The following is a 105,819-nucleotide window of genomic DNA, read 5'->3' as shown; positions in this document are numbered from 1 at the left end:
GGGGTCGGGGCCGGTCCGGGGCGACCATTCCGGACGGCATTATTTACGGCCGTGATCGTGTCACGTTCTGTCACCCACTCATTGGCCGCAAATAACGCTTGAGTGTCCGGAACGGCCGCCCCTCCCCGTCCCCTCCCCGCCGTCGCCGGGTGCACCACCGCCGTGCCTGCGCTCCAGACCAGGCCCACTCCCGGGGTGCTCCTCCGACCACACCCCCCACAGCCCCGGGCCGAACCCGCCCCCGGGAGAGGCAGCCCCGGACCCGTCCCCGGGATGTCCTCCTCCGCCTGCCGCGCACCCCGGACCGAACCCACTCCCGACAGGGCCGCCCGGAGCCGATACGGACCGGCCCCGGCTCCGGACGCACCCGCAGGCCACCCCGGTCCCACCAGGGAGTACACCCCTGCACACCGGGGGCGGGCAGCGCCCCGGCCACCCCCACGGCCCCGCCGAACAACCGGCACCCCACGACAGCGGCACGCGCCTTGATCACCCTCACGGGAACGGCCGGCGGCCGGCCTCGCGGCAGCGGCACGTCCTGGCCGCCCTCACGTGCGGGGGCGAGTGGCCGGCAGTGCGGCCGCGGGGCAGGGCGGGGTGTCACCCGACGTGTGTGAGCCGGCGGGGGTGGAGGACCGCAGGCACGGCGATGGCGCACCCGGCGACGGCGGGAGGGGACGGGGAGGGGCGGCCGTTCCGGACACTCAAGTACGATTTGCGGCCAATGAGCGGCTCAGGACACGTGGCACGGCAACGGCCGTAAATCGTACCGTCCGGAATGGCCGCCCCGGACCGGCCCCGACCCCCGCACCCGCACCCGCACCCGCACCCCGGACACGAGCACGAGCACGGCAACCGCACCCCCTCAGCGCGCCCGCACCACCCGCCCCTCCTCCCAGACCGGCTCCGGCACCTCCCGCACCCGCCCGTCCGCACCGAAGACCAGGAACCGGTCGAAGGAGCGCGCGAACCAGCGGTCGTGCGTCACCGCCAGCACCGTCCCGTCGTACGCCTCCAGGCCCCGCTGGAGCGCCTCCGCGCTCTCCAGGTCCAGGTTGTCGGTCGGCTCGTCCAGCAGCAGGGCCGTCGATCCGGCCAGCTCCAGCAGCAGGATCTGGAATCGGGCCTGCTGCCCGCCGGACAGCTTCCCGAAGGGCTGCTCGGCCTGCCGGTCCAGCTCGTAGCGGCGCAGCGCGGACATCGCCGCGCCCCGGTCCTTCGCGTGCTCGGTCCACAGCACGTCCAGCAGCGTGCGGCCTTCCAGCTCCGGATGTGCGTGCGTCTGCGCGAAGTGGCCGGGCACCACCCGGGCGCCCAGCTTCCACTGACCCGTGTGGGCGACGTCACCACCGGCAAGCAACCGCAGGAAATGCGACTTCCCCGACCCGTTCGACCCCAGCACCGCGACCCGCTCCCCGTAGAAGACCTCCAGGTCGAACGGCTTCATCAGCCCGGTCAGCTCCAGCCCGGCGCAGGTGACGGCCCGCACCCCGGTGCGCCCGCCGCGCAGCCGCATCCGGATGTCCTGCTCACGCGGCGGCTCCTGCGGCGGACCCGCCTCCTCGAACTTCCGCAGCCGGGTGCGGGCCGCCTGGAGCCGGGAGGCCAGCCCGTCGTTGTAGGCGGCCTTCTGCTTGAGGGTGTTCACCAGCTGCTTCAGCTTGGCGTGCTGCTCGTCCCAGCGGCGCCGCAGTTCCTCGAAGCGCTCGAAGCGCTCCCTGCGCGCCTGGTGGTACGTGGCGAAGCCGCCGCCGTGCACCCACACGTCGGATCCGGCCGGGCCCGGCTCCACACTGATGATCTTCCGTGCCGCCCGGGCCAGCAGTTCACGGTCGTGGGAGACGAACAGGACCGTCTTGCGGGTCTCGTCCAGCCGCTCCTCCAGCCAGCGCTTGCCGGGGACGTCGAGGTAGTTGTCCGGCTCGTCCAGCAGCAGCACCTCGTCCGGGCCGCGCAACAGGACCTCCAGGACCAGCCGTTTCTGCTCACCTCCGGAGAGGGTGCGCACCTTGCGCCACTGCGCCTTGTCGTACGGCACGCCCAGCGCGGCGGTGGTACACATGTCCCAGACGGTCTCGGCCTCGTAGCCGCCCGCCTCGGCCCAGTCGGCCAGCGCCTGCGCGTACGCCATCTGCGCGGCCTCGTCGTCGGTCGTCATGATCGCGTGCTCGGCCTCGTCCACCGCCGCCGCGGCCTGCCGGACGCGTGGCTGCGCCACCGAGACCAGCAGGTCGCGCACGGTCCGCTCGTCCCGCACCGAGCCCACGAACTGCGGCATCACACCGAGCCCGCCGCCGACCGTCACCGTGCCGCCGTGCGGTGTCAGCTCCCCCGCGATCAGCCTGAGCAGGGTGGTCTTCCCGGCGCCGTTGGCGCCCACCAGCGCCACCGAGGCGCCCTCGCCCACCCGGAACGAGACATCGCCGAGCAGCGGCCTCCCGTCCGGAAGGTGGTACTCCAGATGCGCCGCCTCGACATGTCCCATGGGCCCGACTCTGACGCGCGTCCGGCGGGCGGGCAAGCGAATATGATGCGCCCATGAGTTTTGGGCAGGGGGGACCGGGCTGGGGCCCGGGAGGGGGGCCGTCCGCACCGGACTGGGACGCGCTGGCCGAGCGGGCCGAGCGCACCCGCGCGCGTCGGCGGCGCTGGCTGCTGATCGGCGGCGGCGCGGTGGCCACGGCGGTCGTCGCGGCGATCGTCGCGACGGCCGTGATCAGCGAGGACGGTTCCGGCACCGGGACGTCCGACCGGCCCTCGGGGGCGCTGCCGTCCGCCGGGAGCCTGCCGCCCAGCCCGGAGCAGCCGGAGCCGAGCTTCTCCTCGGAGCCCCCTCCCCCGCCACCGGATCCGCGGGAGTTCCTCTCCGACCCGGCGAAGGACAAGGCGCCGCTCGGCGCCGGGACGCTGTTCCCCGGCGACTCGATGAAGGTCAACGACCGGACGTACGCCAAGGGCGCCACGGCCACCACGAAGAGCTGCGCCGCCGGCACCCAGGGCGCGCTCGGGACGGTGCTGGCGAACAACGGCTGCCGCGAGCTGATCCGGGTGACGTACGAGCGCGACGGGCTCGCGGTCACCGTCGGCGTCGCCGTCTTCGGCAGCGACGAGGCCGCGCGGAAGGCGAAGGAGCAGGCCGAGCCGAACGTCGCCTCGCTGCCCGGCGCGGGCGTCCCCACCTTCTGCCGGGGCGGCGTCACCTGCCACACCTCGGCCAACGCGCTGGGCCGCTACGCGTACTTCACCATCTCCGGCCACACCGACGGCAGAAGCGTCACCGCCTCCGACGAGGCCGCCCGCCGAACCGGCCGCGACGGCGCCGACTTCGCCTTCGCCCGCCTCCTCGACCGCGGCCAGGAGCAGGCCCGGGCGGCGGTCGGCGGCTGACGCCCGTGCGGGACCCGGCCGCTCGGCGGCCGGGTCCCGTGGAGCCGGGTTCTCCCCGTCAGTCCCGCTGCGCGTCCTGCGGCAGCCGGCGCAGGGTCACCTTGCTGGCCTTCTTCTGCTTGAAGGCCCAGTCGAGCATCTTCGTCGCGTCCGGGTAGCGCTTGGAGCTGTTGAGCACGACCCCGACGACCGTGCGCTTGTCACGCGTCGCCGCGAAGACCAGGCAGGGCCCCGCCTTGGTGCCGGTGCCCGTCTTGATGCCGACCACACCCTTGTAGGAACCGAGCAGTGTGTTGGTGTTGTACCAGGTGTACGTGCGCCCGTTGGTGGCCTTCTGCACGGTCTTGGGTGCCTTGACCACCGTCTTGAACGTGCTGTTGGCCATCGCGTGCCGGGCCAGCTTCGCCAGGTCGCGCGGGGTCGACTGGTTCTTGCCCGCCTTGGAGATGCCGTCGAAGGAGTCGAACTTCGTGTTCTTCATCCCCAGGTCGGCGGCCTTCTTGTTCATCTTCGAGATGAACGACTTCGTGCGGGCCGCCGTGGTGCTGCCGCTGCCGTAGGTGTCCGCCAGCGCGTACGCCGCGTCACAGCCGGAGGGCAGCATCATGCCGTACAGCAGCTGCCGCACGGTGAGCTTGTCGCCGGTCTTCAGGTCGGCGGTGCTGGCGCCGTTCTTGGCGACGTAGTCACGGTAGGCCTTCTTGACCGTGACCTTGCGGTTGAGGTCGACGCCCTTGGTGGTGAGGACGACCGCCGCGGTCATGATCTTGGTGGTGCTGGCCATCTGCCGTTTGGTGTCGGCGCTCTTGCCCCACAGTGCCTTGTTGGGGCCGCTGTCCAGCAGGAAGGCGCCCTTGGCCGCCACTCCGGACGGCCCGGCGGCCGCCTGCGCCGGAACGACCAGCGGCCCTGCCACCAGGACGGCTCCGGCGGTCAGTGCCACCGTCCCCGCCCGGCGGGCCCCCCTTGTTCCCAGTATCAATGGACACTCCGTGTCATCGTGGTCGTCGGGACCCGCGCACCGCGGATCCCGACCGTCAGACCACCGACGTGTCCTGGGAGTTGCCCCGGATTCGGACAACTCTCCGTTCTCCCGGCGGCCGCCCATGGCCGATATCGCGCTGCTGAGCGGAGCGGCGCACGCGGCGGAGGATCACGCCACGGGCACACGGACGGACTCCCGGCGCACCTACCGGAGCTTCCTCACGGACAGCACCTACTGGGACAGCTACCGGCCGCGGCCCGGCGACATCGTGATCTCCACCCCGGCCAAGGCCGGCACCACCTGGGCCCAGCGGATCGCCTCGGTCCTGGTCTTCCGGAGCACCCGGCTGCCGGGGCCGCTGGCGGAGGTCAGCCCCTGGCTCGACTGCGCCTTCGTCCCCCTGGAGCAGACGCTGGGGCTTCTGGAGGGGCAGGAGCACCGGCGGTTCATCAAGACCCATCTGCCGATGGACGCCCTGCCCGTCCACCCCGAGGTGTCGTACCTGGTCGTCGGGCGCGATCTGCGGGACACCGCGCTCTCCACCCACAACCACGCGCTGGGCACCAGCCGGGTCCCGTTCCCGCCCGGGCCCGCCGGTGACGACGTCCACACCCCCGGGCATCCGGCGATCCCCGAGGACGTCCGCGAGTTCTGGCGCGCCTACTTCACCCGCAGCGCCTTCCCGTGGGAGTCCGACGGCCGGCCGTTCAACTCGCCCACCCACCACCTGGAGTCCTGGTGGCACCACCGGGACGAGCCCAACGTCCTCCTCCTGCACTACCAGGACATGCTGGACGACCTCGACGGGCAGATGCGCCGCGTCAGCGCGTTCCTGGACATCCCCGTGGACGAGGACCTGTGGCCGGAACTGGTGGAGGCGTGCACCTTCTCCGACATGCGGGCCGACCGGCGCCAGATCTTCGGCGACGGCGCGACCGGTGCCGTGGTCTCCTCCTTCCAGTTCTTCCACAAGGGACGCAGCGGGCAGTGGCACGGCGTCGTCACCGAGGAGGACCTGGCGCTGTACCGCGCGGCGATGCGGCGCCTCCCCGCCGACCTGCGCACCTGGCTCTCCCGCGACGAGGGGTAGACGGCGGACCTTGCCCCACACCGGACTCCGCAAGGGCGAACTCCTCAGCCTCCATTGGGAAGACCTCGACCTCGGCACGGACACCGCCGCCATCCGTCGCACCTTGCAGCGCACCAGCACAGACGGGCTCACCACGCTCCCCACCAAGACCCGGGCTTCCGAGCGCCGCATCGCCCTGCCTACCCGCCGCGTCCAGTCGCTGAAGCTCCACCGCGAACGGCAGCAGCGCGAGCGGGAAGCCGCAGGCGCCGCGTGGCAGCACAGCGGGCACGTGTTCACCACTCTCCAGGGAAAAACAATCGACCCGACCAACCTCACCCGCGCCTTCACCACGCTCCTTCGTAAGGTCGGCCTCCGCCGCATCCGCTTCCACGGCCTCCGTTACCCCACCGCCACCCTGCTCCTGGAACAGGGCGTCGACCTCGTCTTGATCAAGGAACTTCTCGGCCACGCCCACATCGGCGTCACCGCCACCGTCTACGCCCACGTCCGACTCCGCCTCCAGCGCGACGCCATGACCGCCCTCGGCGACGCCCTCAACCGCCCCTGACCCCGCGCACGGCAACGGCGGCGAACACCAATGGTGTTCGCCGCCGTTGCCGTCAACTACTGCCGTCAGCGCGGAGCGATCCCGCCAAATCGGACAACCCTTGCCACCAGAATTCGCGAACGTGAATTCACCTGCCTGGTCCGTAGGGGACCGAGATCTATCGCGACCCACCGCCATAGGCGGATCGCAACAGCGCCTTCACGCGATCCAACTCTGCTCGCGCCTCTTCCCTCTCTTCCGCATTCACCCAACTCCGCCAGAATGATTCATTCTCCGAGAAGACGTTCTCCAGCGCCCGCATTGCAGAAGAAGCGAGGATCGGATCGACTGGTTTCGGCAGCCAATCAGTAACGTCCGAGTAATCCTCACTCCATTCCAAGGAAGCGCCAGCCGGAAGGTTGGCGGCAACGACCGCAGCGGCTGCTATCACCTCCTCTGGAAGAATTTCCGAGGAGGTACCATCTTCGGTTGTTGCGCGGAATGTTGTCGTGACGGCTACGAGCCGCCCGGACGCAGACTTTTCCTCCAGTTCGTCCAGGTAGTCTTCCGCAGTGTCACTGTCAAACGGCCCCGGTCCCCAGGTTCCCATCGCAGACTCCAGTCGAGCGCTACGGCAAGTAGCCGCCTCTTGGTACGTCGATTTCAGGATCTCTCCGATTGAGTAGAGTTCCCCCTCTGGTCTTGACGCCCTCCATCATAGTCTGCTCCATCCGACGGATCGCCGTCTTGCTCGTTCCGCTAGGCAGAGTGAAATAGGTGACGTTGGCTATGTCGTCCGCTGTGTATCCAGCCTTCCGAACCGCATGCTTGGAACGCATCGACTTGTTCACTCGCTCCCGAATGCTTGTCGTGGAGCTTCCGACGTAGGTTGTCCCGTCCTTGAGATGGATCGAGTACACGCCCGGCTCGGTCGGCACGTCAAACTTGGTTCCCGGACCGCAGTTTGCATTGTGAACGAGTACCGGTGTCTCGCCCGCCAGCACATAGTACGTGTGGATGCCCCTGACGGTGAGGTCGTGGGTACGCTGGCGCTGCTCGAAGTGACGGGTGGCGGTGAGGGTGACGGTATCGCCGTCCGGGGTGCGGAGCGTCATCCCCGGCTTGAGGTCGTCAGCCTTGATCCACTCCTGCGCTGACTCCACCCAGAAGGGGTGGGTGGTTGTGGAGATCAGGGCTGCGGTGCTCCGGCCACCATCAAGGGTGATGGTGAGGTCGACGAAGTGCTTGTCGTCCTCGGTGACGATGGTGCCGACGATCTCGCGGGTCGTGGTCTCACCCGTCTCGGGATCGGTGACGGTGACCTTGTCGCCGAGTTCGACGTCCTCGATCGGTTTACTCGATCCGTCGGCGAGGAGGACCCCTGTCCCCGGAAGGAAGCTGTGCGGGGCCGAGCACTTCCCCTTCTTGCGAAGCGCCTCCTTGGACTTCTGCGCCTTCTCCTTTGCCTTCTGGAGTCCCTTCTTGGCCTTGTTGAGCGCCCTCGTCGCGTCTCCAGCCTCGTCAAATCCCTCTATCAGCCTCCTGAGGTGGCCCCCGATCGTCTTCATGTCATCGACGAACTTGCCGATTTTTATTCCGTACTTGGCTGCAAGCTTTCCGGCCACACCACCGACCGCTGTGGAGAGGATATTGGCCACTGTCTCGCCGCAGTCCGACATATTGGGCGACGCCAGGCAGTCCATGGCCGCGTCAACGCCGATCAGCTCTCCACCGATCTTCTTCAGGCCTTCGATAGACCTTTTGACCTTTTTCTTGGCCGAGCTGAGACGCTGCTCTACCTGGTCTCTCTTGCGCTGTGCCTGCCGCACCTCGTGGTGAGGATTGTTGCGCAACCACTTGCCAACCGTGCTGACGACGTACTTGACGACCTTGACCAGGCTGTGGAAGAAGCCCACGAACATGCCCGACGGATCGGACAGTGTCACCGGGCTGTTGTTGGCGTAGGCGTAGCCGTTGATCTGCTGGGGCTGGGTGAAGTCGATGACCGGGTCGACCGAGATGAATCTGCCTAGTTTCGCGTCGTATTCACGGGCACCGATGCTGGTCAGGCCGGTCTGGGCGTCGATCGTGCCGCCGACGAACCCCTTCTCCCCCGGCCAGGTGCCGCTCGCCCTGCCGCGCTCCAGGCCGTAGGGGTCGAAGCGGCGCTGGGCGAGAACCGCACCGGTGACGGCGTCGACGGCCAGTTCGCCCGTGCCGTGGTGGTCGGAGACCAGCCAGGCCAGCTTGCCGTCGTCGGTACGCACCGCGATGGTCCGGCCAGCGAAGGTGTAGTAGCGAGTGGCCTCCACCTTCGACGATCCCGTGGCCAGGCGCAGTTCCATGCCCGGCAAATAGACCGTGGTGGCGGTGGCGTCCTTCCGCATGATGCGGTTGCCGGACGCGTCATAGGTGAAGGTGGCCTCCTTGCCGTCCACCTCGACGGTCCTGGCAAGCTTCCCCTCGGCGTCCCATTCCAGGCTCTGGGTGTCGCCGCCGATGGTCCGCCCGGTGGTGTTGCCGGACTTGTCGTAGGCGTAGGTGGATTGCCGGTCGCCGGTCGGGGTCTCCTCCACGACCTTGGTCACGGCGTGCGGCCCGGCACCTTCCTCGCCATAGGTGTAGGTACGGATGATGTCCTTGGCGGCCTCCAGGTCGGTGTCGTGGACGACCTCCTTGAGGCGGTTGCCCAAGGCGTCGACGGTGTACGACTTCCAGTACGGTGCCGGACCGCCCAGCGCGCGCTCTCCCGGTGCCGCGCCGCACGCGGCCGGTGCCGCGCCGCCCAGCTTGCCGCCGACCGTGCCGGAGCCGGTGGCCTGTTCGGCGGTCGCCACCGGCGTCCATGCCTCGGACAGCCGCTGGCCGGTGTCGTAGGTGAAGCACTGCACGTCGGGGGCGGAACCCGAGGTGTCGGAGATCGACAGGACGTTCCCGGCCTGGTCGTAGGTGTAGTGCGAGGCCTTGGCCGGGCCGGTGACGCCCTCGGTCCTGACCGTCGAGCGGGTCAGCCGGTCGGTGCCCTTCTCGTAGTCGAAGTTCTGCCAGACCCGCTTGCCGCTGCCGGTGGACAGCTGGAGCTGCTGGAGCAAACTGGCGGTGGAGTAGACGGTGTCGGTGACGTACGAGGAGGTGCTGCCCTTCAGGGACACCGGGCGCTGCAACTCGTCGTAACCATAGACGAAAGCTTCCGAGCCGAGGCCACCCGCAGCGGGCATACCCTCGCCCGAAACCGTGCCGTCCTGGTTGTAGGTGGTGGTGAAGGTGTAGACGCCAGCGAGGTCGTTCTCCGTCTCGGGGACCGAGTAGGCCGTCTTCAGCGGACGGTAGAGCGCGTCCATCGACTGGGTGACCGTGGTGAAGTACTGGCTTCCGTCGCCCACGTACCGGAGCGAAGCATAGGCGTGGCCCAGCCAGCCCGCCTTGTCATACCGGGTCTCGGTGAGCTTGGTGCCGGTGTTCGGCTGTCCCTTCCAGGTGGTGATGACCCGCCCCAGCTTGTCGTAGGCCGTGGAGACGCTCTTGCCCCGCGCGTCCGTGGTCGTCACCGGCCGGTCGACGGCGTCGTAGGTGACGGTGGAGGTACCGGCGTCCGGGTCGATGCTCTTGGTTTTGCGGCCCAGTTGGTCGTACTCGTAGCGCCAGGTGTTGCCTTCGGCATCAGTGACCGTGGCCAGTTGCCCGGCCGGGGTGTAGGTGTACTTCGTCGCGTCGTAGCCGTTACCGGGTCCGGCGGCACCGTCCGGGTTCGGGGCCTCGCCGTGGTAGTGGCGCAGCTCGGTGGTCCGCCCGGTGGCGTCGGCGATGGTGGTCGTCGGCACCCCGCCCTCGGGCGGATCGACGTGAGTGCGCTCACCGTCGTACCGGACCGTGGTGCGCCACTGCTCCACTCCCGCAACCGCGAAGATCTCCGCCGTGGTGCGGCCCAGCCCGTCGTACTCGTAGCGGTACTGGGTACCGACCTCGCCATTGCGGACGACCAGCAGTTCGTCGGAGGGAGCGCCTACGGCGTTGTAGGTCTCATTGCCCTGCTTGATGAGGCCGGCGCCGTCGTAGAAGGTGTCACCGACCAGCCTGGTACCGTCCGGGCCCTCGCTCTGGAGCTGGCGCGGACGCAGCAGACTGTCGTAAATCTCGTACTCGGTCCCGTACGTCCCGCCGTCCTCAAGTTTCTCCGCCTTGATCGCGACCGGCTTGTCCTTGCGGACGAGGTAGCTGTACTTGACGTTCGGGGTCTGGGTGCTTCTCCGATTGGCCAGCCAGACACCGGTCACCCGGCCCAGCGCGTCGAGCCGGGTTTCGGCGCGCTTGCCGTTGGCGTCGGTGTGGCGGATCGACTGGCCCCAGGCCGGTGCGTAGTCGGCGGTGGTGACGTGGCCCAGTGGATTGGTGACCTTCACCTGGGAGATCAGCCCGTTGGCCTGGGTGTACTCCGTCTTGACGGCCGCTCCGGCCGCGTCTGTCTCCGAAGTCGGACGGCCGAAGGCGTCGTAGGTGGCAGTGCCTGTGACCTGGTAGGTGGCCGTGGTGCCGTCGTGCGACATCAGCCGCTCCGATGTGGTCTCGTCACCACGGACCGGTGCGTCACCGAACGATCCGCCGTCGTAGGAGAAGCGCTCGTCCTCCAGGACCTGTGTTCTGCGGTCCGGGGTGGCGGCGCAGTCGACGGAGACGATCTCGATACGAGACGGCAGTTCCAGGATGTTCTTGGCCTTGTTGTCCGCGTACCAGGTCCGCGTGCAGGTGTCGTCCTTCGATGTGGAGACGTCGCCCAGGTCCTCGGTGCGGACGATGCGGCCGGTGCTGGTCCCCGCCGTGTCGTAGGAGGTGGTGCTTCTCGTCTCCTGCCAGTCTCCGCCGGACAGCAGGCTGTAGCCGCGGGTGGCCCTCGGCTTGACGAGGGTAGCCCTGGTGGTGGCCCAGGGTTTGGTCTGGATGGCGGTGTCGTGCTTCCACGGCTCGGTGACGACCTTGGAGACGATCTTGCCCTTGTCATGGGTCGCGGCCTCGACTTCGAAGCCGGTGTATTCCTTGTGGTCGGTGTACTCCTTGCCGGTGGAGTCGGTGACTCGCACCGAGCGGGTGCCGCCGTCGGGGTCCTTGTCCCCATGCATGCCCTGCAGATACGTGTAGTCGACGCGCGCGGCGTCGGCCTCACCGTTGCCCTTGGTGACGGTTACCTTGCCGTAGCCCTGCCACTCGTTCCAGGTGAGGTACTTCTCGTCGGTGATGCCGTCGGGATCGGCGTGCCGCCAGGCGGCGGCGCCGTTGTAGTCGTAGCGGGTGACCATGTCGTCGCCGCCTCCGGTGCGGTCGGTCTCGATGATCTCGGCGACGACGTACTTGTGGAACCAGTCGGTGATCGGCTCGGTGTGGCCCGGCGGCGCCCACTTCACCGGGTAGCAGCGCCTGGTGGACTTACCCGGCTCGGGCAGGGCGTCGGCGGTGCACTCGGTGGGGGCGTAGTTGACGTCGAGCTGGGCGCCGGTCTCGCTCAGGACGGTGGCCAGGCGGTAGCGGTGGAAGGCGTCGATGTTGTCGCCGTCCTTGTCCACCCGGTTGGCCAGCTGGATGCCGTGCAGGTCCACCGAGGGCAGCTTGATGTGGTCGTCGCCGGCCCTGCCCTCGTGCCCGATCTTCGACAGCCACAGCGTCCCGGAGTCGTCGCCGTTGTCGAGGAAGCGATGGGTCAGCGTCCAGGCGTCGACGTCCTCGTAGGTGTCGGTGCCGGTGCGCATCCGGGTGGTGACGCCGGTCAGCCGCTTGGTGGTCCAGAAGGAGGGCGAGGCCTGTCCGGCCTTGCAGTGGGTGCCGGCCTTGCACTCCAGGTCGACGGGGACGTCGGGCCAGTGGGCGGCGTTGGCCGTGGTGCGCTTGTCCGGGGCGCAGTCGAAGGTCTCGGTGGGCAGGCAGCGCTCGGCGACGGTGAACTCCACCCGGGCCGGGGCCTTGGCGGCGTAGACCTGGCCGTCGCGCTGGCCGTAGTCGACGCGCTTGAGGTGGCCGCCGCGGTGGTAGGCGGTGCCGTCGACGTCCGTCCTGCCGTTCAGGGCGTAGTAGTTGGTCTCCGCCCCGTAGAAGTACGACATGACATTGCCGTGGGTGTCCTTGACGTAGTCGAGGTTCCACCGCCACGCCTGCTTGCAGTGCGCCTTGGTGAACGTGGCGTTGTGACAGGGCTCGCCGGAGTCGTCGCCGAAGACGGGGACGGTCCAGGCCGAGTCGGTCTCCTCCTTACCAGAGGTCCAGCCGGGCAGCCGGTTCAGGCCGAAGTGGTACTCGGTGCCGTCTGTGGTGGTCACCCTCCAGTGCTCGCCGTCGTTGTCACCGTTGGCGGCGCCGGTGAGCTTCTCCACCCGGGCGCCGCTCTCCCCGGTCATGTGCCACTCGCCGGTGTCGTCGTCCTTGATGAGCTGGGCGGAGCTGCCTTCGAGGAGAACGGTGGCGTTGTCGTGCGCCCAGCACTGCTCGGCGGAGTCCTTGTGGCCGTCGTCGGCGCAGGGCTTGTAGGCGCGCTCGATGTAGCCGGGCTCGAAACTGAAGCCGTCACCGACCCAGGAGCCCTGGTTGTTGGTGACCGAGGTACGGCCGTCCACTGCCTGAGAGGAGTAGCCCAGGCCGATCGTCGGGTTCAGGCCGCCGGGGGTAGGCACCGCGCGGAAGGGATACTCCCAGGAGAACCCGCCGGAGGAGTTGGCGACGTTCCAGCTCGCCGACGGTGCCAGCGAAGTCGCCGTGTAGTCGCCCTTGGCGGACTCGATCCCCGAGACGAGGGCGACCAAGGCAGACGCCTCACCCGCCTGGGTGGACATGCCCGGCTCCGCCGGTTCGGCGGTGACCCGTGCGGTCACCGTCCGCCGGCCGGCATCGTTCTTCGAGGCCAGCGGGACGGGCTGCCGGGGGCACTCGGCGCTGCCCGGTTCGGCGGTGGCGGCGCAGTCGGGCAGCCGCACCAGGCGTAGCCGGGCACCGTAGTCACCACCGAATCCTTCGGCGAACGCCGAGTAGTCCACGGAGAGTTCGACCACGCCCGGCTTTTCCGCCCCGTCGGCCCGGCTGACCTTCAGCACTGCGGCACTGTCGAGTTCCCGGGTCCGCTTGCGGTCCAGGGAAGTGACGCTCACTCTGGCCGGGGAGGTGTTCTCCTCCCCGTCCTTCCGCGCCTTCGCCTTCCCGCTCTTCTCCGTCGGCCCGGCTTCGGCCACCGTGATCGGCAGGCCGCCGACCTCGATCTTCTTCGCAACCCTCCCAGCGGCGCCGACCGCGATCTCGGCACTTCCGGCCTTCGGCCAGTCGGCCCTGTCGAGGGCCCTGACCGCGGCCTTCCTCGTGGGGTCCACCGGCCGGGGCGCGGCCTTGACGTCCCGGCCCTCGGCGGGGTCGCCGAGGTCCTGGACGCCCGGGCGGCCCTTACCGGTGTCCTTGTCCAGCGGTACGGCCTGGGCCGTGGTGCCGACGAGAACCAGGTTCAGACCCAGCACGATGGCGCCGATGGCGCGTTTGGGTATGCGGCGGCTCAGCAGACGACCTTTAAAGGGGTTCACGAAGGGTATCTCCGCAGGTCCGAAGGCGGGTTCAGGTCAGGGAAGGCGCACGGCGGGGAAAGAGGAACGGTGAGCGGAGAGGGGCACCGGCATGCCGCCGGTGCCCCCGGCCGGTTACATCACGGGGACGGCGATGAGCTGGTTCATCAGCTCGATCCCGGAGGGATCGACCGCGCCGGCGTACACCCGTACCTCGTCCAGTGCACCTGCGAGGTACTCGGTGCCGCCGCCCTGCACAGAGCGGCCCACCTGGAGCCCACCGGTCGCGGGCCACAGGGTGTCGTCTCCGCCGGACGCGGTGGCGGTCAGATCGCCCTCGACATAGAGCCGCAGGTCGTTGGCGAAGGCGTCGTAGACCACGGCGAGGTGCTGCCCGGAGCCGTCGCTGCTCGGCAGTGGCGCGCTGTCGGTCACCACGGTCGCCGCTGCCTCCGCCGCGTCCTCCCGCGCCACCTCCAACTCCCACTGCCCGGTGGACGCCTGGTAGCGCACCGCGACCCGGTCGGCGTTGCGCCCGGGGAGCGAGAAGACGGTCTGCGACTGCTCCGGGGCGTCGGTCGTGAGCTGGACGCGGGTGGCGATCGTGAAGCTGCTGTCCCCGGTCACCGGGGGTGCGTCCGTGGCTGCCCAGTCGCCGTCGCCGTCCAGCACCAGATGGCCGTCGCCGACCAGGGGAGAGCTGTCGAACAGCGGGTCGTCCGGCCGGTAGACCGACGCGTTCCCGTGCAGCGCCAGCGGCTGCCCGCCCTCCTGGACGTTGGCGGAGCCGCCGTCGGCGGCCTCGTCCAGCGGCCAGTAGCCCCGTCGCTCGGGCTTGACGGTCATCAGCTCGGCGACCTGGGCGGCGGTCAGGATCCGGTCGAAGACCCGGACCTCGGCGAGATCGCCGGTGAAGTGGTCGCGGTAGCCGGACTTGGCCGTGGCCCGGCCGATCTGGAGGGCGCCGTGTGCGGTCCATTCCGAGCCGCGTGTGACGGTCTTCTTCAGCTGCTGGTTGACGTAGATACTCAGCTTCGGGCCGCCGGCCGCCTCGGCGTCGTAGACGCCGGTGAGCAGCACCCACTGGTCCTTGACCGGTGTCACCCCGGCCGACGCCTTCCAGTGGCCGAGCGTGGCCACGTCACTGACCGGCATCGAGAAGGCCCATGATCCGGCCGCGGCGTCGTAGCCGAGTGTGAAGCCCGGCTCGCCGGTGCCGTCCTGGCTGGCCACGACCATGTCCCGGTCGAGTGCGGTGGGACGGGCCCAGGCGCTGACGCTGAAGCTGCCCCCGGTGTCCAGCACGGTGGCCTGTGCGTCGAGGTACGCGTTCGCGCTGCCGTCGAGCCGGGCCGCGGCGTCGGCCCGGCCGCCGGGGCCGGTCACGCCGAACTCCACGCCGGAACCCGCGGTCGCCGGGTAGCGGCCCGACTCGTCGTGGGCGTCGGCGGCACCGGCCTCGTCCGCCAGGTTCCACTGCCCGACGACCGGGCGGCCGTCGTCGACCAGGAACTCGTACTGGGCGGGGACGCTGGAGTTCTTCGCCCGGTCGTACGCCTCGACGGTCACCCAGTGGGGCCCGGCGGCCAGCGGGCGCCAGGTCACCGTCGCCGGGCCGCCCGGGCTCGCGGGCGCGACCGTCCTCATCGGCTCGCCGTCGAAGCTGTAGCGGTACTCGACGATGTCGCCGTCAGGGATGCTGTCGTCCGTGTTCGGCTCGAAGGTGAAGGTGCCCGTCGTCCCGACGCCGTCGTGCCACACCTCGTCGTCCGGGTACTCCTCGGAGGTCACCGCCGGGGCGCCGGGCCGGGTGGGGTCGTGGACGATTTCGCAGCGCTGGGTGCCGGTGCTGCTCCACTCGCCCCAGGCGTCGCCGTCGTAGGCCCGGGCGGTCCAGTAGATCACCGAGTCGGGCCGCAGGTCCTTGGTGACCTGGGAACTCATGGTGTGGGTGAAGGCCGTGCCGGAGTTGGGGGCCTTGTAGGCGGTGTCGTGGGTGTAGGAGCGGGCGGTGCCGTCCTTCCCCGTCCAGGCCACCTTGAACTGCACCTTCACCTTGTCCGTGCTGGACGAGGTGTGGTCGGGGTCGCGCGCCTCGGTGCGGAGCTGGGGCAGTACGTCGGTGTAGGGGCGGTCCGCTCCCCAGGTGCACCGGCCGCCGGGGTTGGAGGACATGTGGCCGGTGCTGATCTGTCCGGGCGGATTGTTGTAGCCGATCTTCAGATAGGCGTTTCCGCAGATCCGCTTCCAGCCGTTATAGGTGCCCTCGTCCTTCGCCCGCAGGCCCAGCGACATCGACGTCCAGCCGCCGGAGGCGGCCGCGCCCACCTCGCTGACCAGCTCGCCGCCCTCGAAGTGGAGGTTGGCCTGGCCGGAGCACTTGGTCGGGGAGATCTTCCGGTCCACCGTCATCAGGTGGTCGTCCCAGTCGTCCTTGGTGTTCGACCAGTCGCTGGAGGAGGTGACCTTGTGGTTCTTGCCGCCGATCCGGTAGAGGTCGATCGGTTCCGCGCGCGCGTCGGCCCAGTAGACGTGCTCCACCCGGGCGGAGAAGCTCGCGTTCAGGATCTGCTTGCCCCGGTAGAACGACATGGGCATCGTGAACAGCAGCCGCCGTACGCCGATGCCGGAGCAGCTGTCCGGGTTGTAGTTGACCGGGCACTTGCCCGCGCCCGCGCTGCCCGAGTACTTCCAGTCCTGCTCGCCCGGCACGCCGGACATCACCCCGGTCCAGGCGGAGCGGGAGGTGGTGCGCTGGATCGGGTCGATGACCACCGGGTAGACGGTGTCCTCGCCGGTGAGCAGCTCCCGGTCCGGGACGAGCGTGAGCCGGTCCCCGGTCACCTCGACGCCGACCGGGGCGGTACGGCCGCCGGCGCCGGGCCCCTCGGCCGCCGCGTCGGCGGACGCCGCCCCGGACGTGTCCGCGGTGACGGTGAAGGACGCCTGGTCGGCCCGGTCCGGGGCGGTGGACTGCGCCGGCTCGCCGGTGGTGCCCTCGCCCGTGCCGGCGGAGTCCCACATCACCGGCTTCCCGGCCTCGAAGACCGTGCCGCCGACCGCCGTGTCCACCGCCCGCAGCGCGCCGCTCTCCGTCTCGGAGACCTCCAGGCCGGCCGTCCGCAGACCGAAGTCGATGCTCTCCAGCTCCGGGTTGGCGGCCGCCTCGGCCGTCTTCACGACCAGCAGGTGCGCCAGACCGTCCACCTCGGCGCGGGCCACCAGGTCCACGCCGGGCAGCACGTCGGGGTAGGTGGCCGAGTCGCCCTCGATCCTGGGCTCGGGCAGCTTCCCGCCCGGCCAGGTCAGGGCGTACTCACGGCCCGCCTTGCGCATCCGGGCGAACGGTCCGTCGCCGCCGCCGGAGAACTCCACCTCGACGGTGGCGGCCTTCGGCGACCAGCCGCCGTCCGCGCGCCGCACCAGGGTGCCGTCGACGTCGACCCACTCGCCGCCGCGCACGGTGCGGACCGGCTCGGTGTACTCGTAGGCGGTGAAGGAGCCGTCGGGGTTGGCGAAGACCTCCCGCCGCTCCTGCCGCAGCCCGGCCACCTCCACCGGCGCGCCGTTCTCCTCGGCGGCGAGACGGGCGAACTCCTCGGTCCGCTGCACCGTCGCGTACGTCCCGGAAGAGGTCTTCGCCGGGGCGGCCGCGGCCGTGCGCACCGTGTCCCGGGCGTCCCCGCCCGCGCCGGTGGCGGGCGGTACGGCGCTCCCGGTCACCAGGAGCGCGGTGAGCGCGCCGACGACGGTCGCGGTGTGGCGGCGCGTACGGGGCCGCGTCCGGTTCTCGTTCACGTCCCTGTCCTTGCGTCCGTCCGGTCTTCCTGCCGTCCGGTCGCCGTCTCCGTACGCCCTCACCGGACCACCGCCCCGAAGGCACGGTCGCCGGACGGCAGCCCGCCTTCGCCAGGACGTCGGGCAGTCACCGTGCCGGTGCCGTCGGAGACCAGGTTCGGCCAGGGAATGCCGTAGACGCCGCGGTCGGCCTGCGGTCCGTAGGGTTTGCCCACGTAGAGCTGCTGCTGAGTGGCCCACAGACTGGTGCCCAGGTACTCCCTCGTCCCCGGGGTCCCCGGCAGACCGAACAGGTCCTGCTCCAACCAGACTTCGCCATCGCCCGGAGGTCCGATCAGCGGGAAGATCTGTACACCGCCGGAGTCCTGCGCTCCTGCGGCTTCGATGTCCTCACCCGGGATGCCGACTGCCAGCAGTACGGTCCGGGCCGTGCCGACCGAATCGGGCGCGGTGTTGACGGCGGTGAGGTGCTGCCCGAAGTAGTCGCCGTCCTCACCCACGCCCACGACGGCGGCATAGGCCTGGCTGATGTCGGCCGACTGGACCACATCACCGGAGGCGGTAACCCGCAGGTTGATGACCCGCCCGGCGTCCTCACCAGTCGCCAGGTCCTCCCCGGGAACGCCCACGGCGATCAATGTCTCATTGGTGGACGAGGCACCGGAGGGTCGGTACTGGACGGTGGCGAGCGCGACGCCCATCTGATCGCCGGTCTCGGCACCACCATTGACCCCGGGGGAGTCCTGATCAATCCCGGCCAGTGGCGTGGGCAGGCCGTCGTCGCGCAGGGTGTGGCCGAACACCCAAACGGCACCGGAGAAGGTGTTGTCCCCGATCATCTCGCCGGGTCCGCCCACGGCAATGTGCAGAGGCGAGGCGGCCACCGCGTATCCGAACCGGTCGTTCGCCTCCACGAGCCCGGGCACACCATCGTTGTCCTGGGTCACTCCGGCGTTCACGCTGTTGCGCAGGTAGTGGATCATCCCGCTGTCCGCGATGCTGCCGGCGTCCTCGCCCGGCACACCGATCACCAGGTAGGGCTCTCCCGCGGAGGTGGTCCCGGCGGCCGTGGCGTAGCCGAACCAGTCGCCTCCCTCCGGGACGGCACTCCCGATGTTTCCGCCGCCCTTGCCTTGGACGAGGTCGAGCGCCGCGGGCCCAGTGGTCAGGCCGTTGGATGCCCCGTACAGGACCTGGACGGAGCCCGCGTCGGCCTGGTCCTCGATGTCCTCGTAGGGAGAGCTGACGACCAGGTCACTGCAGCCGTCCCCGTTGTGGTCGAAGACCGCGAGGGCGTGACCGTAGCGGTCCCCGGCCTCCGGCACGCCCGGAGCCCCCGCGGTGCCCTGGGAGATCACGGCCGTGCCCTTGCCGCCGCCGTAGACGACGTGCACCACCCCGGCCTCCGCCCTGCCGGAAACGGTCGCCTCGGGATCGGCGATCGCGATGTCGCGGATCCCGTCACCGTTGAAGTCCGACTCCGTGCCCGCGGTGCACCCCGCCGCGGCCGTCGCCGCCCGGGTGGGCGGCGGTGTCCCGCCGGACAGTGCCATCGCTGCCACCACGGTCAGCACGATCGTGCCTGCGCGTGCGCGCACGCCGGTTCCCCCGCCCCTTGTGAAGATCTTTTGAAACGCGTGAAGTCGCGGTGATCTTTCTCGACAGGGAGAGAAACGGTCAAGTTTCAAGAACGATGATGACCGAAAACGATCGACAAAAGCCCGACCGGTGATCGGTCAGGCCCTATGCCGGAACACTTCTCAGCGAACCCTCCTGAACCACCGGAGCGCTGACCTGGCGTCAGCCTGACAGGCCGCCAGGTTCAGCAGCAGCCGGCCCCCGCCCCCGCCGCCCCCGGAAGCGTCCGCCGGTTGCGGGCCTCGGCGTTGCGCGCGGCCAGCAGCTCGTCGGCCGGGTAGCCGACCTCCTCCAGGGTGAGCCCGTGCGGCCGCACCACGTGCACCGCCGAGTCCCGCACCCGCGCGGCCAGCACCTCGCCCGGCCAGGCGGGCGGCCGGTGCCCGTCCCCGACGAAGAGCAGCGCGCCCACCAGGGAGCGCACCATGTTGTGGCAGAAGGCGTCGGCCACGACCCGCGCCTCCACGGTGCCGTCCGGCAGCCGCTCCCAGCGCAGCTCCCGCAGCGTCCGTATGGTGGTCGCGCCCTCGCGCCGCTTGCAGTACGCCGCGAAGTCGTGCTCCCCCAGCAGCGCCTCGGCCGCGGTGTTCATGGCCGCCACGTCCAGCGGCCAGTCGTGCCACAGGATGTGACCGCGCCGCAGCGGGTCCACCCCGCCCGGGTGGTCGCAGACCCGGTAGGCGTAGCGGCGCCAGATCGCCGAGAAGCGCGCGTTGAAGTGGTGCGGCGCCTCGGCGACCCGGTGCACCCGTACGTCGTGCGGCAGCCGTCCGGCCAGTCTGCGCAGCAGCCTCTCGCGGTGCGCCGCCCACAGTTCTCCGGGCAGGTCGACGTGCGCAACCTGGCCGCGGGCGTGCACCCCGGCGTCGGTGCGGCCGGCGACCGTCAGCTCGAAGACCTCCGCCGAGCGGGTCACCACCCGCAGCGCCTCCTCCAGCTCGCCCTGGACGGTGCGCCGGCCGTGTTGCCGGGCCCAGCCGGAGAAGTCCCTCCCGTCGTACGACAGGTCCAGCCGGACCCGTACGCGTCCGGGCTCCACTTCCTCGCTCAACGCCGGTGATCCTCTCCAACGGCGGCGGACCCGTCTCCGGGTCGGGAGACGGGTCCGCCTGTGGTGCTGCCTGTGCTGCCGTACGGCTCGGGCCGCGCCGGGTCCGAAGGGGGCCTCAGGCCTCCTTCTTCTCCTCGCCTGCCTCGCCGCTCTCGTCGGCCTTCTCCTCGGCCGGGGCCTCGTCGTCCTTCTTCAGGCCCGCCAGGGCCTCGTCGCCCGCGGCGTCCTTGCCGGCGTCCTGCTCCTTGACCGAGCGCTTCGTGGCGGCCTCGGCCTCGCCGACGGCCTCCTGCTGCACGGTCAGGGCCTCCACCAGCTCGATGACGGCCATGGGCGCGTTGTCGCCCCGGCGGTTACCGATCTTGGTGATACGGGTGTAGCCGCCCGGGCGGTTCTCGTAGCGCGGGGCGATCTCGGTGAAGAGCGTGTGGACGACGCTCTTGTCCAGGATCGAGCGCATCACCTGGCGGCGGTTGTGCAGGTCGCCCTTCTTCGCCTTGGTGATCAGGCGCTCCGCCACCGGGCGCAGCCGGCGGGCCTTGGCCTCGGTGGTGGTGATGCGGCCGTGCTCGAAGAGGCTGGTGGCGAGGTTCGCCAGCATGGCCTTCTGGTGCGCGGCGCTGCCGCCCAGACGGGCACCCTTGGTGGGCTTCGGCATGGGTCCTTCTCCTCGGTGTCTGCACCGGCCGTATCAGGTACCGGTGTCAGTGTCCGTACGGGCTTGTGCCCGCCGGAGCCCGGGGCGCGCGGCACATGATGCGCGGTGCCCCGGAGGTTGTGGGCCGGCCGGGTGCGGCGGATGCCGCGCCCGGCCGGGGCCGCCGGTGGGAACCGGCGGCGGTACCGCTCGTGGCGGTACCGCTCCGTCTCAGTACTGCTCGGTCTCGACGAAGCCGGAGTCCGCGTCGTCGTCGGCGCCGAAGGCGTCCGCGGCGGCGGTCGGGTCGAATCCGGGCGGGCTGTCCTTGAGGGTCAGGCCCATCCCGGCGAGCTTCGCCTTGACCTCGTCGATCGACTTGGCGCCGAAGTTGCGGATGTCGAGCAGGTCCGCCTCGGAGCGGGCCACCAGCTCGCCCACCGAGTGGATGCCCTCGCGCTTGAGGCAGTTGTAGGAGCGGACGGTCAGCTCCAGCTCCTCGATCGGCAGGGCCAGGTCGGCGGCGAGCGCGGCGTCCGTCGGGGACGGGCCCATGTCGATGCCCTCGGCGTCGACGTTCAGCTCGCGGGCCAGACCGAACAGCTCGACCAGGGTCTTTCCGGCGGACGCCATGGCGTCCCGGGGCCGCATGGACTCCTTGGTCTCGACGTCGACGATCAGCTTGTCGAAGTCGGTGCGCTGCTCGACACGGGTCGCCTCGACCTTGTAGGTGACCTTCAGGACCGGCGAGTAGATGGAGTCGACCGGGATGCGGCCGATCTCCTGGCCGGCCTGCTTGTTCTGCACCGCGGAGACGTAGCCGCGACCGCGCTCGACGGTCAGCTCCATCTCCAGCTTGCCCTTGCCGTTCAGCGTGGCGAGCACCAGGTCGGGGTTGTGGACCTCGACACCGGCCGGCGGTGCGATGTCGGCGGCGGTGACCAGACCCGGGCCCTGCTTGCGCAGGTACATCACGACCGGCTCGTCGTGCTCCGAGGAGACGACCAGGCTCTTGATGTTGAGGATCAGGTCGGTGACGTCCTCCTTGACGCCCGGCACGGTGGTGAACTCGTGCAGGACCCCGTCGATCCGGATGCTCGTCACGGCGGCACCGGGGATCGAGGAGAGGAGCGTACGGCGCAGGGAGTTTCCGAGGGTGTAGCCGAAGCCGGGCTCCAGCGGTTCGATCACGAACCGCGAGCGGAACTCGTCGACGACCTCTTCGGTCAGTGAGGGGCGCTGAGCGATCAGCATGGGGATGTGCCTCCAGTCTTCGGCAACCGCTATTTGATGCCGAGCGCCGGGCGAAGGCCCGGTTTTCTACTGCAAGGGTACGGGCGGTGCGGCCCGTGCGGGCCGCACCGCCCGTGACCGGGAGCCGGTACTCCGGATTACTTGGAGTACAGCTCGACGATCAGCTGCTCCTGCACCTGGGTGTCGATCACCTGGCGCTCGGGCAGCGAGTGGACGAGGATCCGCAGCTGCGACGGAATGGCCTCGAGCCACGCCGGCACGGTCTTGTCGCCGGCCTCCGCCTGAGCCACCTGGAAGGGGGTCATGGTGCGGGAGGACGGACGGACCTCGACGATGTCGTTGGGAGCGACGCGAGCCGACGGGATGTCGGTCTTGCGGCCGTTCACCATGATGTGTCCGTGGCGGACGAGCTGGCGGGCGTGGTCGCGGGACTTGGCGAAGCCGGCCCGGTAGACCACGTTGTCCAGACGGGACTCCAGAATGCGGAGCAGGTTCTCGCCCGTCTTGCCCTGCTTGCGGTTCGCTTCGTTGAAGTAACCGCGGAACTGCTTCTCAAGGACTCCGTAGATGCGGGCGGCCTTCTGCTTCTCACGCTTCTGCAGCAGGTACTCGCTGTCCTTGGTGCGCCCGCGTCCGTGCTCACCCGGGGGGTAAGGACGGATCTCGATCGGGCACTTAGCGCTCTCGCACTTGGCTCCCTTGAGGAAGAGCTTCTGCTTCTCCCGACGGCAACGCTTGCAGTCGGCCCCGGTGTAACGCGCCATAGTCGTGTATCTCCTACTTCAGCTGGTCAGACGCGGCGACGCTTCGGCGGGCGGCAGCCGTTGTGCGGGGTCGGGGTGACGTCCTGGATCGAGCCGACCTCGAGGCCGGTGGCCTGGAGGGAGCGGATCGCGGTCTCACGGCCGGAGCCGGGACCCTTGACGAACACGTCGACCTTGCGCATGCCGTGCTCCTGCGCGCGACGGGCGGCCGACTCGGCGGCCATCTGCGCGGCGAACGGCGTCGACTTGCGCGAGCCCTTGAAGCCCACGTGACCGGCGGAGGCCCAGGAAATCACGTTGCCGGTGGGGTCGGTGATGGAAACGATGGTGTTGTTGAACGTGCTCTTGATGTGAGCGTGCCCGTGGGCGACGTTCTTCTTCTCCTTGCGGCGCACCTTCTTGGCGCCGGCCGTACGGCCCTTCGGAGGCATAAAGAGTTTCTCCTGTGGAGGTGGTCGGTCCTACAGTCCGGACCTGTCGTCGGTGTCCGGTGCGGACTACTTCTTGCCCGGCTTCTTCTTGCCGGCGATCGCGCGGCGCGGGCCCTTGCGGGTCCGGGCGTTCGTGCTGGTGCGCTGGCCCCGGACGGGCAGGCCGCGACGGTGCCGCAGACCCTGGTAGCTGCCGATCTCGACCTTGCGGCGGATGTCGGCCTGGATCTCACGACGGAGGTCACCCTCGGTCCTGATGTTGGCCTCGACGTACTCGCGGATCCGGACCAGCTCTTCTTCGGTCAGGTCGCGGACGCGCGTGTCCGGGTTCACCCCGGTGCTGGCCAGCGTCTGCTGGGACAGCGTGCGGCCGATGCCGAAGACATAGGTGAGGGCGACCTCCACACGCTTGTCGCGCGGGAGATCAACGCCTTCGAGGCGTGCCATGGACGTGGCTCCTGGTTTCTACTCGGAGGTCTTCCGCAGCACCGTTCCCGTAAAGATCTACGAGCCGGGTCCCCGGCCTCCGTCCGGGGGTGTCGTCCCCACCGACAGTGAGAGGTGTCACGGCGGGGGGTCGGGTGACTGCGTATCTGGTTGTGTCGCTTGCGTCGCGCGAAGAGCCGCGAGGTGCGAGGTGGGTCTTACGTCAGCCCTGGCGCTGCTTGTGGCGCAGGTTCTCGCAGATCACCATGACCCGGCCGTGGCGGCGGATCACCTTGCACTTGTCGCAAATCTTCTTGACGCTCGGCTTGACCTTCATGGGATGTGAGGTTCTCCGGGTCAGGCCACCACCCCGCGCGAACGGGATGAGGGCGAGAGATCTACTTGTAGCGGTAGACGATCCGCCCGCGCGTCAGGTCGTAGGGGGACAGCTCCACCACGACACGGTCGTCGGGCAGGATACGGATGTAGTGCATCCGCATCTTGCCGCTGATGTGCGCGAGGACCTGGTGCCCGTTCTGGAGCTCCACCTTGAACATCGCGTTCGGGAGAGACTCGACGACGGTGCCCTCGATCTCGATGGCCCCTTGTTTTTTGGCCATGCTTGAGCGCTTCACCTTCCGGGATCGGCTACCTGGATCAGCCCGTGGGTGCGCGCAGGCACACATGGACCGACGAGCCAGTCTACGACACGGCGCGGCGAAACACGAATCGGGGATGTATGCCCATCCGGGTAGATCCTTATGCGGCCCGGAGGGAAGAACCAGGGAAAGAAAACAGCGGGCACGGAAGCCGTTCCGCTCGCCCGGGCGAGCCCCGGAGGGCTCAGGCCAGCGGATCGGGGGCGGCCGTGACGCCGTACTCGGCCAGCTTCGCCCTGCCGCCGTCCGGCGCGGTCAGCACCAGCGGCCCCTGCTCGGTCAGGGCCACCGAGTGCTCCCAGTGGCAGGCCCAGGAGCCGTCGTCGGTCTTGACCGTCCACTCGTCGTCCAGGACGTGGGTCTTGGCGGTGCCCAGACCGACCATCGGCTCGATCGCCAGACATATCCCCGGCACCAGCCGCGGGCCGCGGCCCCGGCGGCGGTCGACGTAGTTCAGCAGGTGCGGGTCCATGTGCATCTGGCTGCCGATGCCGTGCCCGCCGTAGTCCTCGATGATCCCGTAGCGGCCGGAGGCCGGACGGGGCTGGCGGCGGATGTAGCCCTCGATCGCCTTGGAGACGTCCACCAGCCGGTTGCCCTTGCGCATGGCCGCGATGCCGGCCCACATGGACTCCTCGGTGACCCGGCTCAGCTCGTGCAGCTCCGGGGCGTGCCCCTCGCCGACGAAGACGGTGATCGCCGCGTCCCCGTGCCAGCCGTCGACGATCGCGCCGGCGTCGACGGAGATGATGTCGCCGGACTTCAGGACCGTCTCGCTGTCCGGGATGCCGTGCACGACGACGTCGTTCACGGAGGTGCAGATGTTGCCGGGGAAGCCGCCGTAGCCGAGGAAGTTCGGCTTGGCGCCGTGGTCGGCGAGCACCTTGGCGGCGACCTCGTCCAGCTCCCTGGTGGTCGCGCCCGGTACCGCCGCCTCGCGGCACGCGGCGTGCATCGCGGCGACGACCAGACCTGCCGCGCGCATCTTCGCGATCTGCTCGGGGGTCTTGAGCTCCACCATGCGGCTGACGCCTTCCAGCTGTTCGGTTCGGTCACGATCACCCGGCGCGACGCACCGGGCCCATCTCTACACGATACGGCCGCGGCACCCGAACGGGGCACCGCGGCCGGTCGCCGTCATCCTCGCACCGCTAGGCGGAACGGCCGAGCGCCTCCATCGCGCGCCTGGTCACCTCGTCGACCTTGCCGAGCGCCGAGATGGTCACGACCAGCTCCTGCGCCTTGTAGTAGTCGATGATCGGCTCGGTCTCCGTGTGGTAGACCTCCAGGCGCTTGCGGACGGTGTCCTCGCTGTCGTCCTCGCGCTGGTACAGCTCGCCGCCGCAGACGTCGCAGACGCCCTCGGTCTTCGGCGGGGTGTACTCGACATGGAAGATGTGCGTGCTGTCGTTGCGGCACATCCGCCGTCCGGCGATCCGCTTCACGACCTCGTCCTCGGGGACCTCCAGGTCGAGCACCGCGTCCAGCTTCGTCCCCGTCCCGCGCAGGATCCCGTCCAGGGCCTCGGCCTGGGAGAGGTTGCGCGGGAAGCCGTCGAGCAGGAAGCCGTCGGCCGCGTCCGGCTCCGCCATGCGACCCCTGGCCATGCCGATGGTGACCTCGTCCGGCACGAGCTGCCCGGCGCGCATGTACTCCTGCGCCTTCTGCCCGAGCGGGGTGCCCTGGCTGATGTTGGCACGGAAGAGATCACCGGTGGAGATGTGCGGAATGGACAGGTTCTTGGCCAGGTACGCGGCCTGCGTACCCTTGCCCGCGCCCGGCGGCCCGACGAGGACGATTCGCATCAGCGGAGGAACCCTTCGTAATGGCGCTGCTGCAGCTGGCTCTCGATCTGCTTCACGGTCTCCAGACCAACGCCCACGATGATGAGGAGGCTGGTCCCGCCGAACGGGAAGTTCTGATTCGCGTTGAACAACACCAGCGCGACGGTGGGCACCAGAGCGATCAGGCCCAGATAGAGCGAACCGGGCCACGTGATGCGGTTCAGCACGTAGCTCAGGTACTCGGCCGTGGGGCGACCTGCCCGGATACCCGGAATGAAGCCACCATACTTCTTCATGTTGTCGGCAACGTCTTCGGGGTTGAAGGAGATGGCGACGTAGAAGAAGGCGAAGAAGACGATCAGCACGAAGTACGTGATGATGTAGTAGGGGTGGTCACCCCGGACGAAGTGCTGGTTGATCCAGTCTGCCCAGCCCGCCTGGGAACCGCTGAACTGGACGATCAGCGCCGGAATGTAGAGCAGCGAGGCCGCGAAGATGACGGGGATGACACCCGCCTGGTTCACCTTGAGCGGGATGTAGGTGGAGGTTCCGCCGTAGGAGCGGCGCCCGATCATCCGCTTGGCGTACTGCACCGGGATGCGGCGCTGGGCCTGCTCGACGAAGACCACCAGTCCGACCATCGCCAGACCGCAGACGATCACCACGCCGAACTCGATCCAGCCGTCGGCGAGGTTGCCCTGCTGCTTGATGGCCCACAGGGCGCCGGGGAAGCCGGCCGCGATCGACACGAACATCAGGATCGACATGCCGTTGCCGATGCCCTTGTCGGTGATCAGTTCGCCCAGCCACATGATCAGCGTGGCACCGGCGGTCATGGCGATCACCATGGTGATCGTGGTGAAGATCGAGTCGTCCGGGATGATCTGGTCCCGGACGGAGCACTGTGCGAAGAGGCTGCCGCTGCGCGCCGTCGCCACCAGACCGGTGGCCTGGAGCACACTGAGCGCCACGGTGAGGTAACGGGTGTACTGCGTGATCTTCGCCTGGCCGGACTGCCCCTCCTTCTTCAGGGCCTCCAGCCGCGGGATCACCACCACCAGCAGCTGCAGGATGATGCTCGCCGTGATGTACGGCATGATCCCGAGTGCGAAGATCGTCAACTGCAGCAGCGCGCCACCGCTGAACATGTTCACCAGGCCGAAGAGGCCGGCGCCGGCGCTCTCGGCCTCTTTCACGCACAGGTTGACGTTCTCGAAGCTCACCCCTGGGGCGGGGACGTGTGCCCCGAGCCGGAAGAGCACCATGATGCCCAGGGTGAAGAGCAGCTTCTTGCGCAGGTCGGGCGTCTTGAACGCCCGGGCGAACGCGGTGAGCACGGTGCCTCCTGCGCCCCCCGCGTCACACGCGAGAGGTTACGGTCGTGAGGATCAACGGATAAAACATTCAGATTCCACAGGGCAAACCTGCGGAGGTCAATAACGCACGCCACCTTACCGGCGAGCATGCCCCCCTTGGAACGGCCGACCGGGGACGCCCGTTCCCATGGGCGCCCCCGGTTTGCCGTGTCACTCGGCCGAACGTGCTCAGGCGAGCTCGTCGACCGTACCGCCGGCGGCGGTGATCTTCTCCTTGGCGGAACCGGAGACCTTGTCGACGGTCACCCGCAGGGCCACGGAGATGTCGCCGTTGCCCAGCACCTTCACGGGCTGGTTCTTGCGCACCGCGCCCTTGGCCACCAGGTCGGCGACGGTGACGTCGCCGCCCTCCGGGTACAGGGCCGACAGCTTGTCCAGGTTGACGACCTGGTACTCGGTGCGGAACGGGTTCTTGAAGCCCTTGAGCTTGGGCAGCCGCATGTGCAGCGGCATCTGCCCACCCTCGAAGCGCTCCGGAACCTGGTAGCGGGCCTTGGTGCCCTTGGTGCCACGGCCTGCGGTCTTGCCCTTGGACGCCTCACCACGACCGACACGGGTCTTGGCGGTCTTGGCGCCCGGGGCGGGCCGGAGGTTGTGGACCTTCAGCGGCTTGCTCGCGGGAGACTCAGCCATGTCAGTCGACCTCCTCGACCGTCACGAGGTGGCGGACGGTCTGCACCATGCCGCGGATCTCGGGGCGGTCCTCCTTGACGACCGTGTCGTTCACTCGCTTGAGGCCGAGCGAACGCAGGGTGTCCCGGTGGTTCTGCTTGCTGCCGATGTAGGACTTGGTCTGGGTGACCTTCAGACGAGCCATCAGCCACTCACCCCAGCCCGCGCCCGCAGCAGAGCGGCGGGAGCGACGTCCTCCAGCGGCAGACCGCGGCGGGCGGCGATCTCCTCGGGACGCTGCAGGCCCTTCAGAGCGGCCACCGTGGCGTGCACGATGTTGATGGGGTTGGACGAGCCGAGCGACTTGCTCAGCACGTCGTGGATGCCCGCGCACTCCAGCACGGCGCGCACCGGGCCACCGGCGATCACACCGGTACCGGGCGAAGCCGGCTTGAGCAGCACGACACCCGCGGCCTCCTCACCCTGGATCGGGTGGGGGATGGTGCCCTGGATCCGGGGGACCTTGAAGAAGTGCTTCTTGGCCTCCTCCACACCCTTGGCGATGGCGGCCGGCACCTCCTTGGCCTTGCCGTATCCGACACCCACGGTGCCGTCACCGTCGCCCACCACGACCAGCGCGGTGAAGCTGAAGCGACGACCACCCTTCACAACCTTGGCGACGCGGTTGATCGCGACGACCCGCTCGACGTACGCGGTCTTCTCGGCGGCCGCGCCGCCGTCCCGCCGGTCCCGTCGGTCCCGCCGCTCGCCGCCACCGGCGCCGCCACCGCGGCGCTGGGGTCCAGCCATTGGATTTACCTCTCTCTATGCGTCCGCTTGCGTGGGGACCGGCTCAGAACCTGAGCCCGGCCTCGCGGGCGGCGTCGGCCAGGGCGGCGATCCGCCCGGCGTACTTGTTGCCACCGCGGTCGAACACGACGGCCTCGATGCCCGCGGCCTTCGCCCGCTCGGCGACCAGGGCTCCGACCTTCTTGGCCAGCTCGCTCTTGTCGCCGTCGGCGCCGCGGATCGAACTGTCCAGGGTCGAGGCCGAGGCGAGCGTGTGGCCCGCGACGTCGTCGACGACCTGCGCCACCATGTGACGGTTGGAACGCGTCACCACCAGGCGCGGACGCTCGGGGGTGCCCGAGACCTTCTTGCGGACGCGGATGTGGCGCCGCTTGACAGCGACGGCCTTGCGGGCGCTGCCCTTCGCGATCTTCACACCGTATGCCATGGCTTACTTACCAGCCTTTCCGACCTTGCGGCGGATGACCTCGCCCGCGTACTTGACGCCCTTGGCCTTGTACGGGTCGGGCTTGCGCAGCTTGCGGATCCGCGCGGCGATCTCGCCGACCTGCTGCTTGTCGATGCCCTCGACGCTGAACTTCGTCGGGGACTCCACCTTGAAGGTGATGCCCTGGGGGGCCTCGACCAGGATCGGGTGGCTGTAGCCCAGGGAGAACTCCAGGTTGGAGCCCTTGGCCTGGACGCGGTAGCCGACCCCGCTGATCTCGAGCTGCTTGGTGTACCCCTGGGTCACGCCAGTGATCATGTTCGCCACCAGCGTGCGGGACAGACCGTGCAGGGCCTTGTTCCGGCTCTCGTCGTTGGGACGGGTGACACGGATCGTGCCGTCCTCGTCCCGGGCGACCTCGATGGGGGCGGCGACGGTGTGCGCCAGGGTGCCCTTGGGGCCCTTCACGGCGACCGTACGGCCATCGATGGTGACGTCCACACCGGCGGGAACCTGGATGGGGAGCTTGCCGATACGCGACATTGCCTTACCTCCGTTCCCTTCCGCTACCAGACGTAGGCGAGGACTTCCCCACCCACGCCCTTCTTCTGAGCCTGCTTGTCGGTGAGGAGACCGTGGGAGGTGGAGATGATCGCCACTCCCAGGCCGCCGAGCACCTTCGGCAGGTTGGTGGACTTCGCGTAGACCCGCAGACCCGGCTTGCTGATGCGCTTGATGCCGGCGATCGAACGCTCGCGGTTCGGCCCGAACTTGAGCTCCAGGACGAGGTTCTTGCCCACCGGGGCGTCCTCGACCTTCCAGCCGGTGATGTAGCCCTCCTGCTGGAGGATCTCCGCGATGTGCGACTTGATCTTGCTGTGCGGCATCACGACGGTGTCGTGGTACGCCGAGTTCGCGTTTCGCAGACGCGTCAGCATGTCTGCGATCGGATCGGTCATGGTCATGTGATGGCCTTCGGCCTCTCTCGCCGGGGTTTCCTGTATGCGCCGTCCCTCTCCCCGTACGCGGGAAGCGACGGGACGGGTGCGGTGCGGGGACCTACGGCGTAGTAAGACGGTCATGGACGGCGAGCGCCCAGCCCACAAGCCTAGGGCACGCGGGGCGGGCGTTCGCCGGCCAGGATGCTCTTACCGAGAGTCCCTGGGGTCCGCCGGAGCGGACCTACCAGGAGCTCTTGGTGACGCCCGGCAGCTCGCCGCGGTGGGCCATCTCACGAAGGCACACACGGCACAGGCCGAACTTGCGGTAGACGGAGTGGGGACGGCCGCAGCGCTGGCAGCGCGTGTAACCACGCACCGCGAACTTGGGCTTGCGGGCCGCCTTGGCGATCAGAGCCTTCTTGGCCACTGCTCAGGCCTCCTTGAACGGGAATCCGAGGTGACGCAGCAGGGCGCGGCCCTCCTCGTCGGTGTTCGCCGTGGTGACCACGGTGATGTCCATGCCTCGGACCCGGTCGATCTTGTCCTGGTCGATCTCGTGGAACATGACCTGCTCCGTGAGACCGAAGGTGTAGTTGCCCCGGCCGTCGAACTGCTTGGGCGACAGACCGCGGAAGTCGCGGATGCGCGGCAGCGCCAGCGACAGCAGACGGTCCAGGAACTCCCACATGCGGTCACCCCGGAGGGTGACGTGGGCACCGATCGGCTGACCCTCGCGCAGCTTGAACTGCGCGATGGACTTCCGGGCCTTGGTCACGGCCGGCTTCTGGCCGGTGATCGTGGCGAGGTCGCGGACGGCGCCCTCGATCAGCTTGGAGTCGCGGGCGGCCTCGCCCACACCCATGTTGACCACGATCTTGGTGAGACCGGGGATCTGCATGACGTTGCCGTACTCGAACTCGTCACGCAGCTTGCCCGCGATCTCCTCGCGGTAGCGCACCTTCAGGCGCGGCTGCACTTTGGTGGCGGTAGTCATCAGATGTCCTCACCGGTCCGCTTGGCAACGCGGATCTTGTTGCCTTCGTCGTCGAAGCGGTAACCGACGCGGGTGACGACCTTCTTGCCGTCCTTCTCCACCACGAGCTGCACGTTGCTCACGTGGATCGGGGCCTCGGTCGTCACGATCCCGCCGGTCTTCGAGCCACGGGCGGTCTGTCCGGCCTTGGTGTGCTTCTTGACCCGGTTGACACCCTCGACCAGGACGCGGTTGTCGCGGGGGTAGGCCACGATGACCTTCCCCTGCTTCCCCTTGTCCTTGCCGGTGATGACCTGGACCAGGTCACCCTTCTTGATCTTCATCGGTTACAGCACCTCCGGCGCGAGGGAGATGATCTTCATGAACTTCTTCTCGCGCAGCTCACGGCCCACCGGGCCGAAGATACGGGTGCCGCGGGGGTCGCCGTCGTTCTTGAGGATGACGGCGGCGTTCTCGTCGAAGCGGATGTACGAGCCGTCCGGGCGGCGGCGCTCCTTGACGGTGCGCACGACGACGGCCTTGACGACGTCGCCCTTCTTCACGTTGCCACCGGGGATCGCGTCCTTGACGGTGGCGACGATGACGTCCCCGACACCCGCGTAGCGGCGGCCGGAGCCACCGAGAACACGGATGCAGAGGATCTCCTTCGCTCCCGTGTTGTCGGCGACGCGCAGTCGCGACTCCTGCTGGATCACGTCTATCTCCTGATCGTCTGCCGGTTCCCGGTGGGTGCGCGCGGTGCCGCGCGCACCTCACCGAGCCTGGCGGAACTCGTCCCGAGAAGTGCTCTCGGGGGTTACTTGGCCTTCTCGAGGATCTCGACGACGCGCCAGCGCTTGGTCGCGGACAGCGGCCGGGTCTCCATCAGGAGGACCCGGTCGCCGACACCCGCGGCGTTCTGCTCGTCGTGCGCCTTGAGCTTGTTCGTACGGCGGATGACCTTGCCGTACAGGGCGTGCTTGACGCGGTCCTCGACGGCGACGACGACGGTCTTGTCCATCTTGTCGCTGACGACCAGACCCTCACGGGTCTTGCGGAAGCCGCGCTTGCTGTTGGCAGTCTCAGTCACATTCGTCTCGCTCATCAGGCGCTCTCCACCGTCTCGATGCCGAGCTCGCGCTCCCGCATCAGGGTGTAGATCCGGGCGATGTCCTTACGGACGGCCTTCAGCCGGCCGTTGTTCTCCAGCTGTCCGGTCGCCGCCTGGAAACGGAGCTTGAACAGCTCCTCCTTGGCCTCGCGCAGCTTCCCGACGAGTTCCTCGTCGCTCAGCTCGCGCAGCTCGCTCGCCTTGGTACCGGCCGCCATCACGACTCACCTGCCTCGCGCCGAACGATCCGGCACTTCATCGGAAGCTTGTGAGCAGCGCGGGTGAGCGCCTCACGAGCAATCTTCTCGTTCGGGTAGGAAAGCTCGAACATCACCCGACCGGGCTTGACGTTCGCGACCCACCACTCCGGCGAGCCCTTGCCGGAGCCCATGCGGGTCTCGGCGGGCTTCTTGGTCAGCGGACGGTCCGGGTAGATGTTGATCCACACCTTGCCGCCACGCTTGATGTGCCGCGTCATGGAGATACGCGCGGCCTCGATCTGCCGGTTGGTCACGTAGGCGGCGGTGACGGCCTGGATGCCGTACTCGCCGAACGCGACCTCGGTGCCACCCTTGGCCATGCCCCTGCGCTTGGGGTGGTGCTGCTTGCGGTGCTTGACCCTGCGGGGGATCAGCATGACGGTCAGGCCTCCTTCCCGGCAGAGCCGGTGCTCTCGGCGGCCGGAGCGGAGGTGCTCGCCTCGGCCTTGGGGGCCTCGGTCCGCTCCTGCTGCGGCTTGCGTCCGCGGCCGCCGCGCTCGCCACCGCGGCGCGGGCGGTCGTTGCCGCCACCACCGCGCGACGGGCGGTTGCCGGCGCGGGCCGCGGCGTTCTCGGCACGGACCTCGGCGATGTTCTTGACGTCGCCCTTGTAGATCCAGACCTTCACACCGATCCGGCCGAAGGACGTCTTGGCCTCGAAGAAGCCGTAGTCCACGTTGGCGCGGAGGGTGTGCAGGGGGACCCGGCCCTCGCGGTAGAACTCGGAGCGGGACATCTCGGCGCCGCCGAGGCGGCCACCGCACTGGATCTTGATGCCCTTGGCGCCGGCCTTCATCGTGCTCTGCATCGACTTGCGCATCGCACGGCGGAAGGAGACGCGGGAGGACAGCTGCTCGGCGACGGCCTGGGCCACCAGCTGGGCGTCCGTCTCCGGGTTCTTCACCTCGAGGATGTTGAACTGGATCTGCTTGCCGGTCAGCTTCTCCAGCCGACCGCGGATGCGCTCCGCCTCGGCGCCGCGGCGGCCGATCACGATGCCCGGACGGGCGGTGTGAACGTCGACGCGGACGCGGTCGCGGGTGCGCTCGATCTCCACCTTGGAGATGCCGGCCCGCTCCATGCCCTGCGTGAGCAGGCGGCGGATCTCGACGTCTTCCTTGATGTAGTCCTTGTAGAGCTTGTCGGCGTACCAGCGCGACTTGAAGTCGGTGGTGATGCCCAGCCGGAACCCGTGCGGGTTGACCTTCTGCCCCATTACCGGGTTCCTTCCTTGCTGCTGACGACCACCGTGATGTGGCTGGTCCGCTTACGGATCCGGTAGGCACGGCCCTGGGCGCGCGGCCGGAACCGCTTCAGGGTCGGGCCCTCGTCGACATAGGCCTCGGAGATGAACAGGCTGTCGACGTCGGTGTGGTCGTAGTTGTGCGCGGCGTTGGCGATGGCGCTGTCGAGCACCTTGCCCACGGGCACGCTCGCGGCCTGCGGAGCGAAACGCAGGACCGCCTGAGCCTCCGTGGCATCCATGCCACGGATGAGGTCCACCACACGGCGGGCCTTCATGGGCGTGACGCGGATGTACCGCGCCTGGGCCCTGGCTTCCATGGTCGTCCCTTCGGTGTCAGTCATTGGTCTTCGCTGTTTCCGCAGATCAGCGACGCCGCGACTTGCGGTCGTCCTTCTCGTGGCCGCGGAAGGTGCGGGTCGGCGCGAACTCGCCGAGCTTGTGGCCGACCATCGACTCGGTGACGAACACCGGGACGTGCTTGCGGCCGTCGTGCACCGCGATCGTGTGGCCCAGCATGGCCGGGACGATCATCGAGCGGCGGGACCAGGTCTTGATGACGTTCTTGGTGCCTGCGTCGTTCTGCGTGTCCACCTTCTTGATCAGGTGGTCGTCGACGAAGGGCCCCTTCTTGAGACTGCGCGGCATCGAAAACCCGCCTCCTAGCGCTTCTTGTTCGTCTTGCGGCGGCGGACGATGTACTTGTTGCTGGCCTTCTTCGGCGAGCGAGTACGTCCTTCCTTCTTGCCCCACGGCGAGACCGGGTGACGACCACCGGAGGTCTTGCCCTCACCACCACCGTGCGGGTGGTCGACCGGGTTCATGACCACACCGCGGACGGTCGGGCGGACGCCCTTCCAGCGCATGCGGCCGGCCTTGCCCCAGTTGATGTTCGACTGCTCGGCGTTGCCGACCTCGCCGACGGTGGCGCGGCAGCGCACGTCGACCAGGCGGATCTCACCGGAGGGCATGCGGAGGTGGGCCATGCGGCCCTCCTTCGCCAGCAGCTGCACGGAGGCACCGGCGGAGCGGGCGAACTTCGCGCCGCCGCCGGGGCTCAGCTCGATGGCGTGGATGGTCGTACCGACCGGGATGTTGCGCAGCGCCAGGTTGTTGCCGGGCTTGATGTCGGCACCGGGACCGTTCTCGACGCGGGCGCCCTGCTTCAGACCGGCCGGGGCGAGGATGTAGCGCTTCTCGCCGTCGGCGTAGTGCAGCAGCGCGATGCGCGCGGTGCGGTTCGGGTCGTACTCGATGTGCGCGACCTTGGCCGGCACGCCGTCCTTGTCGTGACGGCGGAAGTCGATCACACGGTAGGCGCGCTTGTGGCCACCGCCCTGGTGGCGGACGGTCACACGACCGGCGTTGTTACGGCCGCCCTTGCTGTGCAGCGGGCGGACCAGCGACTTCTCCGGCGTGGACCGCGTGATCTCGACGAAGTCGGCGACACTGGCGCCACGACGGCCCGGAGTCGTCGGCTTGTACTTGCGGATACCCATTTCTCAGTCCTCGTCCGATATCGGACGGTACGGCCTCCGTCAGGAGACCGGACCGCCGAAGATGTCGATACGGTCGCCCTCGGCGAGGGTCACGATGGCGCGCTTGGTGTCGGCGCGCTTGCCGTAGCCGGTCCGAGTGCGCTTGCGCTTGCCCTGCCGGTTGATCGTGTTGACCCCGGTGACCTTGACCGAGAAGACCGTCTCGACGGCCTGCTTGATCTGGGTCTTGTTGGCACGCGGGTCGACGACGAACGTGTACTTGTTCTCGTCCAGCAGCGCGTAGCTCTTCTCCGAGACCACCGGCTTGATCAGGATGTCGCGGGGGTCGGAGAAGGTCTTGCTGGTGACGGTCGCCTCACTCATCAGGCGTTGCTCCCTTCGCGCTCGGCAGCCGTACGGCCGGCCACGAAGCTCTCGAAGGCGGCCTTGGTGAAGACCACGTCGTCGGAGACGAGCACGTCGTAGGTGTTCAGCTGACCCGGCTCCAGGATGTGGACCTGGGGCAGGTTGCGGGCGGACAGCCACGCGGCCTCGTCGCTCCGCTCGACGACCAGCAGCACGTTCTTGCGCTCGCTGATCCTGCCGAGCAGGCCCTTGGCGGCCTTGGTGGACGGGGCCTCGCCCTCGACCACGCCGGTGACGACGTGGACGCGGTCGTGGCGCGCCCGGTCGGAGAGGGCACCGCGCAGGGCGGCGGCCTTCATCTTCTTCGGGGTGCGCTGCGAGTAGTCGCGCGGCACCGGACCGTGCACGACGCCACCGCCGGCGAACTGCGGCGCGCGGGTCGAGCCCTGGCGGGCGCGGCCGGTGCCCTTCTGGCGGTACGGCTTCTTGCCGCCGCCGCGGACCTCGCCGCGGGTCTTGGTCTTGTGCGTGCCCTGGCGGGCAGCGGCCAGCTGGGCGACGACGACCTGGTGGATCAGCGGAACGCTGACCTGCGCGTCGAAGATCTCCGCGGGGAGCTCGACGGTCCCGGCCTTGTCGCCTGCCGGCGAAAGGATGTCAATGGTGCTCATCTACCTCAGGCCCCCTTGGCCGCGGTACGGACCAGGACGAGGCCGCCGTTCGGACCGGGAACCGCGCCCTTGATGAGCAGCAGTCCCTTCTCCGCGTCAACGGCGTGGACGGTCAGGTTCTGGGTGGTGACCCGCTCGTTGCCCATGCGGCCGGCCATGCGCAGGCCCTTGAACACGCGGCCCGGGGTGGCGCAGCCGCCGATGGAACCGGGCGAGCGGTGCTTGCGCTGGGTGCCGTGGCCGGCGCCGAGGCCGGCGAAGCCGTGGCGCTTCATGACGCCGGCGGTGCCCTTGCCCTTGCTCTTGCCGGTCACGTCGACCTTGGTGCCGGACTCGAACACCTCGGCGGTGATCTCCTGGCCGAGCGCGTACTCGGCGGCGTCCGCGGTGCGCAGCTCCACCAGGTGACGGCGCGGGGGCACGTCGGCCTTGGCGAAGTGGCCCTTGAGGGGCTTGTTCACCTTGCGCGGGTCGATCTCGCCGAAGGCGATCTGGACGGCCTCGTAGCCGTCCTTGTCAGCGGTGCGCACCTGGGTGACGACACAGGGGCCGGCCTTGACGACAGTGACCGGGACGACACGGTTGTTCTCGTCCCAGACCTGGGTCATGCCGAGCTTCTCGCCCAGGACGCCCTTGATCTGCTTCGTGGTCATCTCTTCCGGGCCTCTCAGAGCTTGATCTCGATGTCGACGCCGGCCGGCAGGTCCAGGCGCATCAGCGAGTCAACGGTCTTGGGCGTCGGGTCGAGGATGTCGATCAGGCGCTTGTGGGTGCGCATCTCGAAGTGCTCGCGCGAGTCCTTGTACTTGTGCGGCGACTTGATGACGCAGTACACGTTCTTCTCTGTGGGCAGCGGCACCGGGCCCGCGACCGACGCACCAGTGCGGGTCACCGTCTCGACGATCTTCTTCGCCGAGTTGTCGATGACCTCGTGGTCGTAGGCCTTGAGCCGGATGCGGATCTTCTGTCCCGCCATGGCTACTTCGTAGTCCTGTCTCTCGTCACGCTCCGGGACCCGGTGGTCCCCTTCCCTCTCCGACCCACGCGGTCGGGCGTGTCGCGTCCCTGCTGACATGGATATCCCCTGGAGGATTTCCCTGTTACGGGTGACGCGGTACGCAAAGACCGCGGACCGGGGAGTACGTCCCACCGGGCGCCTGGTCGGCACCCCGCTGACACTTCCCGGAAGATTCCCGTACTTCCGCCCCTGACGAGGGGCGACGAATACGCTGGGACTCGCTTCCGGTCCTCCCGGCGGGAGGCGCGCAGCATCGGCGCTCAACCGAGCAACTTGGACAGTGTGCCACATGGCCCAGGCGGGCCGCCAATCGCGACCTATCACGTTACCCCGCGCGAGGACGCCCGAACCGCCCGCCGCGACCGGGCGGGACACCCCGCCCCCTCTCCGCACCGTGAGTCACCCGAGTGTCACCCACGGCCATGTCCGGTGGTGGCCGAAAGCGCCCGCCGGCGACGGCGCCGGGACGTTTTCCCCGGGCGCCGGCTCCCCCGGTCATGGCAGAGTTATGGGTCGCATACCGAACTCATGTGCTGACGGGGGGAGTTGGGCCGTGGGGTATGTGCTGCCCGAGGGCGCGGACGCGATGCTCGACATCATCGGCGTGGGCTGGCCCAACGTCGACGAGGACGACTACCGCGACATGGCGACCGAACTGCGGAACTTCGCCGACGACGTGGACGACGACGCCCAGACCGCGCACAAGGGCGTGGAGCGGCTGCTCGCCGCCGGGCAGAGCGAGGCCCTGGACGCCCTCTCCCGCTACTGGGACAAGGTCAAGGGCAGCCATCTGAAGGACCTCGCGGACGCGGCGCGGGTCTTCGCCACCGCGCTGGACGCCGCGGCCGACGTGATCGCGGGCCGCAAGGCGGTGGCGGTCGGCGAGCTGGTCGCCCTGGCCGCCTCCATCGGCATCGGGCTGGCCGCCGCCCCCTTCACCGCCGGTCTGTCGGCGCTGCTGAGCGCGGGCGCGATCCAGGCCTGCCGGATCGCGGTGAAGCGGGCCCTGAAGGAGGCCGCCGACCTCGCGGTGGAGGAGATCATCGCCGCGCTGTCCGAACCGGCGGTGGCGGCCCTGGAGAACATGGCCGCCGAGCTGGTGGTGCAGCTGGCGGCGAACGGGCTCGGCGTCCAGGACGGCGTCGACATGGACCGGGTCGGGAACGCCGGCCAGGAGGGCCTGCGGGAGGGCGGTCTGAACCTGGCCTCCGCCGACGGCGGCCCGCCACGGCTCGGCGGGCTGCTCGGCACGCTCGACATCGACCACGACGAGCACGACCGCGCCGCCCTCAAGCTCAACGGCGTCAGCACCTCGATGCGCGGCCGCACCTCGGCACGGCTGGGCACCGCGCGGAGCCACCAGGGCCGCACCCGCGGCAAGGACGAGCTGGCCGACCTGGTCAACGAGGTCGCCGACCGGGGCATGACCGCCCTGGAGAAGGCCACCAAGCAGCTCGGCGACCACCTGGGCGGCGCCCTCCCCAAGGGCGTGCGCAACATCTCCGACTCCCACCGGTCCAACGAGCGGGCCACCCGCGACCGCTTCGACCGGATCGGCGTCGCCGACGCCCCCGGCGGCGGCCGCCGCCCCGGCCCGTTCGGCTCCCCCGGACCGCGCGGCGGCGGGAGTCCCAACCCGCGCACCCGCCCCGACTCGCTGCGCACCGTGAAGACGGACCCGCGCACCAACGGCATCCCGCTGGAGAGGAAGACCTGCCTCAACGACCCCGTCGACGTCGCCACCGGCGAGATGGTGCTGGCCCAGACCGACGTCACGCTGCCGGGCGTACTGCCGCTGGTGCTGCGCCGCACCCATCTGTCGAACTACCGCTGGGGCCACTGGTTCGGCCGGTCCTGGGCCTCCACGCTGGACGAGCGGCTGCACGTCGACGCCGACGGCACGGTGGTCTGGGCCCGCGAGGACGGCTCACTGCTGACCTATCCGGGCGTGCCGGAGGCGGGCGGGGAGCCGGTGTGGCCGCTGGAGGGGCCGCGGCTGCCGCTGGCCCGTACCGCCGGCGTCCCCGGCACCGCCTTCGCCGTCACCGATCCCCGCACCGGCCTCACCAGGTACTTCGCCGAGGCCGAACTGCCCCAGAGCCTCTTCGACGCCCCGGCGCTGTGCTGGCTGGCCGCTCTGGAGGACCGCAACGGCAACCGCGTGGACCTCGTCCGCGACCCCGAGAACGTCCCCGCCGCGGTGATTCACTCCGGCGGCTACCAGGTGGAGGTCACCACCGCACGGCTGGAGGGGGACGGCCCGGTGCGGGTGACCGGCCTGGCCCTGCACACCCCCGGGGCGCCGGACGCCCCGGTGCCGCTGGTGACCTACGGCTTCGACGCCGCCGGGAACCTGGACGCCGTCGTCAACTCCTCCGGGCGGGCACTGCGCTTCGGCTACGGCGACGGCGACCGCGACGACACCGCCCGCGTCACCTCCTGGACCGACCGCAACGGCTCCGTCTTCCGCTACGTCCACGACGACGCCGGGCGCGTGGTGCGCACGATCGGCCCCGAGGGCTTCCTGTCCGCCACCTTCGAGTACGACCTGCCCGCCCCCACCGGCACGGGCGACCGGGCCACCCGCTACACCGACTCCACCGGCGCCGCCACCGTCCTGGAGCTCAACGGGCTGCGCCAGGTCGTCGCGCGGACCGACGCGGCCGGCCACACCGTCCGCCAGACCTGGGACCGCCGGGACAACCCGCTGACCCGCACCGACGAGCTCGGCCGCACCACGGCCTGGACGTACGACGCGGCCAGCAACCTCACCGAGGTCACGCTCCCCGACGGCACCACCGCCACGGCCCGCTACGACGACCTCAACCTGCCGGTGGAGATCACCGGCCCGGACGGCCTGTCCTGGCGCCAGACGTTCGACGAGCGCGGCAACCGCACCTCCGTCACCGCGCCGGACGGCACGGCCACCGCCTTCGCGTACGACGACCGGGGCGCGGCGGTGGCCGTCACCGGCCCGGACGGCGCGGCCCAGCACCTGACGAACGACGCCGCCGGACTGCCGCTGACGGTGACCGACGCGGCCGGCCACACCGCCGCCGTCGTCCGGGACGCCTTCGGCCGGCCCGTCGCCGTGACCGATCCCCTGGGCGCGACCACCCGCCTGGAGTGGACGACCGAAGGACACCCGGCCCGCCGCACCGCACCGGACGGCAGCACCGAGTACTGGACCTGGGACGGCGAGGGCAACTGCACCTCCCACACCGATCCGAACGGCGGGGTCACCCGCTTCGAGTACACCCACTTCGACAAGCTCGCCGCCCGCACCGGCCCGGACGGGGCGCGCCACGAGTTCCGCTACGATCCCGAGCTGCGCCTGGCCCAGGTCACCAATCCCCAGGGTCTGACCTGGGACTACACCTACGACGCCGTCGGCCGTCTGACCGCCGAGACGGACTTCGACGGCCGCACCGTCACCTACGCCTACGACGCGGCCGATCGCCCGGCGGCCCGCACCACCCCGCTCGGACACGAGATCCGCTACACCTACGACGTCCTGGACCGGCCCGTCGCCAAGGAGGTGGCCGGAGCCCGCACCGAATACGCCTACGACGCCTCCGGCCACCTGATACGCGCCGCCTCCCAGGACTGCGTCCTGACCGTAGAGCGCGACGTGCTCGGCCGCGTCCTGGCCGAGACGGCCGACGGCCGCACCGTCCGCTACACCTACGACGTCCTCGGCCGCCGCACCTCCCGCACCACCCCCGCCGGCGCGGTCACCGAGCTGGCCTACGACCGGGCCGGCAACCGCACCGCGCTGACCGCCTCCGGCCACACCCTCGCCTTCGCGCACGACGCGCTCGGCCGTGAGCTGGAACGCTCCTTCGGCGCCGCCGGCCGGCCCGTCACCCTGGCCACCGCCCTCGACGAGCTCGGCCGCCCCACCGGGCAGACCCTGGCCGCGCAGGGCCGCACCCTGCGCTCACGCGGCTACACGTACCGCCCCGACGGCCACCTCACCTCGATCACCGACCGCCTCACCGGCACCACCCGCGAGTTCACCCTCGACGCGGCCGGCCGGCCGCTCGCCGTCACCGCCGAGGGCTGGAGCGAGACCTACGCCTACGACGCGGCGGGCAACCAGACCACCGCCGACTGGCCCGCCGGCGCCCCGCACCCCGAGGCCCGCGGCCCGCGCGCCTACGAGGGCACCCGGCTGCTGAGCGCCGGGCGCGTCCGCTACACGTACGACGCCGCCGGGCGCACCGTCCTGCGGCAGCGCACCCGGCTGTCGCGCAAGCCCGAGACCTGGCGCTACGAGTGGGACGCCGAGGACCGCCTGGTCTCGGCCACCACCCCGGACGGCACGCGCTGGCGCTACCGCTACGACCCGCTGGGCCGCCGTACCGCCAAGCAACGGCTGGCCGCGGACGGCACGGTCGCCGAGGAGATCCGCTTCACCTGGGACGGCGCCCGGCTGGCGGAGGAGACCAACAGCGCCACCCACACCGTCCTGACCTGGGACCACGACGGCCACCGTCCGCTGGCCCAGACCGAACGCCTCCTCGACCCCGACGACCGGGACGAGGTCGACCGCCGCTTCTTCGCCATCGTCACCGACCTGGTCGGCACCCCCACTGAACTCGTCGACGAGACAGGCGAGATCGCCTGGCACACCCGCACCACCCTGTGGGGCACCACCACCTGGAACCGCGACGCCACGGCGTACACGCCGCTGCGCTTCCCCGGCCAGTACGCCGACCCCGAGACGGGCCTGCACTACAACCACTTCCGTCACTACGACCCCGACACCGGCCGCTACACCACCCCCGACCCCCTCGGCCTGACCCCGTCCCCCAACCCGGTCACCTACCCCCACAACCCCCACACCTGGACCGACGTGCTCGGTCTGTCCCCCTGTACACCCGGAACCGAGGACGACGCACGCCTCGCTCTGGCTCGCGCGGAGGAGTTGCAGTCACTCCGGAACGACTACTTCATGGCGGACGCCAAGGGGACAACCGCCGTCATCGGTGTATTCAACTCGGAGACCAAGGAGTACACGACAAGAATCGGAATCAACGGGGGCGGCCCCATGCCCGAGGGCTGGGAGCTACGACCGGGGGAGGAATTCGTGCAGGCCCCCGGCCACGCGGAAGAAGGAATTCTCGGCTCTCTTGCCAAGAACGAGCATGCGGTGTTCGGAGCGGCTTCACGTAACTTCTGCCTCGACAGGTGCCTCCCGCTGATAGACGCCCGCGGTATAGAGTTGGGCGGCGTAGGAATACGCGGACACAAGCCGCAGAACTCTCCTTACACACTCTTCTGGGCAGAGAGGGAATAGCTTCGCCATGGCGCGCAACAGTGAGGCGTACCGCATCCTGCAGACCGCGGACCATCTGGAACTCGTGGCCTTCTGCGCTGCGTGTGCCGAACGCGGCAGCGGTATCCACAGAGTGTTGGGAGCCCCGGAGGCAACCGCCCTGCTCGACGAGGCGCTGTCCCTCGGCTGGCACGCCGCGACCGGCGAAACCGACGAGGATGCGATCGCCGGGCTTCTCGAAGAGGTGGAGGAACTGCTGGCGCCGGAGGAGGACGAAGACGATGAGGACGACACCGAGGGCCCGGAGTTCTACGCCACTCAGTCACTGATGCTCGCCGTCAACACCCTCTCCGTCGCCATGAACCGGGACCTGAAGCGGGCGGAACTGTCCGGGCACACCATGGAAACCCTTCTGAACAGCTTCGACTTCATCCTCCGCGGGGAGCGGGCGGTCATCACCGGAGCCGGGGAGCCCTCACCGACCGGAGACCTCCAGCGGCTGGAGCAGGAGGAGCAGCTGCGATTCCTCTCCTCTTACGTGGACGGGACGGGGCGCCTCCTCAGCGGCACGACCGCAGAGGAGCTGCGGGATTCATGCTCCGCGGCCCGCGAGCAGATCGCACAGGCGGTTGAGTCGGTGGCCGAGCGCAAGGGCTGGGAGGTCTCTCCGGAATAACACCGGCGAGACGGGCATCACCACCTGAAGCACCGAGGAGACGGCTCACCGCCATATGTCCCGCATCCGGCTTCGACGGACGGCCCGGCGCAGGCCGCAACTCGGCGGGCGAGCCCCTGCCTCCCGGGCCGCAAAATGAAAGCCACCCTCCGGGACGACGGCGCGGGGCGCGCGAGAGGTCTCCCCCTCGTGCCGTCTTCCGCCGGATCCCGGCATGCCCGGTGCCGGACCTGCCGACCACCACCGTCCCGGCTGGGGAAACGCCACTACTCTCTTTCCAGAGTGGGTTGTTCGCCCACTCCAGCGGACCCTTGTGAGCGTCTCCACACGCCACCATGTCCCGTGCCCGCCAGGAGCCGGGCCCGGGACATGGTCGCTCACGGTCAGCGGCCGGCGGTGTACGCCACAAAGCCGGCCCACGCCCCCGGCGTGAACGCGAGCTTCGGGCCCCGCACGTCCTTGGAGTCACGGACGTGGATGGTGCCAGGTATGGCGGCGACCTCGACGCAGTCGTTGTTGTCGCTGCCGCTGTAGCTGCTCTTGACCCACTCCATCGCGGAACCGTCTCCGGCAGAGGGCTTGAGCGTCATGTCATCTCTCCCAGCAGTGTCTTGATGAAGGCCGTCGACTCTCGTGGGCTGAGGGCCTGGGCCCGGATGATCCCATACCGCAGCTCAAGGACATGGACCTCATCAGGACTGGACACCAGGTGGGTGGTGAGCTGGGTCTCCGAGTACCCGACCGTCTTGCCGCCCTTGAGCTTCAGCAACTGGAGCTGCCCTCCCATCCCGGCGTGGTCCTCCCGGTCGAACGTCATCACCTGGATGTCGACGTGCCGCAACTGTCCGACCTCCAGCAGGTGTTCGAGCTGGCGGCGCAGCACCATTCTGCCTCCGAGCATGCGCCTGAGCGTCGCCTCTTCCAGGACAAAGGACAGCGTGGGGGTGGGCTTCCGGGTGAAGATCTCCTGGCGAGCCAGACGAGCATCCACGTGTCGTTCGAGGTCGTCCTCGGACAGCGCGGGCCGCCGCATGTCGAACAGTGCCCGCGCGTACTCCACGGTCTGCAACAGACCGTGGATGTTGTGGTTGCAGTAGGCGCCCAGCTCAACCGCCTCTGCCTCCAGCTTGGCCAGGTCGCGGACCTTCTTCGGGTAGCGGGCCCGGGTCACGTCCTTCTTCATCGCCGCGAGCTTGCCGCCCGCGCTCAGCACCTTGTCGGACTTCTCCAGGAACTCCGGGTGCGCCAGCCGCTTCCCCCGCTCCACCGACGAGACCATGCTCAGGCTGTAACCGATGGCGACGCCCAGCTCCGCCTGCGTCAGATCCGTCGACTCCCGCCACACCTTCACCTGACGCCCGGCCGCCTCCGCGATCGGCCAGTACTCGTCGTCCGGATCCGTCTCCCACCGGGCATCGTCCGCACCGTCGGTCGTGTGCTCCGCGCGCTTCGCACCGTCGCCGTTCGCGCTCATGCGTAAATCAGCCTCCCGCGTGTCGTGTGCTCTTGCCCAACGGCACCCGCTTCCGGGCTGTCACGCCGTACAGGCCGCACAGACACCGGCCCTGATTCGACAACCGCCCCTGCGCCCGCGAGCCGCCACCGACCAGATTAGGCACGCAAAAGCCGTACTTCATGGCAGATAACAGGAAATCACCCGAACAGTAAATTCCACTTCTACCGCCCGAGTTCACGGCACTGCTCCTCCCGCCCCGGATGCCTCCGACAGGCCCGGCCGCTGTGGACCACGAGCAGACCCGCGAAGCGACGGGGTTCTCGGCGAGCAGCCGGTCCACCTCATCGGCGGAGAGGGCGACGAACCGCTCGGCGCCGGACCGACAGGCGGCGCGGCCGGACGAAACCTCGTCGGCGGCCTCTTACAGGGCGGCCTTGCCGGTCCTAGGACGAAACGGGCTCGGCGGCCCCGCAGGAGGCCGCCGAGCCCGTCTTCCGGTCCGCTCCACATCCGGGGTGTGGAACCGCCCCCTCTCGGCAGGGCCGAGTCAGATCAGAGGCACGCTCACGAATAGTTCCAGCGCTGTCCGTCACCGCGGACCTTGCAGTAGACGATCCGGCCGTTGGCGTCGTGTGTCCGCATGCCGACGTGCCTGTTGGCACAGAACTGGCCGGCCCGGTAGCAGTTGCCCGCCGGGGAAGTCAGCTCGCACTGGCCGTTCCACTCGGCGGAACCGCCCGCGCCGCCGGTGGAGCCGCCGGAACCGCTGTCCCGCTGCGAGGAGGACGGCGGGGGCGGCGGAGTGTAGCTGGGATCGTTCTCCTTGTCCTGGTAGGTGCCCTTCTTCGACGGGCACAAGCCGCCCTCGACCAGGGTCAGCGTCGCCTCGGCACCGGGCTTGACGTCCGCGCCGGCCTTGAGTGACTGGAAGCAGACCGTGTACCCGTCCGCGTCACCTTCCACCTCGGCCTGAACCAAGGACACGTCCTTGTACGCCGAGTCGGCGCTGATCCTTCCTTCGTCCAGACCCGACTTGGTCAGCGCCTTGACGGCCTCGGCGTAGGTCTTCCCGGTGACACCGGGGGCCTTGGGCCACGCGAGCGGGCCACCGTCCTTCTTCGGGCAGAGGGCGCCTTCCTCGACGGCTCCGTAGTCGACGGTGCCATATCCGATGCCCTCGAAACACACCTTCCAGTTCTCGGAAGGCTCGGCGCCGCCCTTGTTGGCGCCGTGGACGGAGACGGTGTACCCAGCGCCCTCGGCGGCCTCCCGGGCGTCCTTGAGGGTCACTCCCTTCTGGGAGGAGATCCGCTCCGGCTTCGCCGTCACGGTGGCGGTCGCAGTGACGGTCTCCGCCGGCTCCGCCCCGGCACCGCTGCCCGAGCAGGCCCCGAGCAGGAAGACGCCGAGTATCCCGAGGGTGGCGAACCTCCCGCGGATCGCGGCACGGCCGCCCGTCCACTCTCCCCCACCCGAACGCTTCCCGGCCGTCGGCTGCCCGTGCGCCCGCCGTCTGCGCGATATGTCACCCTCGGCCTGTATGTCAGTCATCCCGCCCCCCTGGCAGTGCTGTTCGTGCGGCGCACCCTAACCGAACGCGACCCCTCGGTGCCGGACAGTTCACGAAACGCTGGTCTGCCTCGGCGACCACCGGGCTCGCATGCCGGGCACAGCGGGACCGGCCGGGCCGTCGCGAGGCGGCGTTGGCGTACCGGTTCCGCTGTTCGCAGGGCTCAACAGCCAGGACAGCGCGGCAAGGCAATCAGCACTGGCGGCTTCGCCCGCCACCGTGCGGCTGGGCGACTCGACTCCGGCTCTCGCCGAACGGAATCGGCGGGCGGGTGAAAGCACCTCAATCCGGGAGCAGTCTCTTAATTTTCCCTGTCCACGGGAAAGCGAGATCCTCGGTTCACCGGATCCGCCTTGACCGGAGAGACCGCTCTCTTCGGACTGCGAAGGACCCTCATGACCTCGTAGGTCAGCTCCACGAGCCTTTCGTCTCCGACGGCAAGGCTCTCAGTCGTCGCCGTACGCACCTTCTCCGTGAACTCATCCGGCAGGCGCAGATGGTATCTGAGGAGATAGAAACCGAGGTCCCCTCGCCAGATCCATTCACCGTCGGTGTAGACGGACCCGCCGCCCAGAACGGTCTCTCTCGATCCGAGGACGTCTTCGGTGACGCCCATGGAGGCGAAGATCTCGTGCCCCCACCTCAGATAGCTGGCCGACTCCTCCTCCAGAGGCCCGGGGCGTCGTCGAGGAAGTCCCGGGTCGACCCGTCAGGGGTCCCCGTTCCCACCGGCCAGAACTCCTCATAGAAACCAAGGATGCCAGCCAAGCTCATTCTCCTCAGAAGTTGTCCCACCGCAGGCGGCACGAGTGGTCGGCCGACTGCTGGCCATCCCGCGTTACGGTGATGCCAGAAATCCCCACCCCGAAAAGAGAGACGGCAGGGCTGTCCCTCAGGCTCCGCTGTAGTTCTTGACAACACCCACCAAATCCACGAGCCACTGACGCAACTCGACACCACTCGGCGGGTAGACGTGCATACCCAGAGCCTCCGTCGCCTCCTCAAGCGTCTCATCGGTCTCGGCTGTTCGCATCAGCTCCAGCAGTTCTTCAACAGCACGGCGGCGTTCTTCGACCGACGCGTTTGCCATATAGTCGTCGACGGCTTCTCGGTGAGAGGGGTACTCATGGAACATATCCTGGTGAAAGTACCCCCCCAACAGGCCAGCCAGCTCGGGGAAGCGCTCCCGCCATTCCCATGGTCTCTGCGGGACCATCTCAGGCGGCCTCAGCTCCCCCTCCAAGAAGGCCGTCAAGTGTCCGCGAATTATCCGAAAGCTCTCCTCGACATTTCTTCCATCCGTGGGACGCACACGAGGCAGCAGGTCAACCTCGTCTTCGATTTCAGGCGAGAACAGACCAACGGTGAGCAGGTCCTCGATCTGCCGGAGCGCTTCCCCAGCACGTTCCGGGCTTCGGAGGGCTACCCGTAGATAGGACTCCAGCGCAGGCCCTGGCTCCTCGGGGGTGTCGGTGAAAACATAGTCGAATTCAGTGTAAGCAGCGAGGAGTTCCTGGACTTCCGAGAACCGGAAACCCGGAACCGCAGAATATTCCGCCATTCATTACTCCGAATCGTTACGGGGAGGGGTACGACGTCAGGACTCGGTACCCGACATCACTCGTTGGATCCTTTTTAAGGACCACCACGACACCATGCGTCTCTTTGGGAGGATACCCTCTCAGGTAGTCCTCCCGGGTAAGAACGAGCCCCGTCACATCATCAAATCTCGCCGAGAAATCCGGCCTTGAGTTCTTCTCACTCCTCAGCCATACGTCAATCTTCTTCTGGTTGCGCGCCAGTACCTCGTCCGCAAAGCGCTGTGCAGAAGCCTCGTCGAGGAAGCGCGAGTCCGCCTTGATCCCTGGCTCTGCTCGCAGCCGGGCACGCATGTCTCGAGTCGTCTTCTCTACATGGCGACTGAGCGTGTGCGAGTTGTTCCTTCCCTCGTCTCCTTTCAGGTCGGCCCGGTACTGCTGCTTGACCCGTCCCTTGCGGCTGGAGCGGGGCCAGGCATTCGAGTCCCCCTGCCTGAGCAGCGGCTGTCCGGAAGGGCCGACGGGGGCGGTGACACCGGGCATCGCCGGGCGCAGGCCGCCGAAGCCGGGGGCGAACACGAAGTTGTCGATGGCGCTGCGGAAGCCGCCCGCGTCGTGGAGGCCCCGGACGCCGCTGCCCGCCGCGCCGAAGGTGCCGCCGAAGAGGGTGCCGTACATCCCGGCTTCGCGGGCCTGGGCGAGGTTGAGGCCGTCCTGGAGGCCGGCGTGGATGCGCATGGGCTGGGCGACGGCGAGGTCGACGGCGACGGTCTCGATGCCGCCGAAGGCGGCGCCGACCAGGGTGGTGGCCGCGATCCGGGCGGCGGTGGTGGAGACCGCCACGCCCAGCGAGGCAGCGGTCTGTGTGATGGTCGCGGCGGTGGCCGCCGCCGCGCCCGAGGCCACTCCGGCGGTGGCCACAGCCAGCCCGATCCCGGCGACGATGACCGCCGCCGAGATCGCGATCTGGGTGTCGATCTCGTCCTTGACACCCTCGATCTCGTCGGCGAAGTCCTCCAGCGCCTTGGCCAGGTCGCGGGCGGCCTGCTCCATGTCGTTCAGCCAGCCCCGGCCGCCGTCGCAGTAGCGGTGCCAGAAGACCTCGAAGGCGTCGATGGCCTCGCCGTCGTTGTTGGCGATCAGGGCGGTGGCCCTGCCGTTGGTGGCCTGCCGCACGTCCGCCACGGCGTCGGCGAAGTCCCGCCAGGCACCGGCGGCGTCCCGCAGCTTGCCCTCGTCGGCGTCGGGCCACCACATGCCCACCGACTCGACCAGCCACTCCTTGGCCTCCTCGAACGCCCCCATCAGCGCCCGCCCCCGCCCGGCCCCTCACCGGGCGGGAACGGACCGTAGGGCTGCGGCGGCAACGGGCCGTAAGGAGCGGGGTCGTTCCCGGACGGCGACGGGGCGAAGGGGCCGTAGGGGTCGGGCGCCTTGGTGAACATGCCCTCGATGGCGGCTTCGTTGTCCACGTGCCCGTCGGCCATGTCGTTCATCGACTGGTGGATGCCGGCCAGCCCCGCCACCAGGATGCCCGCCGCCCGCTCGACGCTCTCGCGGTGCGGGGCGTAGGCGTCCCCGAAGGTGCGCCCCTGCTCGTCCCCGCCCCACGGGGCGCCCAGCGCGTCCAGCCGCTCCTTCAGGGTGGCGGCGGCCCGGCGTAACTTCTCGCTCTGTGTGTCGAACGTCGGCGCGGACGCCTTCAGATCCGCCGCCGAGATGTTCAGTACCTTGCCGTTGTCACCCACAAGGGCCTCCCCCAGCACGGAAGTTGACGGTCGGAGCGACGCCAGCGGAGGCCGCCGACACCACCCGCCGGAACCGGACAGCGCACCGGCACCCCGGCCATGCGGCTTGACCAGTACCCGCCGCGACACCAGCCCCGCTGCGGGTGGCGGCACGTCATCCGGGGCAGGTACACAGGCGCTCGAGGAGAATCAGGAACGATTCGGAAGGTTGGAGCGCCATGGGCGATCTCGCACGGGTGGGTATGGTCGGGCTCGGTGTCATCGCGAAGACGCATCTGGAGGTCCTCGCCCACCAGCCGCGGGTCTCCCTGGAGTTCACCGCCGACCCCCACCGTCCCGAACCGCCCGTCTTCCGCGGCGCCAGGCCGCCCCACTACGGCAGCCTCGCCGCCGCCCTCGGCGAGCACCGGCCGGACCTCATCGTGCTCGCCACCCCCACGGACACCCACGCCGACCTGGTCGTCCAGGCACTCGAACGGTCCCCGGCACGGGTGCTGGCCGAGAAGCCCCTCGTCCATGACCTCGCCTCCCTCGCCCGGCTGCGCTCCCTGGACGAGAAGGCCGATGTGCGGGGCCGGGTGTTCACCGCCCACCACTTCGCCTTCTCGCCCGAGGTGCGCTGGGCCGCCGAGCAGCTCGCCGAGCATCCGGAGTGGGGTCCGGTCACGGGCATCACCTCGGCCTTCTACGACCCGTACGTCCTCCTGCGCGAGAAGGCGTCCGCCTCCTACCTGTCCAGTTGGACGGACTCCGGGGTGAACCAGCTCAGTACGCTCGCCCGCTTCGTCGAGCCCACCGCGCTCACCTCCGCCCGGCAGCTCGACGACGGCGCGAGCGCCTGGTGCGTCTGCGAGTACCGCTCACGCGGCACCGTGGGCACGGCCCGGCTGCGCACCAGCTGGCTGACGGGTTCCAGCAGCAAGGAGACCGCCCTGGTCTTCGGTGAGGCCGGGGTGGAGGTCTGGATCGACCACACCGCCATGACCGGCTTCGCCGCCCGGGGCGGCGAGCTGCTGGCCACCTACGGCAACGACGGCCGGACGCCCAGGAAGGTGGCGCACTACCGGCCGCTCTACGAGAGCCTGCTGTCCGGCTCACCCGACCCCGTGCTGAGCTTCGACACCGCCGCCGCCCTCACCGAACTGCACCACGCCGCGCCCCCGCCCGGCACCGGTCGCTGACGCCCGGCCCGGCGGCTCCTGCTGCCGCACAGGCATGCACCAGCCGGGGCGGCGGAAGGGACAGGACGCTCCTGCCCGGGTGATCGGGCTGGCCCGCACGGGTACGGAACCGACACGCTGAGTGACGTGAACCCAGAGACCACTCGAACCGGAAACCCCGCACCGGCCCGCGAGTTCACCGTGCTGCTCTCCCCCACCCGCCGGGGCGCCCGGCTGGCGCGGCTGCTCACCGCCACGCAGCTCGCCTACTGGGGGCTGCCGTCCGAGACGGCCATGCAGCTCGTCGCCGAGCTGGCGGGCAACGCCGTCCTGCACGGGCGCGTCCTCGGCCGGGACTTCCGGCTGTGGCTGTGCGTACGCGGCGAGAACGGCGAGGACGGCGGCACGCTCCGGATCGAGGTGACCGACGCCCGCGGCGACCGCCGCCCGGCCCCGCCGCCGCACCCGGTGCCCGCCGACGCGGAGTCGGGGCGCGGACTGCTGCTCGTCGAGGCCCTGGCCGACCGCTGGGGAGTCGAGCCCGGGCCGGCGGCCCGCAAGACGGTCTGGGCCGAGCTCCGCCTGCCCGCCTGAGCTGGTCCCCTCGGCCCGAGGTGACGCACGGACCGAGGGCGCCGACGCGCCTCAGGCCGCGGAGGGGTGCCTGGGCGGCGCCGCTCCACCGGGCGGGCCGTCATGTGGAGCGAAGACGAACGCCGAGCTGTCGCCGTCCAGGCTGGATCGGACAGCGGCACCGGGCCGCGGCGGGACGCGTTCCGGTGGGGGAAGTCGCGGCGAGGCACGGCGTCAGAAGCTTTCAAGGACCCGGGGGAGAACCTCACCCAACCCAACCCTGTCTGCCGTCCGTCACCCGCACGGGTGATCGGGGTCGGCAGGGCTGGACTCTGAGGCGGTCGGGCGGAATAGGCTCACCGCGGAGCGCAGCACCTGCGCCACCGAACGTCGCCACAACCGCAGACATGCGACGGCCCCCGGCGGGACTGCCATCCCGGTCGAGGGCCTGACCACCCAGGAAGACAGGACCTTCCCGATGGCTGACCCGCAGCTTAGCGCGCCCTCGCGCGCCCCGTCCGCCGTTCCGCGCGGCGGCGTCGTCCACGTCACCGCCCGGCACACCGAGCGCTTCACCGTCGTCGGCAACCACCTCGCCCAGCACCGCGAACTGTCCCTGACCGCGATCGGGCTCGCCGTCCACATCCAGTCGCTCCCCGCCGGGGCGCGGGTGGACATCCGGACGCTGGCCGCCCGCTTCCCCGAGGGCGAGACCCGCGTCGCCGCCGCCCTGCGGGAGCTGGAGGCGCACGGCTACCTGGAGCGCAGGCGGGAGCGGCTGCCGAGCGGACGGATCGTCACCCGGACCGTGTCGTACGGCAATCCGGGCGCGGCGCATACGGCGCGGCCCCCGCGCCCTCCCCGTACCGCCGAGCCCGCACCGCCGCCACTCGCGCCCCGGGCCGTACCGCCGGTCCCGGCCCCGCCGTCACCGCCGTCACCGCCACTGCCCGAGCCGGACGCCCCGGAACACCCGGTCCGCCACCGCACCGCCGTCGCGCTCCTGGCCGGGCTGCGGCGCGACGACACCCGGCTGCTGCTCTCCGAGCGGGACGTACGCCGCCTCGCCCCGGCCGTCACCGCCTGGCTGGAGCGCGGCGCCGCGCCCGACGCCGTACGCCGCACCCTGACCGCCGGTCTCCCCGCCGAGCCACTGCGGCACCCGGCGGCGCTGCTCGCCCACCGCCTCACCGCACTGCTGCCGCCCCCGCTCCCGGCCGCATCACCCGCCGAGGTCCCGCCACCACGCCCCCGCCCCGTACCGCTCCAGAACTGCGACGGCTGCGACCGCGCCTTCCGCTCCCCCGACCCCGGCCGCTGCCGCGACTGCCGCACGGAACAGGCCGTCCCTCCCTCGCCCCTGGCGGCATGAGAAGCACGACCACTCCATTCACTTATTGCGAATAATTCGAATGCTGCGGATAATGAAAGGGCGTCGGTGAAGGCCCCGACTGATGCACAGCTCACCGCCACACGCCGCCACAGGGGAGCCACACATGAGCAAGACAGACATCCGCCCCGTCCGTCTGCCGCCAGAGGAGACGGAAACAGCCGACCGCGCCCTGACCCGGATCCGCGGCTACCTGGAGAGGCACCACGACACCCCGAAGATCGCCGTCACAGTCGAGGGGGAGGAGGCCGGGCCACTCACACTGCCGCGGGAAGCAGTCGAGCTACTGGCCACCATGCTGGCCCACCTGGCCGCCGGCCGCAGCGTCTCCATCGTCCCGCAGAACGCGGAGCTCACCACCCAGCAAGCAGCCGACCTGCTCAACGTCTCCCGCCCTTTCCTCATCGGACTGCTGCAAGCAGGGGAGATCGAATACCGCAAGGTCGGCAAACACCGGAGGATCCCGGCGGCCTCGCTGCTGGAGTACAAGCGGCGGGACGACGAACGCCGTCGCCAGGCGGCGGAAGAGCTGACCGAACTGGGCCAGGAGATGGGACTGATCTGAAGCATGGCCTTCGTTGCCCTGTACGACGCCAACGTGCTCTACCTCAGCACTCTGCGCGACCTGCTCATACGCATAGCGCAGGAGGGGCTCGTACAGGCCAAGTGGACCGATCGCATCCTTGACGAGACGTTCAGCAACCTGAAAGCCAAACGGCCCGACCTCGACCCAGCCCGGCTCGACCGGACCAGAACAGTCATGACGCGGGCCGTGCGCGACTGCATGGTCAAGGGGTACGAGCCACTCATCGCAGCCCTCGAACTTCCCGACCCGGACGACCGCCACGTCCTCGCGGCGGCCATCCGGGCGAAGGCCCAGATCATTGTCACGTTCAACCTCAAGGACTTCCCGGACGACGGCCTGTCGCCGTGGGACGTGGAAGCCAAGCACCCCGACGCGTTCATCGAGGACCAGATCGGATTGGATCCGGCCACCGTGTATGCGCTGGTGTGCCAGATCGCGGACAGTTGGAAGAAACCGCCGGGGACAGTGCAGGACGTGCTCGCCCCACTGGAACGGGATGGCATGGTCGCCTCGGTGGCGGCCCTACGAGCGCTCTGACCGTGTAGGGCGGCCCTCGCGGCGCCTACGGCGACCGGGTCGGTACGGCACGGCTCGCACGCGGCGAGCGGCTCTGCTCACGGAGCCCGGCACGGCGTCAGTCGTACACGTGGCGGATGGTGAAGTCGGCGTCCCGCCCCGGTGCCGGCCGCGTGCGCGCGGCTCAGCCGTGTCCCCCGGCCAGCCCGCGGCGCAGCCGGCGCACCCCGCGGCGGTGGACGACGCGCAGCAGGTCCCGGGCGGGGACCCTGCGGACCGGGAAGTCGTCGACGGCGTCCGGCTCCGGCTGCCCGTACCGGGCGAAGGCCGCGCCCGCGGCGAGGCCGCCCAGGACGGCCTCCACCGCCGCGTCGACGGGTGCCGCCTTCGGCGGCACGGAGCCGACGGGGTCGGCGGGTCCGCCCGGCGGCGGGGTCAGGGCCGACAGGTCGCCCAGGACCCGGACCCCGAGCTTGGCGATGGCCTCGGCCATCTCCCCGGCCACCTCCGCCGCCGCCTCCCGGGCCCAGGCCGGGGTGGCGATGCGCGGCTCGTCACGGGACGGCCGGTAGGCCTGGAGCCGCGGGACGATCCCCTCGCGCACCACCTTCTGGCGCGGCGCGTCGAGCACCGGTTCCTCGGCGAGCCTGCGGTTGAGCCGCAGCAGCAGCTCGGTCTGGGCCGCCGTCAGGGAACGGTTGACGCCGTCCTCCTCCGGCACGAGCAGCCCGTCGGGCAGGCCGAGCATCCCCTCGAAGGTGCGGAAGATCCGCCGCGGCGCGGTCTCGTCCGTGACGACGACGGTGACGTCGTCCGGCCCGGCGGCGTCCATCCACCGCACCAGCAGGGCGTCGTGGCGGTGCCGGTGCCAGAACTCGGGTGTGGCGCACCGCTCGGGGCGGCGCAGCACTCCGTCCAGCCACTGCTCGTAGGAGTCGCACAGGCCGTGCTTGACGTACTGCTGCCAGTGCGAGGGGAGGATCTTCAGCAGGGGCCGCAGGGTCACCACGACGTGCACGTCCCGGTCCCTCCCAGCGGGGCCCGCGCCGAGTCCGCGCACCGCCTCCCGGGCCGCGGCGGCGTCGGCGTCGCAGAAGAACTCGCTGCTGACCACCACCCGGCTGTCACCGGCCGCGGCGGCCTCCCGGCACAGCTCCTGCCAGGGCTCGCGCGGCCCGGTGGGGGAGGTCAGCGCGACGGCCGGCCGCTTGGCCTGGCGGTCCCGTCCCGCGTAGACGACGCCGTGCGCGGCCAGCGCCTCGCGGGCCCGGTGGAAGGCGCCCTGGAGCGCGGTCGTGCCCGTCTTGTACGGCCCGATGTGCAGCAGCCGCGTCCCCGGCGCGACGGTGAACCGCTCCTCGGCCATGTCCGTCCCCTCCACTCCTCGGCTCCCGGGCCCGGGCCTGCCCGGACGCTAGAGGGGTGTGGTGAGCACGAGATGAGAGGCCGGTGAGGGGAGTGTGAGGAAGGGCGCGGCGGTGCAACCGGCTGCCGCCTTCCCGCGTGCCGCGGCGGAAAACCGGGAGCGTCGCGCGGGCGCCCCGCAGTACCGTCGCGGCATGACCGACGACGAGAACGGCGAGGACGGCTACTTCGGGGAGAGCGTCGCGGCGGCGTACGACGAGTCGACGGCGGAGATGTCCACACCGCAGGCCCTGGAACCGATGGTCGGTTTCCTGGCGGAACTGGCCGACCGCGGCGGGAGCGGCCGGGCCCTGGAGCTGGGCGTCGGGACGGGCCGCGTCGCGCTGCCGCTGGCGCGGCGCGGGGTGCCGGTCCACGGCATCGACCTGTCCCGGGCGATGGTCGCCCGGCTGCGCGCCAAACCGGGCGGCGACACGATCGGCGTGACCGTCGGCGACTTCGCCACGACGCGGGTGGCGGGGGCGTTCTCCCTCGCGTATCTGGTCTTCAACACCATCGGCAACCTGACGACGCAGGACGCGCAGGTGGACTGCTTCCGCAACGCCGCCGCGCACCTGGAGCCCGGCGGCTGCTTCGTCGTCGAGGTCGGCGTCCCCGACCTGCGCAGGCTCCCGCCGGGGCAGAGCGCCGTGCCGTTCCGGACCAGCCCCACCGGATGGGCGTACGACCTCTACGACCCCGCCACCCAGGCGATGAGCTCGAACTACGTCGAGGTGGTCGACGGGCGCGGCTCGTTCCGGTCGATCCCCTTCCGGTACGTGTGGCCGGCGGAGCTGGACCTGATGGCGCGGCTGGCCGGGATGCGGCTGCGCGAGCGGTGGGCGGACTGGACGCGGGAGCCGTTCACCGGCGAGAGCGACAAGCACGTCTCGGTGTGGGAGAAGCCCGCCGGCTGACCGTCCCCCGCTCGCGCCCGGTCCGCCCGGGGCCTCAGCCGTCCCCGCCCAGCCGCCGCCGCACCCGGGCCGCGCGGTCGTCGCCGTACGGGGCGAGGAGGCGCACGGCCCGCTGCCGCAGGGCGCGGGCAAGCGCGGGGTCCTCGTCCGCCAGTGCCCTCGCCCGGGCGTCGAGCGCGAGGGCGTGGTGCCAGTCGTCGCCCAGCTCCGCGTGTACGGCGGCGGCCCTGCGGTGGAAGTCGGCCGCCTCCGCCGGGCGGCGCATCAGCAGATAGGTCTCGCCCGCGCCCTGCCACGCCAGCGCCTCCCGGCTGCGGTCCCCCAGCCGCCGGTGGAGGAGCGCGGAGCGGTGGTACGAGGCCAGGGCGTCCCCGTACCGGCCGAGGGCGCGCTGGGCGTCTCCGAGGGCGATCAGCCAGTAGCCCTCCAGGGTGTGGTCCCGCAGTTCCAGGGCCAGTTCGACGGCTTCGGCGGCATCGTCCAGCGCCTGCCGCGGGCTGCCGCTCTCGAGCCGGATCAGGCTGCGGACGCGCAGCGCGTTGCCCAGCAGCGCCTTCTCCCCGGCGGCGCGGTGCGCGGGCAGGACCCCGTCCAGGTCGGCGGCGGCCCGGTCGGGGCGGCCCGCCGCGTGGCGCGTCTCGGCCCGGTTGGCGAGGGCCACCAGTTCCCGCCGCACGGCGCCCAGCCGGCGGAAGATCCCGATCGCCCGGTCGAACCGCTCCTCGGCCCGGTCGAGCCGTCTGCCGCGCAGGCAGACCAGGCCGAGGGCGTTGAGGGCCTCCGCCTCGCCCGGCTCGTCCCCCAGTTCGCGCCGGACGGCCAGGGAGCGCTCGTGGCAGCGGGCCGCCTCGGTGAGGTGGTTGAGCTGGCGGTGGGCGAAGCCGAGGCAGTGCAGCAGCGTGGCCTCGCCCGGCCGGTCGCCGAGGCGGCGGGCGGCGGCGAGACCGGCGTCGGCGACGGTGATCCAGTCGGCGGCGGGGGCGGACGGGGCCTGTGCGGCGAAGAGGACCTCGGTGAGCAGGCGGGCGTGCCGGTCGAGACCGGACCGCTCGGCGGCGCGCACCGCGGCCAGGAGGTTGGCGTGCTCCCGCTCGGCCCAGTCGACCGCCTGGTCGTAGTCGGAGAACGACATCGGTACGACGCCCTCGTCCGGTCGCCCCGTCCCGGCCGGGGCCCGCAGCGAGGCGATCCGCTCCCCGGCCGCGCGGGCGGTGTGCAGGTACCAGTCCAGCAGGCGGCGCAGCGCGGCCGACCGGCCCTCCGGGGGCTCCTCCGAGCGGGCCTGGTCGGTGGCGTAGGCCCGCAGCAGGTCGTGGAACTCGTAGCGGTCCGGGGCGGTCTGCTCCAGCAGGTGCGCCCCCACCAGGGTGTCCAGCACCTGCCGGGCCCGCCGCGCCGTGACCCCGGCCAGCGCCGCCGCCGCGCCCAGCCCGACCTCCGGCCCCGGGTGCAGGCCCAGCAGGCGGAAGACCCGGGCGGCCGCCTCGGGCAGCGCGCGGTAGGACCAGGCGAACACCGTCCGCACCGCGTCCGCCTCGGCGTCGTCGCCGGTGCTCAGGACGTCCCACAGCGCCGACTCGTCGCGCAGGTCCGCGATCAGGTCGTCCAGGCCCGTGTACGGGCTGCCGGCCGCGCGTTCGGCGGCGATCCGCAGCGCCAGCGGCAGCCGCGCGCACAGCCTGGCCAGTTCGGTCAGCCTCTCCGGGTCGTCCCCGGCCCGGTAGCCCGCCGTGATGGCGCGCAGCAGCGCGACCGCCTCGTCCTCCGGCAGGGTGCCCAGGGTGATCCGTTCCGCGCCGTCGCGCACGGCCAGCCCCGACAGCCGTCCCCGGCTGGTGACGAGGACCAGGCACCGCGGGTTGCCCGGCAGCAGCGGTCTGACCTGCTCGACGGTGGCGGCGTTGTCCAGGACGACCAGGACACCGCGGTCGGCCAGCAGCGAGCGGTACAGGGCCGCGGCCGCCTCCGCGTCCGCGGGCACCGCGCCGGCGGGCACGCCGAGCCCGGTCAGGAAGTGGTGCAGGGCCTGGTGCGCGGTGACCGGTTCGCGCGGGTCGTAGCCGCGCAGGTTGACGTAGAGCTGCCCGTCGGGGAAGCGGTCCTTCACCCGGTGGGCCCAGCGCAGGGCCAGCGAGGTCTTGCCCGCGCCGGGCGTCCCGGCGACCACGCACACCGACACCCCCGCGGCGCCGTCGCCGCCGTCGCCGCCGTCCGGGACGAGCAGCGCGTCCAGCCGCTCCAGCTCGTCCGCGCGGTTGACGAACTTCCGCGGCGAACCGGGCAGTTGGCGTGGCGGCGGGCTCCGGTGCGGGTCCGGCGCACCGGGGCCGTGGAAGTGGACGCCGCCGGACACGCTGCCGGCCTGCACCACGTCGCGCGAGGACCCCGACAGCTCCGAGTGGGTGCCGCCGGGGTTCTCCCGCCGCTCGTCGTGGCCGCCGATCGGTCAGCTCCCGGTGAGCTGCGGCGGCGGCAACCCCGCCACCCGCCGGTCGAAGTAGGAGGCCACGTCCTCACCGGACGCGTACGCCTCCTGGACGAACCGCGCCCATCCCCCGATCAGCGCGGGATCGGTGAAGCGGACGGCGCCCTCGAGCGCGCCGGACCCGCTGTAGACGACCTCGTACAGGACCCGGCCGCCCAGCACGACCACCTCGGGCAGCGGGCCACCGCTCTCGGCCTCCCGCAGCACGACGGCGTCGACGACCCGGATCCTCTTGCCGTACTCGGCCTGCATGCGCAGCGAGTGGAGCTCCCACTGCACGTACGGCGTCAGCGGCTCCTCGACCACGCGCACCCGGTGGAAGGTGTGCCCGATCCGCCCGTCCTCCGCGGCGGTCTCCCGCAGCTCCGGCCGGTCGTCCTCCAGCAGGCGCAGCGCCTCGGGCCAGTCGCCGCGGCGCAGGGCGTCCCGGCTGGCGTCGTCCTCCTCGAAGTACTGGCGGCGCTCGAACTTCCAGGAGTCCCGGCCGTGCGCCGCCCTCCGGTGGGCGGCGAAGTCGCTCTGGTACGCGGCCAGGTCCAGATACTCTCCGGCGGAGCGGTCCAGGCGCGGCGGGAGGCGGTCACGCATCGGCGATGTCCGGCTTCGCCACCCGGAGCATGACGCCGGGGATGACCACCAGCCGCTCGTCGGCGGCCACGCTGACACCCGCCGGGAGGCGGGAGGCGTAGACCTCGGTCAGGTCGCGGCCGATCACGGCGACATCGCCGTTGTCGAGCTCCCAGATGTCCGGGCAGCCCGTGTCCCCCTTGGACTTCTTGCCGTCCTCGGCCGATCTGCCCAGCCGCCGGGCGAACGACGCGGCGGGATCGGCTTCCCACGGACGAGTCATGCCCTGCCTCCTCCCGGCCCGCTCCCCGGATGGGAACGGTTCCCGTCGACAGAATGGCAGCGAGTGAGCACGGAGAGCAACAGCGTGTTCCCGCCATGGTCAGCTTCCGCGCCGTACGGCTGCCGGTGCCTCGTCCGTCCGGGGAAGGTGCGTCCGTCGCCGGGGCGCGCGCCCGGAGCGCCCCGGCGGCATCACTTCAGCAGGTGTGTGCAGCCGGTGACGTCCCGCCCGTCGTTGTTGTCGTCGACCTGCTCGCCGTCCACCTCGATGGCGCACGGCGCGGGCTTGAGCTGCCCGTCCAAGTCCTGCACCGTGCCGGGCAGGACGGACACCAGGACGCCGACCTTCTGCTCCGCGGGCGTCAGGGAGAGCTCGACCGTCTTGCTCCACGGCAGGGTGACCTGCTCGGTGGCGTTGCTGCCCGCGACATAGGCGATCTGGGTCTTCCCGGTGCCCTCGACCTCCAGGGTGACCTCGCGTGTCACCTCGTCGCCCTTGGCGCCGTCCTTCTCGCCGCCGTCGCCCCCGTCCTTCTCCGGCTGCTCGCTCCGCCCGGCCGACGGCGTGTCCTTCTCGGCGCCCCCGCCATCGCCGTCCCCGCCGCCGCAGCCCGCCAGCAGCAGTACGGCCGCCGCGGCCAGGACGGGCGTGGTGATGACGGTCCTGCGCATGTGTGGATCCCCCTCGTGCGTTCCGCCGGTCCGGCCCGGACCGCTGCGGTGATCCTAGCCAGCCCCTCCCCCACCCCGGGAGCATGACCGGCTTCCCGCATTTTTGTATGCGACATTGGCTATCCTTGTATGAAGCCAATGCCTTGGAGGCTTCCCATGTCAGCCACCCAGATCGACATCGACGACGAAGCGCTCACGGAGGCCATGCGGCTCTCCGGGGCCAGAACGAAGAAGGAGATGGTCAACATGGCCCTGCGGGAGTACGTCGAGCGCCGTTCCCGTACCGAGGCGCGGATGCGCCACTTCGAGGAGTCCCGGCAGTGGGACGAGGACGACTTCTGGCGGCGTCACGCGGCCGAGAAGGGCGATACACCGGGCGGCATGGACGCGGACGCCGGGAAGGGCGCGGCCTGACAGAGATGATCCGCTACCTCGCCGACTCCACCGCCGTCTGGCGCCTTCAGCGCGACCGCAAGCTCAACGACCTCTGGGGACATGAGTTCGACGAGGGCGCGATCGGCTCGTGTGCGCCGCAGCGTACGGAGTTCCGCCAGTCCGCGCGCAGCCTCGACGAGTATGACCGGATGACGGGGATGTTCACCGACCTCTATCCGGACGTCCCGGTCCCGAAGACCGCCTGGCGGTGGATCGAGAGCTGCCAGTACCGCCTCGCCCAGCGAGGACAGCACCGGAGCCTCTCCGCCGTGGACTGGCTGGTCTGCGCGACGGCAGCCCACCATGGCCTGACCGTGCTGCACGACGACGCCGACTTCCGTACCGCCGCCCGGTTCGTTCCCGAGCTCTCCGAGCGCAACGTGTACGCCGCACCGGCCTGACGGCGCTCCGGCACCGCGGCGCCGGACGGCCGGGCGGGGTCCCGCCCCGCACGACGAAAGAGGGCCCGTACGACCTCATCGGTCGTACGGGCCCTCTCGCCGGCCGGAGCCGGCGGTGCCGCCTAACGGCAGGCGGCGGACCGGGTCACTTGACGATCTTGGTGACCTGGCCGGCGCCCACGGTCCGGCCACCCTCGCGGATGGCGAACTTCAGGCCCTCCTCCATGGCGACAGGCTGGATGAGCTGAACCTTCATCTCGGTGTTGTCGCCCGGCATGACCATCTCGGTGCCCTCGGGGAGGGTCACCACGCCGGTCACGTCGGTGGTGCGGAAGTAGAACTGCGGGCGGTAGTTGTTGAAGAACGGGGTGTGGCGGCCACCCTCGTCCTTCGACAGGATGTACGCCTGGGCCTCGAACTCCGTGTGCGGGGTGACGGTGCCCGGCTTGATGATGACCTGGCCGCGCTCGACGTCCTCGCGCTTGATGCCGCGGAGCAGCAGACCGACGTTCTCACCGGCCTGACCCTCGTCCAGCAGCTTCCGGAACATCTCGATGCCGGTGACCGTGGTCTTGGTCTTCTCTTCCTTGATGCCGATGATCTCGACTTCCTCGTTCACCTTGAGCACACCGCGCTCGATACGGCCGGTGACGACCGTACCGCGGCCGGTGATGGTGAAGACGTCCTCGATGGGCATCAGGAACGGCTTCTCGACCTCGCGCTCGGGCTCCGGGATCGACTCGTCGACGGCCTTCATCAGCTCGAGGACGGAGTCGGCCCACTTCTGGTCGCCCTCGAGCGCCTTCAGCGCCGAGACGCGGACGACCGGCAGGTCGTCACCCGGGAACTCGTACTCGGAGAGCAGCTCACGGACCTCGAGCTCGACGAGCTCCATGATCTCCTCGTCGTCCACCATGTCGGACTTGTTCAGCGCGACGACGATGTAGGGGACGCCGACCTGGCGGGCCAGGAGCACGTGCTCCTTGGTCTGCGGCATGGGGCCGTCGGTGGCGGCGACCACGAGGATGGCACCGTCCATCTGGGCGGCACCGGTGATCATGTTCTTGATGTAGTCCGCGTGACCCGGGCAGTCGACGTGGGCGTAGTGACGCGACTCCGTCTGGTACTCGACGTGCGCGATGGAGATGGTGATACCGCGCTGCCGCTCCTCGGGAGCCTTGTCGATGTTCTCGAACGCCGAGACCTCGTTCAGGTCGGGGTACGCGTCATGCAGCACCTTGGTGATCGCCGCGGTAAGGGTGGTCTTACCGTGGTCGATGTGACCGATGGTGCCGATGTTGACGTGCGGCTTAGTCCGCTCGAACTTCGCCTTCGCCACTGGGGTCCTCCTGTGGACTGGTGCTGTACTCCCCCGCGCTCTGCGGAAGGGGTTCAGGTGGTCGTGCCGAACCGGTCAGGACCCCGAGGGGACGCCCTTGACCGTTTCGATTCTGGGGGCGGGGCCGCCGGGGGCCCGCCGCCGAACCTACGTGGTCCGGAGGCGGGACGCCCCGAATGCCTTGTTGTGCTCGTTGTGCTCCAGCCTAAAGGGTGGATAGCGACACGAAACGTGCGCTACTCGCCCTTGACCTTCGCGATGATCTCCTCCGCGACGTTCCGGGGAACCTCGGCGTAGGAGTCGAACTGCATCGAGTAGCTCGCGCGACCGGAGGTCTTGCTGCGCAGGTCGCCGACGTAGCCGAACATCTCCGACAGCGGAACCAGGCCCTTGACGAGCTTGGCGCCGGCGCGGTCCTCCATGGCCTGGATCTGGCCACGGCGGGAGTTGATGTCACCGATCACGTCGCCCATGTAGTCCTCGGGCGTGGTCACCTCGACGGCCATCATCGGCTCCAGCAGGGCCGGGCTGGCCTTGCGGGCGGCCTCCTTGAAGGCCATGGAACCGGCGATCTTGAACGCCATCTCGGAGGAGTCGACGTCGTGGTAGGCGCCGTCGAGCAGCGTCACCCGTACGCCGGTGAGCGGGTAGCCCGCCAGCACACCGAACTCCATGGCCTCCTGGCAGCCCGCGTCCACGGAGGGGATGTACTCCTTGGGGATGCGGCCACCGGTCACCTTGTTGACGAACTCGTAGCCGTCGCCCTCCAGGGGCTCGACCGCGATCTGCACCTTCGCGAACTGGCCGGAACCACCAGTCTGCTTCTTGTGCGTGTAGTCGACCCGCTCGACGGCCCGGCGCAGGGTCTCCCGGTAGGCGACCTGCGGCTTGCCGACGTTGGCCTCGACCTTGAACTCGCGCTTCATGCGGTCGACCAGCACGTCGAGGTGCAGTTCGCCCATGCCCGCGATGATGGTCTGGCCGGTCTCCTCGTTCGTCTTCACCTGGAAGGACGGGTCCTCCTCGGCGAGCCGCTGGATGGCGACACCCAGCTTCTCCTGGTCGCCCTTGGACTTCGGCTCGATGGCGACCTCGATCACCGGGGCCGGGAAGTCCATGGACTCCAGGATCACCGGAGCGCTCGCGTCGCAGAGGGTCTCGCCCGTGGTGGTCTGCTTCAGACCCATGACGGCGACGATGTCGCCGGCACCCACGCTGTCGATCTCCTCACGCTTGTTCGCGTGCATCCGGTAGATCTTGCCGATGCGCTCCTTCCTGCCCTTCACGGAGTTCAGCACCTGGGTGCCCGCGTTCAGGCGGCCCGAGTAGATCCGGATGAAGGTCAGCTTGCCCAGGTGCGGGTCGCTCGCGATCTTGAAGGCCAGCGCGGCGAGCGGCTCCTCCTCGGAGGGCCTGCGCTTGATGACCTCTTCGGCGTCCTTGACCGACTGGCCCTCGATCGCCTCGATGTCGACCGGGGAGGGCAGGTACCGCACGACCGCGTCGAGCAGGGGCTGGACGCCCTTGTTCTTGAACGCGGTGCCGCAGAACACCGGGGTGACGGTGGTGCCGCCGCCCTTGCCGGAGTCGATGGTGATACGGCGGATCGCCGCGTAGAGCTGCTCCTGGCTGGGCTCCTCGCCCTCCAGGTACAGCTCCATCAGCTCCTCGTCGTTCTCGGCGACGGCCTCCAGGAGCTTGCCGCGCCACTCCTCGGCGGTCTCGGCGAGCTCGGCCGGGATGTCGACGATGTCGTACATCTCGCCCTTGGCCGCCTCGGCCGACCAGACCAGGGCCTTCATGCGGACCAGGTCGATGACGCCCTGGAAGTCCGCCTCGGCGCCGATCGGGAGCTGCATCACCAGCGGCTGCGCACCGAGGCGGTCGACGATCATGTCGACGCAGCGGTGGAAGTCCGCACCGGTGCGGTCCAGCTTGTTGACGAAGCAGATGCGCGGGACGCCGTAACGGTCCGCCTGACGCCACACCGTCTCGGACTGGGGCTCGACACCGGCCACCCCGTCGAACACCGTCACCGCGCCGTCGAGGACGCGCAGCGAGCGCTCCACCTCGACGGTGAAGTCGACGTGCCCCGGGGTGTCGATGATGTTGATGGTGTGGTCGACGTTCTCGAGCGGCCAGTGGCAGGTCGTCGCGGCCGACGTGATGGTGATGCCGCGCTCCTGCTCCTGCTCCATCCAGTCCATCGTGGCAGCGCCGTCGTGGACCTCACCGATCTTGTAGCTCACGCCGGTGTAGAACAGGATCCGCTCGGTGGTGGTCGTCTTGCCCGCGTCGATGTGGGCCATGATCCCGATGTTGCGGACCCTGGCCAGGTCAAGTGAAGTGGTAGCCATAAGGCTTTCGTCTTCTCTCGGTTCTCGATGGGGAAGCGACTACCAGCGGTAGTGCGCGAAGGCCTTGTTGGACTCGGCCATCTTGTGGGTGTCCTCGCGCTTCTTCACGGCGGCGCCGAGGCCGTTGGAGGCGTCGAGCAGCTCGTTCATCAGACGCTCGGTCATGGTCTTCTCGCGGCGCGCGCGGGCGTAGCCCACGACCCAGCGCAGCGCGAGAGTGGCGGAACGGCCGGGGCGGACCTCGACCGGAACCTGGTAGGTGGCGCCACCGACGCGGCGGGACTTGACCTCGATCGCCGGCTTCACGTTCTCGAGGGCGCGCTTGAGGGTGATGACCGGGTCGTTGCCGGTCTTCTCCCGCAGGCCCTCCATGGCGCCGTAGACGATGCGCTCGGCGGTGGAGCGCTTGCCGTGCAGCAGCACCTTGTTGATCAGGGAGGTCACCAGAGGAGAGCCGTAGACCGGGTCGATGATGACCGGGCGCTTCGGGGCAGGGCCCTTACGAGGCATTGCTTACTTCTCCTTCTTGGCGCCGTAGCGGCTGCGAGCCTGCTTGCGGTTCTTGACGCCCTGGGTGTCGAGGGAACCACGGATGATCTTGTAGCGAACACCCGGCAGGTCCTTCACACGGCCACCGCGCACGAGCACGATGGAGTGCTCCTGCAGGTTGTGACCCTCACCCGGAATGTAGGCGGTGACCTCGATACCACTGGTCAGACGCACACGTGCGACCTTACGCAGGGCCGAGTTCGGCTTCTTCGGGGTGGTGGTGAAGACACGCGTGCAGACACCGCGGCGCTGGGGAGAGCCCTCGAGCGCGGGTGTCTTGTTCTTCTCGACCTTGTCCTGTCGGCCCTTGCGGACCAACTGCTGGATCGTAGGCACCGTTTCTCCGGTTTCTGTGTGCCGTCTCGGTACAACTAACCCGGGCCACTCACCGACCCACGCGGTCGGGTGTGTCGAAGACTGCACACTCCCGTCGACACAGAGCCATCCGGGGGAGAAGCATGCAGATTCCGGTGTCCCCGCCTCACTCGCTTCCCGCGCTTCCTGGCGCGTACGAGAGCGCAGGGGATACCCCAGGCACAAGGTCAGAGCGTACCTACCGCACCGGCTCCGGTCAAAACAAATGCCCATGCCACCGTAGCGGGCACGAAGCGGGAGCGAAAGGGCGCCTGCGCGGCCTCCAGGGCCCCGCCCAGCCCCCTCCGGGAGGACGCACGCGTCCGCCGTCGGGCGACCGGCCGGCACGGCGTCAGGCGGACACGGCGGCCACCAGTGCGAAGAGGAACAGCAGGAACGCCCCGATCGACAGCCAGCCCAGGACCAGCCCGGTCATGGCCATGCCGTCCCCGCCCTCGCCGGTCCGCCGGATCTCCGCACGCGCCTTGTGCCCCAGGATCACCGCGGGAACGGCGCTGATCCCGGTGAACGGAATGAGGACGGCACAGACCAGGGACGCGGTGGCGGAGGAATTGTTCGGAACGGGCGGCGGCGGCAGGAACACGGGCGGCACCTGCGGCTGGTACGGCGGCGGATACTGCTGCGGCGCGGGCGCGGGGACCGCCATCGGCCCCTGCGGCAGATCGGCGACGAGCATGTGCAACTCGCCGTACGTCGACGCCTGCTGGGCGCGGGCCATCCGCTGCTCGTACTCCGCGTGCGTCAGCCGCCCCTCCGCGAAACCCGCCTTGAGCACGTCGAGCGCGCGCTCGCGGTCGGCGTGGGACGCTCTCATCATCGGCATCTGCGAACCCTGCTGCCCTGCCTGTCCCGACTGCCAGGGCCGCACCGGACCGGACCCCGGCGGTACCGGCTTGTGCTCTTCCCATGGGCCGAAAGCCATTTCCGGACACCTCCCCGCCTGGATACCCCCATCATCCAGGACGTTCGGGCAGGTTGCCCAGTTCCTGTCCGGCCGTCCCCTCTTTTCCCGGCCCGTGGGCGGAGCCCGGCATGCGGACCCTGGCAGGCGGAGCCCGGCAACGCCGCGGGGCGGCCACCCGTGAGGGTGACCGCCCCGCGCCCGCCGCCGCACGGACAGCCGGAGACTCAGCCGTTGTACGGGCCGTAGTCGTAGTCCTCCAGCGGGACCGCCTGGCCGGAGCCGGTACCGAAGGGCGAGTAGTCGATGTCGTCGTAGCCGACGGCCGAGTACATCGCGGCCTTGGCCTCCTCGGTCGGCTCGACCCGGATGTTGCGGTAGCGGGACAGACCCGTACCGGCCGGGATGAGCTTACCGATGATGACGTTCTCCTTGAGGCCGATCAGGGAGTCCGACTTGGCGTTGATCGCCGCGTCGGTCAGGACCCTGGTCGTCTCCTGGAAGGACGCCGCCGACAGCCACGACTCGGTGGCCAGCGAGGCCTTGGTGATACCCATGAGCTGCGGACGTCCGGAGGCCGGCTGACCGCCCTCCGCCACCACCCGACGGTTCTCACCCTCGAACTTCGTGCGCTCCACCAGCTCACCGGGCAGCAGCTCGGCGTCGCCGGACTCGATGATCGTCACCCGGCGCAGCATCTGCCGGATGATGATCTCGATGTGCTTGTCGTGGATCGACACGCCCTGCGAGTTGTAGACCTTCTGGACCTCGCCCACCAGGTGCACCTGGACCGCGCGCTGACCGAGGATGCGCAGCACGTCGTGCGGGTTGGTGGCACCGACCGTCAGCGGCTGGCCGACGTCGACGTGGTCGCCCTCGGAGACCAGCAGACGGGCGCGCTTGGACACGCCGTAGGAGGTCTCGTCGGAACCGTCGTCGGGGGTGACGACGAGCTTCTTGGTCTTCTCGGTCTCCTCGATCCGGACGCGGCCGGCCGCCTCCGAGATCGGGGCGACGCCCTTGGGCGTACGCGCCTCGAACAGCTCGACGACACGCGGCAGACCCTGGGTGATGTCGTCACCGGCCACACCACCGGTGTGGAAGGTCCGCATCGTCAGCTGGGTGCCGGGCTCACCGATGGACTGGGCGGCGATGATGCCGACCGCCTCGCCGATGTCCACCAGCTTGCCGGTCGCCAGCGAGCGGCCGTAGCACATGGCGCAGGTGCCGACGGCGGACTCGCAGGTGAGGACCGAGCGGGTCTTGACCGTCTCCACGCCGTGCCGCACCAGCTCGTCGATGAGCACGTCGCCCAGGTCGGTGCCGGCCGGGGCCAGCACCTTGCCGTCGACGGTGACGTCCTCGGCGAGGCAGCGGGCGTACACGCTGGTCTCGGCGTCCTCCGCCTTGCGCAGCACACCGTCGGCGCCCCGGGAGGCGATCACCAGCTTCAGACCGCGCTCGGTGCCGCAGTCCTCCTCGCGGATGATCACGTCCTGCGAGACGTCCACCAGACGACGGGTCAGGTAGCCGGAGTCCGCGGTGCGCAGCGCGGTGTCCGCCAGACCCTTGCGGGCACCGTGCGTGGAGATGAAGTACTCCAGCACGGACAGACCCTCGCGGAACGACGCCTTGATCGGCCGCGGGATGGTCTCGTTCTTGGCGTTGGACACCAGACCGCGCATACCCGCGATCTGCCGCATCTGCATCATGTTTCCACGGGCACCCGAGTCGACCATCATGAAGATCGGGTTGGTCTTCGGGAAGTTCGCCGACATCGCCTCGGCGACCTCGTTGGTCGCCTTGGTCCAGATGGCGATGAGCTCCTGGGACCGCTCGTCCTTCGTGATCAGGCCGCGCTCGTACTGCTTCTGGACCTTCTCGTCCTGCGCCTCGTAGTTCGCGATGATCGCCTTCTTGGCCTCGGGGACCACGACGTCGGAGATCGCGATGGTGACGCCGGAGCGGGTGGCCCAGTGGAAACCGGCCGCCTTCAGGTTGTCCAGCGTGGCGGCGACGACGACCTTGGGGTAGCGCTCGGCGAGGTCGTTGACGATCGTCGAGAGCTGCTTCTTGCCCACGGTGTAGTCGACGAACGGGTAGTCCTCGGGCAGCAGCTCGTTGAAGAGCGCACGGCCCAGGGTCGTCCGCATCCGGAACGGGTCGCCCGGCTGCCACTCCGGCTCGCCCTCCTCGGCCGCCGGCGGGGTCCAGCCGCGGGGCGGGATCGAGCCGACGGGGAAGCGGACGTCGATCCGCGCCTGGAGCGACAGCTCCCGGGCGTCGAACGCCATGATCGCCTCGGCGACCGAGTTGAACGACCGCCCCTCGCCCTTCAGCTCGCCCTCAATCTCGTCGGTGGTGAGGAAGAACAGGCCCAGCACCATGTCCTGGGTCGGCATGGTGACCGGACGGCCGTCGGCCGGCTTGAGGATGTTGTTCGAGGACAGCATCAGGATGCGGGCCTCGGCCTGCGCCTCCGCGGACAGCGGCAGGTGCACGGCCATCTGGTCGCCGTCGAAGTCCGCGTTGAACGCGGTGCACACCAGCGGGTGGATCTGGATGGCCTTGCCCTCGACCAGCTGCGGCTCGAAGGCCTGGATGCCCAGCCGGTGCAGGGTCGGCGCGCGGTTGAGCAGCACCGGGTGCTCGGCGATGACCTCTTCCAGCACGTCGTACACGACCGTACGGCCGCGCTCGACCATGCGCTTGGCCGACTTGATGTTCTGCGCGTGGTTGAGGTCCACCAGGCGCTTCATCACGAACGGCTTGAACAGCTCCAGCGCCATCGCCTTGGGCAGACCGCACTGGTGCAGCTTGAGCTGCGGGCCGACGACGATCACGGAACGGGCCGAGTAGTCGACGCGCTTGCCCAGCAGGTTCTGGCGGAAGCGGCCCTGCTTGCCCTTGAGCATGTCGGACAGCGACTTCAGCGGGCGGTTGCCCGGACCCGTCACCGGCCGGCCGCGGCGGCCGTTGTCGAACAGCGCGTCGACGGCCTCCTGCAGCATCCGCTTCTCGTTGTTCACGATGATCTCGGGCGCGCCGAGGTCGAGAAGCCGCTTGAGGCGGTTGTTGCGGTTGATGACCCGGCGGTACAGGTCGTTGAGGTCACTGGTCGCGAAGCGGCCACCGTCGAGCTGCACCATCGGGCGCAGGTCCGGCGGGATGACCGGCACGCAGTCCAGCACCATGCCCTTGGGGCTGTTGCGGGTCTGCAGGAAGGCGGAGACGACCTTGAGGCGCTTGAGCGCCCGGGTCTTCTTCTGGCCCTTGCCGGTCCGGATGATCTCCCGGAGCCGCTCGGCCTCCTCGTCCAGGTCGAAGGTCTCCAGGCGCTTCTGCAGCGCGGCGGCGCCCATCGAGCCGTCGAAGTAGGTCCCGAAGCGGTCGCGCAGCTCGCGGTAGAGCAGCTCGTCGCCCTCCAGGTCCTGGACCTTGAGGTTCTTGAAGCGGTTCCACACCTCGTCCAGGCGGTCGATCTCGCGCTGGGCGCGGTCGCGGAGCTGCTTCATCTCCCGCTCGGCGCTCTCGCGCACCTTGCGGCGGGCGTCGGCCTTGGCGCCCTCGGCCTCCAGCTCGGCCAGGTCCGACTCGAGCTTCTTGGCCCGGGCCTCCAGGTCGGCGTCGCGGCGCTGCTCGATCTGCTGGCGCTCCACGGAGACATGCGCCTCCAGGGAGGGCAGGTCGCGCGTACGGCGCTCCTCGTCCACCCACGTGATCATGTAGGCGGCGAAGTAGATGACCTTCTCCAGGTCCTTCGGAGCGAGGTCCAGCAGGTAGCCCAGGCGGGAGGGCACACCCTTGAAGTACCAGATGTGGGTGACGGGGGCGGCCAGTTCGATGTGGCCCATCCGCTCACGGCGCACCTTGGCGCGGGTCACCTCGACGCCGCAGCGCTCACAGATGATGCCCTTGAAGCGGACGCGCTTGTACTTTCCGCAGTAGCACTCCCAGTCCCGGGTGGGGCCGAAGATCTTCTCGCAGAAGAGCCCGTCCTTTTCCGGCTTCAGGGTGCGGTAGTTGATGGTCTCCGGCTTCTTGACCTCGCCGTGGGACCACTGACGGATGTCGTCAGCGGTGGCCAGGCCGATTCGCAGCTCGTCGAAGAAGTTGACGTCGAGCACTCTCGTCAATCCCTCTCAGGGTTTGTGCCCCCCGCGTCGGCGGGACCAAGGGGCTCTTTGATGGTCTGAACGGGGGTCCCGGGGAGGCCGGGGAGCCGCCCCCTCCCGGTGGGGAAGGAGGGAGGCGGTGCCCCGGCCGGCCCGTCAGACCTCTTCGACGCTGCTCGGCTCGCGCCGGGACAGGTCGATACCGAGCTCTTCCGCGGCGCGGAAGACGTCCTCGTCGGTGTCGCGCATCTCGATGGACATACCGTCACTGGACAGCACCTCCACGTTGAGGCACAGGGACTGCATCTCCTTGATGAGCACCTTGAAGGACTCGGGGATGCCCGGCTCGGGGATGTTCTCGCCCTTGACGATGGCCTCGTAGACCTTCACGCGGCCGGTGACGTCGTCGGACTTGATGGTCAGCAGCTCCTGGAGGGCGTACGCGGCGCCGTACGCCTCCAGCGCCCACACCTCCATCTCACCGAAGCGCTGGCCGCCGAACTGGGCCTTACCACCCAGCGGCTGCTGGGTGATCATCGAGTACGGACCGGTCGAGCGGGCGTGCAGCTTGTCGTCGACCAGGTGGTGCAGCTTGAGGATGTACATGTAGCCGACCGAGATCGGCTCCGGGAACGGCTCGCCGGAGCGGCCGTCGTACAGCCGGGCCTTGCCCGAGGGCAGGACCAGCCGGTCACCGTCGCGGTTGGGGAGGGTGGCCTCGAACAGACCGGCGATCTCGTCCTCGCGGGCACCGTCGAACACCGGGGTGGCGACGTTGGTGCCGGGAGCGACCTCGTCGGCGCCGATCGCGGCCAGCCGCTTCTTCCACTCCTCCTCGATCCCGTCGATCTTCCAGCCCTGGGAGGCGAGCCAGCCCAGGTGGATCTCCAGGACCTGGCCCGGGTTCATCCGGGACGGGACGCCCAGCGGGTTGAGGATGACGTCGACCGGGGTGCCGTCCTCCATGAACGGCATGTCCTCGATCGGCAGGATCTTGGAGATGACACCCTTGTTGCCGTGCCGGCCCGCGAGCTTGTCACCGTCGGTGATCTTGCGCTTCTGGGCCACGTAGACGCGGACGAGCTGGTTGACGCCGGGCGGCAGCTCGTCGCCCTCCTCGCGGTCGAAGACGCGCACGCCGATGACCTTGCCGGTCTCGCCGTGCGGCACCTTCAGCGAGGTGTCGCGGACCTCACGGGCCTTCTCGCCGAAGATCGCGCGCAGCAGCCGCTCCTCCGGGGTCAGCTCCGTCTCGCCCTTCGGGGTGACCTTGCCGACCAGGATGTCGCCGGCCTCGACCTCGGCGCCGATGCGGATGATGCCGCGCTCGTCGAGATCGGCCAGGACCTCCTCGGAGACGTTCGGGATGTCCCGGGTGATCTCCTCGGGGCCGAGCTTGGTGTCCCGGGCGTCGACCTCGTGCTCCTCGATGTGGATCGAGGACAGGACGTCGTCCTGGACGAGGCGCTGCGACAGGATGATCGCGTCCTCGTAGTTGTGGCCCTCCCACGGCATGAACGCCACGAGCAGGTTCTTGCCGAGCGCCATCTCGCCGCTCTGGGTGGAGGGGCCGTCGGCGAGGACCTGGCCGGTGACCACCCGGTCGCCCTCGTCCACGAGCACCTTCTGGTTGAAGGAGGTGCCCTGGTTGGAACGGAAGAACTTGGCGACCCGGTACGTGGTGTACGTGGCGTCGTCGTTGGCCACCGTGACGTAGTCGGCGGAGACCTCCTGGACCACGCCGTCCTTCTCGGCCTTGATCACGTCACCGGCGTCGACCGCGGAGCGGTACTCCATGCCGGTGCCGACCAGCGGGGACTCGGCCCGGATCAGCGGGACGGCCTGGCGCATCATGTTCGAGCCCATGAGCGCGCGGTTGGCGTCGTCGTGCTCCAGGAACGGGATCATGGCGGTCGCGACCGACACCATCTGGCGCGGCGAGACGTCCATGTAGTCGACCTCGCCGCCGGGCACGTAGTCGACCTCGCCACCGCGGCGGCGGACCAGGACCCGGCCCTCGGCGAACCGCATCTCGTCCGTCAGCGGCGCGTTGGCCTGCGCGATGACGTAGCGGTCCTCCTCGTCGGCGGTCAGGTAGTTCACCTCGTCGGTGACCTGGCCGTCGATGACCTTGCGGTACGGGGTCTCGACGAAGCCGAACGCGTTCACCCGGCCGTACGAGGCGAGCGAACCGATCAGACCGATGTTCGGCCCTTCCGGGGTCTCGATCGGGCACATCCGGCCGTAGTGCGACGGGTGCACGTCACGGACCTCGAAGCCCGCCCGCTCACGGCTCAGACCACCCGGGCCCAGCGCCGACAGGCGGCGCTTGTGGGTCAGACCCGACAGCGGGTTGGTCTGGTCCATGAACTGGGAGAGCTGGCTGGTGCCGAAGAACTCCTTGATGGAGGCGACGACCGGCCGGATGTTGATCAGGGTCTGCGGCGTGATCGCCTCGACGTCCTGGGTGGTCATCCGCTCGCGGACGACGCGCTCCATACGGGCCAGACCGGTGCGGACCTGGTTCTGGATGAGCTCGCCGACGTTGCGCAGGCGGCGGTTGCCGAAGTGGTCGATGTCGTCGGTCTCGACGACGATCGTCTCGCCGTCGGAGGACACCGTCTCCGTCTCGCCGGCGTGCAGCTTCACCAGGTACTTGATCGTGGCGATGACATCGGCCGTGGTCAGCACGCCGGAGTCCAGCGGCTCGTTCCCGCCGAGCTTCCGGTTGATCTTGTACCGGCCGACCTTGGCCAGGTCGTAGCGCTTGGGGTTGAAGTACAGGTTCTCCAGCAGCGTCTGCGCGGCCTCCCGGGTCGGCGGCTCGCCCGGACGCAGCTTGCGGTAGATGTCGAGCAGCGCGTCGTCCTGCCCCTGGGTGTGGTCCTTCTCCAGGGTGGCGCGCATGGACTCGTACTGGCCGAACTCCTCCAGGATCTGCTCGTTGGTCCAGCCGAGCGCCTTGAGGAGGACGGTGACGGACTGCTTGCGCTTGCGGTCGATGCGGACACCGACCATGTCGCGCTTGTCGATCTCCATCTCCAGCCAGGCACCCCGGGAGGGGATGATCTTGGCGGTGAAGATGTCCTTGTCGGAGGTCTTGTCGATGTTGCTGTCGAAGTAGACGCCCGGCGAGCGCACCAGCTGGGAGACCACGACACGCTCGGTGCCGTTGATGACGAAGGTGCCCTTGTTGGTCATGAGCGGGAAGTCGCCCATGAAGACCGTCTGGGACTTGATCTCGCCGGTCTCGTTGTTGGTGAACTCGGCGGTGACGAACAGGGGCGCGGCGTAGGTGAAGTCGCGCTCCTTGCACTCGTCGATCGAGTTCTTCGGCGGCTCGAAGCGATGGTCGCGGAAGGTGAGCGACATCGACCCGGAGAAGTCCTCGATCGGGGAGATCTCCTCGAAGATCTCTTCCAGGCCGGACTTGGTGGGGACATCCTCACCGCGCTCCAGCGCCGCATCGACACGCGCCTTCCAGGCGTCGTTGCCGAGCAGCCAGTCGAAGCTCTCGGTCTGCAGCGCAAGGAGATTCGGAACCCCGAGGGGCTCCTTGATCTTCGCAAAGGAGATGCGCAGCGGGGCGGTGCTGGCGCCGTTGGTCGAATGGGCGGTCGAGGCGTTGCGCGAGGCGGCCAAGAGGGGGTCCTTCCGAGGGCTCGGACTCACTACGCGCATACCGTGCCCCTGGTGACGGGCAGGGGGGCAGTTAATAGGCAGCGCAAAGGGTCAGTGTAGCCACAAGGCCCACTGATGTCCAGTGAAGATTCCGGAGACCGGCACGTGGTACCAATCTCTCCCTCCGGGAGGGGCGAGCCCCTCCTTGTTCACCTCGGTTGTTCAACGCCTGCCGCAAGGTTTCCCACTTCGCCGGCGATCCATGCCTCGGATCCTGGATCGATGTGACGACGCGTCCTGAGAATTGCGCGCTACGTGCGGTTCGTCAAGGCCCCGCCCTCCCGCGAAGCCCGGAAGGCGTACGGCCGGACAGCGCTGATCACCCTACCTGGCGTGCTCCGACAGGCAAGAAGGCCGGTGCGGAAACGGCCGGAGGCGACCACCCGGGTGGGTGATCGCCTCCGGCGGGACCTCGACGGGACCCGGCACCGGGGGAGTCGGCGGACTCCCCCGGTGGCCGGGGTCACACGGCGGTCGTCGGGATCACTTGACCTCGACGGAGGCGCCGGCGCCCTCCAGGGCCTCCTTGGCCTTCTGCGCGGCCTCCTTGTTGACCTTCTCCACGACGGGCTTCGGGGCGCCGTCCACCAGGTCCTTGGCCTCCTTCAGGCCCAGCGAGGTCAGCTCGCGCACGACCTTGATGACCTGGATCTTCTTGTCGCCGGCGCCGGTGAGGACGACGTCGAACTCGTCCTGCTCCTCGGCGGCCTCGGCCGGGGCACCGGCCACGGGGCCGCCGGCGGCGGCGACGGCGACCGGGGCGGCGGCCTCGACGTCGAACTTCTCCTCGAAGGCCTTCACGAACTCGGAGAGCTCGATGAGGGTCATCTCGCTGAACTGCTCGAGCAGCTCGTCCTGGCTGAGCTTCGCCATGATGGCGGTCCTTCCACTAAGTCGGCTGGTGCCGGGCTGTACATGTCGGCGGGCGTACTGGGGCCCGCTGCGACCGAATGGGACCGTGAGGGTCGGTCACTCGGCCTCGGCGGGAGCCGGCGTACCGGCACCGCCCTGCTCCTCCTGCTTGGCGCGAAGGGCGTCCGCGGTGCGGACGAGCTTCGACAGCGGGGCCTGGAAGGTCGCCGCGGCCTTCGCCATGGACGCCTTCATGCCACCGGCCAGCTTGGCGAGCAGCACCTCACGGGACTCGAGGTCCGCGAGCTTCTTGATGTCGTCGGCGGACAGCGCCTTGCCCTCAAGGACACCGCCCTTGATGACGAGCTGGGGGTTGTTCTTGGCGAAGTCACGCAGACTCTTCGCCGCCTCGACCGGGTCACCGGTCACGAAGGCGACCGCCGTCGAGCCGATGAAGAACTCGTCGAGCTCGGTGACCCCGGCCTCGTTGGCCGCGATCTTGGTAAGCGTGTTCTTCGCCACGCGGTACTGGGCGTTCTCTCCGAGAGAACGGCGCAGGTCCTTCAGCTGTGCGACGCTGAGACCGGTGTACGCGGTCACGACCGCCGCGTTGGAGTTCTGGAACCTCTCCTTGATATCCGCGACGGCTTCGACCTTGTCGGGACTCGCCATGAGCCTCGGCCCTCCTTTCCGGGTGATGCGATCCTCGGTCTGCCCTTACGGCAGGCCACGACGCCGGACCGCCCACGTCGGGCGCACGAGGAAGGGGACTTGCGCAAAACGAAACGCCCCGGCGCAGGCGCACGGGGCGTGACTCGACCGGACACACGTCCGGGAGTCCTCCACGGTCACCTGCGCAGGTCGCCCGCTACAGCGGATCCTTCGGCCACCGCACTCCGGAAATCACGGGGATTCACCGGAGACACGGCAACGACCAGCGGTCTTTGGCTTCCGTGGAAGAGTACGCGAACGGTGTCACGGCAGGCAAATCCGCGACTCACGGATTCGGGAACGCACAGCTTCACGGCCCTCCTCCGGGCCGGCGGGCCGGCCCGGAGGAGGGCCGGGGCTCAGAGCCCCTCGGACGACTCCAGGTTGGCGCCCGCCTCCTGCAGATCCTTGATCATCTGGAGCATGTCGGCGGTCTCGCCGGCCGGCGGGGGCTGCACCGAGACAGAGGTGCCGTAGTCCTTGTAGGTCTGCGACATGACGATCTCGCCCTCGGGGCTGTCCATCTTCATGTCGATCTTGACGGGAAGGTCGTCCTCGTTGACCCAGGCGTTGATGTCGAAGCCCTTCACCCCGGACTTCTCCATGTTGCCCAGCAGCTCCTTGTACTCCTCCTCGGTGAGGTAGTCGCCGAGGGAGGAGCCGGACGCCTCCAGGGCCTCCTTCATCGTGAGCGTGCCGCTGTAGCGCTCGGCGTCGACGCCGTCGACCTTCTCCTCGCCGACCCGCTTGATGCTGGGCGAGCCCAGCAGGAGGGCCATCTGCTTGACCGGGTCCTGGCGGTTCATGTTCTGGATGCTCTTCGACATCCCGTCCAGCGCACCGGCCTCGCCGGACTCCTCGGCCATCTTCAGCATGGCGTTGAAGTCCATCTTCAGCCACGGCTTGCCGCCGATGGCCTCCTCGCCCGCGTTCATGTACATCACGTCGTCGACCCAGAGCATGCGCATCTCACCGGGAGCACCCTGCTCGGCGAACGCCGCACCGGACGCGGTCACGTCCATCACGATCGGGTCCCAGCCCAGCACCCCGGACATCTTCATGTCGCCGCCGGCCGCCTCGGGCATCGAGATGGTCATCTCCACCTTGGCGCTCTTGGCCTCCTCGGTCTTCTTGGCCGCCGCCTGGAGCGCCTGGACGGCGGAACGGGGCTCGCCCCCGGACGCCTTGTCGTTCCCCCCGCCGGTGCAGCCGGTGAGCACGGCCGCCGTCGCCAGAGCCGTGACTCCGAGCGCCGTCTTGTGAATGAGGCGCATGTTTGGTCTCCCCCATGTCGATCATGTCGATGTGGCTTGTGTTTCGCACACACTACCGACTCGGAGACGCGGAAAAGCCCGGTCCCCGTCCCAACTGGGAGACGGGGGCCGGGCTTTGTGCCCTATCGGGCCACGCGCTCGGCGGCTGCCGGATCAGGCGGCCGCGTCCTCCTCGGCGAGGAGGTTGCGGGTGCGGTTGGGGTCGACCGGGACGCCGGGGCCCATCGTGGTGCTGATGACGGCCTTCTTCACGTACCGGCCCTTGGCCGCGGACGGCTTCAGTCGCAGGACCTCGTCCAGCGCCGCCGCGTAGTTCTCCACCAGCTGCTCCTCGCCGAACGAGGTCTTGCCGATGATGAAGTGCAGGTTCGAGTGCTTGTCGACCCGGAACTCGATCTTGCCGCCCTTGATCTCGGTGACGGCCTTGGCGACGTCCGGGGTGACGGTGCCGGTCTTCGGGTTCGGCATCAGACCGCGGGGACCGAGCACCCGGCCGAGCCGGCCGACCTTGCCCATCAGGTCCGGGGTGGCGACGACGGCGTCGAAGTCCAGACGCCCCTTCGCGACCTCGTCGATCAGTTCGTCCGAGCCGACGATGTCGGCTCCGGCGGCTTCCGCGGCCGCGGCACGGTCGCCGGTCGCGAAGACCAGGACCCGGGCGGTCTTACCGGTGCCGTGCGGGAGGTTCACGGTGCCGCGCACCATCTGGTCGGCCTTGCGCGGGTCGACACCCAGGCGCATGGCGACCTCGACGGTCGCGTCGAACTTGGTCGGGGAGGTCTCCTTGGCGAGCCGTACGGCCTCCAGCGGGGCGTACAGCCGCGTCCGGTCGATCTTGGCGTCCGCGTTGCGGAGAGCCTTGCTGCGCTTCACTTCTGCTCCAGGGGATGTCGATGCGGAGTCGTGGTCCGGGCCAGCGCCTGACCCTGCCACGGCGGTCCTGCGGGCGGTGTCAGCCCTCGACCGTGACGCCCATGGAACGGGCGGTGCCGGCGATGATCTTCTCGGCGGCGTCCAGGTCGTTGGCGTTGAGGTCGGGCATCTTGGTGGTGGCGATCTCCCGCACCTGGTCACGCGTGATCTTCGCGACCTTCTTGGTGTGGGGCTCGCCGGAGCCCTTCTCGATGCCCGCGGCCTTGAGGATCATCTTCGCGGCCGGCGGGGTCTTGGTGATGAAGGTGAAGGAGCGGTCCTCGTAGACCGTGATCTCCACCGGGATGACCCAGCCGCGCTGCGACTCGGTCGCGGCGTTGTAGGCCTTGCAGAACTCCATGATGTTGACGCCGTGCTGACCCAGCGCGGGGCCGACCGGCGGAGCCGGGTTCGCGGCACCGGCCTGGATCTGGAGCTTGATCAGCCCCGTGACCTTCTTCTTCTTGGGAGGCATGTTCTCTCCGGGTCCTGGTGAGAGGCGGTGATTCCCCCGATGGGCTGATCCACCCTTACGGAGGCATACCGCACCACGATAGCCGGTATCGCGGCGCGGTCAGAAACCGGCCAGGTCAGGCGGGCGCGAATGCCCGCCTGACCTGGCCGGAAGTCGGTGTCCGGAAGAACCGCTCAGTTCTTCTGGATCTGGTCGAAGCTGAGCTCGACCGGGGTCTCGCGGCCGAAGATCTCGACGAGGCCCTTGACCTTCTTCGAATCGGCGTTGATCTCGTTGATCGTCGCCTGGAGGGTGGCGAACGGGCCGTCGGTGACGGTGACCGAGTCGCCGACCTCGAAGTCCAGGACCTGGACCTCCAGCCGGCGGCTCGGGGCCGGGGCGCCGCTCTCGGCGGCGGCCGCCGCGGCGGCGCGCTCCTCGGCCTCGGGGGCGAGCATCTTGACGACCTCGTCCAGGGTGAGCGGGTACGGGTCGTAGGCGTTGCCCACGAAGCCGGTGACACCGGGGGTGTTGCGGACGACGCCCCAGGACTCGTTCGTCAGGTCCATCCGGACCAGGACGTAGCCGGGAAGCTTGTTCTGGCGGACGTTCTTGCGCTCGCCGTTCTTGATCTGGACGATCTCTTCCTCGGGGACCTCGGCCTGGTAGATGAAGTCCTCGACGTTCAGCGAGACGGCACGCTGCTCCAGGTTGGCCTTCACGCGCTTCTCGTAACCCGCGTAGGTGTGGATGACGTACCACTCGCCGGGAAGGGCGCGCAGCTCGTCGCGGAGGGCGGCGACCGGGTCGGCCGCCTTCTCCTCCTCCGCCGCCTCGGCGGGCTCGGTCGCGGTGCCGTCCGCGGCGTCATCCTCGTCGTCCGCGGCGGTGTCGTCCTCGTCGTCCGCTGCGGACTCGGTACCGGTGTCGGCGGTGGCGTCGTCCGCGGCGGGCCCGGCCGGCTCGTCCTCCCCGGTGACGTCGGCGGCTTCGACCTGGTCGACGCTGTCCTTCGCCTCGGGGGCGTCGGGTGCGGTGTCGTCTCCCTCGGCAGGATCGACGGCGTCGTTCAGGTTCGGGTCAGACACGGTGGCTGCTTCTTCCTGGCTTCAAGGGGTCGAACATGCGGAAAGGTGCCCGGGAGGCACCCTCCGCGGGCGGATCAGCCGAAGACGAACTCGACGACCTCGGTGAACCCCCAGTCAATCACGGTCACCAGGCCGATGACGATGACGACGAAGATGATCACTACTGTGGTGTACGTCGAGAGCTGGCGCTTCGTGGGCCAGACGACCTTGCGCAGCTCCGCGACGATCTGTCGGTAGAAGAGCGCGAAACGGCCCAGCGGGCCCTTCTTTCCGCGCTTGCCGCCGCGCCGGGGCTTGTCGTCGTCCTGCGACCGCCCGGGCTCGGGGACCTCGATGGAGTCCGTGATCTCCGCCACTCGTCCTCACCTGCATCCGGGTCCTGGCCGCGTGCCGTGCCGCGTCCGGCCCGGCCGTACGGCGGTGCGTTCAGTACGTACACGTGCACGCACCTGTGCCAGATGCGTGTAGCAGGGCCGGAGGGACTTGAACCCCCAACCGCTGGTTTTGGAGACCAGTGCTCTACCAATTGAGCTACGACCCTTTGTCGCCCCCCAACCTACAGCATCCGAACGGCCTCGCGGAGTACGCGATTCGGAGCCGGATCGGCCGGGGCCAACGACGGATGAGTGTACGTGCTTCCCGCCCCGGCGTCGAACACGTAACCCCGGACCGTCCCCGGCCTCCCCGGCCGTCCTCCCGCCCCGGGCCCGCTCCGGTCCGCCCAAACCGGTGTGCCCGTCTCCCGCCCGGTCTGCGACGATGCCCCTATGACCGCTGCGAATCCTGCCAACCAGTCGCCCACCGAGCGCCGGGTCTCGGCCCGGATCGGCTCGATCTCCGAGTCCGCCACTCTCGCCGTCGACGCCAAGGCCAAGGCGCTCAAGGCCGCCGGACGGCCGGTGATCGGCTTCGGCGCGGGCGAACCCGACTTCCCGACCCCCGACTACATCGTCGAGGCGGCCGCGGAGGCCTGCCGGAATCCGCGTTTCCACCGCTACACCCCGGCCGGCGGGCTCCCCGAGCTGAAGGAGGCGATCGTTGCCAAGACGCTGCGCGACTCCGGCTACGCGGTCGAGACCTCTCAGGTGCTGGTCACCAACGGCGGCAAGCAGGCCATCTACGAGGCCTTCGCCGCGATCCTCGACCCGGGCGACGAGGTCGTCCTCCCCGCCCCGTACTGGACCACCTACCCCGAGTCGATCAAGCTCGCGGGCGGTGTGCCGGTTCCCGTGGTCACCGACGAGACCACCGGCTACCGCGCCACCGTGGAGCAGCTGGAGGCGGCCCGCACCGAGCGGACCAAGGTGCTGGTGTTCGTCTCCCCCTCCAACCCGACCGGCGCGGTCTACTCCCGCGCCCAGGTCGAGGAGATCGGCCGCTGGGCCGCCGAGCACGGGCTGTGGGTGCTCACCGACGAGATCTACGAGCACCTCGTCTACGGGGACGCCGCCGCGCGCGCCAGCGCTGAAGGACAGAGTTCGTCGCTGCCGGTGGTCGTGCCGGAGCTGGCCGACCGCTGCGTCGTGGTCAACGGCGTGGCCAAGACATACGCCATGACCGGCTGGCGGGCCGGCTGGATCATCGGCCCGAAGGACGTGGTGAAGGCCGCCGCGAACCTCCAGTCGCACGCCACCTCCAACGTCGCCAACGTCTCGCAGGCCGCCGCGCTGGCCGCCGTCTCCGGCGATCTGGCGGCCGTGGCCCGGATGCGCGAGGCGTTCGACCGCCGCCGGAAGACGATCGTGCGGATGCTGAACGAGATCGACGGCGTCACCTGCCCCGAGCCGGAGGGTGCCTTCTACGCGTACCCGTCGGTCAAGGGCGTGCTGGGGAAGGAGATCCGGGGCCGCCGTCCGGCGACGAGCGTGGAGCTGGCCGAGGTGATCCTGGAGGAGGCCGAGGTCGCGGTCGTCCCCGGTGAGGCGTTCGGCACCCCGGGCTATCTGCGGCTGTCGTACGCGCTGGGCGACGAGGACCTCGTCGAGGGCGTCTCCCGCATCCAGAAGCTGCTGGCCGAGGCGCGCTGAGCCCGGCACCGAGCGGGCCCCGGGACCTTCCGGGGCCCGCTCGTGTGTTCACGCCGTCCCCGATCGGGGGCCTCGGTTCCGGGCGTGTCGCGGCATGCGGCAAAATCCATGGATGGAAAGCGCTCGCGACGTCCGTCAACTCCCGAAGGCCCATCTGCACCTGCACTTCACCGGATCGATGCGCCCCGGCACCCTGCTGGAGCTCGCCGACCGGTACGGCGTCCACCTGCCGGACGCCCTGCGCGGCGGCACACCGCCGAAGCTGCGTGCCACGGACGAGCGGGGCTGGTTCCGGTTCCAGCGGCTGTACGACATCGCGCGCTCCTGTCTGCGCTCACCGGAGGACATCCGGCGGCTGGTCCGCGAGGCCGCCGAGGAGGACGTGCGGGACGGCTCGCGCTGGCTGGAGATCCAGGTCGACCCCACCTCGTACGCGCCGCGGCTGGGCGGGCTGATCCCGGCCATCGAGATCATCCTGGACGCGGTGGAGGGCGCGAGCCGGGAGACCGGGCTCGGCATGCGGGTGGTGATCGCCGCCAACCGCATGAAGCACCCGCTGGAGGCCCGCACCCTGGCCCGGCTGGCGGTGCGCTACGCCGACCGCGGGGTGGTGGGCTTCGGGCTCTCCAACGACGAGCGGCGCGGCTTCGCCCGGGACTTCGACCGGGCCTTCGCCATCGCGCGCCGGGGCGGGCTGCTGGCGGCCCCGCACGGCGGCGAGCTGGCGGGGCCGGACAGCGTGGCCGACTGCCTGGACGACCTGCGTGCGGGCCGCGTCGGGCACGGGGTGCGGGCCGCCGAGGAACCGCGGCTGCTGGCACGGCTGGCCGAGCACCAGGTGACCTGCGAGGTCTGCCCGGCGTCCAACGTGGCGCTGGGCGTGTACGACAGGGCCGAGGACGTACCGCTGCGGACGCTGTTCGAGGCGGGCGTGCCGATGGCGCTGGGCGCCGACGACCCGCTGCTGTTCGGCTCCCGGCTGGCGGCGCAGTACGAGATCGCCCGGCGGTACCACGGCTTCACGGACGCGGAGCTGGCGGAACTGGCCCGGCAGTCGGTGCGCGGCTCGCGCGCGCCGGAGAGCGTCCGCAAGGGACTGCTGGCGGACATCGACGCCTGGCTGGCGGCACCGCCACCGGGAGGTGTGGCGGGCACCGGGAGCTGAGGGGTACGGGGCCGCGGGGCGGGCGCGTACCTCCCGGACCACCGTCTCCCGGCGTGGGGTGAGCGTGCGCCGGCGCGGCCCGCGAGGCCCCGCCCGGCAGCGACCCCGGACGGCCCTCCCCGGGGCGCGGCCGACCGCGCGCCCTCCGCAAGGCCCTTACAGGGCGCAGCTACAGGGCGCAGCCGACCGTCACCGGCTCGTTGACCAGGCGTACGCCGAACGCCTCGTACACCCCGTCGCGGACCTCGCGGGCCAGGGCGAGCAGGTCGGCGGTGGTGGCCGAACCCCGGTTGGTCAGGGCGAGGGTGTGCTTGGTGGAGATCCGGGCCGGGCCGTCGCCGTACCCCTTGGCGAAGCCCGCCCGGTCGATCAGCCAGGCGGCGGAGGTCTTCACCAGCCCCTCCCCCGCGGGGTACGCGGGCGGTACGGCGTCCGGGCCGAGCCGCTCGGCGACCCGGGCGAGGAAGGCGGCGTACCCGTCCTCGGTGAGGACGGGATTGGTGAAGAAGGAGCCCGCGGACCAGGTGTCGTGGTCCTCCGGGTCCAGGACCATGCCCTTGCCGGCGCGGAGTTTGAGGACGGTCTCGCGGGCCCGCTCCACGGGCACCCGCTCGCCGACCGCCACGCCCAGCGCACGGGCGGTCTCGGCGTAGCGGACCGGGGCGGAGAGCCCGCCGGCGTCCTCCAGTTCGAAGCGGACGCGCAGCACGACGAAGCGCTCCGGGTCGGCCTTGAAGCGGCTGTGCCGGTAGGAGAAGCCGCACTCGGCGGCGGGGAGGGTGACCGTCTCGTCGGTGCGGCGGTCGTGGGCGACGACCTCGGTGATCGTGGCGGAGACCTCCTGGCCGTACGCGCCGACGTTCTGGATCGGCGTGGCGCCGGCGGAGCCGGGGATCCCGGCCAGGCACTCGATCCCCGCCAGCCCCGCCTCGACGGTGCGGGCCACGGCGGCGGACCAGTTCTCGCCCGCGGCCAGCTCCAGACGGGTGCCGTCCAGGTGGAAGCCGGTGGTGGCGATGCGCAGGGCGGTGCCGTCGAAGCCCTCGTCGGCGACGACGAGGTTGCTGCCGCCGCCGACGAGCAGCAGCGGGGTGCCCGAGGCGTCGGCGGCGCGCACCGCCCCGGTCACCTCCGCGTCGGTGGTGGCCACCGCCAGGCGGCGGGCCGGGCCGCCCAGCCGGAAGGTGGTCAGCGGGGCGAGGGGGGCGTCGTGGAGTTCCTGCACGCCCCAAGCGTACGGGGGCGGCCGGGCGGCGGCCGGGCGGCCTCGCCGCGTACGGGCGCGGCCGCCCCGTCGCCGGTCCGTCCCCGGTGCCGGTCCGTCCCCGGTGCCGCCGTGCGGCGGGGCACCGGAGGCGTACGGCCGGCTCAGGCCAGCCGGACCACCGCGCGGGACATGCCCAGCACCTTCCGGCCCGCGCTGGTCACCGTCAGGTCCACCCGGACGGTGCGGGCCTCGTCGTCCAGTTTGGCGGCGACCTTCCCGGAGACCTCGATGACCGCGCCCTTGTCGTCGTCGGGGACGACGACGGGCTTGGTGAAGCGCACGCCGTACTCCACGAGCGCGCCCGGGTCACCGGTCCAGTCGGTCACCACCCGGGCGGCCTGGGCCATGGTGAACATGCCGTGCGCGATGACGTCGGGGAGGCCGACCTCGCGGGCGAACCGCTCGTTCCAGTGGATCGGGTTGAAGTCGCCGGAGGCGCCCGCGTAGCGCACGAGCGCGGCGCGGTCCACGGGGAAGCTCCGTGCGGGGAGCTCGGTGCCGACCTCGACGTCCGCGTAGGCGATCCGCGCTGCCATGTCCGTCACTCCCCCTGCTTCGCGGCGTGCTCGGTGTTTCCGGCGTGCTCGTCCGGCGCGGCGCGGGCCACCAGTTTGGTCCAGGCGGTCACCACGTGCTCGCCCCTCTCGTCGCGCACCTCGCCGCGGATGTCCAGGATGTCGTTCCCGGCGAGCGACTTGACCGACTCGATGGTGGAGGTCACCGAGAGCCGGTCCCCGGCGCGCACCGGCCGGGTGTGGGCGAACCGCTGGTCGCCGTGGACCACCCGGCTGTAGTCCAGGCCGAGCGCCGGGTCCCGGATGACCTCGCCGGCCGCCCGGAAGGTGAGGGTGAAGGCGAAGGTGGGCGGGGCGATCACGTCCGGGTGGCCGAGCTCCGCGGCCGCCGCCGGGTCCGTGTAGGCGGGGTGGGTGTCCCCGATCGCCCGGGCGAACTCGCGGATCTTCTCCCGGCCGACCTCGTACGGTGCGGTGGGTGGATAGCTCCGCCCCACGAAGGACTGGTCGAGCGCCATGGCCCGTACCTCCATACGGCTTGCTGGGCTTGTCGGTGCCTGCTGGGTGCCTGCTGGGTGCCTGCCGGAACCCGCTGGGTGCCGTCGGCCGGAGCAGCCGCTTCCGCAACGCCGTGAGGCCGTCCCCGCGACGGGGACGGCCTCAGGCTGACGTGTGTGAGCGGCGGCCTTGTCGGTCGCGGCGTTATCGCGTCTCTCGGTGCGCGGTGTGCGCGTTGCAGCGCGGGCAGTGCTTCTTCATCTCCAGCCGATCCGGGTTGTTGCGCCGGTTCTTCTTGGTGATGTAGTTCCGCTCCTTGCACTCCACGCAGGCCAGCGTGATCTTCGGGCGGACGTCTGTGGCAGCCACGTGAGTGCTCCTTGACGAACGGGATGGGCTTAACGCAGAAAGAGTAGCCGATCGGAGGACCGACCCCGCAATCGGCTACTGAGTGAGGTAGCGGTGACCGGACTCGAACCGGTGACACAACGATTATGAGCCGTTTGCTCTACCGACTGAGCTACACCGCCGCGATGCGGACGCCCCCGCCGAAGCGGGGGACCCCACACATCAGAGCCCCAATACGGAATCGAACCGTAGACCTTCTCCTTACCATGGAGACGCTCTGCCGACTGAGCTATTGGGGCGAGCGATGAAGACATTACACGGTCCGGGCGCCGAACGTGAAATCCGTATCGGCCACCACCGCCCGATCGTGTGCCGGGCCACCGGTACGACTTATGGGCCCCCGTGCGCTGCCGACACGTCCCCGGCCCGGTCCGGCCGTAGGCTCGACCCCCGGATCGGCGATCATGAGCGAACCGCGGGAGGCCCATGCCCGGCAGCCAGCCGCAGGAACCGGCGGAGCACGAACACGGTGTCCCCGCGGTCCCCGCCCTCCCTGCCCTCCCCGCCAGCTCCGGACACGAGACCCCGGGACCGGACGGGCTTCTCCTGTGCGGTGCCCGCCTCACCGACGGCCGCACCGTGGACGTACGGATCGGCGGCGGGCGGATCACGGCGGTCGGCACCCCGGGGAGCCTCTCCGCCCCGGCGGCTCCGGTGGCCCGGGCCGCCCGCGTCGACCTCACCGGCTATCTGCTGCTGCCCGCGCCCGCCGAACCCCACGCCCATCACGACACCGCCCTGACCGCCGGGCCCGGCTCCCCCGACCCGTACGAGCCGCGCTGCGTCCAGCGGCGCGCCGCGGAGGCCGCCCTGCTCCAGCTCGGCCACGGCGCGACCGCGCTGCGCACCCATGTGCGGATCGGCGGGGTCGCCGGACTGCGCACCCTGCGGGCCGTGCTCCGGGTCCGGCACGCCCTGCGCGGACTGGCGGACCTCACGGTCGTGGCCGTGCCCCGGGTGCTGACCGGTGCGGCGGGCGCGGACGGGCCGGCGATACTGCGGGACGCGGTGGCCATGGGCGCCACGGCGGTGGGCTGCTGCCCGGACCTCGACCCCGACCCGGCCGGCTGCGCGGAGACCGTACTGGCGGTCGCCGCCGAGTACGGCTGCGCGGTGGACCTGCACACCGACGGTGCCGACCCCGCCCGGCTGGCCCGGTTCGCCGCGGCGGCGGGCGGACTGCGGCCGCGGGTGGCCGTCGGGCCCTGCGGCGGGCTGGCCCGGCTGCCGTACGAGGTCGCGGCCCGTACCGCCGAGGCGCTGGCGGCGGCCGGGGTGGCGGTGGTCTGCCTGCCGCAGGGCGGCTGCGGGCTGCTGGAGCGCACCGGCCGGGAGGGCCGGGAAACGGTCCCGCCCGCCGCCCCGGTGCGGCTGCTGCGGGCGGCGGGCGTACGGGTCGCGGCGGGCAGCGGCGCACTGCGCGACGCGGCCAACCCGGTGGGCCGCGGCGATCCGCTGGAGGCCGCCTATCTGCTGGCCTCGCGCGACCGGCTCGCCCCGCGGGCGGCGTACGAGGCGGTGAGCGCCCGGGCCCGGGAGGTCATGGGGCTGCCGCCGGTGCGGATCGAGGCGGGTTTCCCGGCGGAACTGCTGGCCGTGCGCGGCACGGACCTCGCCGGGGCGCTCTCCCTGGGATACAGCAGGCTGGTCGTCCACCGCGGCCGGGTGGTGGCCCGCACCAGCGCGGTGCGGGAGTACTGCGACGCGGCCGACGAGTTGGGACTGCCCCGCCAGTCACAGCGCTGATCCGCCGGCCGGAGCCCCGCACGGCGTACGGTCGGAGGTATGCGCACAGTCATCGCTGGTGGACACGGACAGATCGCGCTGCGGCTGGAGCGGTTGCTCGCCGGGCGCGGGGACGAGGTCGCGGGACTGATCCGGCGGCCCGAACAGGCGGACGACCTGCGGGAGGCGGGCGCCGAACCGGTCGTCTGCGATCTGGAGTCGGCGTCCGTGGAAGAGGTCGCCCGGCATCTTCAGGGCGCCGACGCCGCGGTCTTCGCGGCGGGCGCGGGCCCGGGCAGCGGGGTGGACCGCAAGGACACCGTGGACCGCGCGGCGGCGGTCCTCTTCGCGGACGCCGCCGAGCGGGCCGACGTACGCCGGTTCGTGCTGGTCTCCTCGATGGGCGCGGACGCCGAGCCCCCACCGGACATGGACCCGGTCTTCGCCGCCTACCTGCGCGCCAAGGGCGCCGCGGAGGAGGACCTCCGCGGCCGGGTCAACCTGGACTGGACGATCCTGCGCCCCGGCCGCCTCACCGACGAGCCGGGCACGGGGAAGGTGGAGCTGGCGGCCCGCACCGGCCGCGCGGACGTCTCCCGGGACGACGTGGCCGCCGTGCTCCTCGCCCTGCTCGACGACCCGCGCACGGTACGGGTGACCCTGGAGCTGATCGGCGGTCCCACCCCGGTGGACCAGGCCGTCGCCGCGCTGGCGGCGGAGGCGACCGAGGTGCCGGACTGACCGGACGGGCTGGACGGACCCGACGGACCCGTCAGCCGGTCCGGAGCGCCGGCCGTTCCCCGGCGGCGTCGTGCCGCCGGGGAACGGTGCGGCCGGTCCCGGTGTGCCCGCCGGGCCCGGCGGCGGGTCACCAGGTGAGTGCGTCGGCCCGGTCCGACTGCCAGTAGGTGACCTGGGCGCCGCTGTTGAACGTGATGCCCTTCCCGGGGAGGGGCAGCTTCACCTCGGTGCCGGTGGAGTCCCCGTTCCGGTCGGCGAACAGCACGCCCAGGGAGTGGGCGGTGCTGTCCTCGTAGCCGTCGGGGGAGTAGGTGCCGATGCCCGCGTACGCGGACTGCCCGGGCTCGAGCGTGACGACCGCCTGCGGCACGCTGTCCCGGACGACCGGGAGGGCGGAGTGCCCCTCGTCGAAGCGCAGGAGCGGGGCGACGTAGGCGAAGCAGGGCTTGGTGCCGGTGTTGGTGGCGGTCAGCAGCAGGTGGTTGACGGGACGGGACACCTCGGTGACGGTGACCTCGGTGTTGCGCGGGGTGCAGGTGACCGGCTTGGTATCGGTCCGCGAGCCGCCGGTGGCGGTCTTCCGTGTGCCGCTGGTGGCACCGTCGGCCTGCTCACCGCCGTTGGTCCGCTTTCCGGCCTCCCGACCGCCGGCTTCGCGGGACTCGGCGGACTCGGCGGACTCGGCGGACTCGGCCGGGGCCTGCCGCGGGCCGGCGTCTGCGGCCGGGGAGGTGAGCGGGGCCGCGGCCTTCCCCTCCGTCTTCACACCCTCGTCGCTTCCCCCGCAGGCGGTCAGCGAGAACACGGCGAGGGCCGCGGTGCCGGCGGTGAGAAGGAGACGGGTGCGGGAGCGGGCGATGCGTGCGGACATGGTGGTCCCCCCTGGGAACGGCTGGCTCGGCACGGCGCCCCGCTCGGTTGCCGGGAGGCGGCGTGCTTGGATGGCCCCAGGCTGCGCCGTGATCCGTCCCACCCGCCAGGAACTACGGGGCTTCTGGGAGGGTGGAACGTTCGCACCGGTGCTGACCTGGGAGAACAGCACTCACCTCGAATGACCGAACGGGATGGGGAAGATGGCGGAAGCCAGAGAAAGAGCGGAGTTCGCACAGTCGCTGCGGCTGCTGAAGGACCGCTCGGGACTGAGCTACGGCACGCTGGCCAGACGCCTGCACATGAGCGCCTCGACGCTGCACCGCTACTGCAGCGGCGACGCGGTACCGGCGGACTACGCACCGGTGGAGCGGCTGGCCCGGCTGTGCAGGGCGACACCGGAGGAGCTCACCGAACTGCACCGGCGGTGGCTGCTGGCGGACGCCGCACGACTGCGGGACAAGCGGGCGGCGGCCGGCCCGGACCGGTCGCCCGCCGCCCCGCCGTCCGCCGTCCCGCCGTCCGCCGTCCGGCAGGAGGCGGACGCCCAGGGCGCCGGTGGAGAGGCCCCCGGCCGGGAGAGCACCCCCGGGGAGGACACCGCCGGGGAGGACACCGGGCCTCTCACCCGGCCGGACACCCTCCGGTCCGGGGAGGAGTGGCCGGCGGAGGAACGGCCCGCTCCGGCCGTTCCCGGCCCGGCGGGGGGCGCGCCGTCCGTCCGCAGGCGGCGCACGGTGTGGCTCTCCGCAGCGGCCACCGCGGCGGTCCTGGTCTCCGCCGCCCTGGCCCTGACGCTGCCGGGCAGCGGCTCCCGTTCGCAGGACCCGCAGTCGGCCGCGCCCGCCGACGGGCCCGCCGCCCGGCAGGCACCGCACCTCAGCGGGCCGCTGTCCGCCTCGCCCACCGCCCCGCGCACCACCGGGCAGCCCTCCGCCTCCGCCTCCACCGCACCGGACAGCACCGCCCCGTCGGCACCGTCCGCCCCGGACGGAGCGCGTCGTACCGCGCCCGAGGCCGCGCGGAACGCCGTGCCGCTGACGGCCGCCGCGCGCCCGTATGCCTGGGATCACCCCTGTTCGGAGCAGTACCTGGTCGACCGCCCGCCGGGGCGGGTGCCGCCGCCTCCGTCGACCGAGCAGGAAGCCCCCGGCTGGGTGAACGCGATGAGCGCCGTATCCACCGGCGATCACCTCGTCGAGCTCACCGTCCAGGGCACCGGTGCGGAGACGGTGGTACTGCAGGACCTGCACGTACGCGTGGTCGAGCGGGGCGCCCCCCTGGCCTGGAACGCCTACGCCATGGGCATCGGCTGCGGCGGCAACGTCTCCACCAAGTCCTTCGACGTCGACCTGGACGAGGGGACCCCACAGGCCGTGCCGGTCGGGGGGCAGCGGGACTTCCCCTACTCGGTGACCGAGGCCGATCCCCTGGTGCTGTACGTCACCGGCCACACCGCCGCCCACGAGGTGACCTGGTTCCTGGAGCTGGAGTGGTCCAGCGGCGACCGCCGCGGCACGCTGCGCGTCGACACCGGCGGCCCCCTGCGCACGGCGGCCATGGAGGGCCGCCCCCTGTACGGCTATCCCCTGGGGGGCGACGCGTGGCTCCCCCAGACCGGCTGACCGGCCGGCCGCCCGCCCGTCCACGCCACCGGGCCGCGTGCGGGCGGCGGCCGGGCACCCGGAACGGGATCGGCCCCCGACCGCTTGCGCTGGTCGGGGGCCGATCCTCGGAGAGTGGCGGCGCCAGGATTCGAACCTGGGAAGGCTGAGCCGGCAGATTTACAGTCTGCTCCCTTTGGCCGCTCGGGCACACCGCCTGGGGTTTCGCCGCCCGGGGATTCACCCCGTGGCGACGCGGACAACCATACCCGATGGCAGGGGGTGGTCCGCCACCTGGTTGTCCACCGGTGGATCACCTCGGTGGACAACCAGGCGGATGACTAGGCTGACGGGCACGGGCCGCCCGGCGGGCCGGAATCTGACGGATCCGAGTACGAGGAGCCAATCCACGATGGCCGACTCCAGTTTCGACATCGTCTCGAAGGTCGAGCGGCAGGAGGTCGACAACGCCCTCAACCAGGCCGCGAAGGAGATCTCCCAGCGCTACGACTTCAAGGGCGTGGACGCGTCCATCGCCTGGTCGGGAGAGAACATCGAGATGCGCGCCAACTCCGAGGAGCGGGTGAAGGCCATCCTCGACGTCTTCCAGTCCAAGCTGATCAAGCGCGGCATCTCCCTCAAGTCCCTGGAGACCGGCGAGCCGCAGGCCTCCGGCAAGGAGTACAAGCTCGTCGCGTCGGTCCAGGAGGGCATCTCCCAGGACAACGCCAAGAAGGTCGCGAAAATCATCCGCGACGAGGGCCCCAAGGGCGTCAAGGCCCAGGTGCAGGGTGACGAACTGCGGGTCAGCTCCAAGAGCCGGGACGCGCTCCAGGAGGTCATCGCCCTGCTGAAGGGCAAGGACTTCGACTTCGCGCTGCAGTTCGTGAACTACCGCTGAGCCGTCGGCCGGGCCGCCGCGTGGCCGCGGCCCGCGCCGTCCGTGCCGTCCACCGGTGAGCCGGTGGACGGCACGGACGGTTCCGCCCCGGCGAGAGGCCCGCACACGCGGGAGGTTGACAAGCGCCTCGTTCAGGGAACCCGGATGCGAACCACCCCGGACACCCGAGGACTGGAGGACGCATGCGGAAGAGGACCGTACGGAACACCCTGCCCGCCGCACTGCTGTGCGGAGCGCTCGCCTTCTCGCTCTCCGGCTGCGGAGAGGAGGGCAGCGACGGACGGGAGATCACCGGGTCACTCGCCCGCAACAGCGCGGCCGAGGCGGGAGAGCTCGCCTTCGACCAGGCCGGGCACGAGATCGGCGGCGACCTCACCTGTGTCGACAAGGGCAGTGGCACGGATCTGACCGTCACCTGCGAGGGCACCACCGTGGACGGCGAGGACGCCGAGATGGTCGCCGAGGCGGGTGACGACCCTCAGATCACCACCGACGACAACGGGGTGCGGTTCGACGGGTTCTCGGTCGTGGGCACGGTGGGCGGCGAGCAGGTCTTCGAGCAGGGCTGCATCGGCATCGGCTGCTGACAGCCCGGATCAGGCCACCGGGTCCGGTCCCCCGGACCCCCCGGGCCCCCCGGGTTCACCGGCCGGGGCGGTCGGGGCGGTCGGCGTGCTGTTGAACGCGGTGATCCGGGGCAGACGGCGTAATGATCAGTGCCGGAGGAGTCCGCGAGGAGCCAGGGGGGATCGAGGCCGATGACCGCGCCCGCGCACCGTCCGCGTCCGGTAGGTGGTGGGACCGCCTTCAGTCTGCGCAGGACCACCCTGTGGTTCGTACTGGCCGCGATCGTCCTGTGCGCTCTGTGGTTCACCGGGCGGGTGGTGGTCGAGGCGGCGGGGCGGCATCCGGTCGCGGCCGTCTCGCTCTGTCTGCTCGCCGCGCCTGCGGTCGCGGGTCTGCTGCGCGGCAGGAGGCGGCTGCGGGCGGCCAGGGCGGCGCGGCGGGCCGCCGAGGCGCTGGACGAGGGGGCCGAGACCGCCCTGGAGACGCTGGAGGAGCCGGCGCCGGAGCGGCAGCAGATCCGGCCACTCCCTGAGAGGGCGGATACAGCGGAGACGGCGGAGACGGCCGTGCCCGCGGCGGCGGAGGCCGCGGAGTTCGTGGAGACCGCGGAGCCCGCGGAGCCCGCGGTGGAGCTCACCGGACCCGTACCGGCGGCGGACCACGGCGCCTACTACGACGCGCTGGACGCGGAGCGGTTCGAGCAGGCCGTCGCCGCCCTGTGCGAGCGGGACGGCTGCCGGGACGTGTCGGTCGTCGGCGGAGCGGGCGATCTGGGCGCCGACGTGCTGGCCACCGCCCCGGACGGGCGGCGCGTGGTCGTCCAGTGCAAGCACTACGGCGAGACCAACAAGGTCGGCTCGCAGGACGTGCAGCGCTTCGGCGGCACCTGCTGGACCGTCCACGGGGCCGAGGTGGCGGCCGTGGTGACCACCAGCGACTTCACCGCGCCCGCCGTCGAGTACGCCGAGCAGTGCGGCATCCTGTGCCTCGGCCGGGAGGCGCTGCTGGCCTGGAGCGAAGGCACCGGGCCCGCGCCGTGGGAGGCAGCCCCACCGGCCGGTCCGGACCCCGCCGGGGAGTGACCGCCCGGCGGGCTCAGCGGGAGGTGCCCCAGCGGTACGACGGGTACGCGGTGTCGCTGGGGACGATCTCGCGGCCCAGCGGCATCAGCGAGACCGGGATCATCTTGAAGTGGGCGATGCCGAACGGTATGCCGATGACCGTCAGGAAGAAGCCGATCCCCGCGGTGAGGTGGCCGAGGGTGAGCCATATCCCGGCGAAGACCAGCCACACGACGTTGCCCACCCCGGAGGCGACGCCGGCGCCGGGCCGTTCCACGACCCGCTGCCCGAAGGGCCACAGCGCGTAGGCGGCGATCCGGAAGCAGGCGATGCCCCAGGGGACCGTGACGACCAGCAGGAAGCAGACCAGGCCCGCGACGGCGTACCCCAGGGCCATCCACAGCCCGGAGAAGAGCAGCCAGACGACGTTGAGCAGAGTCCTCATGGGTTTCCTCCTCCGGCCATGCGCTCCAGCCGGGCGATGCGCTCGGCCATCGGCGGGTGGGTGGCGAACAGCCTGGTCATTCCGTCGCCGGGGCGGAACGGGTTCGCGATCATCAGGTGACTGGTCGTCTCCAGCCGGGGCTCGGGCGGCAGCGGGAGCCGCTTGGTGCCGGCCTCCAGCTTGGCCAGGGCGGAGGCCAGGGCGAGCGGGTCGCCGGTGAGCCGGGCCCCGGAGGAGTCCGCCTCGTACTCGCGGGAGCGGCTGACGGCGAGCCGGATCAGGGAGGCGGCGAGCGGGCCGAGCAGCATGATCAGCAGCAGGCCGGGCAGGCCGGGGCCCTCGTCGTCGTCCGAGCGGCCGAACGGGATCAGCCAGGCGAAGTTGACCAGGAACATCACCACCGAGGCCAGCGCGCCCGCGACGGAGGAGATCAGGATGTCGCGGTTGTGGACGTGGCTCAGCTCGTGCCCGATGACACCGCGCAGTTCCCGTTCGTCCAGCAGGCGCAGGATGCCGTCGGTGCAGCAGACCGCCGCGTTGCGCGGATTGCGGCCGGTGGCGAACGCGTTGGGGGCCTGGGTCGGCGAGATGTACAGGCGCGGCATGGGCTGGCGGGCCGCCGTGGACAGCTCGCGGACCACGCGGTAGAGGTCCGGCGCCTCGAACTCGCTGACGGGGCGCGCCCGCATCGCGCGCAGGGCCAGCTTGTCGCTGTTCCAGTAGGCGTAGGCGTTGGTGCCGATCGCCAGGACGAGCGCGACGACCAGGCCCGTACGGCCGAAGAAACCGCCGACGACGATGATGAGCGCGGACAGTCCCCCGAGAAGCAGGGCGGTCTTCAGACCGTTGTGCCGGCGGTGCACGGTACGCCCTCCAGGTGGTGCGGCAGGGGAACCCTTGGCGTGGGCCTTCACGGCCTTCTTGTGGCGGTGTCTCCGTCTTCTGGCGGATTCGGCGGGCCCTTCCCAAAAGGTCAACGCCAGGTGGCGGGGCTGGGTTCCCGGCGGGCCCCCGGCCGCGCCCGGCTACTCACCGGTCAGAGCAGTGCCCCGGCGGCGAAGCGCATCACCAGCTGGGGGGCGCCCGAGAGGACGACGCCCAGGGCGGCGGCCAGGCCGATCGCGGCGGTGAGCGGTGCGGTGGGACGCGGCCGGACACGGGCGGCCGGGGCGGCCCCGGCCTCGGACTCGGCCCCGGGTGCGCGGAAGAGCTGGGCCGTCCACGCCAGGTAGTAGGGGAGGGCGATCACGACGTTCACCGCCATCACCACCGCCAGCCAGCCCAGACCCGCGTCCACGGCCGCCGAGAAGACCGCGACCTTGGCGAACAGCCCGACGATCCCCGGCGGCAGCCCGGCCAGGCAGAGCAGGAAGAAGGCCAGGGCGAGCGCGGCGAGCGGATGGGCCGACCACAGGCCGCGGTAGTCGGTGATCCGGTTGGCGGCGGCGGTGCGTCCGACCTGGACGGCCACCCCGAAGGCGCCGAGGTTCACGGTGGCGTACATCAGGGCGTACGCGACGGTCGCGCCGACGGCCGTCGCCGGGTCGCCGGTGTACGCCGCCGCGGCGATCGGCACCAGCAGGTAGCCCGCCTGGCCGACGGAGGACCAGGCCAGCAGGCGTACCGCGCTGTGTGCGCGGCCCGGGCGCTGCCGCAGGGCGGCGACGTTGCCCCCGGTCATCGTCAGGGCCGCGAGGACGGCCAGGACCGGGCCCCAGACGTGGTCGTACGCCGGGAAGGCCACCACCGTCACCAGGATCAGTCCGGAGAAACCGACCGCCTTGCCGATCACCGACAGATAGGCGGCCACCGGCAGCGGCGCGCCGGCGTAGGTGTCCGGCACCCAGAAGTGGAAGGGGACGGCGGCGGTCTTGAAGGCGAAGCCGACGAGGGTGAGGGCGACCCCGGCGGCGGCCAGGGTGCCCAGGTCCGGGTCCACCTCGCGCAGCCCCTCGGCGACCCGGTCCAGGTGGACGGCGCCGGTGGCGGCGTAGACGAAACTGACGCCCAGCAGGCTGACGGCGGTGGCGGTGACCGAGGAGAGGAAGAACTTCAGGGCCGCCTCGGCGGAGCGCCCGTCCCCGCGGCGCAGCCCGACCAGCGCGAAGGACGGCAGGGAGGCGACCTCCAGGGCCACGATCAGGGTGGCCAGGTCGCGGGAGGCGGGCAGCAGGGCGGCGCCCGCGGCGGAGGACAGCAGCAGGAACCAGTACTCGCCGCCCGGCAGCCCCTCCTCCCGTACCGCCGTCATCGACAGCAGCGCCGTCAGCAGGGCGGCGCCCAGCACCAGGAACTGCACGGCCAGGGCGAACGGGTCGGCGGCGTAGGAGCACACCGCCGGGTCCCCGGTGAGGCAGAAGGTGGTGCGGTCCCCGTCGAGCAGCGGCAGCAGGGACAGCGCGGCGAGCGCCAGGAAGCCGGTGGCCAGCCATCCCAGGAGCGGCTTGCGGTGCCCGGGCAGGAACAGGTCGGCGACCAGTACGGCCACGGCGCCCAGGGCGGCGAGGACGGGCGGGGCGATGGCGAGCCAGTCGACGGACTGGACGGCGCTCTGGGCGAGCTGTGCCGTCGGCGTCATCGGCGGCATCGGCATCGGCGGCGTCATCGGCTGACTCCCGGCAGGAGGGTCTGCACGGCCGGTTCGGTCAGCCCGAGGAGGAGCGCGGGCCACAGTCCGGCCAGGACGGTGAGGACGACGAGCGGGAGCCAGGCGGCGAACTCGTGGGCGCGCACGTCGGTGAGCGCGAGGGTGGCACCGGAGGCCGGCGGCCGCCCCATGCACACCCGGCGCACCACCACCAGCAGATAGGCGGCGGTCAGCAGGGTGCCGAAGGCGGCCACGGCCATGAACACCAGGTACGCCGGGCGGCTGAGCCCGTCCGCGGGGTGGTACGAGCCGAGCAGGGCGAGCATCTCCCCCCAGAACCCGGCCAGCCCCGGCAGCCCCAGCGAGGCCACCGCGCCGAAGGCCAGCAGCCCGCCCAGCCGGGGGGCGCGCCCGTACAGTGCCGCGCCGCCGGCGTCCGGCGAGAGCCGGTCCAGATCGGTGGTGCCGGTGCGCTCCCTGATACCGCCGACGAGGAAGAACAGCAGGCCGGTGATCAGCCCGTGCGCGATGTTGGCGAACAGCGCGCCGTTGACCCCGGCGCGGGTGAGGGTGGCGATGCCCAGCAGTACGAAGCCCATGTGGCCCACGGAGGAGTAGGCGATGAGCCGCTTGAGGTCGCCGCCGTTGCCGCGCCGGGCGAGGAAGAGGCAGGCCAGCGATCCGTAGACGATGCCGGTGACGGCGAACGCGCCCAGATAGGGGGCCAGGGTGTGGATGCCGTCGGGGGCCATGGGCAGCACGATGCGGACCAGGCCGTAGGTGCCCATCTTCAGCAGGACGCCCGCCAGCAGGACCGAGCCGACGGTCGGGGCCGCGGTGTGGGCGTCCGGCAGCCAGCTGTGCAGCGGCCACATCGGTGTCTTGACCGCCAGGCCGGCCCCGATGGCGAGGGCGGCCAGGAGCTGGACGGAGTGGCTCACCCCCCGGCCGTGGTTCGCCGCGAGCACGGTCATGTCGAAGGTGGGGCCGCCGGGCGCGGTCAGGCCGAGCAGCAGCAGCCCGAGCAGCATCACCACGGAGCCGAGCAGGGTGAACAGGACGAACTTCCGGGCCGCCGCCTCCCGGTCCCCGCCGCCCCAGCGGGCGATCAGGAAGTACATCGGGATCAGGACCATCTCGAAGGCGAGGAAGAACACCATCAGGTCCAGGGCCGCGAAGGTCGCCAGCGTGCCGGCCTCCAGGACCAGCAGCAGCGCGACGAACGCCGCCGGGCGCGGACCGGCGGGCATCCGGTGGCGGGTGTACAGCGCGCACAGGAAGGACAGCAGCGCGGTCAGCACCACCAGCGGCAGCGAGATGCCGTCCACGCCGAAGTGGAGGCGGACGTCCAGCGCCGGGATCCAGCCGATGTCGGTGGTGGCCTGCATGGTGCCGGGGCGGTCGTGGTCGAAGCCGAGCAGCAGGAGCAGCGCGGCGGCCAGGACGGCGCCGGTGACGGTGGTGCCGTGGCGCAGCACCGCCTGTCCGGGATCGCGGCCCCGCAGCCCGGGCGGGGCGGGCAGCAGGGCGGCGACCGCGCCGAGCAGCGGGAGGGCGACGACGGCCAGCAGGAGGAGCTGGAGCGCGGTGTCGCCGAGGAGGCCGTTGACGGGGTTCACTGGTCACGCTCCGGCGGCGACGAGGGCGGCGGCCACGGCCAGGACGAGGGAGGCGGCGAGCAGCACGCTCAGATACGTCTGCACGTTGCCGGTCTGGGCGCGGCGCACGGCCGCCCCGAGCAGCCGGGCCGTACCGCCCGCGCCGCTGACGTAGGTGTCGACGACCTCGCGGTCGAGGAAGCGGACGAGGCGGGCGGCGGCCCGCGCGGGGCGTACGGCGACCGCCGCGTACACCGTGTCGAGGTGGAAGCCGCGGGCGGCGTGGCGGTGCAGCGGGCCGAGCAGGACGCGGCCGGGGTCGGCCGGGTCGTCGGCGGCGGCGATGTCGCCGTAGGCCGCCCGGTGGGTGGCGATGGCCTCGGCCTCGGAGGTCGAGAACTGCGGCGCGGAGCGCCCCGGTGAGGGGTGGTGGCCGGGCGGCGGGAGGGCCGCGGGCTCGGCCGACGGGTGGGCGGCGACCGCGCCGAGCGGTACGGCCGCCCCCGCCCTGGTGTGCCGCCAGGCGGCGTACATGACCACGGCCCCGGCGGCGGCCAGCCCGGTGGCCAGGACGGCGGTGGTGAGGGTGGGGGCGAGGGAGCCGCCGTCGAACCAGTCGGGCAGGGCGCCGTGGAGCAGTCCGAGGACGATGGTGGGCCCGGCCAGCGCCCACAGGACGGTGTTCACGGCGGCCGGCTGCCGTCCGTGGTCGGGCGCCCGGTCGCCGCGGCCGTGGAAGGCCAGCAGCCACAGCCGGGCGGCGTACGCGGCGGTGAGCAGGGCGGTCAGCAGCCCGGCGAACAGGACCGTCCAGCCCACGGCGGCCGGTACGGCGTGGCCCCCGGCGGCGGAACCGGTGGCGGCGTGCTCGGCGGCGCCGAGGACGGCCTCCTTGGAGAAGAAGCCCGCGAAGGGCGGTACGGCGGCCAGCGCCAGCAGGGCGACGGTCATCGTCCAGTAGGCGTCGGGCACCCGCCCCGCCAGGCCGGACATGCGGCCCATGGCGGCCAGGGAGTTCGTGCCGGCCGCGTGGATGACCACGCCCGCGGCGAGGAAGAGCAGCGCCTTGAACACGCCGTGCGAGATCAGGTGGAAGACGGCGGCGCCGCGGTCGCCGACGGCCAGCGCCCCGAACATGTAGCCGAGCTGGCCGACGGTGGACCAGGCCAGGACGCGCTTGATGTCGTCCTGGGCGAGCGCGGCGAGCGCCGAGCCGGTCATGGTGACGGCGGCCAGCGCGGCCAGGACTGCCAGTGCGGCCGTGGAGGCGGTGAAGACGGGCAGCAGCCGGGCGACGAAGTAGACACCGGCGGCGACCATGGTGGCGGCGTGGATCAGCGCGGAGACCGGGGTCGGGCCCGCCATCGCGTCCGGCAGCCAGCCGTGCAGCGGGAACTGCGCGGACTTGCCCGCCACCCCGGCGAGCAGCAGCAGCGCGATGACGGTGGGGTGCTCCAGCTCGAAGGAGGCCAACGGGGAGGTGAGCCGGGTGACGACCGTGCTGATGCGGAACGTCCCGGCCTCGGAGGCCAGTGCCAGGATGCCGATGACGAACGGCACGTCGCCGAGCTTGGTGACCAGGAAGGCCTTGAGGGAGGCGGACCGGGCGGCGGCGGTCTCCCAGTAGTGGCCGACCAGGAAGTACGAGCAGATGCCCATGACCTCCCAGCCGACCAGCAGCACGATCAGGTCGTCGCTGTAGACGACCAGCAGCATCGCGGAGGTGAACAGGGAGACCAGCGCGGCGTAGGAGGGGTAGCGCGGGTCGTCGCGCAGGTAGCCGGTGGAGTAGAGCTGCACACCGGACGCGACGAACCCGACCAGGACCGCGACCAGGACGGCGAAGCCGTCGAGGTGGAAGGCGAGGTCGACGGGCAGGGCGGTGTTGCCGGTCGGGGTGAGCCGGGTGGCGGCGGTCAGGGCGTCCTCGCCGCCCTGGCGCACGGCGAGGACGGCCGCGAGCACGGCCGAGGTGACGGTGGGCAGGACGGCCAGGGGGCGGACGTAGCCGGGGGCGCGGCGGCCGAGGAGGAGTCCGGCGAGCGCGCCGAGGAAGGGCAGCAGCGGAACGAGGACGGCGAGGGTCGTGGTGGTCACGCGGTGGCCTCTCCCCTGGTCAGGCGCGTGTCGGCGGTCTTCCCGGGGTGCTCGTCGGCTGTCTCTGACGTATCGGACGCGTCGGACGCGTCGGACGCGTCGGACGCGTCGGACGTCTCCGCCGTCTCGGCGAGGGCGCGGAGCCGGTCGATGTGGGAGGTGCCGCGGGTGCGGTGGACGAGCAGCACGATGGCCAGGCCGATGCCGATCTCGGCGGCGGCGACGGCGATGGTGAAGAGGGTGAGGGCCTGGCCCGCGTGGAGGGTGTCGCGCAGCCAGACGTCGAAGGCGACGAGGTTGAGGTTGACGGCGTTGAGCATCAGCTCGACCGACATCAGGACGAGGATCGCGTTGCGCCGGGCGAGGACGCCGTACAGACCGGTGCAGAACAGCAGCGCGGCGAGGACGGCGGGGTAGGCGAGGTGCATCAGCGCCCTCCGGTCTTCTCGCCGCGCGGTCCGCCGTCCGTACCGTCGTCCGCACCGTCGTCCGGCGGGCCGTCCGTCCGGCGGGACAGGACGATCGCGCCGACGAGCGCGGCGAGCAGGAGGACGGAGAGCGCCTCGAAGGGGAGCACCCAGTGTCTGAAGAGGACCTCCCCGGTGACGCGGGTGGTGCCCTGCGGGCCGCCGGTGTCCAGGTCGATCCAGGTGGTGCGGAAGGCGTCCACGACGACGGTGACCAGGGTGACGGCCGCCGCGCCGGCGACCGCGAGGGCGACGGGGCGGTTGCCGGAGTCGGCGTCCGGCGAGCGGCCGATGGGTGCCCTGGTGAGCATCAGGCCGAAGAGGAGGAGGACGACGACGGAGCCGACGTAGATCAGCACCTGCACCCAGGCGATGAACTCGGCGGACAGCAGCAGGTACTCCATCGCGATCCCGCCGAGCGCCACCACCAGCCACAGCGCGGCGTGGACGAGCTGCCGGCTGGTGACGGTGGCGACGGCGGCGCCCAGGGTGACCAGGCCGACGAGGAGGAAGACGATCTCCACTCCGGTGGGCGACAGGAAGCCGGGGTGTCCGGCGGCGAGCCGTACGGCGGCGTTCACGCGTCGTCCTCCCGGGGCGGCTCCGCCGTGGGCCGGCCCGGCTGCCCGGCCTGCCCGGCGGCGGCCGGTCCCGCGGCCGCCGGCTTCGCGGCGGCCTTGCGGGCGGCGGCGAGCTCCTTGGGCTCCTCGGCCGCCGGGTCCAGCGGCGGCGGCGCGGGCACCGTCCACATCCACTCGCGCAGCCGGTCGCGTTCATGGGTGAGCTCGCGGATGTCGGTCTCGGCGTACTCGAACTCCGGCGACCAGAACAGCGCGTCGAAGGGGCAGACCTCGACGCAGATGCCGCAGTACATGCAGAGGGAGAAGTCGATGGCGAAGCGGTCCAGGACGTTGCGGCTGCGCTCGCGGCCCCCGGGCGCGGCGGGCGGCACCGTCTCCTTGTGGGAGTCGATGTAGATGCACCAGTCGGGGCACTCCCGGGCGCACAGCATGCACACCGTGCAGTTCTCCTCGAACAGCCCGATCACCCCGCGGCTGCGGGGCGGCAGTTCGGGCTGGACGTCCGGATAGTGCGCGGTGACCGAGCGCCGGGTCATGGTGCGCAGGGTGACGGCCAGGCCCTTGGCCAGGCCGCTGCCGGGTACGGCCATTACTGGATCACCACCTTCACGACGCCGGTGAGCGCGATCTGCGCCAGGGCGAGGGGGACGAGCACCGTCCAGGCGAGCCGCTGGAGCTGGTCCTCGCGCAGCCGCGGATAGCTCACCCGCAGCCAGATGACGACGAAGGCCAGGGCGGCCGTCTTCAGCAGCGTCCACAGCCAGCCGAGCTCACCGGCCCACGGCCCGTGCCAGCCGCCGAGGAACAGCACGGTGGTCAGGGCGCACAGCACGACGATGCCCGCGTACTCGGCGAGCAGGAAGAGCGCGAAGCGCAGACCGGTGTACTCGGTGTAGGCACCGAAGATGATCTCGGAGTCGGCGACGGGCGCGTCGAAGGGCGGACGCTGGAGCTCGGCGAGTCCGGCCGTGAAGAAGACCGCGGCGCCGACCAGCTGCCACGGCACCCACCACCACTCGAACGCGTCCAGGATGCCGGGCAGCGAGACGGTGCCCGCGGCCATGGCGACGGAGGCGGCGGCCAGCAGCAGCGGCAGCTCGTACGCCATGAGCTGGGCGGCCGTGCGCAGCCCGCCCAGCAGGGAGAACTTGTTGGCCGAGGCCCAGCCGCCCATCAGCGAGCCGAGCACCCCGACGCCCATCACGGCCAGGACGAAGAAGATCCCCGCGTCGATCGCCTGGCCGACCATGCCGTCCGGCCCGACGGGGATCGCGATCAGCACCAGGAGGTAGGGGATGAGGGCGACGGCCGGTGCGAGCTGGAAGATCCTGCGGTCGGCGCCCGCCGGGACGATGTCCTCCTTCTGGGCGAACTTCACACCGTCGGCGACGAGCTGGGCCCAGCCGTGGAAGCCGCCCGCGTACATCGGGCCGACCCGGCCCTGCATGTGGGCCATGACCTTGTGCTCGGTCTGACCCACCAGCAGGGGCAGGGTGAGGAAGGCGAGCAGGACGGCCAGCAGCCGCCAGGCGACGTCGAGCACGTCCATCAGGTGCCGTCTCCTGTCGTCCCGTCCCGGCCGGTGTCCGGGTCCGTGTCCGTACCCGCTTCCTTCTTCGTGCCGCCGGTACCGGTCTCGCTGCCGGTACCGGCCTCGCCGGTGCTTCCGGGGGCGTTCGCGACCGATGCGCCGCCGCCCTCGGCGAGCGGGGCACCGGCCCGTCCGTCCGTCTCCCGCACCCGGCGGGCCGCCTCGTCCGAGGTCTCGTCCGAGGTCTTCCCCGAGGCCGTCTCGTCCGGGACCGCCGTCCCGGCGGGCGGCTTGAGCCAGGGCGCGTCCGTACTGCGGCGGCCCGGCTCGGCCGCGGCCCGGCGGGGCGGACGGGCGGGGCGCTCCGCCGGGGCGGCCCCCTCTTCGGCGGCCTGCTCCCCGGCGGCCGTTCCGGCGGTCTCGGCCGCGGCCCGCTGACTGGCCGATCCGGCGCTCGCGCTGCGCGCCCGGCGCGGTCGCCGCTCACCGGGCGCCCCCGAGCCCCCGGCCCCGCCCGCCGGGTCCGCGGCGGCTGCCGCGCGACGGCGGGCCGGACGGGCGGGACCGGGCGGAAGCTGCCCCTTGAGCGGGCCCCACTCGTTGGGATCGGGCACCCCGGGCGGCAGCGTCTGCCGCCGCTTCGGGCCGCCCGTGCCGGACTCCCCCGGCTCCTTGGCGCCCGGCCACGCCTTGGCGACCCGGGCCGCCAGCACGAAGTCCTTGCGCAGCGGGTGCCCCTCGAAGCCGTCGGGGAGCAGCAGGGGTGTCAGACCCGGATGGCCGGTGAAGACGACGCCGAACATCTCGTGCGTCTCCCGCTCGTGCCAGGCCGCCCCGGCGTACACCCCGGTGGCGGTGGACAGTTCGGGCGCCCCGTGCGGCACGGTGGTGCGCAGCAGCAGCCGCCGCACGGGAGTGCCCAGCGCGGCCAGGTGCGCGCAGACGGCGAGGCCGGCGTCCGGCTCGTCCACGGCGCTGAGCCAGTCGAAGTAGGTGCAGCCCAGCTCGTCGCGGGCGGTCGTCAGCGCCCCGGTCCAGCGTTCGGCGGGCACCTCGACGGTCAGCAGCTCGTACGCCTGCGAAGCGGTGGCGCCCGCGCCGAAGAGTTCCTCGGGCGGACGGGGCAGCCAGCCGGTCACCCGCGTCCCTCCCCCGCTGCCGGATCCGCCGCCGGGGGCGCTGCCGGATCCGCCGCCGGGGGCGGTGCGACCAGGCCGCTGGTCAGCGCCGCCGTCGACGGCTCGCCCGGACGGCCGCCCCGGCGGCCGGGGCGGTGCCCGTAGCGCTCGGCCGGCGACTCGCCGGCGATCTTCTCCTGCAGCTTGAGGATGCCCTGGAGCAGTGCCTCCGGGCGCGGCGGGCAGCCGGGCACGTAGACGTCGACCGGGATGATCTGGTCCACGCCCTTGGTGACGGAGTACGAGTCCCAGTAGGGGCCGCCGCAGTTGGAGCAGGCCCCGAAGGAGATCACGTACTTCGGCTCGGGCATCTGCTCGTACAGCCGCCGCACCGCCGGGGCCATCTTGTCGGTGACGGTGCCCGAGACGACCATCAGGTCGGCCTGGCGCGGGCCCGGCGCGAAGGGGATGACCCCGAGGCGGATGAAGTCGTGGCGGGACATCGACGCGGCGATGAACTCGATCGCGCAGCAGGCCAGTCCGAAGTTGAACACCCACAGGCTGTAGCGGCGGCCCCAGTTCAGGACCACCTTCATCGGCTCCGGGGCGAGCCGGGCCAGACCGCCCAGCCGGCGGGGCTCCGGCAGGTCCACGGGGCTCCGGGTGCCGGACGGGGCGGGGGGCGGGGCCGGGTGCGGGTCCGGGGTCACGTCCATGCCAGCACGCCCTTCTTCCAGGCGTAGAGGATCCCCACGGCCAGGAAGCCGAGGAAGACGAACATCTCCACCAGTGTCACTCCGCCGAAGCCGGGCTCGGCGAAGACCGTGGCCCAGGGGAAGAGGAAGATCGAGTCGACCGCGAAGACGACGTAGAGGAAGGCGTACACGTAGTAGCGGATCTGGGTGTGGGCCCAGCCCTCGCCGACGGGGTCGACCCCGCACTCGTACGTCAGCAGCTTCTCCGGGGTCGGCACCACCGGCCGCAGCAGCCGCCCGGCGCCGAAGGCCGCGGCCACGAAGAGCACCCCGAGGACCGCGACCAGTCCGACGACCGCGTAGCCGTGGAAGTAGTCCGGCACGTCCGTCCCTCGCTCTGTGGTGTTCGCGTCCGCGATCGGTCGCGGCGCCCGGAAAGGAGTCGGAAAAGGAGTCGGAAGGGGAGTCTAGGCCCTGGGCCGCCCTCCCGGGCCGCCCGGTGTGCCGGAGGGTGGGGACAACCCCACCCCACGCCCACCCACGCACCCCATGGCGGCGCGCTCCCGCGCGCGGCAGGCTGGGCCCATGACCGCGAGCCCTGCCTCCTCCCCCCGTGTCCGGGACGGCGATCCGCCGCCCACCGGGCGCACCCGGCACACCACCGGCCCCGTGCCCGGCGGCGGCCACCACGACGGGCGGGACGGCCGGGGCCGGCGGAGCGACGGGCTGCCGCCGCCACGGGCCGCGCTCACCGCGGGGACCTGGAAGGAGATCGCGCATCTCCTGCTCAACCTGCCGGTGGACCTCGCCGGCTTCGTCTTCGTCAGCGTGTGGATCTACTCCGGCGCGCTGCTGTCGGTCACGGTGGTCGGACTGCCCGTGCTGGCGCTCGGCCTGATCGGCTGCCGCGGGCTGGGCAGGCTGGAGCGGGCCCGGGCGCGGAGGCTGCTGGACGTGCGGATCGACGAGCCGACGCCGATCCGGCGCCGGGCGTACGGCGGTTTCCTCCCCTGGCTGTGGGCGACGCTGAAGGACCCGGTCGGCTGGCGCACCGCGCTCTACTTCTTCGTCCGGCTCCCCTGGGGGGCCGCCACCTTCGCGGTCGCCCTCGCCGCCCTCTTCGTCGCCTGGCCCGTCCTGCCCTGGCTGGCACGCGGGCTGACCCTCGCGGACCGGGCCATGGTGCGGGGGCTGCTGTCGCCGTCGGACGAGTTGGAGCGGCGGATCGCGGAGCTGGAGTCGGACCGGCGGACGGTGACCGACACCGCCTCCGCCGACCTGCGCCGCATCGAACGCGACCTCCACGACGGCGCCCAGGCCCGCCTCGTCGCCCTCGCCATGGGCCTCGGCCTCGCCAAGGAAAAACTCCCCGCAGACCCCGAAACAGCCGCCAAAATGGTCGACGAGGCCCACGGCGAAGTGAAACTCGCCCTCGCCGAACTCCGCGACCTCGCCCGCGGCATCCACCCCGCCATCCTCACCGACCGCGGCCTGGGCCCCGCCCTGTCCAACCTCGCCGCCCGCTGCACCGTCCCCACCACCATCACCACCGACCTGCCCACCCGCCCCGCCCCCGCCATCGAAGGCATCGCCTACTTCACCGTCTCCGAACTCCTCCAGAACATCAGCAAACACAGCCACGCCACCCACGCCACCGTCGACCTCTGGCGCACCGACGACCGCCTCCTCATCCAGATCACCGACAACGGCCACGGCGGCGCCACCACCGAAGGCGGCACCGGACTGTCCGGACTCACCGAACGCCTCGACTCCGTCGACGGACTCCTCCTCCTCGACTCCCCCACCGGCGGACCCACCACCATCACCGCCGAACTCCCCTGGCG

102 protein-coding genes, 4 tRNA genes and 1 pseudogene are annotated in these 105,819 nt (G+C 70.7%); 22 read left to right on the top strand and 85 right to left on the bottom strand.

What is annotated here, in order from left to right:
- Positions 1-865: 865 nt before the first annotated feature.
- The gene (locus CUT44_RS08470; RefSeq protein WP_100201559.1) at positions 866-2,485 is read right to left on the bottom strand and encodes an ABC-F family ATP-binding cassette domain-containing protein; all 1,620 of its coding nucleotides are present in this window, start codon (positions 2,483-2,485) and stop codon (positions 866-868) included.
- Between the two features lie 53 nt (positions 2,486-2,538).
- Here CUT44_RS08470 and CUT44_RS08465 point away from each other — a divergent pair, with 53 nt between their 5' ends.
- A complete protein-coding gene (locus tag CUT44_RS08465; RefSeq protein WP_100201558.1) occupies positions 2,539-3,387 on the top strand; it encodes a hypothetical protein in 849 nt (282 codons plus the stop codon).
- A gap of 58 nt (positions 3,388-3,445) precedes the next feature.
- Here the strand turns inward: CUT44_RS08465 and CUT44_RS08460 are convergent, their stop codons facing one another.
- A complete protein-coding gene (locus CUT44_RS08460; RefSeq protein WP_408646725.1) occupies positions 3,446-4,330 on the bottom strand; it encodes a D-alanyl-D-alanine carboxypeptidase family protein in 885 nt (294 codons plus the stop codon).
- Positions 4,331-4,493: 163 nt separating this feature from the next.
- On the opposite strand from CUT44_RS08460, the gene CUT44_RS08455 reads away from it, so the two are divergent.
- Complete coding sequence (locus CUT44_RS08455) at positions 4,494-5,462, top strand: sulfotransferase domain-containing protein (RefSeq protein ID WP_100201556.1); 969 nt, start codon at positions 4,494-4,496, stop codon at positions 5,460-5,462.
- Between the two features lie 16 nt (positions 5,463-5,478).
- Positions 5,479-6,012 (top strand): annotated as a pseudogene (locus CUT44_RS08450) (site-specific integrase); the annotation flags it as partial.
- A 157-nt stretch (positions 6,013-6,169) separates the two neighbouring features.
- Here CUT44_RS08450 and CUT44_RS08445 read toward each other — a convergent pair.
- The 36 genes from CUT44_RS08445 to rpsJ all read right to left on the bottom strand — a co-directional run bounded on the left by CUT44_RS08445 (position 6,170) and on the right by rpsJ (position 37,200).
- Entirely contained in the window at positions 6,170-6,601 is a 432-nt protein-coding gene (locus CUT44_RS08445) for a DUF4259 domain-containing protein (protein ID WP_100201555.1), read from the bottom strand.
- A gap of 19 nt (positions 6,602-6,620) precedes the next feature.
- Complete coding sequence (locus CUT44_RS08440; protein ID WP_233221310.1) at positions 6,621-13,535, bottom strand: polymorphic toxin-type HINT domain-containing protein; 6,915 nt, start codon at positions 13,533-13,535, stop codon at positions 6,621-6,623.
- A gap of 114 nt (positions 13,536-13,649) precedes the next feature.
- The gene (locus CUT44_RS08435) at positions 13,650-17,312 is read right to left on the bottom strand and encodes a LamG domain-containing protein (protein ID WP_100201554.1); all 3,663 of its coding nucleotides are present in this window, start codon (positions 17,310-17,312) and stop codon (positions 13,650-13,652) included.
- 59 nt (positions 17,313-17,371) lie between these two features.
- The gene (locus CUT44_RS08430; protein WP_233221309.1) at positions 17,372-18,910 is read right to left on the bottom strand and encodes an FG-GAP-like repeat-containing protein; all 1,539 of its coding nucleotides are present in this window, start codon (positions 18,908-18,910) and stop codon (positions 17,372-17,374) included.
- A gap of 224 nt (positions 18,911-19,134) precedes the next feature.
- Positions 19,135-20,001: a tRNA pseudouridine(38-40) synthase TruA gene (gene truA / locus CUT44_RS08425; RefSeq protein WP_100201553.1), complete on the bottom strand. Its 867-nt coding sequence runs from the start codon at positions 19,999-20,001 to the stop codon at positions 19,135-19,137.
- Positions 20,002-20,116: 115 nt separating this feature from the next.
- Positions 20,117-20,659: a 50S ribosomal protein L17 gene (gene rplQ, locus CUT44_RS08420; RefSeq protein WP_100201552.1), complete on the bottom strand. Its 543-nt coding sequence runs from the start codon at positions 20,657-20,659 to the stop codon at positions 20,117-20,119.
- Between the two features lie 210 nt (positions 20,660-20,869).
- A complete protein-coding gene (locus CUT44_RS08415) occupies positions 20,870-21,892 on the bottom strand; it encodes a DNA-directed RNA polymerase subunit alpha (RefSeq protein WP_093660637.1) in 1,023 nt (340 codons plus the stop codon).
- A gap of 137 nt (positions 21,893-22,029) precedes the next feature.
- Positions 22,030-22,656: a 30S ribosomal protein S4 gene (rpsD, locus tag CUT44_RS08410; RefSeq protein ID WP_100201551.1), complete on the bottom strand. Its 627-nt coding sequence runs from the start codon at positions 22,654-22,656 to the stop codon at positions 22,030-22,032.
- A gap of 26 nt (positions 22,657-22,682) precedes the next feature.
- The gene (gene rpsK, locus CUT44_RS08405; RefSeq protein WP_004571845.1) at positions 22,683-23,087 is read right to left on the bottom strand and encodes a 30S ribosomal protein S11; all 405 of its coding nucleotides are present in this window, start codon (positions 23,085-23,087) and stop codon (positions 22,683-22,685) included.
- A gap of 66 nt (positions 23,088-23,153) precedes the next feature.
- Positions 23,154-23,534, bottom strand: coding sequence for a 30S ribosomal protein S13 (gene rpsM / locus CUT44_RS08400; RefSeq protein WP_100201550.1), 381 nt, complete (start codon positions 23,532-23,534; stop codon positions 23,154-23,156).
- Positions 23,535-23,736: 202 nt separating this feature from the next.
- Positions 23,737-23,850: a 50S ribosomal protein L36 gene (gene rpmJ, locus CUT44_RS08395; RefSeq protein ID WP_009740505.1), complete on the bottom strand. Its 114-nt coding sequence runs from the start codon at positions 23,848-23,850 to the stop codon at positions 23,737-23,739.
- A 61-nt stretch (positions 23,851-23,911) separates the two neighbouring features.
- Positions 23,912-24,133, bottom strand: coding sequence for a translation initiation factor IF-1 (gene infA / locus CUT44_RS08390; protein WP_003948620.1), 222 nt, complete (start codon positions 24,131-24,133; stop codon positions 23,912-23,914).
- Between the two features lie 223 nt (positions 24,134-24,356).
- Positions 24,357-25,193: a type I methionyl aminopeptidase gene (gene map / locus CUT44_RS08385; protein WP_100201549.1), complete on the bottom strand. Its 837-nt coding sequence runs from the start codon at positions 25,191-25,193 to the stop codon at positions 24,357-24,359.
- A gap of 130 nt (positions 25,194-25,323) precedes the next feature.
- Positions 25,324-25,977 carry an adenylate kinase gene (locus CUT44_RS08380; protein ID WP_100201548.1) on the bottom strand — a complete coding sequence of 218 codons (654 nt, stop codon included), beginning with the start codon at positions 25,975-25,977 and terminating at the stop codon, positions 25,324-25,326.
- Entirely contained in the window at positions 25,977-27,293 is a 1,317-nt protein-coding gene (gene secY / locus CUT44_RS08375) for a preprotein translocase subunit SecY (RefSeq protein ID WP_100201547.1), read from the bottom strand. The genes CUT44_RS08380 and secY overlap by 1 nt, the downstream gene beginning before the upstream one ends.
- A gap of 207 nt (positions 27,294-27,500) precedes the next feature.
- Entirely contained in the window at positions 27,501-27,965 is a 465-nt protein-coding gene (rplO, locus tag CUT44_RS08370) for a 50S ribosomal protein L15 (protein ID WP_100201546.1), read from the bottom strand.
- Between the two features lies 1 nt (position 27,966).
- A complete protein-coding gene (gene rpmD, locus CUT44_RS08365; RefSeq protein WP_100201545.1) occupies positions 27,967-28,149 on the bottom strand; it encodes a 50S ribosomal protein L30 in 183 nt (60 codons plus the stop codon).
- On the bottom strand, positions 28,149-28,754 hold the full coding sequence (gene rpsE / locus CUT44_RS08360; protein ID WP_100201544.1) for a 30S ribosomal protein S5: 606 nt from the start codon (positions 28,752-28,754) through the stop codon (positions 28,149-28,151). Before rpsE ends, rpmD begins: the two co-directional genes overlap by 1 nt.
- A 43-nt stretch (positions 28,755-28,797) precedes the next feature.
- Positions 28,798-29,181 (bottom strand): 50S ribosomal protein L18, encoded by a 384-nt coding sequence (gene rplR / locus CUT44_RS08355; protein WP_100201543.1) that lies wholly within the window; start codon positions 29,179-29,181, stop codon positions 28,798-28,800.
- Between the two features lie 3 nt (positions 29,182-29,184).
- The gene (gene rplF / locus CUT44_RS08350) at positions 29,185-29,724 is read right to left on the bottom strand and encodes a 50S ribosomal protein L6 (protein ID WP_100201542.1); all 540 of its coding nucleotides are present in this window, start codon (positions 29,722-29,724) and stop codon (positions 29,185-29,187) included.
- Between the two features lie 23 nt (positions 29,725-29,747).
- Positions 29,748-30,146, bottom strand: coding sequence for a 30S ribosomal protein S8 (gene rpsH, locus CUT44_RS08345; RefSeq protein ID WP_093660615.1), 399 nt, complete (start codon positions 30,144-30,146; stop codon positions 29,748-29,750).
- 217 nt (positions 30,147-30,363) lie between these two features.
- A complete protein-coding gene (locus tag CUT44_RS08335; RefSeq protein ID WP_049567381.1) occupies positions 30,364-30,549 on the bottom strand; it encodes a type Z 30S ribosomal protein S14 in 186 nt (61 codons plus the stop codon).
- 3 nt (positions 30,550-30,552) lie between these two features.
- Positions 30,553-31,116 (bottom strand): 50S ribosomal protein L5, encoded by a 564-nt coding sequence (gene rplE, locus CUT44_RS08330; RefSeq protein ID WP_100201540.1) that lies wholly within the window; start codon positions 31,114-31,116, stop codon positions 30,553-30,555.
- The gene (rplX, locus tag CUT44_RS08325) at positions 31,116-31,439 is read right to left on the bottom strand and encodes a 50S ribosomal protein L24 (RefSeq protein ID WP_100201539.1); all 324 of its coding nucleotides are present in this window, start codon (positions 31,437-31,439) and stop codon (positions 31,116-31,118) included. Before rplX ends, rplE begins: the two co-directional genes overlap by 1 nt.
- A 3-nt stretch (positions 31,440-31,442) precedes the next feature.
- On the bottom strand, positions 31,443-31,811 hold the full coding sequence (gene rplN / locus CUT44_RS08320) for a 50S ribosomal protein L14 (RefSeq protein WP_100201538.1): 369 nt from the start codon (positions 31,809-31,811) through the stop codon (positions 31,443-31,445).
- Positions 31,812-31,912: 101 nt separating this feature from the next.
- Entirely contained in the window at positions 31,913-32,200 is a 288-nt protein-coding gene (gene rpsQ, locus CUT44_RS08315; protein WP_100201537.1) for a 30S ribosomal protein S17, read from the bottom strand.
- A complete protein-coding gene (rpmC, locus tag CUT44_RS08310; protein ID WP_100201536.1) occupies positions 32,200-32,424 on the bottom strand; it encodes a 50S ribosomal protein L29 in 225 nt (74 codons plus the stop codon). Before rpmC ends, rpsQ begins: the two co-directional genes overlap by 1 nt.
- Positions 32,424-32,843: a 50S ribosomal protein L16 gene (rplP, locus tag CUT44_RS08305; RefSeq protein ID WP_100201535.1), complete on the bottom strand. Its 420-nt coding sequence runs from the start codon at positions 32,841-32,843 to the stop codon at positions 32,424-32,426. The genes rpmC and rplP overlap by 1 nt, the downstream gene beginning before the upstream one ends.
- 5 nt (positions 32,844-32,848) lie before the next feature.
- Positions 32,849-33,682, bottom strand: coding sequence for a 30S ribosomal protein S3 (gene rpsC, locus CUT44_RS08300; RefSeq protein WP_100201534.1), 834 nt, complete (start codon positions 33,680-33,682; stop codon positions 32,849-32,851).
- On the bottom strand, positions 33,682-34,029 hold the full coding sequence (gene rplV / locus CUT44_RS08295; protein WP_006130776.1) for a 50S ribosomal protein L22: 348 nt from the start codon (positions 34,027-34,029) through the stop codon (positions 33,682-33,684). The genes rpsC and rplV overlap by 1 nt, the downstream gene beginning before the upstream one ends.
- 46 nt (positions 34,030-34,075) lie before the next feature.
- Positions 34,076-34,357 carry a 30S ribosomal protein S19 gene (gene rpsS / locus CUT44_RS08290; RefSeq protein ID WP_100201533.1) on the bottom strand — a complete coding sequence of 94 codons (282 nt, stop codon included), beginning with the start codon at positions 34,355-34,357 and terminating at the stop codon, positions 34,076-34,078.
- 14 nt (positions 34,358-34,371) lie between these two features.
- Positions 34,372-35,208, bottom strand: coding sequence for a 50S ribosomal protein L2 (gene rplB / locus CUT44_RS08285; protein WP_100201532.1), 837 nt, complete (start codon positions 35,206-35,208; stop codon positions 34,372-34,374).
- Positions 35,209-35,247: 39 nt separating this feature from the next.
- Complete coding sequence (rplW, locus tag CUT44_RS08280; protein ID WP_100201531.1) at positions 35,248-35,571, bottom strand: 50S ribosomal protein L23; 324 nt, start codon at positions 35,569-35,571, stop codon at positions 35,248-35,250.
- Positions 35,571-36,224 carry a 50S ribosomal protein L4 gene (rplD, locus tag CUT44_RS08275; RefSeq protein WP_100201530.1) on the bottom strand — a complete coding sequence of 218 codons (654 nt, stop codon included), beginning with the start codon at positions 36,222-36,224 and terminating at the stop codon, positions 35,571-35,573. Before rplD ends, rplW begins: the two co-directional genes overlap by 1 nt.
- Positions 36,225-36,229: 5 nt before the next feature.
- Complete coding sequence (rplC, locus tag CUT44_RS08270; protein ID WP_100201529.1) at positions 36,230-36,877, bottom strand: 50S ribosomal protein L3; 648 nt, start codon at positions 36,875-36,877, stop codon at positions 36,230-36,232.
- 14 nt (positions 36,878-36,891) lie between these two features.
- Positions 36,892-37,200: a 30S ribosomal protein S10 gene (rpsJ, locus tag CUT44_RS08265; protein WP_016473429.1), complete on the bottom strand. Its 309-nt coding sequence runs from the start codon at positions 37,198-37,200 to the stop codon at positions 36,892-36,894.
- A 595-nt stretch (positions 37,201-37,795) separates the two neighbouring features.
- Between rpsJ and CUT44_RS08260 the strand changes: the two genes are divergently transcribed.
- Both CUT44_RS08260 and CUT44_RS08255 read left to right on the top strand, forming a co-directional pair.
- Positions 37,796-42,544, top strand: a complete 4,749-nt coding sequence (locus tag CUT44_RS08260; protein ID WP_100201528.1) for a DUF6531 domain-containing protein — start codon at positions 37,796-37,798, stop codon at positions 42,542-42,544.
- 7 nt (positions 42,545-42,551) lie between these two features.
- Entirely contained in the window at positions 42,552-43,199 is a 648-nt protein-coding gene (locus CUT44_RS08255; RefSeq protein ID WP_100201527.1) for a hypothetical protein, read from the top strand.
- A 383-nt stretch (positions 43,200-43,582) separates the two neighbouring features.
- On the opposite strand, the gene CUT44_RS08250 is transcribed toward CUT44_RS08255, so the two are convergent.
- The 7 genes from CUT44_RS08250 to CUT44_RS08220 form a co-directional block, all read right to left on the bottom strand.
- Positions 43,583-43,789, bottom strand: a complete 207-nt coding sequence (locus tag CUT44_RS08250; protein WP_100201526.1) for a DUF397 domain-containing protein — start codon at positions 43,787-43,789, stop codon at positions 43,583-43,585.
- Positions 43,786-44,673, bottom strand: a complete 888-nt coding sequence (locus CUT44_RS08245; protein ID WP_100201525.1) for a helix-turn-helix domain-containing protein — start codon at positions 44,671-44,673, stop codon at positions 43,786-43,788. Before CUT44_RS08245 ends, CUT44_RS08250 begins: the two co-directional genes overlap by 4 nt.
- 546 nt (positions 44,674-45,219) lie before the next feature.
- Positions 45,220-46,206 (bottom strand): PASTA domain-containing protein, encoded by a 987-nt coding sequence (locus CUT44_RS08240; protein ID WP_100201524.1) that lies wholly within the window; start codon positions 46,204-46,206, stop codon positions 45,220-45,222.
- Positions 46,207-46,526: 320 nt separating this feature from the next.
- Positions 46,527-46,841 carry a hypothetical protein gene (locus CUT44_RS08235; RefSeq protein WP_100201523.1) on the bottom strand — a complete coding sequence of 105 codons (315 nt, stop codon included), beginning with the start codon at positions 46,839-46,841 and terminating at the stop codon, positions 46,527-46,529.
- A 276-nt stretch (positions 46,842-47,117) separates the two neighbouring features.
- A complete protein-coding gene (locus tag CUT44_RS08230) occupies positions 47,118-47,786 on the bottom strand; it encodes a contact-dependent growth inhibition system immunity protein (RefSeq protein ID WP_100201522.1) in 669 nt (222 codons plus the stop codon).
- A gap of 16 nt (positions 47,787-47,802) precedes the next feature.
- Positions 47,803-49,068: an RNase A-like domain-containing protein gene (locus CUT44_RS08225; protein ID WP_100201521.1), complete on the bottom strand. Its 1,266-nt coding sequence runs from the start codon at positions 49,066-49,068 to the stop codon at positions 47,803-47,805.
- On the bottom strand, positions 49,068-49,511 hold the full coding sequence (locus CUT44_RS08220) for a WXG100 family type VII secretion target (RefSeq protein ID WP_332888257.1): 444 nt from the start codon (positions 49,509-49,511) through the stop codon (positions 49,068-49,070). The genes CUT44_RS08225 and CUT44_RS08220 overlap by 1 nt, the downstream gene beginning before the upstream one ends.
- Positions 49,512-49,729: 218 nt before the next feature.
- On the opposite strand from CUT44_RS08220, the gene CUT44_RS08215 reads away from it, so the two are divergent.
- The 5 genes from CUT44_RS08215 (at position 49,730) to CUT44_RS08195 (ending at position 53,757) form a co-directional block, all read left to right on the top strand.
- Positions 49,730-50,692 carry a Gfo/Idh/MocA family protein gene (locus tag CUT44_RS08215; RefSeq protein WP_100201520.1) on the top strand — a complete coding sequence of 321 codons (963 nt, stop codon included), beginning with the start codon at positions 49,730-49,732 and terminating at the stop codon, positions 50,690-50,692.
- A 126-nt stretch (positions 50,693-50,818) separates the two neighbouring features.
- Positions 50,819-51,265: an ATP-binding protein gene (locus CUT44_RS08210; RefSeq protein WP_100201519.1), complete on the top strand. Its 447-nt coding sequence runs from the start codon at positions 50,819-50,821 to the stop codon at positions 51,263-51,265.
- Between the two features lie 457 nt (positions 51,266-51,722).
- Entirely contained in the window at positions 51,723-52,616 is an 894-nt protein-coding gene (locus CUT44_RS08205; RefSeq protein ID WP_100201518.1) for a helix-turn-helix domain-containing protein, read from the top strand.
- Between the two features lie 124 nt (positions 52,617-52,740).
- Positions 52,741-53,199, top strand: a complete 459-nt coding sequence (locus CUT44_RS08200; protein WP_100201517.1) for a helix-turn-helix domain-containing protein — start codon at positions 52,741-52,743, stop codon at positions 53,197-53,199.
- Between the two features lie 3 nt (positions 53,200-53,202).
- Positions 53,203-53,757, top strand: coding sequence for a PIN domain-containing protein (locus CUT44_RS08195; protein WP_100201516.1), 555 nt, complete (start codon positions 53,203-53,205; stop codon positions 53,755-53,757).
- A 163-nt stretch (positions 53,758-53,920) separates the two neighbouring features.
- Here CUT44_RS08195 and CUT44_RS08190 read toward each other — a convergent pair whose 3' ends face one another.
- Positions 53,921-55,117 (bottom strand): hypothetical protein, encoded by a 1,197-nt coding sequence (locus CUT44_RS08190; protein WP_233221308.1) that lies wholly within the window; start codon positions 55,115-55,117, stop codon positions 53,921-53,923.
- Between the two features lie 178 nt (positions 55,118-55,295).
- On the opposite strand from CUT44_RS08190, the gene CUT44_RS08185 reads away from it, so the two are divergent.
- A complete protein-coding gene (locus CUT44_RS08185; RefSeq protein ID WP_100201514.1) occupies positions 55,296-56,057 on the top strand; it encodes a class I SAM-dependent DNA methyltransferase in 762 nt (253 codons plus the stop codon).
- Between the two features lie 34 nt (positions 56,058-56,091).
- Here CUT44_RS08185 and CUT44_RS08180 read toward each other — a convergent pair whose 3' ends face one another.
- From CUT44_RS08180 to CUT44_RS08165, 4 genes are all read right to left on the bottom strand, one after another.
- Positions 56,092-58,410, bottom strand: coding sequence for an ATP-binding protein (locus CUT44_RS08180; RefSeq protein ID WP_233221307.1), 2,319 nt, complete (start codon positions 58,408-58,410; stop codon positions 56,092-56,094).
- A 93-nt stretch (positions 58,411-58,503) separates the two neighbouring features.
- Positions 58,504-59,130 carry a DUF6879 family protein gene (locus CUT44_RS08175; RefSeq protein ID WP_100201512.1) on the bottom strand — a complete coding sequence of 209 codons (627 nt, stop codon included), beginning with the start codon at positions 59,128-59,130 and terminating at the stop codon, positions 58,504-58,506.
- Positions 59,123-59,392, bottom strand: coding sequence for a hypothetical protein (locus CUT44_RS08170; RefSeq protein ID WP_100201511.1), 270 nt, complete (start codon positions 59,390-59,392; stop codon positions 59,123-59,125). The genes CUT44_RS08175 and CUT44_RS08170 overlap by 8 nt, the downstream gene beginning before the upstream one ends.
- A gap of 191 nt (positions 59,393-59,583) precedes the next feature.
- Positions 59,584-60,063 (bottom strand): hypothetical protein, encoded by a 480-nt coding sequence (locus CUT44_RS08165; protein WP_100201510.1) that lies wholly within the window; start codon positions 60,061-60,063, stop codon positions 59,584-59,586.
- Positions 60,064-60,219: 156 nt separating this feature from the next.
- Here CUT44_RS08165 and CUT44_RS08160 point away from each other — a divergent pair, with 156 nt between their 5' ends.
- A complete protein-coding gene (locus tag CUT44_RS08160) occupies positions 60,220-60,477 on the top strand; it encodes a type II toxin-antitoxin system VapB family antitoxin (RefSeq protein ID WP_100201509.1) in 258 nt (85 codons plus the stop codon).
- Positions 60,478-60,482: 5 nt separating this feature from the next.
- The gene (locus tag CUT44_RS08155; protein WP_100201508.1) at positions 60,483-60,899 is read left to right on the top strand and encodes a PIN domain-containing protein; all 417 of its coding nucleotides are present in this window, start codon (positions 60,483-60,485) and stop codon (positions 60,897-60,899) included.
- Between the two features lie 145 nt (positions 60,900-61,044).
- On the opposite strand, the gene tuf is transcribed toward CUT44_RS08155, so the two are convergent.
- The 15 genes from tuf to CUT44_RS08080 all read right to left on the bottom strand — a co-directional run bounded on the left by tuf (position 61,045) and on the right by CUT44_RS08080 (position 80,048).
- Positions 61,045-62,238 (bottom strand): elongation factor Tu, encoded by a 1,194-nt coding sequence (tuf, locus tag CUT44_RS08150; RefSeq protein WP_100201507.1) that lies wholly within the window; start codon positions 62,236-62,238, stop codon positions 61,045-61,047.
- 236 nt (positions 62,239-62,474) lie between these two features.
- The gene (gene fusA, locus CUT44_RS08145; protein ID WP_100201506.1) at positions 62,475-64,595 is read right to left on the bottom strand and encodes an elongation factor G; all 2,121 of its coding nucleotides are present in this window, start codon (positions 64,593-64,595) and stop codon (positions 62,475-62,477) included.
- 39 nt (positions 64,596-64,634) lie between these two features.
- On the bottom strand, positions 64,635-65,105 hold the full coding sequence (gene rpsG, locus CUT44_RS08140) for a 30S ribosomal protein S7 (RefSeq protein WP_100201505.1): 471 nt from the start codon (positions 65,103-65,105) through the stop codon (positions 64,635-64,637).
- A 3-nt stretch (positions 65,106-65,108) separates the two neighbouring features.
- Positions 65,109-65,480 (bottom strand): 30S ribosomal protein S12, encoded by a 372-nt coding sequence (gene rpsL, locus CUT44_RS08135; RefSeq protein WP_003948652.1) that lies wholly within the window; start codon positions 65,478-65,480, stop codon positions 65,109-65,111.
- Positions 65,481-65,850: 370 nt separating this feature from the next.
- The gene (locus CUT44_RS08130; RefSeq protein WP_100201562.1) at positions 65,851-66,333 is read right to left on the bottom strand and encodes a DUF1707 and DUF4190 domain-containing protein; all 483 of its coding nucleotides are present in this window, start codon (positions 66,331-66,333) and stop codon (positions 65,851-65,853) included.
- 314 nt (positions 66,334-66,647) lie between these two features.
- Positions 66,648-70,547 (bottom strand): DNA-directed RNA polymerase subunit beta', encoded by a 3,900-nt coding sequence (locus CUT44_RS08125; protein ID WP_100201504.1) that lies wholly within the window; start codon positions 70,545-70,547, stop codon positions 66,648-66,650.
- A 144-nt stretch (positions 70,548-70,691) separates the two neighbouring features.
- Positions 70,692-74,177 (bottom strand): DNA-directed RNA polymerase subunit beta, encoded by a 3,486-nt coding sequence (gene rpoB / locus CUT44_RS08120; protein WP_100201503.1) that lies wholly within the window; start codon positions 74,175-74,177, stop codon positions 70,692-70,694.
- A 522-nt stretch (positions 74,178-74,699) separates the two neighbouring features.
- Positions 74,700-75,089, bottom strand: a complete 390-nt coding sequence (gene rplL, locus CUT44_RS08115; RefSeq protein WP_100201502.1) for a 50S ribosomal protein L7/L12 — start codon at positions 75,087-75,089, stop codon at positions 74,700-74,702.
- 96 nt (positions 75,090-75,185) lie between these two features.
- Positions 75,186-75,740 carry a 50S ribosomal protein L10 gene (gene rplJ, locus CUT44_RS08110; RefSeq protein WP_100201501.1) on the bottom strand — a complete coding sequence of 185 codons (555 nt, stop codon included), beginning with the start codon at positions 75,738-75,740 and terminating at the stop codon, positions 75,186-75,188.
- Between the two features lie 398 nt (positions 75,741-76,138).
- Complete coding sequence (locus CUT44_RS08105) at positions 76,139-77,053, bottom strand: LolA-like protein (protein WP_100201500.1); 915 nt, start codon at positions 77,051-77,053, stop codon at positions 76,139-76,141.
- Between the two features lie 153 nt (positions 77,054-77,206).
- Positions 77,207-77,926, bottom strand: a complete 720-nt coding sequence (rplA, locus tag CUT44_RS08100) for a 50S ribosomal protein L1 (protein WP_100201499.1) — start codon at positions 77,924-77,926, stop codon at positions 77,207-77,209.
- Positions 77,927-78,005: 79 nt separating this feature from the next.
- On the bottom strand, positions 78,006-78,440 hold the full coding sequence (gene rplK, locus CUT44_RS08095; RefSeq protein WP_100201498.1) for a 50S ribosomal protein L11: 435 nt from the start codon (positions 78,438-78,440) through the stop codon (positions 78,006-78,008).
- A 173-nt stretch (positions 78,441-78,613) separates the two neighbouring features.
- The gene (gene nusG, locus CUT44_RS08090) at positions 78,614-79,507 is read right to left on the bottom strand and encodes a transcription termination/antitermination protein NusG (RefSeq protein WP_100201497.1); all 894 of its coding nucleotides are present in this window, start codon (positions 79,505-79,507) and stop codon (positions 78,614-78,616) included.
- Positions 79,508-79,581: 74 nt separating this feature from the next.
- The gene (secE, locus tag CUT44_RS08085; RefSeq protein ID WP_100201496.1) at positions 79,582-79,863 is read right to left on the bottom strand and encodes a preprotein translocase subunit SecE; all 282 of its coding nucleotides are present in this window, start codon (positions 79,861-79,863) and stop codon (positions 79,582-79,584) included.
- Positions 79,864-79,975: 112 nt separating this feature from the next.
- Positions 79,976-80,048, bottom strand: a tRNA-Trp gene (locus CUT44_RS08080).
- 226 nt (positions 80,049-80,274) lie between these two features.
- Between CUT44_RS08080 and CUT44_RS08075 the strand changes: the two genes are divergently transcribed.
- Positions 80,275-81,534: a pyridoxal phosphate-dependent aminotransferase gene (locus tag CUT44_RS08075; protein WP_100201495.1), complete on the top strand. Its 1,260-nt coding sequence runs from the start codon at positions 80,275-80,277 to the stop codon at positions 81,532-81,534.
- 112 nt (positions 81,535-81,646) lie between these two features.
- Positions 81,647-82,699 carry an adenosine deaminase gene (locus tag CUT44_RS08070; protein ID WP_199185651.1) on the top strand — a complete coding sequence of 351 codons (1,053 nt, stop codon included), beginning with the start codon at positions 81,647-81,649 and terminating at the stop codon, positions 82,697-82,699.
- A gap of 169 nt (positions 82,700-82,868) precedes the next feature.
- On the opposite strand, the gene CUT44_RS08065 is transcribed toward CUT44_RS08070, so the two are convergent.
- The 6 genes from CUT44_RS08065 to CUT44_RS08040 form a co-directional block, all read right to left on the bottom strand.
- Entirely contained in the window at positions 82,869-83,924 is a 1,056-nt protein-coding gene (locus CUT44_RS08065; RefSeq protein WP_100201493.1) for a UDP-N-acetylmuramate dehydrogenase, read from the bottom strand.
- A gap of 143 nt (positions 83,925-84,067) precedes the next feature.
- Complete coding sequence (locus tag CUT44_RS08060; protein ID WP_100201492.1) at positions 84,068-84,502, bottom strand: MaoC family dehydratase; 435 nt, start codon at positions 84,500-84,502, stop codon at positions 84,068-84,070.
- 5 nt (positions 84,503-84,507) lie between these two features.
- Entirely contained in the window at positions 84,508-84,999 is a 492-nt protein-coding gene (locus CUT44_RS08055; RefSeq protein ID WP_100201491.1) for a MaoC family dehydratase N-terminal domain-containing protein, read from the bottom strand.
- Positions 85,000-85,183: 184 nt separating this feature from the next.
- Positions 85,184-85,348, bottom strand: a complete 165-nt coding sequence (gene rpmG / locus CUT44_RS08050; protein ID WP_003948671.1) for a 50S ribosomal protein L33 — start codon at positions 85,346-85,348, stop codon at positions 85,184-85,186.
- A gap of 88 nt (positions 85,349-85,436) precedes the next feature.
- Positions 85,437-85,509: transfer RNA gene (locus CUT44_RS08045), tRNA-Met, on the bottom strand.
- A gap of 44 nt (positions 85,510-85,553) precedes the next feature.
- A tRNA-Thr gene (locus CUT44_RS08040) sits at positions 85,554-85,626 on the bottom strand.
- A gap of 187 nt (positions 85,627-85,813) precedes the next feature.
- On the opposite strand from CUT44_RS08040, the gene CUT44_RS08035 reads away from it, so the two are divergent.
- Together CUT44_RS08035 and CUT44_RS08030 are read left to right on the top strand one after the other, a co-directional pair.
- Positions 85,814-87,133, top strand: coding sequence for an amidohydrolase family protein (locus CUT44_RS08035; RefSeq protein ID WP_233221306.1), 1,320 nt, complete (start codon positions 85,814-85,816; stop codon positions 87,131-87,133).
- Positions 87,134-87,172: 39 nt separating this feature from the next.
- Positions 87,173-87,853 carry an NAD(P)H-binding protein gene (locus tag CUT44_RS08030; RefSeq protein ID WP_100201490.1) on the top strand — a complete coding sequence of 227 codons (681 nt, stop codon included), beginning with the start codon at positions 87,173-87,175 and terminating at the stop codon, positions 87,851-87,853.
- 127 nt (positions 87,854-87,980) lie between these two features.
- On the opposite strand, the gene CUT44_RS08025 is transcribed toward CUT44_RS08030, so the two are convergent.
- Positions 87,981-88,724, bottom strand: coding sequence for a DUF4232 domain-containing protein (locus tag CUT44_RS08025; protein ID WP_100201489.1), 744 nt, complete (start codon positions 88,722-88,724; stop codon positions 87,981-87,983).
- A gap of 202 nt (positions 88,725-88,926) precedes the next feature.
- Between CUT44_RS08025 and CUT44_RS08020 the strand changes: the two genes are divergently transcribed.
- A complete protein-coding gene (locus CUT44_RS08020; RefSeq protein ID WP_100201561.1) occupies positions 88,927-90,348 on the top strand; it encodes a helix-turn-helix domain-containing protein in 1,422 nt (473 codons plus the stop codon).
- 115 nt (positions 90,349-90,463) lie between these two features.
- Here the strand turns inward: CUT44_RS08020 and CUT44_RS08015 are convergent.
- A tRNA-Tyr gene (locus tag CUT44_RS08015) sits at positions 90,464-90,545 on the bottom strand.
- A 194-nt stretch (positions 90,546-90,739) separates the two neighbouring features.
- Between CUT44_RS08015 and CUT44_RS08010 the strand changes: the two genes are divergently transcribed.
- From CUT44_RS08010 to CUT44_RS08000, 3 genes are all read left to right on the top strand, one after another.
- Positions 90,740-91,228 (top strand): YajQ family cyclic di-GMP-binding protein, encoded by a 489-nt coding sequence (locus CUT44_RS08010; protein ID WP_100201488.1) that lies wholly within the window; start codon positions 90,740-90,742, stop codon positions 91,226-91,228.
- A gap of 182 nt (positions 91,229-91,410) precedes the next feature.
- Entirely contained in the window at positions 91,411-91,815 is a 405-nt protein-coding gene (locus CUT44_RS08005; RefSeq protein WP_100201487.1) for a hypothetical protein, read from the top strand.
- A 171-nt stretch (positions 91,816-91,986) separates the two neighbouring features.
- Positions 91,987-92,877, top strand: coding sequence for a restriction endonuclease (locus tag CUT44_RS08000; protein ID WP_100201486.1), 891 nt, complete (start codon positions 91,987-91,989; stop codon positions 92,875-92,877).
- 13 nt (positions 92,878-92,890) lie between these two features.
- On the opposite strand, the gene CUT44_RS07995 is transcribed toward CUT44_RS08000, so the two are convergent.
- The 12 genes from CUT44_RS07995 to CUT44_RS07940 all read right to left on the bottom strand — a co-directional run bounded on the left by CUT44_RS07995 (position 92,891) and on the right by CUT44_RS07940 (position 104,358).
- Positions 92,891-93,301 carry a YccF domain-containing protein gene (locus CUT44_RS07995; RefSeq protein ID WP_100201485.1) on the bottom strand — a complete coding sequence of 137 codons (411 nt, stop codon included), beginning with the start codon at positions 93,299-93,301 and terminating at the stop codon, positions 92,891-92,893.
- Positions 93,298-94,164, bottom strand: a complete 867-nt coding sequence (htpX, locus tag CUT44_RS07990) for a zinc metalloprotease HtpX (RefSeq protein ID WP_100201484.1) — start codon at positions 94,162-94,164, stop codon at positions 93,298-93,300. The genes CUT44_RS07995 and htpX overlap by 4 nt, the downstream gene beginning before the upstream one ends.
- 173 nt (positions 94,165-94,337) lie before the next feature.
- Positions 94,338-95,906 (bottom strand): NADH-quinone oxidoreductase subunit N, encoded by a 1,569-nt coding sequence (locus CUT44_RS07985; RefSeq protein WP_233221305.1) that lies wholly within the window; start codon positions 95,904-95,906, stop codon positions 94,338-94,340.
- Complete coding sequence (locus CUT44_RS07980) at positions 95,903-97,507, bottom strand: complex I subunit 4 family protein (protein WP_100201483.1); 1,605 nt, start codon at positions 97,505-97,507, stop codon at positions 95,903-95,905. The genes CUT44_RS07985 and CUT44_RS07980 overlap by 4 nt, the downstream gene beginning before the upstream one ends.
- A 3-nt stretch (positions 97,508-97,510) precedes the next feature.
- Positions 97,511-99,583, bottom strand: coding sequence for an NADH-quinone oxidoreductase subunit 5 family protein (locus CUT44_RS07975; RefSeq protein WP_100201482.1), 2,073 nt, complete (start codon positions 99,581-99,583; stop codon positions 97,511-97,513).
- Complete coding sequence (gene nuoK / locus CUT44_RS07970; protein ID WP_233221304.1) at positions 99,580-100,011, bottom strand: NADH-quinone oxidoreductase subunit NuoK; 432 nt, start codon at positions 100,009-100,011, stop codon at positions 99,580-99,582. The genes CUT44_RS07975 and nuoK overlap by 4 nt, the downstream gene beginning before the upstream one ends.
- Positions 100,011-100,631 carry an NADH-quinone oxidoreductase subunit J family protein gene (locus tag CUT44_RS07965; RefSeq protein ID WP_100201481.1) on the bottom strand — a complete coding sequence of 207 codons (621 nt, stop codon included), beginning with the start codon at positions 100,629-100,631 and terminating at the stop codon, positions 100,011-100,013. The genes nuoK and CUT44_RS07965 overlap by 1 nt, the downstream gene beginning before the upstream one ends.
- Positions 100,628-101,221 (bottom strand): NuoI/complex I 23 kDa subunit family protein, encoded by a 594-nt coding sequence (locus CUT44_RS07960; RefSeq protein ID WP_100201480.1) that lies wholly within the window; start codon positions 101,219-101,221, stop codon positions 100,628-100,630. Before CUT44_RS07960 ends, CUT44_RS07965 begins: the two co-directional genes overlap by 4 nt.
- Positions 101,221-102,183 carry a complex I subunit 1/NuoH family protein gene (locus CUT44_RS07955; RefSeq protein ID WP_100201479.1) on the bottom strand — a complete coding sequence of 321 codons (963 nt, stop codon included), beginning with the start codon at positions 102,181-102,183 and terminating at the stop codon, positions 101,221-101,223. Before CUT44_RS07955 ends, CUT44_RS07960 begins: the two co-directional genes overlap by 1 nt.
- Positions 102,180-103,301, bottom strand: a complete 1,122-nt coding sequence (locus CUT44_RS32675; RefSeq protein WP_146252184.1) for an NADH-quinone oxidoreductase subunit C — start codon at positions 103,299-103,301, stop codon at positions 102,180-102,182. The genes CUT44_RS07955 and CUT44_RS32675 overlap by 4 nt, the downstream gene beginning before the upstream one ends.
- A complete protein-coding gene (locus CUT44_RS07945; protein ID WP_100201478.1) occupies positions 103,298-103,996 on the bottom strand; it encodes an NADH-quinone oxidoreductase subunit B in 699 nt (232 codons plus the stop codon). Before CUT44_RS07945 ends, CUT44_RS32675 begins: the two co-directional genes overlap by 4 nt.
- Positions 103,987-104,358: an NADH-quinone oxidoreductase subunit A gene (locus CUT44_RS07940; protein WP_233221303.1), complete on the bottom strand. Its 372-nt coding sequence runs from the start codon at positions 104,356-104,358 to the stop codon at positions 103,987-103,989. Before CUT44_RS07940 ends, CUT44_RS07945 begins: the two co-directional genes overlap by 10 nt.
- A 202-nt stretch (positions 104,359-104,560) precedes the next feature.
- Between CUT44_RS07940 and CUT44_RS07935 the strand changes: the two genes are divergently transcribed.
- On the top strand, positions 104,561-105,819 hold a 1,259-nt coding region (locus CUT44_RS07935; protein ID WP_100201476.1), incomplete at its 3' end, for a sensor histidine kinase.

The organism is Streptomyces carminius (assembly GCF_002794255.1).
Lineage (GTDB): Bacteria > Actinomycetota > Actinomycetes > Streptomycetales > Streptomycetaceae > Streptomyces > Streptomyces carminius.
Note: the sequence above shows the minus strand (reverse complement) of the source record. Positions and strands in the feature narration are given on the sequence as shown.

Excerpts from the sequence above, each read along its gene's own strand:
- CUT44_RS08470 (WP_100201559.1), bottom strand. The coding sequence starts at position 2,485 with ATGGGACATGTCGAGGCGGCGCATCTGGAGTACCACCTTCCGGACGGG.
- CUT44_RS08465 (WP_100201558.1), top strand. The coding sequence starts at position 2,539 with ATGAGTTTTGGGCAGGGGGGACCGGGCTGGGGCCCGGGAGGGGGGCCG.
- CUT44_RS08455 (WP_100201556.1), top strand. The coding sequence starts at position 4,494 with ATGGCCGATATCGCGCTGCTGAGCGGAGCGGCGCACGCGGCGGAGGAT.
- CUT44_RS08445 (WP_100201555.1), bottom strand. The coding sequence starts at position 6,601 with ATGGGAACCTGGGGACCGGGGCCGTTTGACAGTGACACTGCGGAAGAC.
- rplQ (WP_100201552.1), bottom strand. The coding sequence starts at position 20,659 with ATGCCGAAGCCCACCAAGGGTGCCCGTCTGGGCGGCAGCGCCGCGCAC.
- CUT44_RS08415 (WP_093660637.1), bottom strand. The coding sequence starts at position 21,892 with ATGCTGATCGCTCAGCGCCCCTCACTGACCGAAGAGGTCGTCGACGAG.
- rpsD (WP_100201551.1), bottom strand. The coding sequence starts at position 22,656 with ATGGCGCGTTACACCGGGGCCGACTGCAAGCGTTGCCGTCGGGAGAAG.
- rpsK (WP_004571845.1), bottom strand. The coding sequence starts at position 23,087 with ATGCCTCCGAAGGGCCGTACGGCCGGCGCCAAGAAGGTGCGCCGCAAG.
- rpsM (WP_100201550.1), bottom strand. The coding sequence starts at position 23,534 with ATGGCACGCCTCGAAGGCGTTGATCTCCCGCGCGACAAGCGTGTGGAG.
- rpmJ (WP_009740505.1), bottom strand. The coding sequence starts at position 23,850 with ATGAAGGTCAAGCCGAGCGTCAAGAAGATTTGCGACAAGTGCAAGGTG.
- infA (WP_003948620.1), bottom strand. The coding sequence starts at position 24,133 with ATGGCCAAAAAACAAGGGGCCATCGAGATCGAGGGCACCGTCGTCGAG.
- map (WP_100201549.1), bottom strand. The coding sequence starts at position 25,193 with ATGGTGGAGCTCAAGACCCCCGAGCAGATCGCGAAGATGCGCGCGGCA.
- CUT44_RS08380 (WP_100201548.1), bottom strand. The coding sequence starts at position 25,977 with ATGCGAATCGTCCTCGTCGGGCCGCCGGGCGCGGGCAAGGGTACGCAG.
- rplO (WP_100201546.1), bottom strand. The coding sequence starts at position 27,965 with ATGGCTGAGTCTCCCGCGAGCAAGCCGCTGAAGGTCCACAACCTCCGG.
- rpmD (WP_100201545.1), bottom strand. The coding sequence starts at position 28,149 with ATGGCTCGTCTGAAGGTCACCCAGACCAAGTCCTACATCGGCAGCAAG.
- rpsE (WP_100201544.1), bottom strand. The coding sequence starts at position 28,754 with ATGGCTGGACCCCAGCGCCGCGGTGGCGGCGCCGGTGGCGGCGAGCGG.
- rplR (WP_100201543.1), bottom strand. The coding sequence starts at position 29,181 with ATGGCATACGGTGTGAAGATCGCGAAGGGCAGCGCCCGCAAGGCCGTC.
- rplF (WP_100201542.1), bottom strand. The coding sequence starts at position 29,724 with ATGTCGCGTATCGGCAAGCTCCCCATCCAGGTTCCCGCCGGTGTGGAC.
- rpsH (WP_093660615.1), bottom strand. The coding sequence starts at position 30,146 with ATGACCATGACCGATCCGATCGCAGACATGCTGACGCGTCTGCGAAAC.
- rplE (WP_100201540.1), bottom strand. The coding sequence starts at position 31,116 with ATGACTACCGCCACCAAAGTGCAGCCGCGCCTGAAGGTGCGCTACCGC.
- rplX (WP_100201539.1), bottom strand. The coding sequence starts at position 31,439 with ATGAAGATCAAGAAGGGTGACCTGGTCCAGGTCATCACCGGCAAGGAC.
- rpsQ (WP_100201537.1), bottom strand. The coding sequence starts at position 32,200 with ATGAGCGAGACGAATGTGACTGAGACTGCCAACAGCAAGCGCGGCTTC.
- rpmC (WP_100201536.1), bottom strand. The coding sequence starts at position 32,424 with ATGGCGGCCGGTACCAAGGCGAGCGAGCTGCGCGAGCTGAGCGACGAG.
- rplP (WP_100201535.1), bottom strand. The coding sequence starts at position 32,843 with ATGCTGATCCCCCGCAGGGTCAAGCACCGCAAGCAGCACCACCCCAAG.
- rpsC (WP_100201534.1), bottom strand. The coding sequence starts at position 33,682 with ATGGGGCAGAAGGTCAACCCGCACGGGTTCCGGCTGGGCATCACCACC.
- rplV (WP_006130776.1), bottom strand. The coding sequence starts at position 34,029 with ATGGAAGCCAGGGCCCAGGCGCGGTACATCCGCGTCACGCCCATGAAG.
- rpsS (WP_100201533.1), bottom strand. The coding sequence starts at position 34,357 with ATGCCGCGCAGTCTCAAGAAGGGGCCCTTCGTCGACGACCACCTGATC.
- rplB (WP_100201532.1), bottom strand. The coding sequence starts at position 35,208 with ATGGGTATCCGCAAGTACAAGCCGACGACTCCGGGCCGTCGTGGCGCC.
- rplW (WP_100201531.1), bottom strand. The coding sequence starts at position 35,571 with ATGAGTGAGGCGACCGTCACCAGCAAGACCTTCTCCGACCCCCGCGAC.
- rplD (WP_100201530.1), bottom strand. The coding sequence starts at position 36,224 with ATGAGCACCATTGACATCCTTTCGCCGGCAGGCGACAAGGCCGGGACC.
- rplC (WP_100201529.1), bottom strand. The coding sequence starts at position 36,877 with ATGACCACGAAGCAGATCAAGGGCGTCCTGGGCGAGAAGCTCGGCATG.
- rpsJ (WP_016473429.1), bottom strand. The coding sequence starts at position 37,200 with ATGGCGGGACAGAAGATCCGCATCCGGCTCAAGGCCTACGACCACGAG.
- CUT44_RS08255 (WP_100201527.1), top strand. The coding sequence starts at position 42,552 with ATGGCGCGCAACAGTGAGGCGTACCGCATCCTGCAGACCGCGGACCAT.
- CUT44_RS08250 (WP_100201526.1), bottom strand. The coding sequence starts at position 43,789 with ATGACGCTCAAGCCCTCTGCCGGAGACGGTTCCGCGATGGAGTGGGTC.
- CUT44_RS08245 (WP_100201525.1), bottom strand. The coding sequence starts at position 44,673 with ATGAGCGCGAACGGCGACGGTGCGAAGCGCGCGGAGCACACGACCGAC.
- CUT44_RS08240 (WP_100201524.1), bottom strand. The coding sequence starts at position 46,206 with ATGACTGACATACAGGCCGAGGGTGACATATCGCGCAGACGGCGGGCG.
- CUT44_RS08235 (WP_100201523.1), bottom strand. The coding sequence starts at position 46,841 with ATGGGCGTCACCGAAGACGTCCTCGGATCGAGAGAGACCGTTCTGGGC.
- CUT44_RS08230 (WP_100201522.1), bottom strand. The coding sequence starts at position 47,786 with ATGGCGGAATATTCTGCGGTTCCGGGTTTCCGGTTCTCGGAAGTCCAG.
- CUT44_RS08225 (WP_100201521.1), bottom strand. The coding sequence starts at position 49,068 with ATGGGGGCGTTCGAGGAGGCCAAGGAGTGGCTGGTCGAGTCGGTGGGC.
- CUT44_RS08215 (WP_100201520.1), top strand. The coding sequence starts at position 49,730 with ATGGGCGATCTCGCACGGGTGGGTATGGTCGGGCTCGGTGTCATCGCG.
- CUT44_RS08205 (WP_100201518.1), top strand. The coding sequence starts at position 51,723 with ATGGCTGACCCGCAGCTTAGCGCGCCCTCGCGCGCCCCGTCCGCCGTT.
- CUT44_RS08200 (WP_100201517.1), top strand. The coding sequence starts at position 52,741 with ATGAGCAAGACAGACATCCGCCCCGTCCGTCTGCCGCCAGAGGAGACG.
- CUT44_RS08195 (WP_100201516.1), top strand. The coding sequence starts at position 53,203 with ATGGCCTTCGTTGCCCTGTACGACGCCAACGTGCTCTACCTCAGCACT.
- CUT44_RS08185 (WP_100201514.1), top strand. The coding sequence starts at position 55,296 with ATGACCGACGACGAGAACGGCGAGGACGGCTACTTCGGGGAGAGCGTC.
- CUT44_RS08175 (WP_100201512.1), bottom strand. The coding sequence starts at position 59,130 with ATGCGTGACCGCCTCCCGCCGCGCCTGGACCGCTCCGCCGGAGAGTAT.
- CUT44_RS08170 (WP_100201511.1), bottom strand. The coding sequence starts at position 59,392 with ATGACTCGTCCGTGGGAAGCCGATCCCGCCGCGTCGTTCGCCCGGCGG.
- CUT44_RS08165 (WP_100201510.1), bottom strand. The coding sequence starts at position 60,063 with ATGCGCAGGACCGTCATCACCACGCCCGTCCTGGCCGCGGCGGCCGTA.
- CUT44_RS08160 (WP_100201509.1), top strand. The coding sequence starts at position 60,220 with ATGTCAGCCACCCAGATCGACATCGACGACGAAGCGCTCACGGAGGCC.
- CUT44_RS08155 (WP_100201508.1), top strand. The coding sequence starts at position 60,483 with ATGATCCGCTACCTCGCCGACTCCACCGCCGTCTGGCGCCTTCAGCGC.
- fusA (WP_100201506.1), bottom strand. The coding sequence starts at position 64,595 with ATGGCTACCACTTCACTTGACCTGGCCAGGGTCCGCAACATCGGGATC.
- rpsG (WP_100201505.1), bottom strand. The coding sequence starts at position 65,105 with ATGCCTCGTAAGGGCCCTGCCCCGAAGCGCCCGGTCATCATCGACCCG.
- CUT44_RS08130 (WP_100201562.1), bottom strand. The coding sequence starts at position 66,333 with ATGAGAGCGTCCCACGCCGACCGCGAGCGCGCGCTCGACGTGCTCAAG.
- rplL (WP_100201502.1), bottom strand. The coding sequence starts at position 75,089 with ATGGCGAAGCTCAGCCAGGACGAGCTGCTCGAGCAGTTCAGCGAGATG.
- rplJ (WP_100201501.1), bottom strand. The coding sequence starts at position 75,740 with ATGGCGAGTCCCGACAAGGTCGAAGCCGTCGCGGATATCAAGGAGAGG.
- CUT44_RS08105 (WP_100201500.1), bottom strand. The coding sequence starts at position 77,053 with ATGCGCCTCATTCACAAGACGGCGCTCGGAGTCACGGCTCTGGCGACG.
- rplK (WP_100201498.1), bottom strand. The coding sequence starts at position 78,440 with ATGCCTCCCAAGAAGAAGAAGGTCACGGGGCTGATCAAGCTCCAGATC.
- CUT44_RS08075 (WP_100201495.1), top strand. The coding sequence starts at position 80,275 with ATGACCGCTGCGAATCCTGCCAACCAGTCGCCCACCGAGCGCCGGGTC.
- CUT44_RS08070 (WP_199185651.1), top strand. The coding sequence starts at position 81,647 with ATGGAAAGCGCTCGCGACGTCCGTCAACTCCCGAAGGCCCATCTGCAC.
- CUT44_RS08060 (WP_100201492.1), bottom strand. The coding sequence starts at position 84,502 with ATGGCAGCGCGGATCGCCTACGCGGACGTCGAGGTCGGCACCGAGCTC.
- CUT44_RS08055 (WP_100201491.1), bottom strand. The coding sequence starts at position 84,999 with ATGGCGCTCGACCAGTCCTTCGTGGGGCGGAGCTATCCACCCACCGCA.
- CUT44_RS08035 (WP_233221306.1), top strand. The coding sequence starts at position 85,814 with ATGCCCGGCAGCCAGCCGCAGGAACCGGCGGAGCACGAACACGGTGTC.
- CUT44_RS08030 (WP_100201490.1), top strand. The coding sequence starts at position 87,173 with ATGCGCACAGTCATCGCTGGTGGACACGGACAGATCGCGCTGCGGCTG.
- CUT44_RS08025 (WP_100201489.1), bottom strand. The coding sequence starts at position 88,724 with ATGTCCGCACGCATCGCCCGCTCCCGCACCCGTCTCCTTCTCACCGCC.
- CUT44_RS08020 (WP_100201561.1), top strand. The coding sequence starts at position 88,927 with ATGGCGGAAGCCAGAGAAAGAGCGGAGTTCGCACAGTCGCTGCGGCTG.
- CUT44_RS08010 (WP_100201488.1), top strand. The coding sequence starts at position 90,740 with ATGGCCGACTCCAGTTTCGACATCGTCTCGAAGGTCGAGCGGCAGGAG.
- CUT44_RS08005 (WP_100201487.1), top strand. The coding sequence starts at position 91,411 with ATGCGGAAGAGGACCGTACGGAACACCCTGCCCGCCGCACTGCTGTGC.
- CUT44_RS08000 (WP_100201486.1), top strand. The coding sequence starts at position 91,987 with ATGACCGCGCCCGCGCACCGTCCGCGTCCGGTAGGTGGTGGGACCGCC.
- CUT44_RS07995 (WP_100201485.1), bottom strand. The coding sequence starts at position 93,301 with ATGAGGACTCTGCTCAACGTCGTCTGGCTGCTCTTCTCCGGGCTGTGG.
- CUT44_RS07985 (WP_233221305.1), bottom strand. The coding sequence starts at position 95,906 with ATGACGCCGCCGATGCCGATGCCGCCGATGACGCCGACGGCACAGCTC.
- nuoK (WP_233221304.1), bottom strand. The coding sequence starts at position 100,011 with ATGCACCTCGCCTACCCCGCCGTCCTCGCCGCGCTGCTGTTCTGCACC.
- CUT44_RS07960 (WP_100201480.1), bottom strand. The coding sequence starts at position 101,221 with ATGGCCGTACCCGGCAGCGGCCTGGCCAAGGGCCTGGCCGTCACCCTG.
- CUT44_RS07945 (WP_100201478.1), bottom strand. The coding sequence starts at position 103,996 with ATGGACGTGACCCCGGACCCGCACCCGGCCCCGCCCCCCGCCCCGTCC.